The sequence below is a fragment of the Streptomyces sp. NPDC001493 genome, assembly GCF_053597235.1.
Genome location: NZ_JBSFHV010000008.1, coordinates 1 through 115,343 on the forward strand (window position 1 = coordinate 1; position 115,343 = coordinate 115,343).

At 71.3% G+C, this 115,343-nt stretch carries 96 protein-coding genes, 1 pseudogene and 1 riboswitch (1 of these 98 running past the window's edge); of the genes and pseudogenes, 62 read left to right on the forward strand and 35 right to left on the reverse strand.

Going from position 1 to position 115,343, the window contains the following annotated elements; translation table 11 throughout:
* Positions 1 to 199: 199 nt before the first annotated feature.
* Positions 200 to 3,478 (forward strand): type ISP restriction/modification enzyme, encoded by a 3,279-nt coding sequence (locus ACWCWD_RS13755; RefSeq protein ID WP_450772730.1) that lies wholly within the window; start codon positions 200 to 202, stop codon positions 3,476 to 3,478.
* Between the two features lie 644 nt (positions 3,479 to 4,122).
* On the opposite strand, the gene ACWCWD_RS13760 is transcribed toward ACWCWD_RS13755, so the two are convergent.
* From ACWCWD_RS13760 to gcvT, 4 genes are all read right to left on the reverse strand, one after another.
* Complete coding sequence (locus ACWCWD_RS13760; protein WP_390962540.1) at positions 4,123 to 5,505, reverse strand: L-serine ammonia-lyase; 1,383 nt, start codon at positions 5,503 to 5,505, stop codon at positions 4,123 to 4,125.
* 222 nt (positions 5,506 to 5,727) lie between these two features.
* Positions 5,728 to 6,990 (reverse strand): serine hydroxymethyltransferase, encoded by a 1,263-nt coding sequence (glyA, locus tag ACWCWD_RS13765; protein WP_450772731.1) that lies wholly within the window; start codon positions 6,988 to 6,990, stop codon positions 5,728 to 5,730.
* 18 nt (positions 6,991 to 7,008) lie between these two features.
* A complete protein-coding gene (gene gcvH, locus ACWCWD_RS13770; RefSeq protein WP_450772733.1) occupies positions 7,009 to 7,386 on the reverse strand; it encodes a glycine cleavage system protein GcvH in 378 nt (125 codons plus the stop codon).
* A gap of 122 nt (positions 7,387 to 7,508) precedes the next feature.
* On the reverse strand, positions 7,509 to 8,624 hold the full coding sequence (gene gcvT / locus ACWCWD_RS13775; protein WP_450772735.1) for a glycine cleavage system aminomethyltransferase GcvT: 1,116 nt from the start codon (positions 8,622 to 8,624) through the stop codon (positions 7,509 to 7,511).
* Positions 8,625 to 8,772: 148 nt separating this feature from the next.
* A riboswitch (glycine riboswitch) is annotated at positions 8,773 to 8,870 on the reverse strand.
* Positions 8,871 to 9,043: 173 nt separating this feature from the next.
* On the opposite strand from gcvT, the pseudogene ACWCWD_RS13780 reads away from it, so the two are divergent.
* From ACWCWD_RS13780 to ACWCWD_RS13830, 11 genes and pseudogenes are all read left to right on the forward strand, one after another.
* Positions 9,044 to 9,532, forward strand: a pseudogene (locus ACWCWD_RS13780) (AAA family ATPase); the annotation flags it as partial.
* A gap of 285 nt (positions 9,533 to 9,817) precedes the next feature.
* Complete coding sequence (locus ACWCWD_RS13785; RefSeq protein WP_450773040.1) at positions 9,818 to 10,585, forward strand: enhanced serine sensitivity protein SseB; 768 nt, start codon at positions 9,818 to 9,820, stop codon at positions 10,583 to 10,585.
* Between the two features lie 276 nt (positions 10,586 to 10,861).
* Positions 10,862 to 11,647: an enhanced serine sensitivity protein SseB C-terminal domain-containing protein gene (locus ACWCWD_RS13790; protein WP_450772736.1), complete on the forward strand. Its 786-nt coding sequence runs from the start codon at positions 10,862 to 10,864 to the stop codon at positions 11,645 to 11,647.
* Between the two features lie 528 nt (positions 11,648 to 12,175).
* The gene (locus ACWCWD_RS13795; RefSeq protein WP_450772738.1) at positions 12,176 to 13,177 is read left to right on the forward strand and encodes an ABC transporter permease; all 1,002 of its coding nucleotides are present in this window, start codon (positions 12,176 to 12,178) and stop codon (positions 13,175 to 13,177) included.
* Between the two features lie 57 nt (positions 13,178 to 13,234).
* Positions 13,235 to 14,989: an ABC transporter substrate-binding protein gene (locus ACWCWD_RS13800; RefSeq protein WP_450772740.1), complete on the forward strand. Its 1,755-nt coding sequence runs from the start codon at positions 13,235 to 13,237 to the stop codon at positions 14,987 to 14,989.
* A 72-nt stretch (positions 14,990 to 15,061) separates the two neighbouring features.
* Positions 15,062 to 16,069 carry an ABC transporter permease gene (locus ACWCWD_RS13805; protein WP_450772741.1) on the forward strand — a complete coding sequence of 336 codons (1,008 nt, stop codon included), beginning with the start codon at positions 15,062 to 15,064 and terminating at the stop codon, positions 16,067 to 16,069.
* Positions 16,066 to 17,166, forward strand: a complete 1,101-nt coding sequence (locus ACWCWD_RS13810) for an ABC transporter ATP-binding protein (RefSeq protein WP_450772742.1) — start codon at positions 16,066 to 16,068, stop codon at positions 17,164 to 17,166. The genes ACWCWD_RS13805 and ACWCWD_RS13810 overlap by 4 nt, the downstream gene beginning before the upstream one ends.
* A complete protein-coding gene (locus ACWCWD_RS13815; RefSeq protein WP_450772743.1) occupies positions 17,163 to 18,404 on the forward strand; it encodes an ABC transporter ATP-binding protein in 1,242 nt (413 codons plus the stop codon). The genes ACWCWD_RS13810 and ACWCWD_RS13815 overlap by 4 nt, the downstream gene beginning before the upstream one ends.
* An 18-nt stretch (positions 18,405 to 18,422) precedes the next feature.
* Positions 18,423 to 19,094 (forward strand): trimeric intracellular cation channel family protein, encoded by a 672-nt coding sequence (locus tag ACWCWD_RS13820; RefSeq protein ID WP_450772744.1) that lies wholly within the window; start codon positions 18,423 to 18,425, stop codon positions 19,092 to 19,094.
* Between the two features lie 81 nt (positions 19,095 to 19,175).
* Entirely contained in the window at positions 19,176 to 20,102 is a 927-nt protein-coding gene (locus ACWCWD_RS13825; RefSeq protein ID WP_450772745.1) for a thioesterase family protein, read from the forward strand.
* 308 nt (positions 20,103 to 20,410) lie between these two features.
* The gene (locus tag ACWCWD_RS13830) at positions 20,411 to 21,871 is read left to right on the forward strand and encodes an MFS transporter (protein WP_450772747.1); all 1,461 of its coding nucleotides are present in this window, start codon (positions 20,411 to 20,413) and stop codon (positions 21,869 to 21,871) included.
* A 30-nt stretch (positions 21,872 to 21,901) separates the two neighbouring features.
* Here ACWCWD_RS13830 and ACWCWD_RS13835 read toward each other — a convergent pair whose 3' ends face one another.
* On the reverse strand, positions 21,902 to 22,531 hold the full coding sequence (locus ACWCWD_RS13835; protein ID WP_450772749.1) for a TetR/AcrR family transcriptional regulator: 630 nt from the start codon (positions 22,529 to 22,531) through the stop codon (positions 21,902 to 21,904).
* An 83-nt stretch (positions 22,532 to 22,614) separates the two neighbouring features.
* On the opposite strand from ACWCWD_RS13835, the gene ACWCWD_RS13840 reads away from it, so the two are divergent.
* Positions 22,615 to 23,577 carry a zinc-binding dehydrogenase gene (locus ACWCWD_RS13840; RefSeq protein ID WP_450772750.1) on the forward strand — a complete coding sequence of 321 codons (963 nt, stop codon included), beginning with the start codon at positions 22,615 to 22,617 and terminating at the stop codon, positions 23,575 to 23,577.
* A 34-nt stretch (positions 23,578 to 23,611) separates the two neighbouring features.
* Here ACWCWD_RS13840 and ACWCWD_RS13845 read toward each other — a convergent pair whose 3' ends face one another.
* The 4 genes from ACWCWD_RS13845 to ACWCWD_RS13860 form a co-directional block, all read right to left on the reverse strand.
* Positions 23,612 to 24,052: a hypothetical protein gene (locus tag ACWCWD_RS13845; RefSeq protein ID WP_450772752.1), complete on the reverse strand. Its 441-nt coding sequence runs from the start codon at positions 24,050 to 24,052 to the stop codon at positions 23,612 to 23,614.
* 76 nt (positions 24,053 to 24,128) lie between these two features.
* Positions 24,129 to 25,637: a hypothetical protein gene (locus tag ACWCWD_RS13850; RefSeq protein WP_450772754.1), complete on the reverse strand. Its 1,509-nt coding sequence runs from the start codon at positions 25,635 to 25,637 to the stop codon at positions 24,129 to 24,131.
* 5 nt (positions 25,638 to 25,642) lie between these two features.
* Positions 25,643 to 26,311, reverse strand: a complete 669-nt coding sequence (locus tag ACWCWD_RS13855) for a hypothetical protein (RefSeq protein WP_450772756.1) — start codon at positions 26,309 to 26,311, stop codon at positions 25,643 to 25,645.
* Between the two features lie 236 nt (positions 26,312 to 26,547).
* Positions 26,548 to 27,198 carry a TetR family transcriptional regulator gene (locus ACWCWD_RS13860; protein WP_450772757.1) on the reverse strand — a complete coding sequence of 217 codons (651 nt, stop codon included), beginning with the start codon at positions 27,196 to 27,198 and terminating at the stop codon, positions 26,548 to 26,550.
* Positions 27,199 to 27,312: 114 nt separating this feature from the next.
* On the opposite strand from ACWCWD_RS13860, the gene ACWCWD_RS13865 reads away from it, so the two are divergent.
* The 3 genes from ACWCWD_RS13865 to ACWCWD_RS13875 all read left to right on the forward strand — a co-directional run bounded on the left by ACWCWD_RS13865 (position 27,313) and on the right by ACWCWD_RS13875 (position 29,150).
* Positions 27,313 to 27,459, forward strand: coding sequence for a hypothetical protein (locus ACWCWD_RS13865; protein WP_390962520.1), 147 nt, complete (start codon positions 27,313 to 27,315; stop codon positions 27,457 to 27,459).
* A gap of 118 nt (positions 27,460 to 27,577) precedes the next feature.
* A complete protein-coding gene (locus ACWCWD_RS13870) occupies positions 27,578 to 27,967 on the forward strand; it encodes a DUF4190 domain-containing protein (protein ID WP_450772759.1) in 390 nt (129 codons plus the stop codon).
* Positions 27,968 to 27,980: 13 nt separating this feature from the next.
* Positions 27,981 to 29,150, forward strand: coding sequence for a cysteine desulfurase family protein (locus tag ACWCWD_RS13875; protein WP_450772761.1), 1,170 nt, complete (start codon positions 27,981 to 27,983; stop codon positions 29,148 to 29,150).
* Positions 29,151 to 29,174: 24 nt separating this feature from the next.
* Here the strand turns inward: ACWCWD_RS13875 and ACWCWD_RS13880 are convergent, their stop codons facing one another.
* Positions 29,175 to 29,861 (reverse strand): N-acetylmuramoyl-L-alanine amidase, encoded by a 687-nt coding sequence (locus ACWCWD_RS13880; protein WP_450772763.1) that lies wholly within the window; start codon positions 29,859 to 29,861, stop codon positions 29,175 to 29,177.
* Between the two features lie 61 nt (positions 29,862 to 29,922).
* Here ACWCWD_RS13880 and mnmA point away from each other — a divergent pair, with 61 nt between their 5' ends.
* Positions 29,923 to 31,056, forward strand: a complete 1,134-nt coding sequence (gene mnmA, locus ACWCWD_RS13885; RefSeq protein WP_450772764.1) for a tRNA 2-thiouridine(34) synthase MnmA — start codon at positions 29,923 to 29,925, stop codon at positions 31,054 to 31,056.
* A 49-nt stretch (positions 31,057 to 31,105) separates the two neighbouring features.
* Here mnmA and ACWCWD_RS13890 read toward each other — a convergent pair whose 3' ends face one another.
* Together ACWCWD_RS13890 and ACWCWD_RS13895 are read right to left on the reverse strand one after the other, a co-directional pair.
* Positions 31,106 to 31,906: an alpha/beta fold hydrolase gene (locus tag ACWCWD_RS13890; protein WP_450772766.1), complete on the reverse strand. Its 801-nt coding sequence runs from the start codon at positions 31,904 to 31,906 to the stop codon at positions 31,106 to 31,108.
* 106 nt (positions 31,907 to 32,012) lie between these two features.
* A complete protein-coding gene (locus tag ACWCWD_RS13895) occupies positions 32,013 to 32,348 on the reverse strand; it encodes a DUF427 domain-containing protein (RefSeq protein WP_450772768.1) in 336 nt (111 codons plus the stop codon).
* Between the two features lie 158 nt (positions 32,349 to 32,506).
* Between ACWCWD_RS13895 and ACWCWD_RS13900 the strand changes: the two genes are divergently transcribed.
* From ACWCWD_RS13900 to ACWCWD_RS13960, 13 genes are all read left to right on the forward strand, one after another.
* Positions 32,507 to 33,046, forward strand: coding sequence for an LOG family protein (locus tag ACWCWD_RS13900; RefSeq protein ID WP_450772770.1), 540 nt, complete (start codon positions 32,507 to 32,509; stop codon positions 33,044 to 33,046).
* Positions 33,047 to 33,113: 67 nt separating this feature from the next.
* Positions 33,114 to 33,803: an SDR family oxidoreductase gene (locus tag ACWCWD_RS13905; RefSeq protein WP_450772772.1), complete on the forward strand. Its 690-nt coding sequence runs from the start codon at positions 33,114 to 33,116 to the stop codon at positions 33,801 to 33,803.
* A gap of 74 nt (positions 33,804 to 33,877) precedes the next feature.
* Complete coding sequence (locus ACWCWD_RS13910) at positions 33,878 to 34,903, forward strand: methionine synthase (RefSeq protein WP_450772774.1); 1,026 nt, start codon at positions 33,878 to 33,880, stop codon at positions 34,901 to 34,903.
* A 101-nt stretch (positions 34,904 to 35,004) separates the two neighbouring features.
* Entirely contained in the window at positions 35,005 to 37,206 is a 2,202-nt protein-coding gene (gene ligA / locus ACWCWD_RS13915; protein ID WP_450772775.1) for an NAD-dependent DNA ligase LigA, read from the forward strand.
* Positions 37,207 to 37,653: 447 nt separating this feature from the next.
* On the forward strand, positions 37,654 to 39,825 hold the full coding sequence (locus tag ACWCWD_RS13920) for a putative bifunctional diguanylate cyclase/phosphodiesterase (protein ID WP_450772777.1): 2,172 nt from the start codon (positions 37,654 to 37,656) through the stop codon (positions 39,823 to 39,825).
* A 193-nt stretch (positions 39,826 to 40,018) separates the two neighbouring features.
* Positions 40,019 to 40,315: an Asp-tRNA(Asn)/Glu-tRNA(Gln) amidotransferase subunit GatC gene (gene gatC / locus ACWCWD_RS13925; RefSeq protein ID WP_266709411.1), complete on the forward strand. Its 297-nt coding sequence runs from the start codon at positions 40,019 to 40,021 to the stop codon at positions 40,313 to 40,315.
* Between the two features lie 5 nt (positions 40,316 to 40,320).
* Complete coding sequence (gene gatA, locus ACWCWD_RS13930) at positions 40,321 to 41,823, forward strand: Asp-tRNA(Asn)/Glu-tRNA(Gln) amidotransferase subunit GatA (protein ID WP_450772779.1); 1,503 nt, start codon at positions 40,321 to 40,323, stop codon at positions 41,821 to 41,823.
* Positions 41,824 to 41,828: 5 nt separating this feature from the next.
* Positions 41,829 to 42,062, forward strand: a complete 234-nt coding sequence (locus ACWCWD_RS13935) for a hypothetical protein (protein ID WP_073727053.1) — start codon at positions 41,829 to 41,831, stop codon at positions 42,060 to 42,062.
* A 16-nt stretch (positions 42,063 to 42,078) separates the two neighbouring features.
* Positions 42,079 to 43,587 carry an Asp-tRNA(Asn)/Glu-tRNA(Gln) amidotransferase subunit GatB gene (gene gatB, locus ACWCWD_RS13940; RefSeq protein WP_450772781.1) on the forward strand — a complete coding sequence of 503 codons (1,509 nt, stop codon included), beginning with the start codon at positions 42,079 to 42,081 and terminating at the stop codon, positions 43,585 to 43,587.
* Between the two features lie 136 nt (positions 43,588 to 43,723).
* Positions 43,724 to 44,983, forward strand: a complete 1,260-nt coding sequence (locus ACWCWD_RS13945; protein WP_450773042.1) for an SLC13 family permease — start codon at positions 43,724 to 43,726, stop codon at positions 44,981 to 44,983.
* A 40-nt stretch (positions 44,984 to 45,023) separates the two neighbouring features.
* Entirely contained in the window at positions 45,024 to 45,407 is a 384-nt protein-coding gene (locus ACWCWD_RS13950; RefSeq protein ID WP_450772783.1) for a signal peptidase I, read from the forward strand.
* 74 nt (positions 45,408 to 45,481) lie between these two features.
* Positions 45,482 to 46,036, forward strand: coding sequence for a GNAT family N-acetyltransferase (locus ACWCWD_RS13955; protein WP_450772784.1), 555 nt, complete (start codon positions 45,482 to 45,484; stop codon positions 46,034 to 46,036).
* A gap of 72 nt (positions 46,037 to 46,108) precedes the next feature.
* The gene (locus ACWCWD_RS13960; RefSeq protein ID WP_450772786.1) at positions 46,109 to 46,729 is read left to right on the forward strand and encodes a hypothetical protein; all 621 of its coding nucleotides are present in this window, start codon (positions 46,109 to 46,111) and stop codon (positions 46,727 to 46,729) included.
* 48 nt (positions 46,730 to 46,777) lie between these two features.
* Here the strand turns inward: ACWCWD_RS13960 and ACWCWD_RS13965 are convergent, their stop codons facing one another.
* Positions 46,778 to 47,992, reverse strand: a complete 1,215-nt coding sequence (locus ACWCWD_RS13965; RefSeq protein WP_450772788.1) for a PQQ-dependent sugar dehydrogenase — start codon at positions 47,990 to 47,992, stop codon at positions 46,778 to 46,780.
* Between the two features lie 286 nt (positions 47,993 to 48,278).
* Positions 48,279 to 49,271: an aldo/keto reductase gene (locus ACWCWD_RS13970; RefSeq protein ID WP_390962608.1), complete on the reverse strand. Its 993-nt coding sequence runs from the start codon at positions 49,269 to 49,271 to the stop codon at positions 48,279 to 48,281.
* A 310-nt stretch (positions 49,272 to 49,581) separates the two neighbouring features.
* Here ACWCWD_RS13970 and ACWCWD_RS13975 point away from each other — a divergent pair, with 310 nt between their 5' ends.
* From ACWCWD_RS13975 to ACWCWD_RS14005, 7 genes are all read left to right on the forward strand, one after another.
* Positions 49,582 to 50,532, forward strand: coding sequence for a 2-hydroxyacid dehydrogenase (locus ACWCWD_RS13975; protein ID WP_450772789.1), 951 nt, complete (start codon positions 49,582 to 49,584; stop codon positions 50,530 to 50,532).
* 353 nt (positions 50,533 to 50,885) lie between these two features.
* Positions 50,886 to 53,726 (forward strand): putative bifunctional diguanylate cyclase/phosphodiesterase, encoded by a 2,841-nt coding sequence (locus ACWCWD_RS13980; RefSeq protein ID WP_450772791.1) that lies wholly within the window; start codon positions 50,886 to 50,888, stop codon positions 53,724 to 53,726.
* A 202-nt stretch (positions 53,727 to 53,928) separates the two neighbouring features.
* A complete protein-coding gene (locus tag ACWCWD_RS13985) occupies positions 53,929 to 55,785 on the forward strand; it encodes an acetolactate synthase large subunit (RefSeq protein ID WP_450772792.1) in 1,857 nt (618 codons plus the stop codon).
* A 22-nt stretch (positions 55,786 to 55,807) separates the two neighbouring features.
* Positions 55,808 to 56,335: an acetolactate synthase small subunit gene (ilvN, locus tag ACWCWD_RS13990; RefSeq protein WP_386886297.1), complete on the forward strand. Its 528-nt coding sequence runs from the start codon at positions 55,808 to 55,810 to the stop codon at positions 56,333 to 56,335.
* Between the two features lie 136 nt (positions 56,336 to 56,471).
* Positions 56,472 to 57,473: a ketol-acid reductoisomerase gene (gene ilvC, locus ACWCWD_RS13995; protein WP_450772794.1), complete on the forward strand. Its 1,002-nt coding sequence runs from the start codon at positions 56,472 to 56,474 to the stop codon at positions 57,471 to 57,473.
* 332 nt (positions 57,474 to 57,805) lie between these two features.
* Positions 57,806 to 59,398: a phosphoglycerate dehydrogenase gene (serA, locus tag ACWCWD_RS14000; protein ID WP_450772795.1), complete on the forward strand. Its 1,593-nt coding sequence runs from the start codon at positions 57,806 to 57,808 to the stop codon at positions 59,396 to 59,398.
* A 388-nt stretch (positions 59,399 to 59,786) separates the two neighbouring features.
* Positions 59,787 to 62,153 carry a Tox-REase-5 domain-containing protein gene (locus ACWCWD_RS14005; protein ID WP_450772796.1) on the forward strand — a complete coding sequence of 789 codons (2,367 nt, stop codon included), beginning with the start codon at positions 59,787 to 59,789 and terminating at the stop codon, positions 62,151 to 62,153.
* 56 nt (positions 62,154 to 62,209) lie between these two features.
* Here the strand turns inward: ACWCWD_RS14005 and ACWCWD_RS14010 are convergent, their stop codons facing one another.
* Entirely contained in the window at positions 62,210 to 63,052 is an 843-nt protein-coding gene (locus ACWCWD_RS14010; protein ID WP_450772797.1) for an SDR family oxidoreductase, read from the reverse strand.
* A gap of 15 nt (positions 63,053 to 63,067) precedes the next feature.
* Between ACWCWD_RS14010 and ACWCWD_RS14015 the strand changes: the two genes are divergently transcribed.
* The 3 genes from ACWCWD_RS14015 to ACWCWD_RS14025 all read left to right on the forward strand — a co-directional run bounded on the left by ACWCWD_RS14015 (position 63,068) and on the right by ACWCWD_RS14025 (position 65,155).
* Positions 63,068 to 63,751 carry a TetR/AcrR family transcriptional regulator gene (locus ACWCWD_RS14015; RefSeq protein WP_450772798.1) on the forward strand — a complete coding sequence of 228 codons (684 nt, stop codon included), beginning with the start codon at positions 63,068 to 63,070 and terminating at the stop codon, positions 63,749 to 63,751.
* Between the two features lie 163 nt (positions 63,752 to 63,914).
* Positions 63,915 to 64,619, forward strand: a complete 705-nt coding sequence (locus ACWCWD_RS14020) for a hypothetical protein (RefSeq protein ID WP_450772800.1) — start codon at positions 63,915 to 63,917, stop codon at positions 64,617 to 64,619.
* Positions 64,616 to 65,155, forward strand: coding sequence for a hypothetical protein (locus tag ACWCWD_RS14025; protein WP_450772801.1), 540 nt, complete (start codon positions 64,616 to 64,618; stop codon positions 65,153 to 65,155). The genes ACWCWD_RS14020 and ACWCWD_RS14025 overlap by 4 nt, the downstream gene beginning before the upstream one ends.
* 38 nt (positions 65,156 to 65,193) lie before the next feature.
* Here the strand turns inward: ACWCWD_RS14025 and ACWCWD_RS14030 are convergent, their stop codons facing one another.
* Positions 65,194 to 66,453, reverse strand: coding sequence for an amidohydrolase (locus ACWCWD_RS14030; protein WP_450772802.1), 1,260 nt, complete (start codon positions 66,451 to 66,453; stop codon positions 65,194 to 65,196).
* 151 nt (positions 66,454 to 66,604) lie between these two features.
* Between ACWCWD_RS14030 and ACWCWD_RS14035 the strand changes: the two genes are divergently transcribed.
* On the forward strand, positions 66,605 to 67,516 hold the full coding sequence (locus ACWCWD_RS14035) for an FUSC family protein (RefSeq protein ID WP_450772803.1): 912 nt from the start codon (positions 66,605 to 66,607) through the stop codon (positions 67,514 to 67,516).
* A 25-nt stretch (positions 67,517 to 67,541) separates the two neighbouring features.
* Here the strand turns inward: ACWCWD_RS14035 and ACWCWD_RS14040 are convergent, their stop codons facing one another.
* Entirely contained in the window at positions 67,542 to 68,687 is a 1,146-nt protein-coding gene (locus ACWCWD_RS14040; RefSeq protein ID WP_450772805.1) for a PucR family transcriptional regulator, read from the reverse strand.
* A 240-nt stretch (positions 68,688 to 68,927) separates the two neighbouring features.
* Between ACWCWD_RS14040 and ACWCWD_RS14045 the strand changes: the two genes are divergently transcribed.
* Both ACWCWD_RS14045 and pruA read left to right on the forward strand, forming a co-directional pair.
* Positions 68,928 to 69,854 carry a proline dehydrogenase family protein gene (locus ACWCWD_RS14045; RefSeq protein ID WP_450772807.1) on the forward strand — a complete coding sequence of 309 codons (927 nt, stop codon included), beginning with the start codon at positions 68,928 to 68,930 and terminating at the stop codon, positions 69,852 to 69,854.
* A gap of 48 nt (positions 69,855 to 69,902) precedes the next feature.
* Positions 69,903 to 71,534 (forward strand): L-glutamate gamma-semialdehyde dehydrogenase, encoded by a 1,632-nt coding sequence (gene pruA, locus ACWCWD_RS14050; protein WP_450772809.1) that lies wholly within the window; start codon positions 69,903 to 69,905, stop codon positions 71,532 to 71,534.
* Positions 71,535 to 71,780: 246 nt separating this feature from the next.
* Here the strand turns inward: pruA and ACWCWD_RS14055 are convergent, their stop codons facing one another.
* Positions 71,781 to 72,395, reverse strand: a complete 615-nt coding sequence (locus tag ACWCWD_RS14055; RefSeq protein WP_450772810.1) for an MSMEG_1061 family FMN-dependent PPOX-type flavoprotein — start codon at positions 72,393 to 72,395, stop codon at positions 71,781 to 71,783.
* A 279-nt stretch (positions 72,396 to 72,674) separates the two neighbouring features.
* Here ACWCWD_RS14055 and ACWCWD_RS14060 point away from each other — a divergent pair, with 279 nt between their 5' ends.
* From ACWCWD_RS14060 to ACWCWD_RS14080, 5 genes are all read left to right on the forward strand, one after another.
* Positions 72,675 to 73,745, forward strand: coding sequence for a FecCD family ABC transporter permease (locus ACWCWD_RS14060; protein WP_450772812.1), 1,071 nt, complete (start codon positions 72,675 to 72,677; stop codon positions 73,743 to 73,745).
* Positions 73,742 to 74,848, forward strand: a complete 1,107-nt coding sequence (locus ACWCWD_RS14065) for a FecCD family ABC transporter permease (protein WP_450772814.1) — start codon at positions 73,742 to 73,744, stop codon at positions 74,846 to 74,848. Before ACWCWD_RS14060 ends, ACWCWD_RS14065 begins: the two co-directional genes overlap by 4 nt.
* Positions 74,849 to 74,918: 70 nt before the next feature.
* Positions 74,919 to 75,749 (forward strand): ABC transporter ATP-binding protein, encoded by an 831-nt coding sequence (locus ACWCWD_RS14070; RefSeq protein WP_450772816.1) that lies wholly within the window; start codon positions 74,919 to 74,921, stop codon positions 75,747 to 75,749.
* A gap of 116 nt (positions 75,750 to 75,865) precedes the next feature.
* The gene (locus tag ACWCWD_RS14075) at positions 75,866 to 76,930 is read left to right on the forward strand and encodes an iron-siderophore ABC transporter substrate-binding protein (protein ID WP_450772818.1); all 1,065 of its coding nucleotides are present in this window, start codon (positions 75,866 to 75,868) and stop codon (positions 76,928 to 76,930) included.
* Between the two features lie 690 nt (positions 76,931 to 77,620).
* Complete coding sequence (locus ACWCWD_RS14080; protein ID WP_390962475.1) at positions 77,621 to 77,752, forward strand: hypothetical protein; 132 nt, start codon at positions 77,621 to 77,623, stop codon at positions 77,750 to 77,752.
* A gap of 86 nt (positions 77,753 to 77,838) precedes the next feature.
* Here ACWCWD_RS14080 and ACWCWD_RS14085 read toward each other — a convergent pair whose 3' ends face one another.
* Positions 77,839 to 79,428: a purple acid phosphatase family protein gene (locus ACWCWD_RS14085; protein ID WP_450772820.1), complete on the reverse strand. Its 1,590-nt coding sequence runs from the start codon at positions 79,426 to 79,428 to the stop codon at positions 77,839 to 77,841.
* A 129-nt stretch (positions 79,429 to 79,557) separates the two neighbouring features.
* Here ACWCWD_RS14085 and ACWCWD_RS14090 point away from each other — a divergent pair, with 129 nt between their 5' ends.
* Together ACWCWD_RS14090 and ACWCWD_RS14095 are read left to right on the forward strand one after the other, a co-directional pair.
* Positions 79,558 to 80,598 carry a 3-isopropylmalate dehydrogenase gene (locus tag ACWCWD_RS14090; RefSeq protein WP_450772822.1) on the forward strand — a complete coding sequence of 347 codons (1,041 nt, stop codon included), beginning with the start codon at positions 79,558 to 79,560 and terminating at the stop codon, positions 80,596 to 80,598.
* Between the two features lie 260 nt (positions 80,599 to 80,858).
* Positions 80,859 to 81,950, forward strand: a complete 1,092-nt coding sequence (locus tag ACWCWD_RS14095) for a branched-chain amino acid aminotransferase (RefSeq protein WP_450772823.1) — start codon at positions 80,859 to 80,861, stop codon at positions 81,948 to 81,950.
* Between the two features lie 107 nt (positions 81,951 to 82,057).
* On the opposite strand, the gene ACWCWD_RS14100 is transcribed toward ACWCWD_RS14095, so the two are convergent.
* Genes ACWCWD_RS14100 through ACWCWD_RS14110 form a run of 3 tightly spaced genes read right to left on the reverse strand, consistent with a single transcriptional unit; the run spans position 82,058 to position 83,066 of the window.
* Complete coding sequence (locus ACWCWD_RS14100) at positions 82,058 to 82,291, reverse strand: hypothetical protein (RefSeq protein ID WP_450772824.1); 234 nt, start codon at positions 82,289 to 82,291, stop codon at positions 82,058 to 82,060.
* Positions 82,288 to 82,713 carry an ATP-binding protein gene (locus tag ACWCWD_RS14105; protein ID WP_450772825.1) on the reverse strand — a complete coding sequence of 142 codons (426 nt, stop codon included), beginning with the start codon at positions 82,711 to 82,713 and terminating at the stop codon, positions 82,288 to 82,290. Before ACWCWD_RS14105 ends, ACWCWD_RS14100 begins: the two co-directional genes overlap by 4 nt.
* Positions 82,710 to 83,066, reverse strand: a complete 357-nt coding sequence (locus ACWCWD_RS14110) for a hypothetical protein (RefSeq protein ID WP_450772827.1) — start codon at positions 83,064 to 83,066, stop codon at positions 82,710 to 82,712. The genes ACWCWD_RS14105 and ACWCWD_RS14110 overlap by 4 nt, the downstream gene beginning before the upstream one ends.
* 143 nt (positions 83,067 to 83,209) lie before the next feature.
* Here ACWCWD_RS14110 and ACWCWD_RS14115 point away from each other — a divergent pair, with 143 nt between their 5' ends.
* A complete protein-coding gene (locus ACWCWD_RS14115; protein WP_450772828.1) occupies positions 83,210 to 83,965 on the forward strand; it encodes a GntR family transcriptional regulator in 756 nt (251 codons plus the stop codon).
* Positions 83,966 to 84,017: 52 nt separating this feature from the next.
* Here ACWCWD_RS14115 and ACWCWD_RS14120 read toward each other — a convergent pair whose 3' ends face one another.
* Positions 84,018 to 84,551: an NUDIX hydrolase gene (locus ACWCWD_RS14120; RefSeq protein WP_450772830.1), complete on the reverse strand. Its 534-nt coding sequence runs from the start codon at positions 84,549 to 84,551 to the stop codon at positions 84,018 to 84,020.
* 85 nt (positions 84,552 to 84,636) lie between these two features.
* Positions 84,637 to 85,287 (reverse strand): HAD family hydrolase, encoded by a 651-nt coding sequence (locus tag ACWCWD_RS14125; protein ID WP_450772832.1) that lies wholly within the window; start codon positions 85,285 to 85,287, stop codon positions 84,637 to 84,639.
* Between the two features lie 159 nt (positions 85,288 to 85,446).
* On the opposite strand from ACWCWD_RS14125, the gene ACWCWD_RS14130 reads away from it, so the two are divergent.
* Positions 85,447 to 85,644, forward strand: coding sequence for a CsbD family protein (locus ACWCWD_RS14130; protein WP_386886250.1), 198 nt, complete (start codon positions 85,447 to 85,449; stop codon positions 85,642 to 85,644).
* 93 nt (positions 85,645 to 85,737) lie between these two features.
* Here the strand turns inward: ACWCWD_RS14130 and ACWCWD_RS14135 are convergent, their stop codons facing one another.
* Entirely contained in the window at positions 85,738 to 86,265 is a 528-nt protein-coding gene (locus ACWCWD_RS14135) for an NUDIX domain-containing protein (protein ID WP_450772833.1), read from the reverse strand.
* A gap of 244 nt (positions 86,266 to 86,509) precedes the next feature.
* Here ACWCWD_RS14135 and ACWCWD_RS14140 point away from each other — a divergent pair, with 244 nt between their 5' ends.
* Together ACWCWD_RS14140 and cimA are read left to right on the forward strand one after the other, a co-directional pair.
* Positions 86,510 to 87,847, forward strand: a complete 1,338-nt coding sequence (locus tag ACWCWD_RS14140; RefSeq protein WP_450772835.1) for an MFS transporter — start codon at positions 86,510 to 86,512, stop codon at positions 87,845 to 87,847.
* Positions 87,848 to 88,123: 276 nt separating this feature from the next.
* Positions 88,124 to 89,731 (forward strand): citramalate synthase, encoded by a 1,608-nt coding sequence (gene cimA / locus ACWCWD_RS14145; RefSeq protein ID WP_450772837.1) that lies wholly within the window; start codon positions 88,124 to 88,126, stop codon positions 89,729 to 89,731.
* Between the two features lie 38 nt (positions 89,732 to 89,769).
* On the opposite strand, the gene ACWCWD_RS14150 is transcribed toward cimA, so the two are convergent.
* Positions 89,770 to 90,441: a hypothetical protein gene (locus ACWCWD_RS14150; RefSeq protein ID WP_450772839.1), complete on the reverse strand. Its 672-nt coding sequence runs from the start codon at positions 90,439 to 90,441 to the stop codon at positions 89,770 to 89,772.
* 248 nt (positions 90,442 to 90,689) lie between these two features.
* Positions 90,690 to 92,564 carry a lectin gene (locus ACWCWD_RS14155; protein ID WP_450772841.1) on the reverse strand — a complete coding sequence of 625 codons (1,875 nt, stop codon included), beginning with the start codon at positions 92,562 to 92,564 and terminating at the stop codon, positions 90,690 to 90,692.
* 381 nt (positions 92,565 to 92,945) lie between these two features.
* Between ACWCWD_RS14155 and ACWCWD_RS14160 the strand changes: the two genes are divergently transcribed.
* The 3 genes from ACWCWD_RS14160 (at position 92,946) to ACWCWD_RS14170 (ending at position 98,728) form a co-directional block, all read left to right on the forward strand.
* Complete coding sequence (locus tag ACWCWD_RS14160; RefSeq protein WP_450772843.1) at positions 92,946 to 93,920, forward strand: LacI family DNA-binding transcriptional regulator; 975 nt, start codon at positions 92,946 to 92,948, stop codon at positions 93,918 to 93,920.
* Between the two features lie 159 nt (positions 93,921 to 94,079).
* Positions 94,080 to 97,142: a glycoside hydrolase family 3 protein gene (locus ACWCWD_RS14165; protein ID WP_450772844.1), complete on the forward strand. Its 3,063-nt coding sequence runs from the start codon at positions 94,080 to 94,082 to the stop codon at positions 97,140 to 97,142.
* Positions 97,143 to 97,336: 194 nt separating this feature from the next.
* Entirely contained in the window at positions 97,337 to 98,728 is a 1,392-nt protein-coding gene (locus ACWCWD_RS14170) for a hypothetical protein (protein ID WP_450772846.1), read from the forward strand.
* A 13-nt stretch (positions 98,729 to 98,741) separates the two neighbouring features.
* Here the strand turns inward: ACWCWD_RS14170 and ACWCWD_RS14175 are convergent, their stop codons facing one another.
* Complete coding sequence (locus ACWCWD_RS14175; RefSeq protein WP_450772847.1) at positions 98,742 to 99,356, reverse strand: CGNR zinc finger domain-containing protein; 615 nt, start codon at positions 99,354 to 99,356, stop codon at positions 98,742 to 98,744.
* A 308-nt stretch (positions 99,357 to 99,664) separates the two neighbouring features.
* On the opposite strand from ACWCWD_RS14175, the gene ACWCWD_RS14180 reads away from it, so the two are divergent.
* Entirely contained in the window at positions 99,665 to 100,429 is a 765-nt protein-coding gene (locus ACWCWD_RS14180; protein ID WP_450772848.1) for a metallophosphoesterase, read from the forward strand.
* A 102-nt stretch (positions 100,430 to 100,531) separates the two neighbouring features.
* On the opposite strand, the gene ACWCWD_RS14185 is transcribed toward ACWCWD_RS14180, so the two are convergent.
* Positions 100,532 to 104,713, reverse strand: a complete 4,182-nt coding sequence (locus tag ACWCWD_RS14185; protein WP_450772849.1) for a carboxypeptidase regulatory-like domain-containing protein — start codon at positions 104,711 to 104,713, stop codon at positions 100,532 to 100,534.
* Positions 104,714 to 105,354: 641 nt separating this feature from the next.
* Here ACWCWD_RS14185 and ACWCWD_RS14190 point away from each other — a divergent pair.
* Positions 105,355 to 106,011, forward strand: coding sequence for a class I SAM-dependent methyltransferase (locus ACWCWD_RS14190; RefSeq protein WP_450772850.1), 657 nt, complete (start codon positions 105,355 to 105,357; stop codon positions 106,009 to 106,011).
* Between the two features lie 157 nt (positions 106,012 to 106,168).
* Here ACWCWD_RS14190 and ACWCWD_RS14195 read toward each other — a convergent pair whose 3' ends face one another.
* On the reverse strand, positions 106,169 to 106,780 hold the full coding sequence (locus ACWCWD_RS14195) for a YceI family protein (protein ID WP_450772851.1): 612 nt from the start codon (positions 106,778 to 106,780) through the stop codon (positions 106,169 to 106,171).
* A gap of 336 nt (positions 106,781 to 107,116) precedes the next feature.
* Here ACWCWD_RS14195 and ACWCWD_RS14200 point away from each other — a divergent pair, with 336 nt between their 5' ends.
* Entirely contained in the window at positions 107,117 to 107,638 is a 522-nt protein-coding gene (locus tag ACWCWD_RS14200; RefSeq protein WP_450772852.1) for a hypothetical protein, read from the forward strand.
* Between the two features lie 156 nt (positions 107,639 to 107,794).
* Here ACWCWD_RS14200 and ACWCWD_RS14205 read toward each other — a convergent pair whose 3' ends face one another.
* On the reverse strand, positions 107,795 to 109,021 hold the full coding sequence (locus ACWCWD_RS14205) for a glycoside hydrolase family 64 protein (RefSeq protein WP_450772853.1): 1,227 nt from the start codon (positions 109,019 to 109,021) through the stop codon (positions 107,795 to 107,797).
* A 607-nt stretch (positions 109,022 to 109,628) separates the two neighbouring features.
* Here ACWCWD_RS14205 and ACWCWD_RS14210 point away from each other — a divergent pair.
* Together ACWCWD_RS14210 and ACWCWD_RS14215 are read left to right on the forward strand one after the other, a co-directional pair.
* Complete coding sequence (locus ACWCWD_RS14210; protein ID WP_266709507.1) at positions 109,629 to 111,212, forward strand: acyl-CoA carboxylase subunit beta; 1,584 nt, start codon at positions 109,629 to 109,631, stop codon at positions 111,210 to 111,212.
* A gap of 77 nt (positions 111,213 to 111,289) precedes the next feature.
* Complete coding sequence (locus tag ACWCWD_RS14215) at positions 111,290 to 111,490, forward strand: acyl-CoA carboxylase subunit epsilon (RefSeq protein WP_450772855.1); 201 nt, start codon at positions 111,290 to 111,292, stop codon at positions 111,488 to 111,490.
* A 330-nt stretch (positions 111,491 to 111,820) separates the two neighbouring features.
* On the opposite strand, the gene ACWCWD_RS14220 is transcribed toward ACWCWD_RS14215, so the two are convergent.
* From ACWCWD_RS14220 to ACWCWD_RS14235, 4 genes are all read right to left on the reverse strand, one after another.
* Positions 111,821 to 112,402, reverse strand: a complete 582-nt coding sequence (locus tag ACWCWD_RS14220; protein WP_450772856.1) for a GTP-binding protein — start codon at positions 112,400 to 112,402, stop codon at positions 111,821 to 111,823.
* Positions 112,383 to 113,054, reverse strand: a complete 672-nt coding sequence (locus ACWCWD_RS14225; RefSeq protein ID WP_450772858.1) for a DUF742 domain-containing protein — start codon at positions 113,052 to 113,054, stop codon at positions 112,383 to 112,385. The genes ACWCWD_RS14220 and ACWCWD_RS14225 overlap by 20 nt, the downstream gene beginning before the upstream one ends.
* 91 nt (positions 113,055 to 113,145) lie before the next feature.
* Positions 113,146 to 113,559: a roadblock/LC7 domain-containing protein gene (locus tag ACWCWD_RS14230; protein WP_266709517.1), complete on the reverse strand. Its 414-nt coding sequence runs from the start codon at positions 113,557 to 113,559 to the stop codon at positions 113,146 to 113,148.
* Between the two features lie 10 nt (positions 113,560 to 113,569).
* Positions 113,570 to 115,343, reverse strand: partial view of a nitrate- and nitrite sensing domain-containing protein gene (locus ACWCWD_RS14235; protein WP_450772860.1) — the 3' portion only. It continues 1,538 nt past the right edge of the window; the window shows 1,774 of its 3,312 coding nt (coding positions 1,539-3,312); the start codon falls outside the window, past its right edge; its stop codon occupies positions 113,570 to 113,572.

Genomic DNA, 115,343 nt, shown 5'->3' on the forward strand with positions numbered 1-115,343 from the left:
CGCATACATCCAGTATGCGGACGCTCCTCCGCCTTGCGATGCACCGCATCTGCCGCCGCGCACTGATCCACCACGGATTACGGGACAGCCCTTAGCCACCACGCGCATATGATCTTTGCTCAACTGAGTCGACTTGATAGGGGGAAATATGTCAGGCGAGGGCGCTGCCCACGGGGAACAGCACGAATCAGTCAACGGCTTGATCTCGGCATTCGGAAAGGAAGTCGCCGCAAAGCTCAACGGCCCCGGCGGCGAGGAGGAAGCCCTGACCTCCCCAGTGGAGGGCCTGTTGCGCGGAATGGCCAAGCGCCAGAACATCAGTGCAGTTGCCTACGGTCAGACCAGCATCAAGCGGCTCAGCGCGCGCCCCGACTTCGCTATAGGCGTGGGCAGCAAGATCATCGGTCACGTTGAACTCAAGCGTCCGGGCAAGGGTGTTGACCCCACCGCGTGGCAGGCAAAGAGTCATGATCGTCGGCAATGGGAAAAGATCCGCGTCTTGCCGAACCTCCTGTACACCGACGGGGAGCAATGGGCGCTGTTTCGCGAGGGACAGCAGATTGGCAAGACTGCATTGCTCGCAGGTGACCTGCGTGAGGGCAACGTGGTTCCTGCCGATGAGCAGTTCGCACAGCTCATTGCCATGTTTCTCAGCTGGGCACCCCAGCAGCCGGCCAGTCTCAGCGACTTGGTCAAACGCATCGCCGGCCTGAGCCGCTTGCTGCGCGACGAAGTGGCGGAGCAACTAACTCGCGAAGCTGAAGAGGAAGCGCAGCGCGCCTTCACCATCGTTGCCGATGATTGGAAGAACCTACTCTTTCCTGACGCTACGCCGGAGTCATTCGCCGACCAGTACGCCCAGACGGTCACCTTCGCACTGCTCCTTGCACAGATCGAGGGCATCGATCTGAAAACCCAGCCGCTTCCTGATGTCGCGCGAAAACTGGGCAAGCGCCACGGCCTCATGGGTAAAGCCTTGGCAGTCCTCACCGACGACGCTCTTGACGACCTGCGCGGTGTTGTCGGAGTGCTTGTGCAAGTGATTTCCGCTGTCGACCCCGCTCTGTTCGAGGACGAGACCGGTGACGCCTACCTCCACTTCTATGAGGGGTTCCTCGGCGCCTACGACTCGAAACTGCGGCAGAAGACCGGTATCTACTACACTCCCAGCGAAGTGGTGCGCTTCATGCTGGGATTTACCGACGCTGTACTACGCAGCCGACTAGGGCAAAGCGAGGGGTTCGCAAGTGATGAAGTGACAGTCGTCGACCCCGCCACTGGTACCGGCACATTCCTGATCAACATCATCGACCGCGTCGCCAAGGACGTGGAAAGTGAATATGGGTCGGGTATCAAACCGTCCAAGCTGCGCAAACTTGCCGATCGCCTCATCGGTTTCGAGAAACAGACCGGTCCATACGCCGTGGCCGAACTGCGCATCAGTCATGCCTTCAAAGCTCATGAAGTCGGAATCGCTGACAACGCAGTACGCCTGCATGTCACCGACACGCTGGATGACCCTTCTCTCGAAGTGCGTCTTGGCTTCCACTACGAGGCCATTGCCAAGCACCGTCGGCTTGCCAACAAGGTCAAGACAGCAGAGAACGTAATGGTCGTAATTGGCAACCCTCCCTACCGCGCAGGAGCCAAACGGGCCGGTCTAGGGCGCTGGGTGGTCGAGGGAAATGAGGTCGGCTCCGGGCCCATTCTCGACCAGTTCCGCGCCGTTGGGTCGCGCCATCACGACTATGTCCTGCACAACCTCTACATCTACTTCTGGGCATGGGCGGCTTGGAAAGCCTTTGCCGAGAGCCCGCATGATGGGGCTCACAAAGCGCCGGCTGGAATAGTCGCGTTCATCACCAACGCTGGATACCTGGATAGTCAAGGTACAGCGGGTATGCGCAGTTACCTACGCAAGGCCGCCGATGAAGGCTGGATCATTGGACTGTCTCCCGAAGGCCGACAGTCCAACGCCAGCACGCGGATCTTCCAGGCGATGCAAGAGGAGGTGTGTATTGGTGTTTTCGTCCGCCACGGAGACCCTGACCCAGACACGCCGGCGCACATCCGTCGGCTCGACGTCCCTCCGGGGCGACGCGAGGAAAAGTTCACCTGGCTGGAGAGCCTCGGCATCGACGGTCACCAGGATGGAGCCGGGTGGCAGGATTGCATTTCTGAGTGGCAGGCACCGTTCCAACCTGGTGCCGGAGTGGCTTGGGAGGCCATGCCCACTCTGAACTTGCTCTTGCCCTGGACCACTTCGGGTAATAAGAACAACCGGACTTGGCCGGTCGCTCCTATCCAGGACGTACTCATCGATCGTTGGAAGCGACTCATCAAAGCCCCGAAGAACCACAAGGCCGCCTTGATGAAGGCAACGGACGACCGCACCCCTGAAAAGGCCGAGCCACCGCTACCAGGACACGAGCCCGGTTCGCTGCTCCCGTTGTCAGAAGAGACCGACCAGTCTCCGAAGCTCATCCGATACGGAAGAATGACCTTCGACCGGCAGTGGCTCATCGCCGACCGCAGAGTCATCGACCGCCCCCGACCGCCCCTCTGGTTCGTCCAGGGGCCCGCCCAGGTCTATCTTTCAGAGCTGCACACAGAACCTGGCCGTCCGGGGCCTGCAGTGGGGTTCACCGCACTGATCCCCGATAACCACCACTTCAAGGGTACTCAGGCTGGACGCATAATCCCTCTCCACCGGGATCCCCATGGGCTTCAGGCCAACGTGACTCCGGGTCTCTTGCCAGCATTGGAGCAGGCCATCGGAGTTTCTGTCAGCGCCGAAGACCTCTTCGCCTACATCGCAGGTATCGCAGGCCACGCTGGGTATAGTGAGCGTTACAAGGAAGAACGCACCGCAGGTGGAGTTCGCGTCCCCCTCACCCGAAGCCCAGAGCTCTGGCAACAGGTGACGGAGATCGGTCGTCGAGTCCTATGGCTGCACACTTACGGTGAGCGCTACAGCAATCCGGAAGCCGGACGCCCCCAGAAAACTCCAAGACTCCCTGACGGCATCCGCCCCCTGTGCACCGCCCCTATCGGCGAAACCTTGCACGGCATGCCCGACACCATCGAGTATGACGAAAGTACCCACACACTCACCGTGGGCTCTGGCGCCATTGCGCCGGTTTCACCGGAAGTTTGGGACTACCGGATCGGTGGTGTGCGGGTCGTCGAGAAGTGGTTCGATTTCCGCAAGCGTGAACCTGATGTGGAGCGCCAAACTCCACTGAATGACCGCAACCCAGAGACTTGGCCTCCGGAGTACACCACGGAGCTGTTGAGCCTTCTGAACGTCCTTGGTTCCCTGGTTGCAATCGAACCCGAGCAGGAACGGCTACTCGCTGCTGTAGATGAGGGGAGTCTGATCAGTGTCGATGACCTCACCACGCTGGGCGTACTGCCCGTTCCGCCCTCGGCAGAGAAGAAGCCGGTGCTCCCCCGCTCTACTGGCCAGGATCACTAGCGGGGACCGGCTGCGTAGGACGAGGCGGTCGGGCGTATGCGCCCGATCGCCTGCCGGTCTGTATCTCTGCCATGCTTCCTCTTGGCGTTCGGCCGCATGGATACTGGGCTCACCTTCGGCCCTGGGGGAGCGCCTGGAGCGCGAAGTGGAACCTCGGAGGCCCCAGTGCCCCGCAGAAGGTCGACGTGCCGATGGCTCGCCCAGAGACGGCTCTGTGGTCGCCGCGAACCCTCGTGCGCGGGGCGGGGAGGCGGAGAGCCTTTTGAACGGACGTCAGGGGTAAGAAGGTCGTCGGGTCGGCCGCCCGGTCTTGTGACATCTTGACCTGTCTCGTGTCCTGGGGCCCAGTTGCGGTAGCTAGATGTCGGCCCTCTCGGAAGGCTGATAGTCATGCCTCCTCCCTACCCTCCCGAGTTCCGTCTTCCCGCGCCATCGCACTGGTCAGCGCCGGCAAGTAGTCCGCGGTTCGAGCCGGCATCCATCCAGATATCCCTCCGAGAACGAGGTGGAGCAGGGACATCCCAGGGACTTTTCAGGGACTTTCACGTCTGCCCCATGGAGGTTTCAGGGACTTTTCGCCGCGTAAGCAGGGAAGGCCCTGACAGCACTGAAAGGTACGAACGCGCTGGTCAGGGCCCATCTGCCTAGCACTCGATGATGTTCACCGCGAGCCCGCCCCGGGCCGTCTCCTTGTACTTGACGGACATGTCCGCGCCGGTCTCCTTCATGGTCTTGATGACCTTGTCCAGGGAGACCTTGTGGGTGCCGTCGCCGCGCAGGGCCATCTTCGCGGCGGTGACGGCCTTGACGGCCGCCATGCCGTTCCGCTCGATGCAGGGGATCTGGACGAGGCCGCCGACCGGGTCGCAGGTGAGGCCGAGGTTGTGTTCCATGCCGATCTCGGCGGCGTTCTCGACCTGCTCGGGGGAGCCGCCGAGGACCTCGGCGAGCGCGCCGGCGGCCATGGAGCAGGCGGAGCCGACCTCGCCCTGGCAGCCGACCTCGGCGCCGGAGATCGAGGCGTTCTCCTTGAAGAGCATGCCGATCGCGCCCGCCGCGAGGAGGAAGCGGACGACGCTGTCGTCCTTCTCCTCCGGGGTGGCGCCGCCGGCCGCGAAGTTCATGTAGTAGTGCAGGACCGCCGGGATGATGCCGGCCGCGCCGTTGGTGGGGGCGGTCACGACCCGGCCGCCGGCGGCGTTCTCCTCGTTGACCGCCATGGCGTAGAGGGTGATCCACTCCATCGCGTGGGTCTGCGGGTCGCCCTCGGCCCGCAGCTGGCGGGCGGAGTTCGCGGCGCGGCGGCGGACCTTGAGGCCGCCGGGGAGGATGCCCTCGCGGGACATGCCCCGGCCGACGCACGCCTGCATGACCCGCCAGATCTCCAGCAGGCCGGTACGGATCTCCTCCTCGGTACGCCATTCCTTCTCGTTCTCCAGCATCAGCGAAGAGATCGAGAGGCCGGTCTCCCGGGCCAGCCGGAGCAGCTCGTCGCCGGTGCGGAAGGGGTGGGCGAGGACGGTGTCGTCGGGGATGATCCGGTCGGCGCCGACCGCGTCCTCGTCGACGACGAACCCGCCGCCCACCGAGTAGTACGTCTTCTCCAGCAGCAGCGCGCCGGTCTCGTCGTACGCGTGGATGGACATGCCGTTGGCGTGGTACGGGAGCGCCTTGCGGCGGTGCAGGACCAGGTGCTCGTCCGCGTCGAACGGGATCTCGTGGGCGCCCAGCAGGCTGATGCGGCCGGTGGTGCGGATCTGCTCGACCCGGGCGTCGGCGGACTCGACGTCCACGGTCCGGGGGGACTCGCCCTCCAGACCGAGGAGGACCGCCTTCGGCGTGCCGTGGCCGTGGCCGGTCGCGCCCAGGGAGCCGTACAGCTCGGCGCGTATCGAGGCGGTCGGCGCGAGCAGGCCCTCGTTCTTCAGCCGGCGCGCGAACATCCGCGCCGCCCGCATCGGGCCCACCGTGTGGGAGCTGGACGGCCCGATGCCGATCGAGAACAGGTCGAAGACCGAAATGGCCACGGGGAGACTCCTAGCTGGGCGGACGCCGTTGTCCACCGGCGAAACGAAAAGTGGGGTGGGGGAGCGGAAGGGAGCGGGGGAGGCCCCCGGTGCGGGGGCGGGACCCGGGACCCCTGATACGGAGCGGAGCCCCGTACGGAACGCGGCGGGGCACCGCGCTCACCTTCCAGTGTGCGCGATGCCCCGCCCGACCTGCGAAAAATGCCCGTGAACGGGCGGTTGCTACTTGCCCAGGCCGGGGTACAGCGGGAACTTCCCGGCCAGCGCGGCGACGCGGGCCTTCAGGTCCTCGGAGTCGAACGCGGGCTTCAGGGCCGAGGCGATGATCTCCGCCACCTCGGTGAAGTCCTCGGTCTGGAAGCCGCGGGTCGCCAGGGCCGGCGTACCGATGCGCAGACCGGAGGTGACCATCGGCGGGCGCGGGTCGTTCGGGATGGCGTTCCGGTTGACCGTGATGCCGATCTCGTGGAGCCGGTCCTCGGCCTGCTGGCCGTCCAGCTCGGAGTTGCGCAGGTCCACCAGGACCAGGTGCACGTCGGTGCCGCCGGAGAGGACGGAGACGCCCACCTCGGTGACGTCCGGCTGGACCAGGCGCTCGGCGATGATGCGGGCACCGTCCAGCGTGCGCTGCTGGCGCTCCTTGAACTCCTCCGAGGCCGCGACCTTGAACGACACGGCCTTGGCCGCGATCACGTGCTCCAGCGGGCCGCCCTGCTGGCCCGGGAAGACCGCCGAGTTGATCTTCTTGGCGAGCTCCTGGGTGGAGAGGATCACACCACCGCGCGGACCGCCGAGGGTCTTGTGCGTGGTGGTCGTGACGACGTGGGCGTGCGGCACCGGGTTGGGGTGCAGGCCCGCGGCGACCAGGCCCGCGAAGTGCGCCATGTCGACCATCAGGTACGCGCCGACCTCGTCCGCGATGCGGCGGAAGGCGGCGAAGTCCAGCTGGCGGGGGTAGGCGGACCAGCCGGCCACGATCAGCTTCGGCTGGGACTCCTTGGCGAGGCGCTCGACCTCGTCCATGTCCACGGTGCCGTTCTCACCGACGTGGTACGGGACCACGTTGTAGAGCTTGCCGGAGAAGTTGATCTTCATGCCGTGGGTCAGGTGACCGCCGTGGGCCAGGTTCAGACCCATGATCGTGTCGCCCGGCTTGAGCAGCGCGAACATCGCGGCGGCGTTCGCCTGCGCACCGGAGTGCGGCTGGACGTTCGCGGCCTCGGCGCCGAAGAGCGCCTTGATGCGGTCGATCGCGATCTGCTCGACCACGTCGACGTGCTCGCAGCCACCGTAGTAGCGGCGGCCCGGGTAGCCCTCGGCGTACTTGTTGGTGAGGACGGAGCCCTGCGCCTCCATGACGGCGACCGGAGCGAAGTTCTCCGAGGCGATCATTTCGAGGGTGGACTGCTGGCGGTGGAGCTCGGCGTCGACAGCGGCGGCGACGTCCGGGTCCAGCTCGTGGAGGGAGGAGTTGAGAAGCGACATCAGGCGGTCCCTTGGGTCTCAGTTGCCGGAGAACTCGGTGTATTCGTCGGCGGTGAGCAGGTCCCCCGGCTCCTCCGCGATGCGAACCTTGAACAGCCAGCCACCCTCGAAGGGGGCGGAGTTCACCAGGGACGGGTCGTCCACCACGTCCTGGTTCGCCGCGGTGACCTCGCCGGTGACCGGCGAGTACAGGTCGCTGACGGACTTGGTCGACTCCAGCTCGCCGCAGGTCTCGCCCGCGGTCACCGTGTCGCCGACCTCCGGAAGCTGGGCGTACACGACGTCACCGAGCGCGTTGGCCGCGTACTCGGTGATGCCGACGGTCGCCACGCCGTCCTCGACGGCCGACAGCCACTCGTGCTCCTTGCTGTACCGCAGCTGCTGGGGGTTGCTCATGACCTGAATTCTCCTGTACGCGGGTGAGTGCTGATGAACGATGGTCTTACGGGATGAGACGCGACTGCGTCACGTTCGGCCCGGTGGGCGGGGCGTGGGCGGGGCGCGACGGGCCCCGACGCCTACTTCTGACGCTTGTAGAAGGGCAGGGCCACGACCTCGTACGGCTCGTGGGTGCCCCGGATGTCGACGCCGACGCCCTCGGTGCCGGGCGCGGCGAACGCCGCGTCCACGTACGCCATGGCGATCGGCTTGCCCAGCGTCGGGGAGGGGGCGCCGGAGGTGACCTCGCCGATCACCTTGCCGTCCGCGACCACCTGAAAACCGGCGCGCGGCACCCGGCGGCCCTCGGCGACCAGGCCGACGAGCTTGCGGGGCGGGGCGGTCTCGGCGCGCTCGGCGGCGGCGGTGAGCGCCTCGCGGCCCACGAAGTCGCCCTCCTTCTCGAACTTCACGACCCGGCCGAGGCCCGCGTCGAACGGGGTCAGCGCGGTGGTCAGCTCGTGCCCGTACAGCGGCATGCCCGCCTCCAGGCGCAGCGTGTCGCGGCAGGAGAGCCCGCAGGGGATCAGGCCGTGCGGGGCGCCGGCCTCGGTGAGCGCCTGCCAGAGGGCCTCGGCGTGCTCGGGGGCGACGAAGAGCTCAAAGCCGTCCTCGCCGGTGTAGCCGGTACGGGCGATGAGCGCGGGCACCCCGGCGACCGTGCCGGGCAGGCCCGCGTAGTACTTCAGCCCGTCCAGGTCGGCGTCGGTGACGGCCTTCAGGATCGCGGGGGACTCGGGGCCCTGGACGGCGATCAGCGCGTACGCGTCGCGGTCGTCGCGGACCTCGGCGTCGAAGCCGGCGACCCGCTCGGTCAGGGTGTCGAGGACGAGCTGGGCGTTGCCCGCGTTGGCGACCACGAGGTACTCGGTCTCGGCCAGGCGGTAGACGATCAGGTCGTCCAGGATGCCGCCGTCCTCGCGGACGATCATCGTGTAGCGGGCCCGGCCGACGCCGACCGTGCCGATGTTGCCGACGAGCGCGTGGTTCAGGAAGCGGACGGCCTCGGGGCCGGTGACGGCGATCTCGCCCATGTGGGAGAGGTCGAAGAGCCCGGCGCGGGTGCGTACCGCGTTGTGCTCGTCACGCTCGCTGGCGTACCGCAGCGGCATGTCCCAGCCCGCGAAGTCGGTCATGGTCGCGCCCAGCGAGCGATGCAGCGCATCGAGGGCGGTCGTACGGGGGGCGGTGCTCATGAGGTGTGGCTCCCAGGGCGCAGGGCATGACGACGAGGACGGTCCCTCCCCATCTGTCATCGGAACCTGAGAGGTTCGCCGAGAGGCCCCTGACGGGTCGGCTTGCACCTTGGGTGGAGCCGGTGAACGGCTCGCTTTTCAGATCTGCCTCATCCACGCGGTACGGGGCCTGAGAGATTCAAGGGAGGAACTTGCTCCTTCGGCGCCCGGCACACACGGTGGCCGGGACTCTCCCGCGTGGATTCAAACGGCCGGTATGCAGTTGCGCGCACATCATCGCACGCAGGGCGGACCGCCTCGGCGCCCGGTACCCCCGCCCCCTGCCGCAGCCCGGCCTCCCGTCCGGGGCCCTTGCCGCGCATTACCTTTTCTTTACACTTTGTGGGCAGGTGTGGGGTGACTCGACAGGGGGAGTGCCGATGTCGTTGCGACCGTACGCGGGGGTGGTGCGGTGGGGGGTCGCGGTGCCGCAGGCACCACCCGCCGCGAAGAAGGGGCCGCCGGCCGTGCGCGACCTGCGCGGCGGGGCGGGGGACGGACCACGGCGGCTGGAATTCGCCCCCGGGGACGTCGTCGTCGTCTCCGGGCTGCCCGGCAGCGGCAAGTCCACCCTGATCCGGCGCGCGGTCACCACCCGCGCCATCGACTCCCAGGACACCCGGGACCGCTTCGCGGCGGCCCTGCCCCGCTTACTCCCGTACGCCCTCTACCGCCCGCTGGTCCGCGCCGCCCACTACTACGGGCTGCTCCGAGCGCTCCGCTCCGGCGAGGCGGTCGTCGTCCACGACTGCGGGACCCAGACCTGGGTCCGCCGCTGGCTGGCCCGACACGCAGTGCGCCGGGGCCGCGCCCTCCACCTGGTTCTGCTCGACGTGACCCCCGAGGCGGCCCGGGCGGGCCAGCGCGAACGCGGACGCGGCGTCTCCGGGTACGCCTTCGCCCGGCACCGGCGCGCGGTCGGCCGGCTGCTGCGCGACACGGAGCTCGGCCTGCTGCCCCCGGGCTGCGCCTCCGCCGTACTGCTGGACCGCCCGGCGGCGGGAGCACTGCGGGCCATCGCCTTCCCATGGCCTCCCGGCGGCGGGGCCCCGTCGGTGCCGGTTTTGACGTCGGTGCCGGCGCCGGGACGGCGACGCCCGTCGGCGGTTACTGTTTCTGCCGCAGGACACGGTCGAGTAGAGGACACAGAGGCAGTGGACATCCCGGCACAGATGCCGCCCCAGCAGCTCCAGGGGTGGCCGGCGAACGAGCTCGAAGAAGTACTCAGCGCCTCGCTGGGCGTCCCCGAGGCGGCCGGCCGGCTCGTCGAGGTGCTCGGCCGCAGCCAGGTCTGGATCCCGCTGCCCAACGGCGGCAGCCCCGCCAGCGCCGACCTCGACCTGCCGACGATCGAGCTCGACGGCGCCGCCTTCGTGCCCGTCTTCAGCTCCGAGGCGCAGTTCCTCAGCTGTGTCGGCACCCATCTCTCCTTCGCCGTCGCGCCGGCCCGCGAGTTCGCGCGCGGACTGCCCCCGCAGCTCGGCATCGCCGTGAACCCGGGCGGCGCGGTCGGGCTCCCGCTGCTCCCCGCCGCCGTCGCCGAGCTCTGCCGCACCGGGAACACCCCGCTGGACGGACCGGCCGGCGGCGGCCGGGTGCGGCTGTGGGAGCCGGACTGGAAGGAGGAGCCGGTCGACTTCCTCGCCGCCGTCTCCGCGGAGTTCCGGCAGACCGGCCTGGTCGCCACCGCCCGGCGCGCCCTGGCCAGCATCGAGGGCGGCGACCCCGTCCTCTTCATCGGCGTCTGCGGATTCCAGGCGACGATGTGGGACGAGACCACGCGGAGCGTCCCCCTGGACGCGCTGGGCCGGGCGCTCGGCCGCGTGCAAGTGCCGTGGCCCGTCAACCTCGTCCTCCTCGACGTGGCCCAGGACCCGGTCGGCGACTGGATGGTGGAGAAGGTGCGGCCGTTCTTCCAGTGAACCGCTCTTCCGGTGAACCGCTCCGCCGGTGAACCCCTTACCCCGTGAGTCTCCCGGCACGGCCGTTCATCCGGGAGGGCGGAGAGCGGCCGTGCCGTACGGGCCGGCCGCCCTTCTCCGGAGGCGGGTTGCGGGCCCGCCGTTGTCCGGCATGTCGGGTGGTGGCGTCAAGTCGGTGTCAGTAAGGGCGCATAAGCTGGTTTGATGGCGAGGTCGCTCCCGCACGCCCGGGGGCGTCCGCGCGACACGGTGAATCGACGAGGGGCGGGACCCAGGGTGAGTGCGTCAGGCACGGCGGCGGCCGGGCAGGTCGAACACATGCTGCGCCAGGTGACCCCCGGGCGCTTCGACACGTACGAGGAGCTGCTGAAGGCTCTTTCGGACGGCCAGGTCTGGATGCTGCTCTGGCACGGCACGGCCGGTTCCCCCGACGCCCAGTACGGCAACATCGGGGTGGACGGCCTCGGTTACGCCCCCTGCGTGACCTCTCCCCAGGAACTCGCGGCCAGCGGCTGGAACCGCGCCCACGAGGTGATCACCGGCCGGGAGATCGCCCGCTCGCTCTTCCCCGACCACTGGGGAATCTGGCTCAACCCGCACACCCCCGGTGGCGGCGTCGGCATCCCCTGGCTGGACCTGCGCCGGATCGCCACCGGACTCGACCGGCTCCCCGCGGGACCGCTTACCCTCTCCGAACCCGCCGTCGAGATCCCGCAGTTCTACGCGCTGCTGTCGCAGAACGCGCACCGCACCCCGGCGATCCGCTCGCTGCGCCGCGCCTGGGTGCAGCCCGCGCTCGGCGCCCCCTACCTCGCCATCGGCCTCGACCTCTACGACACCGGACGGGCCGCCGTGGAGTCGGCCCGCGCGATGATGGGGCAGACGATCGGCGCCGTCCCGGACGGGCTCCCCGTCTCCACGGTCGCCATGTCCGACGACTACGACCCGGTCGCGATGTGGCTGCGGGCCAACGCCCGTCCGTTCTACGACCGGGAGGCGCACGCGCAGCCCGTCGCACCGCCGTCCGCCGCTCGCGGTTACGGCTACCCGCCCGCGTACTGACGCGCCCGCACCCCTCCGGCTCCCTCCCTGGCGCGCACGCGCCCAGGCGCTGTCCGGCCGTGATCCGCCGGACACCGCCCGACTGCCGCGAGCTGCCCGGAAGCCGGTCGCGCCGACCGCCACGGGGCCGTTGTGGCCCGTTTTACCTCCGGTCGTGCCGACTGGCCGTCATGTCCGCTTAGCGGTTTCCGGGTGGTGAACATCGAACTCGTCGGTCTGTGTGTCCATTTGTGCGTCGAGCGCCTACCGTTCGCGGGGTGTAATCCGGTGTTCGGATAACGGTAGACCCAGGACAGCATCACGGTTGCGCATACTTTCCCCGTCAGCTCTGGCGACTGATCGCGTACACGCTGAAGACTCCCGTGTCAGGCATGGGGTCGCCGATTCCGTGAGCGAGTGCAGAACGAAGATCAGCTGCTCAGCGGGGGCGCATCATCTGTGGCCACTGGGCAATCTCATAGGCAAGGCGAGCCGTCTACAGCGGCGTTGCAATGGCCGGTGACCACCGGCTGGAAGGGTCAGGGCGCTGTGACCGCACCGATCGAGACCACCGGGGCGGCTGCCGGGACGCAGCCGGAGGCTGTGCTCGACGAGGGCATCAAGTCCCAGGAGATCGTCGGGCGTTCGCTCGGGCGTATCGCCTGGATCCGCTTCAAACGGGACAAGATCGCCGTTGTCGGTGGTGTCGTCGTCGTGCTGCTGATCGTGATCGCCGCCCTGTCCCGGCCGCTCCAGTCCCTGCTGGACCTCGATCCGAACGCCTTCCACCAGGACCTGATCGACAGCAACACCTCGCTGCCCAAGGGCGGCTTCGGCGGCATGAGCCTCGATCACCCGCTCGGTGTGGAGCCGAAGTTCGGGCGTGACATCCTCGCCCGCATCCTGGAAGGCTCCTGGGTGTCGCTGGTGGTCGCGTTCGGCGCCACCGTGCTCTCGAACGTCATCGGCACCATCCTCGGTGTGGTGGCCGGGTACTACGGCGGGCGGGTCGACTCCGTCATCAGCCGCCTGATGGACACCTTCCTCGCCTTCCCGCTCCTGCTGTTCGCGATCGCCATCTCCGCGACGCTGCAGGGCGGTGCCTTCGGGCTCGACGGGCTGCCGCTCCACATCAGCGTGCTGATCTTCGTCATCGGCTTCTTCAACTGGCCCTACCTGGGGCGGATCGTCCGGGGGCAGACGCTGGCCCTGCGTGAGCGCGAGTTCGTGGACGCGTCCCGCGGCATGGGGGCCGGCGGCCCCTACATCCTCTTCCGGGAGCTGCTGCCCAACCTGGTCGGCCCGATCATCGTCTACTCGACGCTGCTCATCCCGACCAACATCATTTTCGAGGCGTCGCTCAGCTTCCTGGGCGTCGGCATCCAGCCGCCCCAGGCGTCGTGGGGCGGCATGCTCAACCAGGCGGTCGACTACTTCCAGATCGATCCCCAGTACATGGTCGTGCCGGGCCTCGCCATCTTCGTCACCGTGCTCGCGTTCAACCTGCTCGGTGACGGTCTCCGCGACGCTCTCGATCCGCGCAGCCGCTGACTCCGTCCGCGGAGAGAGCTCCACAAGTTTCCGACAATGGAGGGGATTCCGACCATCATGCGAAGGTCATCACTTGCCGCTGTTGCGGCCCTGGGCAGCGTGACCCTGCTGCTCGCCGGCTGCAGCAAGGCAGACGACGGAAAGAGCGACGGCGAGATCAAGTCCGCCGGCGCGGACGCCGCGACGAAGGATGTCGTCAACGCCTCCACCGAGAAGGGTGGCACGGTCACCTACGCGATGTCGGACGTCCCGGACTCGTTCGACCCGGGCAACACCTACTACGCGTACATGTACAACTTCAGCCGGCTGTACGCCCGCCCGCTGATGACCTTCAAGCCGGACGCCGGCGAGAAGGGCAACACGCTCGTCCCCGACCTCGCCTCCGAGCCGGGCACCCAGAGCGACGGCGGCAAGACCTGGACGTACAAGCTGCGCGCGGGCCTCAAGTACGAGGACGGCTCGCCGATCACGTCCAAGGACGTCAAGTACGCCGTCGAGCGCTCGAACTTCGCGCGTGACGTCCTCTCGCTCGGCCCCAACTACTTCCAGCAGTTCCTGGAGGGCGGCGACAAGTACACGGGTCCGTACAAGGACAAGAGCGCCGAGGGCCTCAAGTCCATCGAGACGCCGGACGACACCACGATCGTCTTCCACCTGAACCAGGCCTTCCAGGAGTTCGACTACCTGGTCGCCACGCCGCAGACGGCCCCGGTCCCGCAGGCCAAGGACACCGGCGTCGACTACGTCAAGAAGATCGTGTCCTCGGGCTCGTACAAGTTCCAGAGCTACACCGAGGGCAAGCAGGCCGTCCTGGTGCGCAACGAGAACTGGGACGAGAAGTCCGACCCGCTGCGCAAGCAGTACCCGGACAAGATCGTCGTCAACCTGAAGGTCAACCAGTCGACGATCGACCAGGACCTCCAGTCCGGTGACACGCTGGTCGACCTCCAGGGCAAGGGCGTCGAGACCCAGACCCAGGCCCAGCTGGTCAGCGACCCGAAGAAGAAGGCGAACACCGACAACACCTACGGTGGCCGGCTGGTCTACGCGGCGATCAACACCAAGGTGAAGCCGTTCGACAACGTGGAGTGCCGCAAGGCGGTGCAGTACGCCATCGACAAGGTCTCCGTGCAGACCGCCGAGGGCGGCAGCATCCGCGGCGACGTCGCCAGCACCGTCCTCCCGCCGGACATCACCGGTTACGAGAAGGCGGACGCCTACGCGACCGACGGCAGCGAGGGCGACGAGGCCAAGGCCAAGGAGCACCTGAAGGCCTGCGGCCAGGACAAGATCACGACCAGCATCACCGCGCGCAGCGACCGTCAGGAAGAGGTCGACGCGGCCACGGCGATCATCGCGTCGCTGAAGAAGGTCGGCATCGACGCCTCCCTGAAGCAGTACCCGTCGGGCAAGTACTTCACCGACTACGCGGGCGTCCCCGCGTTCAACCTGAAGAACAACGTCGGCATCATGATGATGCAGTGGGGCGCCGACTGGCCGTCCGGCTACGGCTTCCTGCAGCAGATCCTGAACAGCAAGGCGATCGGCGAGTCCGGCAACACCAACCTCTCGCAGTTCGAGAACAAGACCGTCGACGCGAAGCTGGCCGAGGCCATCGCCGCGCCCGACGTCGCCCAGCGCAACAAGCTGTACGCGGAGATCGACCAGACCACCATGGACGAGGCGGTCCTCGTTCCGCTGACCTACTTCAAGGTCCTGCTGTACCGCTCGCCGTACGCCACCAACCTGGTGTCCACGTCGGCCTTCAGCGGTGAGTACGACTACCTCAACATCGGCACGACCAAGAAGTAGCAGCCCCGGAAGGCAGGTGAAGGCATTGGTTGCCGCAGGCCGAAAGGTCTGCGGCAACCGGCGCCGATCCCCGTGATCTCGTACATCCTCCGCCGGACGGTCGCGGCAGTGATCCTGCTGCTGGTCGTCACGGCGGTCACCTTTGGCATCTTCTTCCTGCTGCCCCGGCTCGCCGGCCAGACCCCCGACCAGCTGGCGCAGCAGTACATCGGCAAGAGCCCCACGGCCGCGGACATCGCGGCGGTCAAGCACAACCTCGGCCTGGACCAGCCCGTCTACCTCCAGTACTGGCACTTCATCAAGGGGATCGTCGGCGGAGCCACCTACGACCTCGGCCCCACCACGGCGCACTGCGGCGCGCCGTGCTTCGGCTACTCCTTCAAGAACCACATCGAGGTCTGGCCGGAACTCACCTCGCGCCTCCCGGTGACGCTCTCGCTCGCCGCGGGCGCCGCGGTGATCTGGCTGCTCTCCGGCGTCACGGTCGGAGTGATCTCCGCGCTCAAGCCGGGCTCGTTCTTCGACCGCACCTTCATGGGCGTCGCCCTCGCGGGTGTCTCGCTGCCCATGTTCTTCACCGGCCAGCTGGCGCTGCTGCTCTTCACCTACCAGTGGCCGATCTTCGGCCGGACGTACGTCCCGATCACCGAGAACCCGGCACAGTGGGCCAACACGCTGGTTCCCGCCTGGTGTTCACTGGCGCTCCTGTACTCCGCCGTCTACGCGCGGCTCACCCGCTCGGGGATGCTGGAGACGATGAACGAGGACTTCATCCGCACGGCCCGCTCCAAGGGCCTGTCCGAGCGCACGGTGGTCACCCGGCACGGCCTGCGCGCCGCGCTCACGCCGATCATCACCGTCTTCGGCATGGACCTCGGCCTGCTCCTCGGCGGCGCGCTCATCACCGAGCGGGTGTTCTCCCTGCACGGCATCGGCGAGTACGCGGTGCAGGCCATCACCGACAACGACCTGCCGCCGGTCCTCGGCGTGACCCTGCTCGCCGCGTTCTTCGTCGTGCTCTGCAATCTCCTGGTGGACCTTCTCTACGCCGCCGCCGACCCGCGGGTGAGGCTCTCGTGACCGAACTGTCCAAGACCGGCGCAGCAGTGGGCGACCCGGTTCCCGCGGCCGGATCGGCGGCACCGACCGCCTTCCTCGAAGTACGCGACCTGAAGGTGCACTTCCCGACCGACGACGGGCTGGTCAAGTCCGTCGACGGGCTCAGCTTCCGCCTGGAGAGGGGTCAGACCCTCTCCATCGTGGGCGAGTCCGGCTCCGGCAAGTCCGTGACCTCCCTGGCGATCATGGGCCTGCACCGGCTCGGCGCCCGGGGCAAGAACGTGCGGATGTCCGGCGAGATCTGGCTGGACGGCAAGGAGCTGATCGGTGCCGCGCCCGACGAGGTCCGCCGGCTGCGCGGCCGCGACATGGCGATGATCTTCCAGGACCCGCTGTCCGCGATGCACCCGTACTACACGGTCGGCAACCAGATCGTGGAGGCGTACCGCGTCCACAACGACGTGACCAGGAAGGCCGCGCGCAAGCGGGCCGTCGAGCTGCTGGACCGGGTGGGCATCCCCGAGCCGGCCCAGCGCGTCGACAGCTACCCGCACGAGTTCTCCGGCGGCATGCGCCAGCGCGCGATGATCGCGATGGCGCTCGCCAACAACCCGCAGCTGCTCATCGCCGACGAGCCCACCACCGCGCTCGACGTCACCGTGCAGGCGCAGATCCTCGACCTCATCCGGGACCTGCAGAAGGAGTTCGACTCCGCGGTCGTCCTCATCACGCACGACCTCGGCGTGGTCGCCGAGATCGCCGACCAGGTCCTCGTCATGTACGGCGGCCGGTGCGTGGAGCGCGGACCGGTGGACGCGATCTTCTCCCAGCCCCAGCACCCGTACACCTGGGGTCTGCTCGGTTCGATGCCCCGCATCGACCGGGAGCAGACCGAGCGCCTCGTCCCCGTCAAGGGCCAGCCGCCGAGCCTCATCAACGTCCCGTCGGGCTGCGCCTTCCACCCGCGCTGTCCGTACGCGGACATCCCCAAGGGCGGCATCACCCGTACCGAGCGCCCCGACCTCCAGGTGGTCGGCAGCGGGCACTTCTCCGCCTGCCACCTCCCGACGGAGGACCGCACGCGGATCTGGACCGAAGAGATTGCGCCGAAGCTGTGAGTGAGACGACGAAGACGGACACGGCCGGGGCCGGGCTCCCGCGGCAGGCGAAGGCGGCCGAGGACCGGGAGGTGCTGCTGAAGGTCGAAGGGCTGGTCAAGCACTTCCCGATCAAGAAGGGCATCCTGCAGCGGCAGGTGGCGGCGGTGAAGGCCGTCGACGGTCTCGACTTCGAGGTCCGCAAGGGGGAGACCCTGGGCGTCGTCGGTGAGTCCGGCTGCGGCAAGTCGACCATGGGCCGGGTGATCACCAAGCTGGTCGAGCCGACCGCCGGCAGGATCGAGTTCGACGGCCGTGACATCACGGACCTGAAGACCGGCGCGATGCGGCCGCTGCGCCGCGACATCCAGATGATCTTCCAGGACCCGTACGGCTCCCTCAACCCCCGCCACACCATCGGCTCCATCGTCTCGGCGCCGTTCAGGCTCCAGGGCGTGACGCCCGAGGGCGGGGTGAAGAAGAAGGTCCAGGACCTCCTGCAACTGGTGGGCCTGAGCCCCGAGCACTTCAACCGCTACCCGCACGAGTTCTCCGGCGGCCAGCGCCAGCGCATCGGGATCGCCCGCGCGCTCGCGCTCAACCCGAAGCTCGTGGTGGCGGACGAGCCGGTCTCGGCGCTCGACGTGTCGATCCAGGCGCAGGTCGTCAACCTCCTCGACGACCTGCAGAACGAGCTGGGTCTCACCTACGTGATCATCGCCCACGACCTCTCGGTGGTCCGGCACGTCTCCGACCGGATCGCGGTCATGTACCTCGGCAAGATCGTGGAGCTGGCCGACCGCGACTCGCTCTACAAGACGCCGATGCACCCCTACACCAAGGCGCTGCTCTCGGCGGTGCCGGTACCGGATCCGAAGCGCCGGGCGGCCAGGAGCGAGCGCATCCTGCTCAAGGGCGACGTGCCCTCGCCGATCTCGCCGCCGAGCGGCTGCCGCTTCCACACCCGCTGCTGGAAGGCGACGGAGGCGTGCACCACGCTGGAACCGCCGCTGGTCACGCTGAAGACCGGACACCAGGTCGCCTGCCACCACCCGGAGAACGCGCCCGACCGGATTCCGGGCGAGACCGTGCTGGAGACGGCGCGGGACGCGGTGGAGATCGTGGTCCCGAAGCGGGCACAGGACCCGGAACCGGCCGCGACCGCGGAGGCATCCGAGGCGCCCGGGGACTCCGGGACCGCCGCCGAGCCGCAGGTCCCGGGCGCCGACGCGGACACGGGGGACGGCCCGAAGGAGTAGCACCGGCACAATTGGCCGGTGCTCACCGAACTGTTCACGCCCTCCGTCCAGCACGCGCTCGATGTCGTCGGGATCTTCTTCTTCGCGATCTCCGGCGCTCTGCTCGCCGTACGCAAGAACTTCGATGTCTTCGGCATCGCCGTTCTCGCCGAGGTGACCGCGCTGGGCGGAGGGCTCTTCCGTGACGTGATCATCGGAGCGGTGCCGCCGGCCGCCTTCACCGACCTCGGCTACTTCCTCACCCCGCTGATCGCGGCCGTCCTGGTCTTCTTCCTCCACCCGCACGTCGAACGCATCCAGGTCGGCGTCAACGTCTTCGACGCCGCGGGACTCGGCCTCTTCGCCGTGAGCGGCACGATCAAGGCGTACGACTACGGGCTCGGCCTGACCGCCTCCGTCGCGCTCGGCCTCGCCACCGCGGTCGGCGGCGGTGTACTGCGGGACGTACTGGCCAACGAGGTGCCCTCGTTGCTGCGCTGGGACCGGGACCTGTACGCGGTGCCCGCGCTCGTGGGGGCCTCCATGGTCGCGCTCTGCATCCAGTTCGACGTCCTGAACGGCTGGTCCACCGGCTGCGCCGTCGTCACCGGGTTCGTCCTGCGGCTGCTGGCGATGCGGTTCCACTGGCGGGCGCCGCGCGCGTACAACCGCCGTTCGGCGAGCGGCGAGGAGGGGGCGGCGGCCACCTGAGAACGGCTGGCCGCCCGCGCGGGGAGCGCTCGCGGGACGAAAAAGCTACCGCTCAGTAATCAACCGGTGTAGCGTGCTGGCATGGCACAGGCAGCAGCGCACCCGGCACCGACCGGGCAGACGACCTCGGGACCGGCGACCTCTGTACAGGCGGCCTCGGTACCGGCGACCCTCGTACGGGCGGCCGTCGGGGAGAGCGAGTTCGACCGGGACACCGCGATCGTCCGGCGCGAGGAAGGCGTCTACGACGCGGAGCTCTCCGCGGGCTGGACCATCATCCACGCGGTCAACGGCGGCTATCTGCTGGCCCTCCTCGGCCGCGCCCTCGGCGACGCGCTGCCGCACCCCGATCCGTTCTCGGTCACCGCGCACTACCTCACCGCCTCCGTACCCGGCCCCGCCGTCATCCGTACCGAGGTCGTCCGCACCGGACGCACCCTCTCCACCGGCCAGGCGACCCTCTACCAGTACGCCGAGGACGGCAGCGAGGTCGCCCGCATCCGTGTGCTCGCGACCTACGGAGACCTCGACGCCGTCACCGACGAGGTCCGCACCACCGCCCTCCCGCCGGCGATCCCGCCGCTCGACCAGTGCCTCGGCACCGAGGCGGGCGGCGACGTGATCCCCGGCAGCTCCGCCATCACCGAGCGGCTCGACATCCGTCTCGACCCCGCGACGGTCGGCTGGGCCCTCGGCAAGCCGTCCGGCAAGGGCGAGATGCGCGGCTGGTTCGGCCTGGCCGACGGCCGCGACCCGGACCCGCTCTCGGTGCTGCTCGCCGTCGACGCGCTGCCCCCGACCTCGTTCGAGCTGGGCCTCAAGGGGTGGACCCCCACCGTCGAACTCACCGTCCACGTCCGGTGCCGCCCGGCCCCCGGCCCGCTGCGCGTGGCCATCACCACCCGCAACCTCGCGGGCGGCTTCCTGGAGGAGGACGCCGAGGTCTGGGACAGCGCCGACCGGCTCGTCGCCCAGTCCCGCCAGCTCGCCATGGCACCGCGGGGCTGAGCCCTCAGGCCCGGTCCGCGTCCCGGTCCGCAGCGCCGTCCCGACCCGCAGCGCCTTCCTGAACCGCGTCCTGAACTGCGTCCCGACCCGCGTCCCGACCCGCGTCCCGACCCGCTTTCCGACCCGTCCGGTGGACCGCCGGACGGGTCCTGTGCTGTCCGGGCCCCCTCCCGCCGGACCGGCGGGAAGCGCAGCGGCGTTGACCGGCACCGGCCCTGACGTGCCGTTTGCCCCCGACGGCTCCCGGGTACCCGGACTCAGCGCCGAGCGGCGGTGCAGCGACGCCGGACCCAGGAAGGCAACGCCCCATGAGTCACACCGACGGAACGGGTCTCGGGACCATCACCACCAAGGTCCCGGCCCGCCTGGACCGACTGCCCTGGTCGCGATGGCACTGGATGATCGTGATCGGCCTCGGGACGGTCTGGATCCTGGACGGTCTGGAAGTGACCGTCGTCGGGAACATCGCCAGCCGCCTCTCCGAGGACGGCAGCGGACTGCCGATCACCGACGCCCAGGTCACCGGGCTCGCGGCGGCCCTCTACGTCGCCGGAGCGTGCTCGGGCGCCCTCTTCTTCGGCTGGCTCACCGACCGCTTCGGCCGCAAGAAGCTGTTCCTGATCACCCTCGCGGTCTACCTCGCCGCCACCGCGCTGACCGCCGTCTCCTTCTCCGTCTGGTGGTTCTTCCTCTTCCGCTTCTTCACCGGCTTCGGCATCGGCGGCGAGTACGCGGCCATCAACTCCGCCATCGACGAGCTGATCCCGAGCAAGTACCGGGGCCGCGTCGACCTGATCATCAACGGCAGCTACTGGCTGGGCGCGATGGGCGGCGCACTGCTCTCCGTGCTCGCCCTGAACACCGACATCTTCCCGAAGAACATCGGCTGGCGGCTCACCTTCGCCCTCGGCGTGATCCTCGGCCTGGTCATCCTGCTGGTCCGCCGGCACGTACCCGAGAGCCCCCGGTGGATGTTCATCCACGGGCACTCCGAAGGCGCGACACGCATCGTCGACGAGGCGGAGAAGTCGATCGAGGAGGAGAAGGGCCGCCCGCTCCCCGAGGCGGAGACCGCGATCACCATCGAACAGCGGCGCAGCATCGGCTTCGTGGAGATCGCCCGCACCCTCTTCCGCGACTACCCGAAGCGGGCGACGCTCGGCTTCTCGCTCTTCATCGGCCAGGCGTTCCTGTACAACGCCATCACCTTCGGGTTCGGCTCGATCCTGGTGAAGTTCTTCGACGTCTCCAGCGGGACGACCGGGTACTTCTTCGCCGTCATCGCCTTCGGCAACTTCCTCGGCCCGCTGCTGCTCGGCCGGCTCTTCGACACGTGGGGCCGCCGCCCGATGATCGCGGGGACCTACATCCTCTCCGGCGCGCTGCTCTTCGGCACCGCCGGGCTGTTCGGCGCCGGGGTGCTCACCGCCACCACGATGACCATCTGCTGGTGCGTGGTGCTGTTCTTCGCCTCGGCCGGGGCGAGTTCGGCCTATCTGACGGTCAGCGAGATCTTCCCGATGGAGACCCGGGCGATGGCGATCGCCTTCTTCTACGCCATCGGTACGGCCGCGGGCGGCATCTCCGGGCCCCTGATCTTCTCCGGGCTCACCGCGAGCGGGGTCGTGGGGGACGCGGTCATCGCGTTCTGCATCGGGGCGGGGCTGATGGTGGCCGCCGGGCTGGTCGCGGTGTTCTTCGCGGTGCCCGCCGCGCAGAAGTCGCTTGAGGACATCGCCACCCCGCTCTCGGCGAAGGAAGCCCCCTGACGGGCGGGCGCGGACACCGCCCGCCCACGGTCAGGCGCTGCCCGGTGCGTCGGACACCAGCGCGGCCGCCGGTGGCAGCGGTGCGTGCCGGGGGCAGGCCGCGAGCGCCTGGATCGCCAGAGCCGCGAAGCGCCGGGAGGCCGCGACCCGGGTGTCGGGCGACCGGGTACGGATCCCCTTGTTGGCCATGAGGAAGAGGACGAGGTCGTCCAGGACGAAGTCGGACCGCAGGCGCCCCGCCTCCTGGGCCCGTCGGGCCAGTCCTGCGACCGCCTTCACCGTGTACGCGCGGCCCGCGACGTCCGGCGCCCCCGGGAAAGCGGACAGGAAGGCCTCACCGAAACCCCGGTCCCGCGCGTGCAGTTCACAGATCCTCTCGATCACCAGGCAGAGGCCACGCCACGGATCGGGGTCGGCGCACCCCTCGTCGACGATGGTGCGGCACGCGCGCAACTGGTCCGCGAAGGCCTCGGTGGCCAGCACCTGCTTGGTCGGGAAATGGCGGTACAGGGTGGCAGGCCCGACCCCCGCGCGCCGTGCGATCTCCCGCAACGGCACGTCCAGGCCGTCGGTGGAGAACAGCGCCCGGGCCGCGTCGAGGATGCGCTCGCGGTTGTCCCGCGCGTCGGAACGCCGGGTGTGAGGCAAACGGTCGGCCATGCTCTCACTTTAGCCAGACGGACGGGGGCGTCCGTTAGCGTCGGCCCGAGCGCAGAGGTCGTACGGGAGCAAGGGAGACGGCGTTGAAGGCCATCGTGATCCAGAGGTTCGGAGGCCCGGAAGGGCTGGCCGTCGTCGATCTGCCGGACCCGGTGCCCGCCGCCGGGCAGGTGGTGATCGCCACCGAGGCCGTGGGCGTGGGCGGAGTCGACACCGTGATCCGGAGCGGGGCGCTGGCCGCCTACGGCTTCAAGGCGGGCCACGTCCCGGGCGGCGAGGTGGCGGGCACCGTGACCGCGGTCGGCGACGGCGTCGACGCCTCGTGGATCGGCGAACGGGTGTGGGCCGCCACCGGCACCGGCGGCGGCTACGTCGAGCGGGCACTCGCGCCGGTCGAGGAGATCGTCCCCCTGCCCGCGGACCTGTCCCCGGTCGACGCCGTGACACTCGGCAGCGCCGGCGTGGTGGCCCACTTCGGGCTCCGCCACGCCCACTTCGCTCCCGGGGAGACCGTCCTGGTGCGTGGTGCGGCCGGCAGCATCGGAATCATGACGGTGCAGCTCGCCGCTCGCCGCGGCGCCGCCGCCGTGGCGGTCACCACCTCCTCGTACGAGCGGGGCGAGCGGCTGCGCCGTCTCGGCGCGACCCATGTGCTGGACCGCTCCGGCGTCGGAGGGGAAGAAGCTCCCGCAGGGTACGACGTCATCATCGACGTGGTGGCCGGCCAGGACCTGCCGTCGTTCTTCGACCGGCTGAACCCGAACGGCCGCATGGTGGCCGTGGGCGCCGTCGCGGGCAAGCCACCGGCGGACTTCGGCACGAGGATCATGGCGGCGTTCCAGAAGTCGATGTCCTTCGGCGCCTTCAGCGCGGCGACGGTCACCGGAGCCGACCGGCGTGCCGTGCGGAGCGAGCAGTTCGCCGCGGCGGGCCGGGGCGAGATCGCCACGGTGGTGCACGAGGTGCTGCCCCTGGACGAGGCCGTGTCGGCCCACCGGAAGATGGACGCGGGCGAGGTCTTCGGCCGGATCGTGCTGACGCCGTAGTCCCGGCCGTGGCCGTGGCCGAAGGCGTTCCGCGTCAGGCGTACATGTACTCGTACGTCCAGTAGCTCCTGGCCGTGAACTCCCGTCCGCACCGGTGACAGGGGGCCGTACGCCCGCCGTCGGCGAACTCGAACACGTTGTGCACGCCGATCACGGTGTCGCGCAGGAGCTGCTCCGCGTGCACCTGGTGGCTGACGGCGTGGGCGACGATGTCCAGCGGGGTGGGCGTCCGGCCGCAGGGGTACTCCGGCCGGTCGGAGGCGGGGATCATCGAGAAGGCGACGACGGAGCCGAGGGGAAGCCTCAGCAGGCCCTCGATGTAGCGGAGTTCCTCGGGGGGAGTCTCGACCACCGGTCCCTCGTGGGGGAGGAGGGAGAGGGCCTCGCGCATCTCGACGTCGTCGAGCTTGATGCCGGACCGGGCACCGCTGTCGCGGTACCGGGCCTTCAACTCCTCCAGGTCTGCGGAGTGCATCGCTCATCCTTTCGGTTTCGTTCGCGGGTGTTCCGTGCGCGTGTGTGTTCCGGGTGCCGCTCGGCGGGTACGGCGGCTACCGTCCGGCCCTCGCCCGTGCGAAGGCCGCCGATCTCCACGCAGACCTGCCGGCCGCGGCCTCGGCGCCGGAGAGCCGCGGATGGTGGAACTCCTTCTCGCGGTCGCCGTAGAGCATCGTGACGTTGATGCGCAGGTTCTCGTAGCCCGGCTCGAACCGGACGGCGTCCGAGGCGTGGAAGAGGTCGGAGTTGAAGATCACCGCCCGGTTCTGCCGGTACGGGATGGTCATGCTGCGGGCCCGGGTGCGGCGCAGGAACGGGCCGATCAGGTCCTGGCGGCCGTTGTAGGTGTCGAATCCCCAGGACAAGGGGGCGTCGACGTCGTGGACCACCAGGCCGCCCGAGTCCTCGTCGGCGTTCGCGGCGTCCGGGGTGACCCAGAAGTTGACGTTGACGGCGGCGAAGTCCGCGTGCGTGGTGACGTCGGCGGGCACGTGGGGGCCGCACTTGAAGCCCCACATCTGGCGCAGCGGGTAGCGGTCGCCGATGAGCCGGGGCAGGGCGTCCCGCAACTCCTCGGCGATCTGCATGAGCAAGGGGGAGACGAACCCGTCCTGCATGAGCGCGCCCAGCCGGCCGTGCGCGTAGCGGTTGCCGGACCAGACCGTCGACTCGAGGCAGAACCGGTACAGCTCGTCCAGCGCCTCCCCGGTGAGGAAGTCGTCCACGTGCACCACGCCGGGTGCGTTCGCCAGGTACCGCTCCTCCACGGCTCCGGGGTCCCAGCGGTCGGACAGGGCACGCGCCACGCGTGGTGTGTGGCGTACGTGCAGCAGGCGGTTGTAGGTGTCGGCCACGGACCGGTCGGCGTCGGCGTCCAGGGGCTCGCGGGCGTCGGGGCCCTTGGCCGCCAGGCGGTCGCGTACGGCTTCGTAGGCGTCGATGACCGGGTCGTACTCCGCGCCCAGCGTGCCCAGGCTCCGGAGGTGGCGCATCTGGTCGATGTCGTGCCGCAGCTTGGGAACGCTCAGCGGGACGGCCGCGCGGTCGGCCGGATCGGAGGAGGCCCCCCAGCGGAGCCGGGCGAAGAGCGAGGCGCACCCCTCGGCGAGCGGGAAGTCGCCGTGCTCCAGGGCGGCGTCGACCGCGTCCGGCAGCCACTCCAGGGCGTCGGCCCGCACGGGCGGTTCGTCGCACGACAACTCCAGCGCCTCGTCCCGGCGCTCCGAGGCGAGGAGCAGGAGGGTCAACTCGCGCCGCGTCGCGCGGTCCTGGGAGCCGGTGTCCTGGGGGCCGGTGTCCCGGGGGCCGGTGTCCTGGGAGTCGCGGTCCCGGTGGTCGGTGTCCCGGGGGCCGGTGTCCTGGGAGTCGCGGTCCCGGTGGTCGGTGTCCCGGGGGTCACGGCTCTGGTGGTCGGTGTCCCGGGATTCGGTGTCCCGGGTGCGGGTGCGGGTACGGGTGCGGAGGGCCTCGCGGAGCGCGCCCGCCGCCTCGTCCGCGCGGCCGGTGCGGACGGCGGCCCTCGCGCGGGCGACCGCCGGTCCGGCGTTCCACGGCGTGCCCACCCCGGTCACCCGAGCCGGAAGGCGTCGTGTGCCCGGAGCTCCACGGCGTAACGGGCCAGGCCGTTGAGGGTCACCGCGGCGTACGGCGGCACGAAGTGCGAGCTGAACGCCTGCTCGCCGTCGGCCGTACGGGCCTTGATGTAGGTGGTCCAGGTGATGTTCGTGACGAACGGGGTGGTGCCCCGGGCCTGGATGCCGACCTCCTCCTGCCCGGCCCCCGTGTCTCCGTCCCTCTCCTCGCAGATCGTCTGGGCGACATGGAGGTTGACGAAGTAGTACAGCAGGTCGTCGGTGAGCCCGGCGAGTCCGGTCTCCGCCGCGCACCCCTCCAACAGGGCGGCCACGACGTCCTGGCCGTCATGGGCGACGGTCGCCTCGCAGAAGGCGGTGAGGAACTGCCCCTGGGTGGGCACCTCGTCCGCGTGGCGGTGCACGTACTCCTGGAACCAGCCCAGCAGTTTCGGACTGGCGAACACCGCGTAGACGAGCCGGTCGGTGAGGGCCGTCTGCTCCGGCGTGACGGACGGATTCCCGAGGTACTCCGTCAGGATCTGGGTCGGGCCGGTGATGAACTGCTCCCGCAGCAGGAAATCGGTCTCCATCGTCTGGAACAGCGCGTCGATACGACGCACCGCCGCGGCACGGGACATCACGGTGGAACGGTGTGCGCTCAAGGGTTTCTCCTTCGGACGCGTCGATGCCGGCCGGGCGGACCGGCGCGGGGCCGTGCCACGGCCGGGCGGGCCGGCGGGGGCACGGCCCCGGTGGATTTCGCGGTGCGGCGACACCAGTGAGGTGCCGTTCCGGGCGTCGCGCCCTGTCCGACCTCGATCCGCCGGACACCACCTAAGCGCGAACCCGCCGCCGATGGCCGAGCGGCGCGCCCCCGCCCGGAGCGCGCGGTCCGGGTTCACGCCTTTGGCTCGCGGAGGCCGGGGGCCGGGTCGTCCAGCCAGTGGCGGCGTCCCAGGGTGATCAGCCGCAGGCGCCGCCGGGCCACCCGGACGACCTCCTCCTCGGTGCCGGGCGCCGCGTCCAGGAGTGCGGAGGCGGTGATCACCATGTGGTCGACGTGGAGCCCGCCCAGCATCAGCAGATCCTCCCGGCTCCACCCCGCCGACTCCGCCTGTCCGGCCAGCGCGTCGGCCACCTCCCGCGCGAACAGCGCGAGTTGCTCCGCGATGGCCGCACGGACCCGGGCCACCCCGCCGTGCTGTTCGCGGGCGATGAAGCGGAAGTGCGCGGGCCGCGCCGCCACATGGCCCGCGATCACCGCGACGCTCCGCTCCAGCCGCTCCTCGCTGTCCCCGGCGTCGGCGAGGACCGCGGCGATCATGCCGTGCAGGCTGCCGAGCGTCTGGTCGACCAGAGCCACCCCGAGCGCGGCCGTGTCCTCGAAGTGGCGGTAGAAGGCGGTGGGGGCGACGCCGGCCGCCCTGGTCACCTCGCGCAGGCCCAGGCTGCTCAGACTCTGGTGCTCCAGGAGCTGGAGGGCCGCGTCCAGCAGGGTCTGACGCGTTCTCAACTTCTGTGCCTGGCGGGCTCCGGCGATGTGACTCATGCCATTGAGTAAACAACTGTTCCCCGACTCGGGGAAGCGGGGGCGGGTTTAGACTGGGTGGTCAGTGAACAGTCGTACTCTCACTGTTCCGGCCATCGCCCAGAAAGGCCGCCCATGTTCGTCCTCGTCGCCGCTCTGCTCCTGTTCGGGCTCGTGCTCGGGACGGTCGCGCACCTCCCGCTCGCACTGACGCTGGCGTCCGCCGCCGTGATCGGCTGCTGGCTGATCGGCTTCGCGGTCCGCGAACGCCGCTCGCACTGACGCGACGGGCCGCCGGGTCCTGTCGGCGGGCCCCTGTCACCTTCTCGCTCCCACCGAGTTCCCCGCTTCGCATTGCTCGCATCCGCATTGCTCGCATCCGACCGAAGGAGCCCGCACCATGGCCCTCTCCTCGCTCGTCGCCCCGGTCCTGCGCCCGGGCCACCGGATCGACCCCGCCGCCCGGCCCGCCGAGGCCGCCACCGCCGAAGCCCGGCCCGCCCGCCCCGCCCGCCCCGCCCGGCCCGCCGGCTCCGGGAAGGCGGCCGTCGGGGAGCGTGTCCGGGACGCCGACAGCCTCGCCGTCGCCTCGTTCGTCCTCGGGCTGCTGGGCCTGCTGGTGTTCAACCTGCTGCTCGGCCCGGCCGCCGTCGTCATGGCGCTGATCGCCCTCGCCCGGTCCACCGAACGCCGCGGAAGGGCCTTCCTGGGGCTCGCGCTGGGCGTCGCCGACCTCGCCGTTCTCGCGGTGTTGGTCACCGCTCACGGGACGGTCGCCTGGGGCTCGTAGAATCGGACGCACCATGGCTTACCTCGACCACGCCGCGACCACGCCGATGCTTCCGGAGGCGATCGCGGCGATGACCGCGCAGCTCGCCGCTACCGGCAACGCGTCCTCCCTGCACGCAGCCGGGCGCCGGGCCCGCCGTACCGTCGAGGAGTCGAGAGAGACCCTCGCCGACGCCCTCGGTGCCCGCCCCAGCGAGGTGGTCTTCACCTCGGGCGGCACCGAGGCCGACAACCTCGCCGTCAAGGGCCTGTACTGGGCCCGCCGCGACGCCGACCCCCGGCGCACCCGGGTGCTGGCCGGCCCGGTCGAGCACCACGCCGTGCTGGACGCGGTCGACTGGCTCGCCGAGCACGAGGGCGCGACCGTCGAGTACCTCCCCGTCGACCGGTACGGCCGGGTGCACCCCGAGGCGCTGCGCGAGGCGATCCTCCGCGACCCCGACGACGTCGCGATGATCACCGTGATGTGGGCCAACAACGAGATCGGCACCATCATGCCGGTCCATGAACTCGCTGCCGTCGCAACCGAGTTCGGTATCCCGATGCACGCCGACGCGGTGCAGGCCTTCGGTCAGCTGGAGGTCGGCTTCGCCGACTCCGGGCTCGCCGCCATGACGGTCAGCGCGCACAAGATCGGCGGCCCGTTCGGCATCGGCGCCCTGCTGCTGGGCCGCGCCCACACCCCCGTACCCGTCCTGCACGGCGGGGGCCAGGAGCGGCACGTGCGGTCCGGCACCCTCGACGTGCCCGCCGTCGCCGCCTTCGCCGTCGCCGGGGAGCACGCCGCCCGCCACCGCGAGGAGTTCGCCCGCCGCGTCGGAGGGCTCCGCGACGACCTGGTCGCGGCCGTGCTGAAGGCCGTACCGGACGCCGTGCTCGGCGGCGACCCCGCCCCGGGCGGCCGGCTCCCGGCCAACGCCCACTTCAGCTTCCCCGGCTGCGAGGGCGACTCCCTCCTGCTGCTGCTGGACGCCCAGGGCATCGAGTGCTCCACCGGCTCCGCCTGCACCGCCGGGATCGCCCAGCCCAGCCACGTCCTGCTGGCCACCGGTACCGACCCCGACCTGGCGCGCGGCACCCTGCGCTTCTCGCTCGGCCACACCTCGACCGCCGAGGACGTCGCCGCCGTGGCCCGCGCGATCGGCCCCGCCGTCGAACGCGCCCGCACCGCCGGACTCAGCTGAACGACCGGGGACGCGGAGCCCCGGTCAGCCGGCGCGTGCCGAGGACGCCCGCCGGACCAGCTCCATGTACCGGTCCCAGTCCCAGTACGGACCCGGGTCGGTGTGGTCCGTCCCCGGCACCTCCACGTGCCCGATGACGTGCTCCCGGTCGACGGGGATGCCGTACCGCCCGCAGACCGACGCCGTCAGCCGCGCGGAGGAGGCGTACATCGCGGCGGTGAAGTCCTTCGGGCGGTCCACGAACCCCTCGTGCTCGATGCCCACGCTCCGCTCGTTGTACGCGCGGTTGCCGGCGTGGTACGCCACGTCGAGCTCCCGGATCATCTGCGTCACCGACCCGTCCTTGCCCACGACGTAGTGCGCGGCGGCCAGGTGCGCGGGGTCCTGGAAGACCCGCACCGCACTCGCCAGACTGCCCTGGGTGACGTGCACGACCACCCGGTCTATCCGGTAGTCGTCGGGGCGGTCCGCACGGCGCCAGTTCGCCTCCGAGGCAGCCGTCCAGCGGGCCCCCGCGTAGTCCAGCTCACCGGGGGTGCGCGGCTTCTCCACGCCCGGCAGCCGCCACCACGCGTGCTTCAGCTCGTCCCGCACCAGGGCCGCGGCCGTGACCGCCGCCGCCATGGCCGAGCCGCCGATCAGCAGGGTGCGACGGCTCACACCGTCCCCCGCCCCGTCCCGGCCCGGGCTGCCGCCTCCCGTGGTTCCCATGACAGCTGCAACGCATATCCGCGGGCGATCGGTTCCAGGAGACCCGTACTCTGGACGGGCTATGACTCAGACTTCCCAGCGCCCCCTCCGCGTGCTCGCCGCCATGTCCGGCGGAGTCGACTCCGCCGTCGCCGCCGCGCGCGCCGCCGAGGCGGGGCACGACGTGACCGGTGTGCACCTCGCCCTCTCCGCGAACCCGCAGTCGTTCCGTACCGGAGCGCGCGGCTGTTGCACCATCGAGGACTCCCGGGACGCCCGCCGCGCGGCGGACGTCATCGGCATCCCGTTCTACGTCTGGGACCTCGCGGAACGCTTCCGCGAGGACGTCGTGGAGGACTTCGTCGCGGAGTACGAGGCCGGGCGTACCCCCAACCCCTGCCTGCGCTGCAACGAGAAGATCAAGTTCGCGGCGCTGCTCGACAAGGCCCTCGCCCTCGGCTTCGACGCGGTGTGCACCGGCCACTACGCCACCGTCGTCCTGAACGAGGACGGCAGCCGCGAGCTGCACCGCGCCTCCGACATGGCCAAGGACCAGAGCTACGTCCTCGGGGTGCTCGACGAGAAGCAGCTCGCGCACGCGATGTTCCCGCTCGGTGACACCCTCACCACCAAGGAAGAGATCCGCGCCGAGGCCGAGGCGCGCGGACTCGCCGTCGCCAAGAAGCCCGACAGCCACGACATCTGCTTCATCGCGGACGGCGACACCCAGGGCTTCCTGGCGAGCCGGCTCGGCGGCAGGGCCGAGGGCGACATCCTGGACGAGTCGGGCGCCAAGCTCGGTACCCACGACGGGGCCTTCGGCTTCACCATCGGCCAGCGCAAGGGCCTGCGGATCGGCCACCCGGCCGCCGACGGGAAGCCGCGCTACGTCCTGGACATCTCCCCGGTGAACAACACCGTCACGGTCGGCCCGGTGGAGGCCCTCGACGTCACGGCCCTCACCGCCATCAAGCCGCGCTGGTGCGGCACCGCCCCGGCGGGCCCCGGCACCTACACCGCGCAGCTGCGCGCCCACGGCGGCGAGACCGAGGTCACCGCCGAGCTGGTCGACGGCACCCTGCACGTCTCCTTCGCCGAGCCGGTGCGCGGGATCGCCCCCGGCCAGGCGGTCGTGCTCTACGACGGCACCCGGGTCGTCGGCTCGGCCACCATCGCGACCACCGTCCGGCGCGAAACGGCCCCCGCCGCCTCCTGAACACGGGAGCCCCGTGGCCGGCGCACCCGCCCGGCCACGGGACCTCGCCTCACGCCTGGGGAACCAGCCCCCGGCGGGCGAAGAAGGCCGCCAGGACCGGGGCGAGCACCTGCGGGGCGAGCTCCCTGGTCTGGCCGCTCAGCGTCCGGTGCCGGGCGCCCGGGATCGCCTCGGCCAGTGCCAGCGCCGTCTCCCGCACCGGGTCCGCGCTGAACCCGCCGCTGACGACAAGGGTGCGCGCGGTCACCGCCCCGAACCGCTCCAGCGGGGGAGCCCCGTCGCCGAGCAGGGTGTCGTCGAACTCCAGGGTGTGCGCCAGCTCCTCCAAGCCCTCCCACAGCGGTGCGCGGCGCATCCGCGCCACCGTCTGCGGCTCCACACCCGTCCGCGCCAGGAACAGCTCCACCGCCCCGCCCCGGTCGCCGGCCGCCAGCCGCTCCCGCAGCTCCGCCGTGCACCGCGCCTTGTAGCGCAGGCCCTCCTCGCCCGGGGTGTAGGGCGGCTCGAAGACCGCCAGCACCTCCATGGGCACGCCCGCCGCCTGCGCCTCCAGTGCCAGCGCCCCGCCCGACGACATGCCGAACACCGCGACCGGCCCGTCCACGACCCCGACCACCGCCGCGAGATCCTCGATCTCCCGGGCCGCCGCGTACGGACCGGGACCGGCCCCGCTGCCGCCGCGGCCCCGGCGGTCGTACGTCACGACGGTGAAGCGGCGCGCGAGCAGCGCGGCCAGCGGGCTGTCGGTCGCGGCGGTGCTCAGCGCGCCCCCGACCAGCACCACCGGCGCACCTTCGCCCTGCCTGCGGTAGGCGATCGGGGTGCCGTCCAGCGAGAGAATCCTGTCCATGGGAGGGCAGACCCCGGGTTGCTGGGGAACTCATCGCTGCCGCTGAGACTTTTTCTTCGCCGGTCGAAGGAGGCTCAAAAGACTTGGTCGCGAGGGGCGTTGGCGGTCAGGCGGCGACGATTTCGGTCTCATAGAAGCAGAAGTGGTCCCTGATCGGCGCCACTTCGGGCTTCGGCTCGGGGTAGGCCCAGACGAGATCGGCAGCCCCGGGCACCGACCAGTAGGAGGCATCTCCCTTGAACGGACAGTGTGTTCGGGTGTCGGATGCCGTCAGCAGCTCGGTACGGACATCCTCGGGCGGCAGGTAGTAGCGGACCGGGCAGCCGGTCTCACGCAGCACGAGCGGACGTCGGCTTTCGGCCAGAACCTGGCCGTCGCGGACGACGCGTACATGGTCGGTGCCGGGTTCGACGGTGATGCGGTGTCCCTCGACGGAAGTCATGTCAGGTGCAGCGGACGGCACCCCCGATTTCTTCCCGCGCCGGACCGCGCCGCACCGGACCGCCGGACCCCGCCGCGCCCGCACCCCGCCCCGCCCGCTTTCCGTCCGCCCTCCGGGGCGAGGGCGGCGGGTCCGGTGTGCGGTCGTACGGTGTCCGTATGAACATCTGTGTCTTTCTCTCCGCCGCCGACCTCGACGACCGCTACACCCGCCCCGCCCGGGAATTCGCCGAGCTGCTCGGACGCGGCGGACACACCCTCGTCTGGGGCGGCTCGGAGAGCGGGCTGATGAAGGTCGTCGCCGACGGCGTCCAGGAGGCGGGCGGCCGGCTGGTCGGCGTCTCCGTGGACTTCCTCGCGGAGCACGCCCGCGAGAACGCCGACGAGATGGTCGTCGCCCGCGACCTCGCCGAGCGCAAGGCGCTGCTGCTGGAGAAGGCCGACGCCGTCGTGATCATGGTCGGTGGCATGGGAACGCTCGACGAGGCCACCGAGATCCTCGAACTCAAGAAGCACGGCAAGCACACCAAGCCGGTGGTCCTGCTCAACGCCGACGGCTTCTACGACGGCCTGCGGCAGCAGCTCCTGCGGATGGACGAGGAGGGCTTCCTGCCGCTGCCCCTCACCGACCTCGTCTTCTTCGCCGAGGACGGCGTCGGCGCGCTGGCCTACCTGGAGGAGTCCGCGGGTCAGCTCTGATCCGGACCCACCCGGTCCCGTGCGCCCGCCGGGCGGCCGTGCGGGACCGGGTGGGATCATGGAGCCCATGCCTACCCACCTCATCACCGGCGCCGGTTCCGGCATCGGCGCAGCCGTCGCCCGCCGCCTGCGCGACCGCGGCGACGACCTCGTCCTGCTGGCCCGCGACGCCGGCCGCGCCAAGGAACTGGCCGCCCTCCACCCGGGCGCCCGTACGCTCGTCGGCGACCTCGGCAACCCCGACCGGCTCTCCTGGGCGTTCGGCCAGCAGCCGATGCCCGAGAGCCTCGACTCGCTGCTGCACATCGCCGGTGTGGTCGAGCTGGGGAACATCGGCGACCTCACCCCGAAGGCCTGGCACTTCCAGCTCAACGCCAACCTCGTCGCCCCCGCCGAGCTGACCCGGCTGATGCTGCCGCAGCTGCGCGTCGCCCGGGGCCACGTCGTCTTCGTCAACTCCGGTGCCGGACTCTCCGCGTCCGCCCAGTGGGGCGCCTACGCCGCCAGCAAGCACGGCCTCAAGGCGCTCGCCGACTCGCTCCGCCACGAGGAGCACGGCAACGGCGTCCGCGTCACCTCCGTGTACCCCGGCCGCACCGCCAGCCCGATGCAGGCCAAGGTCCACCAGCAGGAGGGCAAGGAGTACGACGCCGGGCAGTGGATCGACCCCGAGTCGGTGGCCACCACGATCCTCATGGCGATCGACCTCCCGCGCGACGCCGAGGTCAACGACCTGACGGTCCGCCCCGGGCGCTGACCCGGCCCCCCGTGCCCGGGCGGGGCCGTGCCCTGGGGACCGGCCCCGCCGCCCGGGGACCGTACGCTTCCCGGGTGAGCGAGAAGAGCAGGTTCAGCGAGTGCGCGGCGACCGGGGTCGGGTCCATGCCCGGAGGCGACGCGCGGGAGACGGCGAAGACCGTCACCGGGTCCTTCGCGGACGGCCAGGGCATCCCCCACCTGGCGGAACTCCCCGGCCGGGGCCCCGGCGCGGACATGATCGGGCGGACCGTCGGACTCCTCGTGGAGATGTACGGGCACGTCGAGCCCAGCGGCTGGCGGATCAGCGACCGCCCCGGCCGCGACACCCGCCGCGCCCGCTCCTGGCTCGGCGAGGACCTCGACGCCCTGGAGGAGTTCACCCAGGGGTACGAAGGGGTGCTCAAGGTCCAGGCGGTGGGGCCGTGGACGCTCGCCGCGGCCCTGGAGCGGCGCAACGGCGAGGCCGTCCTCGGCGACCCCGGCGCCTGCCGCGACCTCGCCGGATCGCTCGCCGAGGGCCTGAAGGCGCACCTCGCCGAGGTGCGCCGCCGGATCCCCGGCGCCGACGTCGTGCTCCAGCTCGACGAACCGTCCCTGACCGCCGTCCTCGGCGGCCGGGTCAGGACCGCGAGCGGCTACCGCACCTACCGCTCGGTGGACCGCCAGATCGTCGAGAGCGCCCTGCGCGACCTGCTCGCCGTCGCCGGGGACGGCGCGGGCCTCGTGCACTCCTGCGCCCCCGAGGTCCCCTTCGCCCTGCTGCGACGGGCCGGGGTCGCCGCGGTCTCCTTCGACTTCTCGCTGCTCACCGAGCGTGAGGAGGAGGCGATCGGCGAAGCGGTCGAGGGCGGCACCCAACTCCTCCTCGGCATCGTGCCGGGCACCGACGCCGCCTCGGCCGGATTGTCCGACCCTGGCGGTAGCGTCATGGGGGTCAGGAAGCTGTGGAGCAGGCTGGGGCTGAATCCGGGGACTCTCGCCGAGTCCGTCGTACTCACCCCGGCGTGCGGCCTCGCGGGCGCCTCGCCCGCGTACGCCCGCGCCGCGCTCGCCCACTGCGCCCGGGCGGCGCGCTCCCTCGCGGACAACCCCGAGTGACGGGACGCGCGGCACGGACCCCTGACCCGGGGCACCGCGCCGCGCACCCCGCACCATGCGAGAGACCACGCGAGAGACAACCCCAACGGGAGGACGGGACGATGGCCGGCACCGGCGACGAGCGGATCCAGCAGGACACCGAGGTGCCCAGCGAGGCACGGGAGCGGCACGCCCTGGTCGCCGACCAGATCGAGGACCACCGCTTCCGGTACTACGTACGGGACCAGCCGGTCGTCAGCGACGCCGAGTTCGACCGGCTGATGCGCGAACTGGAGGCGCTGGAGGAGGCCCACCCCTCGCTGCGCACCCCGGACTCGCCGACGCAGAAGGTCGCGGGGCCGTACATCACGGAGTTCACCTCGGTCGAGCACCGCGAGCGGATGCTCTCCCTGGACAACGCCTTCGACGACCTGGAGCTGGCCGCCTGGTTCGAGCGGGTCGCCAAGGACGTCGGCTCCACCGGCCACTCCTTCCTCTGCGAGCTCAAGGTGGACGGCCTCGCCGTCAACCTCACGTACGAGCACGGCCGGCTGACCCGCGCCGCCACCAGGGGCGACGGCGTCACCGGCGAGGACGTCACCCCCAACGTCCGCACCATCGCGGAGATCCCGCACCGGCTGGAGGGCGACCGCGTCCCCGCGCTGGTCGAGATCCGCGGCGAGGTCTTCTTCCCCATGGAGGACTTCGAGGAGCTCAACGCCCGCCTGGTGGCGGCCGAGGAGAAGCCCTTCGCCAACCCGCGCAACGCGGCGGCCGGTTCGCTCCGCCAGAAGGACCCCAAGGTCACCGCCGGCCGCCCGCTGCACATGGTGGTCCACGGCATCGGCGCCCGCGAGGGCTTCGACATCGACCGCCTCTCCCACGCCTACGAACTGCTCCGCGAGTGGGGCCTGCCCACCGCCAAGCACAACAAGGTCGTGGACACCCTCGACGGCGTACGCGAGTTCATCCGGTACTTCGGCGAGAACCGGCACTCCGTGGAGCACGAGATCGACGGGGTCGTCGTCAAGCTCGACGAGATCCCGCTCCAGGGCCGGCTCGGCTCCACCGCCCGCGCCCCGCGCTGGGCCATCGCCTGGAAGTACGCCCCGGAGGAGGTCAACACCAAGCTCGTCAACATCCGCGTCGGCGTCGGCCGCACCGGCCGCGTCACCCCGTACGCCCAGGTGGAACCGGTGAAGGTGGCCGGTTCCGAGGTGGAGTTCGCCACCCTGCACAACCAGGACGTCGTCAAGGCCAAGGGCGTCCTCATCGGCGACACCGTCGTCCTGCGCAAGGCCGGCGACGTCATCCCGGAGATCCTCGGCCCGGTCGTGGACCTGCGCGACGGCACCGAGCGGGAGTTCGTCATGCCCGCCGAGTGCCCCGAGTGCGGCAGCCCGCTGAAGCCCGCCAAGGAGGGCGACATCGACCTCCGCTGCCCCAACGCCCGTTCCTGCCCCGCCCAGTTGCGCGAGCGCGTCTCCTACCTCGCCGGCCGCAAATGCCTCGACATCGACCACTTCGGTTACGTCGCAGCGGCCGCCCTGACCCAGCCGCTGGAGCCCGCCGAGCCGCCGCTGCTCGACGAGGGCGACCTCTTCGGGCTGACCATCGAACGGCTGCTGCCGATCCGCGCCTACGTCCTCGACCAGGACAGCGGACTGCCCAAGCGCGACCCGAAGACGGGCGAGGAGAAGATCGCCACCGTCTTCGCCAACCAGAAGGGCGAGCCGAAGAAGAACGCGCTCGCCATGCTGGAGGGCATCGAAGCCGCCAAGCAGGCCCCGCTGGCCCGGGTGCTGACCGGACTCTCCATCCGGCACGTCGGCCCGGTCGCCGCACAGGAGCTGGCCCGCCAGTTCCGCTCCATCGACGCCATCGACGCCGCGACCGAGAAGGAACTGGCGGACGCCGACGGCGTCGGCGACATCATCGCCGCCTCCGTCAAGCAGTGGTTCGCCGTCGACTGGCACCGCGAGATCCTGCGCAAGTGGCGGGAGGCCGGGGTCCGCATGGAGGACGAGGGCGCCGGAGAGGACGAGGGCCCCCGCCCGCTGGAAGGGCTCACCGTCGTCGTCACCGGCACCCTCGCCGGCCACACCCGGGACGGCGCCAAGGACGCACTCCAGAGCAGGGGCGCCAAGGTCACCGGCTCGGTGTCGAAGAAGACCTCCTTCGTGGTCGTCGGCGACAACCCCGGCTCCAAGTACGACAAGGCGATGCAGCTCAAGGTGGCCGTGCTCGACGAGGCCGGATTCGCGGTCCTGCTCGACGAGGGCCCCGAGGCGGCACGCGCGGCGGCGCTGCCCACCGAGGAGTAGGCGGCGGCGCGTGCGAGGAGTAGGCGGCAGCGGTACGCGCGAGGAGGGGCCGACGGCGGTACGCGCGAGGGGGCCGGGCATCGAGACGTTTTCGAGACGCCTCCGGGGAATGGCCCGGTCCCGGAGCGGGGATGAAACCCTCCCTGGCGGATCGGCGCACGGCGTCGGACGCGGGCCTCGCGCGGCGGAGGACGTACCCATACGGGGCGTACGGGACGTATCGGTACGTTCCCACGGCGCGACGAGGCGCCGCGACCGTCGTCGCACACCCGCCGGGAAACACGGGACCACCCCAAGAGGTGCGGAGCGCTGACCCGGACGCTCCCGGCGTCCTACTGTTGGCTCCTGCGCCCTCCGTGCACCGCTGCGTGGTGGGGGCGGGCCGTGGTGGCATGGGAGTGGGGGCCACCGCGCGACATCGCCACCGCAGGCTGTGAGAGGGACGGAATGAAGCCGACCGAGAGCACCGCACCGGTGTCGCGGACGCAGGGTTTCGCGGGCCTCACGCCGAAAGTGGGCGTCCTGCTCGTGGCACTCGCGGGCCTCCAGCTCGTCACCGGCCTCGGCCGCGGCCTGCACCACGGCGAGGCACTCTTCCCGGACGGCACCGTCGGCTGGTCCCTCGCCGTCCTGACCGGCGTCATCGTCGGCCACCTGGTCGCCCTCGGCCGGGACCGCTGGTGGGGCGGCACCGGTTCCGGCGCCGCGCTGACCCTCTCCGTCCTGCTGCTCTACGGCTGGGTGCCCGCCGGACTCGTCAGCGTCATCGTCGTCGTCCTCGTCGGTGTCGCCCGCAGACACCGATGGTCGCAGGGGCTCCTCCACGGCGCCGTGGACATACTCGGCGTCGGCGCCGCCGCCCTCGTCCTCGCCGCCTTCGGCGTCGAACCCAGCGTCGAGACCCCCTGGCGGCCACTCGACTGGGGCATCGACACCCTGCCGGCCGTAGTGCTCGCCGCCGCCACCCACCTCCTCGTCACCCGGGCCCTCCTCTGGTACGCCCGCGCCCCCCAGGGCGGCGGACTGCCGACCATCGCCCGCACCACGCTGCTGCGCCAGGGACTCGTCGCCGTCGCCCTGCTCGGCATCGCCCCGCTGATCTGCGTCGTCGCGACGACCATGCCCGTCCTGCTGCCGCTCTTCGCGGTGCCGCTCGTCGCCCTGGACTCCACGCTCTGGATCGCCCGCGCCCGCGCCGAGGAGCAGCTCCGCGACCCGCTGACCGGACTGCCCAACCGGCAGTGGCTCCTCCAGCGGACCTGGTCCGCACTGGAGGAGGCCGAACCCCTCGGCAACCGCTGCGCCCTGGTCCTCATCGACCTGGACCGCTTCCGCGCCGTCAACGACACCCTCGGCCACCTGGCCGGCGACCGGCTGCTGCTCCAGATCGCGGACCGGCTGCGGCTCGCCCTGCCGCGCGGCGCCGAGGCGGCCCGGCTCGGCGGGGACGAGTTCGCGGTACTGCTCCCGTACACCGAGTCCACCACCAGCGCCCAGCGCGTCGCCCGGCACCTGGTCGCCGAACTCTCCTCACCGCTCGACCTCGACGGGCTCACCCTGGTGCTGGAGGCCAGCGCCGGGGTCGCCGTCCACCCCGAACACGCGCAGGACGCCGAGGGACTGCTGCGCCGCGCCGACGTCGCCATGTACCAGGCGAAGCGCGACCGCACGGGCGTGGAGGTGTACGAGTCGAAGCGGGACAGCAACACCCCGGACCGGCTCGGCCTCCTCGGCGACCTCCGCCGCGCCCTGGACGCGGGGGACGTGGAGCTGCACTACCAGCCGAAGGTCCGCTTCGACGGCCAGGTGGCCGGGCTCGAAGCCCTGGTGCGGTGGGTGCACCCCGAGCGCGGCCGGGTCCCCCCGGACGAGTTCATCGCCATCGCCGAGTCGTCCGGGCTGATGCCCCATCTCACCGACTACGTCCTGGAGACGGCGCTGGCCCAGGTCGCCCGCTGGCGGGCCGAGGGCCTCTTCGTGCCCGTCGCGGTCAACGTCTCGCCCCGGGACGTGCACACCCCCGGGTTCGCCGGCGGCGTGGCCGCCCGGCTGGCCCGCCACGGGGTCCCCGCCGGCTCCCTCCAGCTGGAGATAACGGAACACGTGCTGCTGGAGGACCCGCAGCGCGCCGCCGACACCCTCGCCGGACTCACCGGGCACGGCGTGAAGATGTCGCTCGACGACTTCGGCACCGGCTACTCCTCCCTCGTCCACCTGCGCCGGCTGCCGGTGAGCGAACTCAAGATCGACCGGTCGTTCGTGGCCCGGCTCGCCGTCGACCAGGAGGACGCGGAGATCGTCCGCTGCACCATCGACCTCGCCCACTCGCTCGGGCTGCTGGTCGTCGCGGAGGGCGTGGAGGACGACGAGACCTGGGAGCGGCTGCGGGACCTGCGCTGCGACGCCGTACAGGGCTGGCTGGTGGCGGCGGCGATGCCGCCGGCCGAGGCGACGGCCTGGCTGCGGGCGCGCGGCGAACACGGCTGGCGGCGCCCGGCCGAGCTGAAGGCCGCCGAGGCGGCGGCGCAGGCGGCAGCGGCGGCCGGGGCACCCGAACCCGAGCAGCTGCCGTCGGGCCGCACCGGCCGCACCGTGAACTCCGGCCCGACCCCGGCCTGACGGCGGCGCGCGGCGGGGTACGGGCGAGGGCCGCACCCCGCCGGCCCCAGGGCCCCGCCACCCGGTGGCGGGGGTGCGTGCGGGCGACCCCATAAGATTGGGCCAAACCGACTTGGACAAGTCGACGTGTCCAAGCCGACTTGTCCCAGTCCGTTGGTCCACGCCACACACCCCAACCCCTGAGGATCGCTGCATGCCTGGCATCACGCGCGAGGAGGTCGCCCACCTCGCCCGGCTGGCGCGTCTGGAGCTGAAGGGCGAAGAGCTCGATCACTTCGCCGGTCAGCTCGACGACATCATCGGCGCGGTCGCCCGCGTCTCCGAGGTCGCCGACCAAGACGTACCGCCGACCTCCCACCCGCTGCCGCTGACCAACGTCATGCGGGCCGACGTGGTCCGCCCGTCGCTCACCGCCGAGCAGGCGCTCTCCGGCGCTCCCGCCCAGGAGCAGCAGCGTTTCAAGGTGCCGCAGATCCTGGGGGAGGACTAACAGCCATGACGGACCACAGCATCATCATCAAGCTCACCGCGGCCGAGATCGCGGCGGCCATCGCCTCCGGCGAACTCACCGCCGTCGAGGTCACCGAGGCCCACCTGGCCCGGATCGAAGCCGTCGACGAGAAGGTCCACGCCTACCTGCACGTCGACCGCGAGGGCGCGCTCGCGCAGGCCCGCGCCGTCGACGCGAAGAAGGCCGCCGGCGAGAAGCTCGGCCCGCTGGCCGGCGTCCCGCTCGCGCTGAAGGACATCTTCACCACGAAGGACATGCCGACCACCGTCGGTTCCAAGATCCTCGAAGGCTGGGTCCCGCCGTACGACGCGACCCTCACGCGCAAGCTGCGCGAGGCCGACGTCGTCATCCTCGGCAAGACCAACATGGACGAGTTCGCCATGGGGTCCTCCACCGAGAACAGCGCCTACGGCCCGACCGGCAACCCGTGGGACCTCACCCGCATCCCCGGCGGCTCCGGCGGCGGTTCCTCCGCCGCGCTCGCCTCGTACCAGGCACCGCTGGCCATCGGCACGGACACCGGCGGCTCGATCCGCCAGCCCGCCGCCGTCACCGGCACCGTCGGCGTCAAGCCCACCTACGGCTCGGTCTCCCGCTACGGCATGGTCGCCTTCTCGTCCTCCCTCGACCAGGGCGGGCCCTGCGCCCGTACGGTCCTGGACGCGGCCCTGCTGCACGAGGCCATCGCCGGGCACGACCCGATGGACTCCACCTCCATCGACGCCCCGGTCCCGCCGGTCGTCGAGGCCGCCCGCAACGGCTCCGTCGCGGGCCTGCGCGTCGGTGTCGTCAAGCAGTTCTCGGGTGAGGGCTACCAGGCCGGTGTCGTCCAGCGCTTCAACGAGTCGGTCGAGCTGCTCCGCTCGCTCGGCGCCACCGTCGTCGAGCTGGACTGCCCCTCCTTCGACCTGGCGCTCTCCGCGTACTACCTGATCGCGCCGTCCGAGTGCTCCTCGAACCTGGCCCGCTTCGACGCCATGCGCTACGGCCTGCGGGTCGGCGACGACGGCACGAAGTCCGCCGAGGAGGTCACCGCCCTCACCCGTGAGGCCGGCTTCGGCGACGAGGTCAAGCGCCGCATCATCCTCGGTACGTACGCCCTGAGCTCCGGCTACTACGACGCGTACTACGGCTCGGCGCAGAAGGTCCGTACCCTCATCACCCGCGAGTTCGAGAAGGCGTTCGAGGAGGTCGACGTCATCGTGTCGCCGACCACCCCGACCACCGCCTTCCCGATCGGCGAGCGCGCCGACGACCCGATGGCGATGTACCTCGCGGACCTCTGCACCATCCCGACGAACCTCGCCGGCAACTCCGCCATGTCGCTCCCCTGCGGCCTGGCCCCCGAGGACGGCCTGCCGGTCGGTCTCCAGATCATCGCCCCCGCGATGAAGGACGACCGGCTCTACAAGGTCGGAGCCGCCGTCGAGGCCGCCTTCGTGGAACAGTGGGGTCACCCGCTGCTTGAGGAGGCTCCGTCGCTGTGAGTGCCATGGCAAAGAAGGCCAAGAACTTCAAGAAGTCCAAGACCGGCCTGTACGTCTCGCTGGGCTCCACCGCCTTCGGTGCGATCAGCGTCGCCAAGCAGGCGAAGCTGGCGCGCAACGACAACGACGTGCTGCGGCTCATCGACGCGGCCGTCTCCGCCGCGGCGATCGTCACCGGTCTCGCGATCCTGTACCGCGAACTGAAGCGTCTCGGCGACGACGACGTCCTGCTGGGCTGAGAGGGAAAGTTTCACCGTGACTGTCATTGACCTGGTGTCGTACGAGGACGCTCTCGCGACGTACGACCCCGTCATGGGCCTCGAAGTCCATGTCGAGCTGGGCACCAAGACCAAGATGTTCTGCGGCTGCTCCACCGAGCTCAAGCAGGACGCCAACACGCAGACCTGCCCGGTCTGCCTCGGTCTGCCCGGCGCACTCCCCGTCGTCAACGAGATCGGCGTCGAGTCCGCCATCAAGATCGGCCTCGCGCTGAACTGCGAGATCGCCGAGTGGTGCCGCTTCGCCCGGAAGAACTACTTCTATCCGGACATGCCGAAGAACTTCCAGACCTCCCAGTACGACGAGCCGATCGCCTTCAACGGCTATCTGGACGTCCAGCTGGAGGACGGCGAGATCTTCCGTGTGCAGATCGAGCGCGCCCACATGGAGGAGGACACCGGCAAGTCGACGCACGTCGGCGGTGCCACCGGCCGCATCCACGGCGCCTCGCACTCGCTGCTCGACTACAACCGCGCGGGCATCCCCCTCATCGAGATCGTCACCAAGCCGATCGAGGGAGCGGGCGAGCGCGCCCCCGAGGTCGCCAAGGCGTACGTCGCCGAACTCCGCGAGCTCATCAAGGCGCTCGGCGTCTCGGAAGCCCGCATGGAGATGGGCCAGATGCGCTGCGACGTGAACCTGTCGCTGCGCCCGAACGGCACCGAGACCTTCGGCACCCGCTCCGAGACGAAGAACGTGAACTCCCTGCGTTCCGTCGAGCGGGCCGCCCGGTTCGAGATCCAGCGGCACGCCGCGGTGCTCTCCTCCGGCGGCACGATCGTGCAGGAGACCCGGCACTTCCACGAGGAGGACGGCTCCACCACGGCCGGCCGCATCAAGGACAACGCCGAGGACTACCGCTACTTCCCCGAGCCGGACCTGGTGCCGGTCGCCCCGGCCCGCGAGTGGGTCGAGGAGCTCCGCAAGGGCCTCCCCGAGCTGCCGCGCGTGCGCCGCAACCGGCTCCGCGAGGAGTGGGGCGTCTCCGAGTTCGACATGCAGTCGATCCTCAACGCCGGTGCCGTCGACCTGATCGTCGCCACCACCGAGGCGGGCGCCCCGTCCGACCAGGCCCGCAAGTGGTGGATGGGCGAGCTGGCCCGCAACGCCAACGAGACCGGCCGCGGCCTCGACGAGCTGCCCATCACCCCGGCGCAGGTCGCCCGGGTGACCGAGCTCGTCGCCTCGGGCGACCTCAACGACAAGCTGGCCCGCCAGGTCATCGAGGGTGTCCTCGCGGGCGAGGGCGACCCGGACGCCGTCGTCGAGAAGCGCGGTCTCAAGGTCGTCTCGGACGAGGGCGCGCTGTCCACGGCCGTGGACGAGGCGATCGCCGCCAACGCGGGCATCGCGGACAAGATCCGGGCCGGCAAGGTCGCGGCGGCGGGCGCGCTCGTCGGCGCGGTCATGAAGGCCACCCGCGGTCAGGCCGACGCCGCCCGGGTCCGCGAGCTGATCCTGGAGAAGCTCGGCGTCGAGGGCTGACCCCCTCCCCGCACGCGGCTTCGTTCGTACGAAGGGGCGACGCATCCGGCGTTTTCGGGTGCGCCGCCCCTTCGCTGCTGTCCCCACCTTTCCGTGCCCGCCCCCGTCGGCGGGCCCGTCGGCCCCGGAGGGTCCGCTGAACACCGTGCTCGCCGCGACCGTCTCCGTCGCCGTCCTCCTCGCGGTCCTGGCGTTCGCCGTCGTGCGCCCCCGGGGGCTGCCCGAGGCCGTCCTCGCCGTCCCCGCCGCCCTGCTGGTGGTGGCGATCGGGGCCGTACCGCTCTCCGAGGCGCGCCAGCAGACCGAGGACCTGCTGCCGGTCGTCGGCTTCCTCGCCGCGATCCTCGTCCTCGCCCAGCTCTGCGCCGACGAAGGGCTCTTCACGGCTGCCGGTGATCTGGTCGCCCGGCTCTGCGGGGGCCGCACCGGGCCGCTGCTCGGCGGGGTGTTCGTGGTGGCCTCCGTCATCACCGCCGTGCTCTCGCTGGACGCCACGGTCGTGCTGCTGACCCCCGTCGTCTTCGCCACCGCCGCCCGGGTGGGCGCCCGCCCACGCCCGTACGTCTACGCCTGCGCGCACCTGGCGAACTCGGCGTCCCTGCTGCTGCCCGTCTCCAACCTCACCAACCTCCTCGCCTTCACCGCGAGCGGACTCTCCTTCACCCGGTTCGCCGCGCTGATGACGCTGCCCTGGCTGGCCGCCATCGCCGTCGAGTACGTGGTCTTCCGCCGGGTCTTCGCCGAGGACCTCGCGGCCGGCGCCCACGCGCCGGACCCGGAGGCCGAACGCACCGAGGTGCCCGTCTTCACCCTGGTGGTGCTGGTGCTGACCCTGGTGGGGTTCGTCGTCACCTCCTTCGCGGGCGCCGAACCCCTCTGGGCGGCCCTGGCCGGCGCCCTGGTGCTCGGGGTACGCGCGCTGGGGCAGCGCCGGACCACACCGCTGCGGCTGCTGCACTCGGCGAACCTGCCGTTCTGCCTCTTCGTGCTCGCCCTCGGCGTCGTGGTCAAGGCCGTCGTGGACCACGGGCTCGGCACCGGCATCGGCAAGGTGCTCCCCGACGGCTCCTCGCTGACCGCGCTCCTCGCCGTCGCGGCCGTCGCCGCCGTGCTGGCCAACCTGATCAACAACCTCCCGGCGATCCTCGCCCTGCTGCCGGTCGTCGCGGCGGCCGGACCGGGCCCGCTGCTCGCCGCGCTGATCGGGGTCAACCTCGGCCCGAACCTGACGTACGTCGGCTCGCTGGCCACCCTGCTGTGGCGCCGCATCCTGCACGCCCACGACTCCCCGCCCGACCTCGGCCACTTCACCCGGCTCGGCCTGTTGACCGTCCCCGCCACGCTCGCCGTCTCGACGGTCGCGCTCTGGGGGGCGCTGGAGCTGATCGGGGTGTGAAGGTGAGGGGCGTCGTGCGCTCGGATTAGCCTTCTTTCACATGAACGAGAACGTGTACGTGGGCAACGCCGGCGCGGACGCGGCGCTGGACCGGGGATGGATCCTCGGGCACTTCAAGGACGCCGCGGACCCCCGCCACAGCGAGGACGTCGAGATCAAGTGGGGCGTCCACCCGCGCGGCGACGAACGGGCCCAGTGGGTGCGCGGCGAGGAGCGCACCGCGCTGCTGGTCCTCATCAGCGGCCGGTTCCGGGTGGAGCTGCCCGGCCGGGACGTGGTGCTCTCGCGCCAGGGCGACTACGTCGTCTGGGGCCACGGCGTCGACCACTCCTGGTTCGCGGAGGAGGAGTCGGTCGTGCTGACGGTCCGGTGGCCCTCGGTGCCCGGGTACGCGGTGCCCGAGACTCCCGCGGACGAAGGCTGAGCGGACGTTTGTGCGAGTATGTCCGGCGTGCGCGCCGATGGTCGCGGCGTGCGTACCGATGACGAAGGAGCCGCATGTTCAAGGTGAGCCTGGGTGAGGACGGGGCCGAGCTCTTCCCGCTGGAGGCCTGGCAGGCCGAGGAGTTCCTCGCCCACATGGACCGGGCCCGTCCGGCCCTCGACCCCTGGATCCCCTTCGCGAGCTTCGCCACCGACCTGCCCTCCGCCCGCGCCCTGATCCAGCGGTACGCGGACAAGCAGGCCGCCGACACCGGACGGCTCTACGGCATCCGGCTGGACGGCACCCTCGTCGGCGGGGTGCTCTTCCGGATCTTCGACGCGGAAGAGGGCAACTGTGAGGTGGGCTGCTGGCTGGAACCGGGCGCCACTGGACGCGGCCTGGTCACCCGGGCCGTGCGCGTACTCATCGACTGGGCCGTCGACGTCCGGTCGATGCACCGGATCGAGTGGCACGCCTCCGCCGGGAACACCCCGTCCATCGACGTGGCCCGCCGGCTCGGCATGACCCGCGACGGGGTGATGCGGGAGAGTTACGCGTATCACGGTGTGCGCCACGACACCGAGATCTGGTCGGTCCTCGCCCCGGAATGGCGGGCCGGACGGGCCTGAGCCGCCGGTCACGGTCGTCGGCGGACCGTGACGTTAAGAGGGTTCTCATACAGGACCCCTAGCGTGCGGCGCATGAACACCTCCACCGCCAAGACCTCCACCGCCCCTGCCGCCGAAGACGACCGCGAGGAGCAGCCGCCCACGTCCGAAGCCGCCGCCGGTGTGGCCGAGGGCGGCTCCCCGGCCACCGGGGAGAAGAACGGGCCGTCGGACGCCCTCACCAAGTCCGACGCGTTCGGGGAGTTCGAGGACCTGGACGAGAGCCTCGAAGACGAGGACCTCGACGACGACGCGGCCTCCCGGGGCATCGGCGCCGGAGCCGGGGCCGTCGTCTCGACCGCCCTCGGCGTGGTCGGCCTGGTCGGCGGCTGGACCGGCAAGGTCGCCTCCGAGCGCGAGACCCTGATCGGCCAGATCAAGACCTCCAACGGCGGCACCGCTGCCCAGCAGATCTCCGAGATCTACGGCGACTCCTGGCACACCACCGCCCTCGTCAACGGCATCTTCGCGATCCTCGCCGTGCTCGTCGGCGTCTTCGTGCTGGTGCGGCCCGCCTTCGGCACGCCCTCCGCGCACCCGCAGCCGTCCTGGATCCGCTCCGTCGCCCTCGGCGGCGTGGTGCTGGGCGCGATCGGGCTGGTCCTCTCGATCGCCATGTTCTTCGACCTGATCGTCGGACTGCCGAGCACCTGACCGAGCCCGCGGACGGGTGGCGGCCGGCCCTCCCCGGAGGGCCGGTCACTACTCGACCTCCACCAGCAGGATCCGGTCGTCGCCCGGCTTCGGGTCGCCGCGCCCGTCGGTGTTGCCGGTCACCACCCACAGCTTGTCGCCGCCCGCCGCGGCCACCGTCCGCAGCCTGCCGTACGCCCCCTCCAGGAACGCCTGCGGCTTCGCCAGGGGCTCCTTCGCCGAGCCGCTCAGCGGAATCCGCCAGAGCCGCTCCCCGCGCAGCCCCGCCATCCAGATCGAGCCCTTCGCGTACGCGATGCCGCTCGGCGACGCCTCCGCCGTCTTCCACCGCGCGACCGGGTCGATGAAGTCGCCGCCCGTCCCCTTCGGCGTGATCCCCTCCACCTCGGGCCAGCCGTAGTTGCCGCCCGGCTCGATGAGGTTCAGCTCGTCCCAGGTGTCCTGGCCGAACTCCGAGGCCCAGAGCCGCTTCTCGCCGTCCCACGCGAGCCCCTGCACATTGCGGTGACCGGGGGAGTAGACGACCGAGTCCGCCTCCGGATTGCCGTGCACCGGCTCCCCGTCCGGGGTCATCCGCAGGATCTTGCCCGCCAGCGAGTCCTCGTCCTGGGCCAGCCCGTCGTCGCCGGTCTCGCCGGTGCCCGCGTACAGCATCCGGTCCGGGCCGAAGGCGATCCGGCCGCCGTTGTGGACCGCGCCCTTCGGGATGCCGCGCAGGATGGTGTCGGGCGCCCCCAACTGCTCCCCGGCGGGCCGCCGTTCGTCGTACACCATGCGGGCGATGCGATTGTCGGACTCGGTGGTGAAGTACGCGTACACCTGGTGGTCGGCGCCGTACGTCGCGGAGACGGCGAGCCCCAGCAGCCCGCCCTCACCGGCGGGCGACACCCCGGGGACGGAGCCCAGCAGGGTCTTGCCGCCGGTCTTCGCGTCGACGCGGGTCACCGTGCCCTCGTCCCGCGAGGAGACGAGCAGGTCGCCGCCGGGCAGCACCGCGAGCCCCCAGGGCGAGGCCAGGCCGGTGGTGAGGGTGGAGACGACCTTCGCCGAGCCCTCGGCGGGCGGCAGCGAGACCGTGGGGGAGGGGGAGGCCGACGGTGAGGCGGCCGTGGTGGCGCCCGTCGTGCCGGAGGCCCCGGAACCTCCCGGGTCACCCGAGGACGAGGAGCAGCCGGCGGTCAACGCCAGTGCCGCCGCCGAGAGGAGGGCCACCGCCGCCGGGCCGCGTGCGCCCCGGGCCCGTACCGATCCGAACCCCGCCACGACCGGACCGAACACCGAACCGACCGATCCGAATACCTCACCGACCGGTCGGAATACCGCACCGAGTGATCCGAACACCGCACCGCGCACAGAACCGATCCTTCTCCGGGCCCGCCGGGCCCCGTCGTCCGCTCCCGGGCCGCCCGTCCGCGGACCGCCCACCGCCCATGGTGCCCGTACCGGTGCGGGGTAGTCCGGCGTCACGCCGAACCGGTCGTGCTCCGCCCGCGCCGCCGGGGTGCGAACCGCGCCGCGCCGTCGGTCCCGAGAGCCGACCCCGTCGCCGTCAGTCCCACGAGCCGAGGGCCGGCGGGAGCGCGGCGATCTCGGCCAGATCTCGGTCGGTGAGCGCCAGCGCGGCGGCCCCGGCGTTCTCCACCGCCCACTCCTCCCGCTTGGCGCCCGGCACCGGCACCACGTGCGGGCCCTGCCGCAGCACCCACGCCAGCGCCACCTGCGCGGGCGTCGCCCCGTGCCGCTGCGCGACCCGGCGCAGCCCCGCCACCACCGGCTGGTTGGCGGCCATCATCTCCGCGGTGAACCGGGGGTGCCGGGCCCGGGGATCGTCCGGTTCGAAGCCCTGCCCCGGCTTCAGGGTGCCCGTGAGATAGCCGCTGCCCAGCGGCATCGCGGCCAGCAGCCCCACCCCCCGCGCGGTGCACCAGGGGAGCAGGGAGACCAACGCCTCCGGCGACCAGACCGACAGCTCGGCCTCGACCGCGCTGACCGGGAAGACCTGCTGCACCCGCTCCAGCTGCCGGATCGTCGCGTCGTACAGCCCCGCCCGGGACCGGCGCGGCACCCGCGCCCCCACGGCGCACAGCCCGAGCGCGCGTACCTTGCCGGCGGTCACCAGCTCCGCCATCGCGCCCCAGGTCTCCTCCACCGGCACCTCCGGGTCGGCGCGGTGCAGCTGGTACAGGTCGATCACATCGGTCTGCAACCGCCTCAACGAGGCGTCGCAGGCCCTGCGCACGTACCCGGCACGGCCGTTGGCCACGATGTGCTGATCCCCCACCAGCAGCCCGCACTTGGTGGAGATGAACGCGTCCTCGCGGCGGCCCTTCAACGCCCGCCCGACCAACAGCTCATTGGTGAACGGGCCGTACATGTCCGCCGTGTCGAGCAGCCGGACCCCCGCGTCGAGAGCCGCGTGCACCGTACGCACCGAGCGTTCGCCGAGCCGCTGTGACGCGCTGTAGCCCCAACTCATCGGCATACAGCCCAGCCCCACCGCGCCCACGGCGAGCGCCGCCCCACCGATCGTCCTGCGCTCCAACTCCCCGAACCCTCCCTCGGCCGTGTCCGGCACCGCCCAGGGCCCGCCCCGTGCTCGTCCCACGATAGGGAGTGGATCAGCACGTTGCGTCACGCGGCCAGGAAGACAGCTTCGCGCGAAGACGCCCCGACGCCTCACCGGCGCGCCCCGACGGGCCGCCTCCAACCCCGGGAACATGGCGTCCACCGGCCCCGCACAACCTCAGGAGCTTGGCGTCCACCGGCCCCGCGCAACCTCAGGAACATGGCGTCCACCGGCCCCGCACAACCTCCGCGGCACGACGTCCACCGCCTCGCATAGCCTCGGGTGCATGACTTCCACGACCCGCACCGACGTGTGGCTGCCGCTTCCCGCGGACGAGATACGGGGGCTCCCCGAGGGCCTCACCTACCACTTCTGGGACGGCGGAGCCGAGTTCCCGGCCGACCCGGCGCAGTGCGCCTTCTACGTGGTGCCGTACGCGAAGAGCCAGCAGACGTCCGTCCGCCCGATCCCCGAGATGCGCGCCGTGCAGGTCGTCCAGACTCTCTCGGCCGGCACCGACCACGTGGAACCCGCCCTCGCGGGGCTTCCCGCCGGCGTGCGCCTCTGCAACGCCAAGGGCGTGCACGAGGCGTCCACCGCCGAGCTCACCCTCGCGCTGGTCCTCGCCTCGCTGCGCGGCATACCCGGGTTCGTGCGCGGCCAGGACGCCGAGGAGTGGCGGTCGGGCTTCTACCCGTCGCTCGCCGACAAGTCGGTGCTCATCGTGGGGTACGGCTCCATCGGCTCGGCCATCGAGGACCGGCTCGCGCCCTTCGAGTGCGCGCGGATCGCGCGTGTCGCGCGCACCGCCCGGACCACCGCGCGCGGGCCCGTGCACGCGCTCGACCAACTGCCCGCGCTGCTGCCGCAGGCGGACGTCGTGATCCTCTCGACCCCGCTGAACCCGTCCACGCGAGGGCTGGTCGACGCCGCCTTCCTGGCGGCGATGCCGGACGGCGCCCTGCTGGTGAACGTGGCCCGGGGCCCCGTCGTGGACACCAAGGCACTGCTGGCCGAACTGGAGTCGGGCCGGCTGCGGGCCGCACTCGACGTCACCGACCCGGAACCGCTGCCCGCGGGCCACCCGCTCTGGCATGCTCCCCACGTCCTCATCAGTCCGCACGTGGGAGGCAGCACCTCCGCGTTCCTGCCGCGCGCCAAGCGGCTGATCGCCGGTCAACTGACCCGGTTCGCCGCGGGGGAGCCTGTGCACAACGTCGTGCACACCACCGGCTGACGGCGCTCCGGAGCGGCGATACCACGCCCCGTACGCACAACACCCCAGGTCGTCATGGAGAGTAGAGGAAGTATGGCCCTGCGTGACGAGTCTGGTGTATCGTCCAGAGGCGGGGGCTGCGCCGTGGCAGGACGGCGGCGGGGCGGGCAGCTGGACGCGAGGGGGCAGTGGGCGATGTGCGGCCAAAAACGGGACGGACGGACGCGGAACCGGCGACAGTGGTCCTCGACGCGAGCGCTGCGCCGCAGTCGTCCGCCGTCGCGACCGGTGCTCCGCCGTGTGTCTGCGGGCCGGAGTGCGACGGCGGTTCGCGCGGCGGAGCGGCGGACCGCCACCGACCGGGGGTCGGTCCGGTGAGTGCCCTGGACGCCCCGCTCTCCCGCCGGCCGGCCGTGTCCGCCCGCGCGAGGGTGCTGCCCCAGGTCCTGCTCGCGGTCGTCTGCGCGGGCTACGCGGTCGGTGCCGCTGTCGGCTGGGGCTCGACCCGACTGGCGCTCTTCATGGGCGACTTCGGCCTCAGCCTGGCGGCCCTCATCGCCTCCGTCTCCTGCTTCCTGTACGCGGGCGCGGCCGGCCGGCCCTCCCGGGCCGCCTGGCTGCTCTTCTCGTTCTCCTCCGCGATGGCCGCCTGCGGCAACGCCGTCTGGGGCTGGTACGAAGTCGTCCTCGACGGGCACGTACCGCCGCTCTCCGCCGCCGACTTCTTCTTCCTCTGCTTCGCCCCGCCGGCGATCGTCGGACTCCTGGTGCTCGCCAAGCGCCCCGTCACCCGGGCCGGCTGGGTCTGCCTGGTGCTGGACGCCTGGCTCATCGGCGGATCGCTGCTCACCCTCTCCTGGAGCCTCGCCCTCGCGCACACCACCGACGTCGTCGGCGAGGGGGAGAGCGTCGCCCGCGCCGCACTGTCGCTGGCCTATCCGCTGCTCGACATCGTGCTCGTCTCCATGGTCCTGGCCCTGCACTTCCGGCGGAACAACGCCAACCGCTCGGCGGTCAACACCGCCATCGCCGGACTCGCCCTGACCGTCGTCAGCGACGCCCTGTTCACCTCCCCGCTGCTCCGCTCGACCTACCACTCGGGCCAGCTCCTGGACGCGGGCTGGTTCGCCGGCTCACTGCTGCTCGCCTACGCGCCCTGGGGCGTACGCCACACGACCGCACCGCCCGGGCACCCCGCGTACGCCGAACGCCCCGGCCGGACCGGGCGCACCACCAGCCGCCCGATCGCCGGATCACTGGCCGCCCTCACGCCCTACCTCGCCGCCGCCGTCTGCACCCTCGGCATCCTGTACAACGTCGTCGAGGGCCGCCGGGTCGACGGGGTGGTGGTCGTCACCGGCTGCGCCGTCGTCCTGGCCCTCGTGCTGCGCCAGGCGATCATGCTCCTGGACAACCTCACCCTCACCCAGGAACTCGCCCAGCAGGAGAACCACTTCCGCTCCCTGGTCCAGGGCTCCAGCGACGTCATCATGATCGCCGACCCCAACGGCAAACTCCGCTACGTCAGTCCGGCGGCGGCCGGAGTGTACGGCTGCCCGGCGGAAGACCTGCTCGAAACCGAACTCATCTCGATCATCCACCCCGACGACCGCGGCAGAGTCGTCCACCAGGTGCGGCGCTTCCTCGCCGCCCCGCCCGCCGAGGAACCCACTACCCGGATCGAGTGCCGCTTCCGGTCGGGCTCCGGGGACTGGCTCAACGTCGAGTCCACCGTCAACCGCCACCACGGCGGCCTCCTGCTCAACAGCCGCGACGTCACCGAACGCGTCCGCCTCCAGGCACAGTTGCAGCACAACGCCGAACACGACCCGCTCACCGACCTGCCCAACCGGGCGCTCTTCACCTCGCGGGTGCGCCAGGCGCTCGGCGGACGCCGGGCCGGAGACGTCGGCACCGCCGTGCTCTTCATCGACCTCGACGGCTTCAAGGCCGTCAACGACACCATCGGGCACCAGGCCGGCGACGAACTCCTCGTCCAGGCCGCCCAGCGGCTCGCCGACTCCGTCCGCGCCGCCGACACCGCGGCCAGGCTCGGCGGCGACGAGTTCGCCGCGCTGATCGTCGGCGACGGCACCCGCGACCAGGCCGCCCGGGAGTACCAGGTCCACGAGATCGCGGACCGGCTGCGCCTCACCCTCTCCCAGCCGTACCTCATCGGCACCGGCGAGGTGCGGGTGGCGGCCTCCATCGGCGTCGCCTTCGCCGAGCCCGGGATCACCCCCACCGACCTCATGCGCAACGCCGACCTCGCGATGTACCGCGCCAAGGCCGCCGGCAAGGACCGGGTCGAGCTGTACGCCCCGCAGATGCAGGCCGACGTCGTGCGCCGCTCCGAACTCGCGGCCCGGCTGCGCACCGCCCTGCGCGACGGCGAGTTCGCCCTGCTCCACCAGCCCGTGGTGCACCTCGCCTCCGGCACCGTCGCCGCGGTCGCCGCGCAGGCCCGCTGGCGGTCCGCCCAGGGCATCCTCTTCACCCCCGCCGAGTTCCTGCGCGTCGCCGACGACGGCGACCGCACCGCCGAGCTCGGCCGCTGGCTGCTGGAGGAAGCCGTCCAGCAGGCCGCCGAGCGCACCCGGGCCGGGTACCCGGTCTCCGTCTCCGTCCGGCTCTCCGCCGGGCGCCTGCTGGACAACGCCCTGCCCTTCGGCTCCGTCGAGGCACTGCTGACCCGCCACGGCCTGCCCTCCGGCGCCCTGATGATCGAAGTGGGCGACAGCGACCCGAGGATCTCCTTCGACGAACTCGAACGCCGCCTGGTGGCCCTGCGCCGCCTCGGTGTCCGCATCGCGCTCGACGGCTTCGGCAGCGGATACGCCGCCATCAACGCGCTGCGCCGCCTCCCCATCGACGTACTCAAACTCGACCGGGGCCTCGTCGAGGGCGTGGTCGAGTCGGCCCGGCTGCACAAGATCACCAGCGGGCTGCTGCGGATCGCCTGCGACCTGGGGATGCAGTCCGTGGCGGACGGCGTCGACGTCCCGGAGCAGGTGCTCGCACTGCGGGCCATGGGGTGCACCCACGGCCAGGGGATGGCCTTCTCGGGGCCGCTGGACGAGTACCGGCTGCGCCACGCGCTGCGCCGCGGACAATTCCCCGTACCCGGAGTACCGGCAGCTCAGCCCGTACTCGCCGGGGGTTCGCCGCCCCGGTTGGGCGGCTCACATGATGAGACGTCCGTCCCACCCGCTTGACACGGTCGGCGTGCCGGAGAGAGGGTCAATGCCATGCGCACCCGAATTCTCGTACTTGGAAAGCGCGTCGGCTGAAGCGGGGTCACACGACACTCCGCTTACCGCACCGGCGCGCTCCCCTCGCTTGCCTCACGGCACGAGGGGTTTTTTGTTGCACTGGCACTCCCCAAAACCCCGCAAAACCCTCAGCCTCGAGAAGAGAATGCCGATGACCGAGCAGGCCACCGGGGCCCACCACCCCCAGTCGCGGTCCCGTACCGGCGGACAGCCGTCCGCCATCGTTGAGCACGTCACGGGCGCGCAGTCCCTCATCCGTTCTCTCGAAGAAGTCGGCGCCGACACGGTATTCGGCCTTCCCGGCGGCTGCATTCTCCCCGCCTACGACCCGCTGATGGACTCCACCCGGGTGCGCCACGTCCTGGTCCGGCACGAGCAGGGCGCGGGTCACGCGGCCTCCGGCTACGCGCTGGCCACCGGCAAGGTGGGCGTCTGCATGGCCACTTCCGGCCCCGGCGCCACCAACCTGGTGACCCCGATCGCCGACGCGCACATGGACTCCGTGCCGATCGTCGCGATCACCGGTCAGGTCGTCACGGCCTCCATCGGCACGGACGCCTTCCAGGAAGCCGACATCTGCGGCATCACCATGCCGATCACCAAGCACAACTTCCTGGTGACCAACGCGGACGACATCCCGCACACCATCGCCGAGGCCTTCCACATCGCCTCCACCGGCCGTCCGGGCCCCGTCCTCGTCGACATCGCCAAGGACGCCCTCCAGGCGCAGACCACCTTCAGCTGGCCGCCCACCCAGGACCTCCCGGGCTACCGCCCGGTCACCAAGCCCCACGCCAAGCAGATCCGCGAGGCCGCCAAGCTCATCACCCAGGCCAAGCGCCCGGTGCTGTACGTCGGCGGCGGCGTGATGAAGGCCGGTGCCACGGCCGAGCTGAAGGTCCTCGCCGAGCTCACCGGAGCCCCGGTCACCACCACCCTGATGGCGCTGGGCTCCTTCCCCGACAGCCACCCGCTGCACGTGGGCATGCCCGGCATGCACGGTTCCGTCACCGCCGTCACGGCGCTGCAGAAGGCCGACCTGATCGTCGCCCTCGGCGCCCGCTTCGACGACCGCGTCACCGGCAAGCTGGACAGCTTCGCCCCGTACGCCAAGATCGTCCACGCCGACATCGACCCGGCCGAGATCGGCAAGAACCGCCTCGCCGACGTGCCGATCGTGGGCGACGCCCGCGAGGTCATCGCCGACCTGGTCCAGGCGGTCCAGGCCGAGCACACCGAGGGCAACACCGGCGACTACAGCGCCTGGTGGAAGGACCTCAACCGCTGGCGCGAGACCTACCCCCTCGGCTACGACCTGCCCGAGGACGGCAGCCTCTCCCCGCAGCAGGTCATCCAGCGCATCGGTGAACTGGCCCCCGAGGGAACGATCTTCGCCGCGGGCGTCGGCCAGCACCAGATGTGGGCCTCGCACTTCATCCAGTACGAGAAGCCCGCCACCTGGCTCAACAGCGGCGGCGCCGGGACGATGGGGTACGCGGTCCCGGCCGCCATGGGCGCCAAGGTCGGCCGCCCGGACGCTCCCGTCTGGGCCATCGACGGCGACGGCTGCTTCCAGATGACCAACCAGGAACTCACCACCTGCGCCCTGAACAACATCCCGATCAAGGTCGCCATCATCAACAACGGCGTCCTCGGGATGGTCCGCCAGTGGCAGACCCTCTTCTACAACCAGCGGTACTCCAACACCGTGCTGAGCGGCGGAGCCGACACCGACGGCGTCCCGCAGCGGGGCACCCGCGTGCCGGACTTCGTCAAGCTGTCCGAGGCGATGGGCTGCTACGCCATCCGCTGCGAGGACCCCGCCGACCTGGACAAGGTCATCGAAGAGGCCAACGCCATCAACGACCGCCCGGTCGTGGTCGACTTCATCGTCCACGAGGACGCCATGGTGTGGCCGATGGTCGCCGCCGGCACCTCCAACGACGAGGTCATGGCCGCCCGCGGCGTCCGCCCCGACTTCGGCGACAACGAAGACGACTGAGAGACAGAGAGAGACCGACTCCATGTCCACCAAGCACACGCTCTCCGTCCTGGTCGAGAACAAGCCCGGTGTCCTCGCCCGGATCACCGCCCTGTTTTCCCGACGCGGGTTCAACATCGACTCGCTCGCCGTCGGGACCACCGAACACCCCGACATCTCCCGCATCACCATCGTGGTGAATGTCGAGGACCTGCCCCTGGAGCAGGTGACCAAGCAGCTCAACAAGCTGGTCAACGTCCTGAAGATCGTCGAACTGGAGCCCGGCGCTGCGATCCAGCGCGAGCTCGTCCTGGTGAAGGTCCGTGCGGACAACGAAACCCGCTCGCAGATCGTCGAGATCGTCCAGCTGTTCCGCGCCAAGACCGTGGACGTCTCCCCGGAGGCGGTCACGATCGAGGCGACCGGAGGCGCCGAGAAGCTGAGCGCGATGCTCAAGATGCTGGAGCAGTACGGCATCAAGGAGCTCGTCCAGTCCGGCACCATCGCCATAGGGCGCGGCGCGCGCTCGATCACCGACCGATCCCTGCGCGCTCTCGACCGCACCGCATGACCCCTCGGGGGGCCCGCGGCGCACAGCCCGGGCCCTCCGCCCCCGTCTCGCCGCTCGGATGGCGAGACCGGAGAACGTACACGGCGCCCCCCGCCGTACGGTGGGACGCAACACCTGCACACAAGGAGAAACACCAGTGGCCGAGCTGTTCTACGACGCCGACGCAGACCTGTCCATCATCCAGGGCCGCAAGGTCGCGGTCATCGGCTACGGCAGCCAGGGCCACGCCCACGCGCTGTCGCTGCGCGACTCCGGCGTCGACGTCCGCGTCGGTCTGCACGAGGGCTCCAAGTCCAAGGCCAAGGCCGAGGAGCAGGGTCTGCGCGTGGTCACCCCGGCCGAGGCCGCGGCCGAGGCCGACGTCATCATGATCCTCGTGCCGGACCCGATCCAGGCCCAGGTCTACGAGGAGTCCATCAAGGACAACCTCAAGGACGGCGACGCGCTGTTCTTCGGGCACGGCCTGAACATCCGCTTCGACTTCATCAAGCCGCCGGCCAACGTCGATGTCTGCATGGTCGCCCCCAAGGGCCCGGGTCACCTGGTCCGCCGCCAGTACGAAGAGGGCCGCGGCGTTCCGTGCATCGTGGCCGTCGAGCAGGACCCGTCGGGCAAGGGCCTGGAGCTGGCGCTGTCCTACGCCAAGGGCATCGGCGGCACCCGCGCCGGCGTCATCAAGACGACCTTCACCGAGGAGACCGAGACCGACCTCTTCGGCGAGCAGGCCGTCCTCTGTGGTGGCACCGCCGCCCTGGTCAAGGCCGGTTTCGAGACCCTGACCGAGGCTGGTTACCAGCCGGAGATCGCGTACTTCGAGTGCCTCCACGAGCTGAAGCTCATCGTCGACCTCATGTACGAGGGCGGCCTGGAGAAGATGCGCTGGTCCATCTCGGAGACCGCCGAGTGGGGCGACTACATCACCGGCCCGCGCATCATCACGGACGCCACCAAGGCCGAGATGAAGAAGGTCCTCGCCGAGATCCAGGACGGCACCTTCGCCAAGAACTGGATGGCCGAGTACCACAACGGTCTGCCCAAGTACAACGAGTACAAGAAGGCCGACAGCGACCACCTGCTGGAGACCACGGGCAAGGAACTCCGCAAGCTCATGAGCTGGGTGAACGACGAGGAGGCGTAAGCCTCCGACCGCTGGGCGGGCTCTTCGGGGCCCGCCCGGCGGTGCTTCGCCCGGCCGCGTGTCACTGCGGGGCGCCACGGGCGCGACGGATGAACGATCGAACGCAGACCGGAAGGGTCCCGCCGAGAGGTCGCGGTCGTACGTATGTACAGGCCGTCCATTCTCGTCAGGGTGATCCTTCCACCGGGGAGCACTCATTGCCCCGGCGCATGACTACACTGCTCAACACATATACGCGTCAGGCCCACAGTGTCGTGCGTCTTCCACGCGGCTAGCCTCCACCGCCTGCGGCCGTCGGGACGGCCGTCCGCACTGGATTTGTGAGGACACACGTGAGCTCGAAACCTGTCGTACTCATCGCCGAAGAGCTGTCGCCCGCCACGGTCGACGCCCTGGGACCGGATTTCGAGATCCGGCACTGCAACGGCGCCGACCGCGCCGAACTGCTCCCGGCCATCGCCGATGTCGACGCGATCCTGGTGCGTTCCGCCACGAAGGTCGACGCCGAGGCCATCGCCGCGGCGAAGAAGCTCCGGGTCGTGGCCCGTGCGGGTGTCGGTCTGGACAACGTCGACGTCTCCGCCGCCACCAAGGCCGGCGTGATGGTCGTCAACGCGCCGACCTCCAACATCGTCACCGCCGCCGAGCTCGCCTGCGGTCTGCTGGTCGCGACCGCCCGCCACATCCCGCAGGCCAACACCGCCCTGAAGAACGGCGAGTGGAAGCGCTCCAAGTACACGGGTGTCGAGCTCAGCGAGAAGACCCTCGGCGTCGTCGGCCTCGGCCGCATCGGCGTGCTGGTCGCCCAGCGCATGTCCGCCTTCGGCATGAAGATCGTCGCGTACGACCCCTACGTGCAGCCGGCCCGCGCCGCGCAGATGGGCGTCAAGCTCCTCAGCCTGGACGAGCTGCTGGAGGTCTCCGACTTCATCACCGTGCACCTGCCCAAGACGCCCGAGACCGTCGGTCTCATCGGCGACGAGGCCCTGCACAAGGTGAAGCCCTCGGTGCGCATCGTCAACGCGGCCCGCGGCGGCATCGTGGACGAGGAGGCGCTCGCCTCCGCCCTCAAGGAGGGCCGCGTCGCCGGAGCCGGCCTCGACGTGTACGCCAAGGAGCCCTGCACGGACTCCCCGCTCTTCCAGTTCGACCAGGTCGTCTGCACCCCGCACCTCGGCGCCTCCACGGACGAGGCCCAGGAGAAGGCGGGCATCGCCGTCGCCAAGTCGGTGCGCCTCGCGCTCGCCGGCGAGCTGGTGCCGGACGCGGTCAACGTCCAGGGCGGCGTCATCGCGCAGGACGTGCGCCCGGGCCTGCCGCTCGCCGAGAAGCTCGGCCGCATCTTCACCGCCCTCGCGGGCGAGGTCGCGGCCCGGCTCGACGTCGAGGTCTACGGCGAGATCACCCAGCACGACGTGAAGGTGCTCGAACTCTCCGCGCTCAAGGGCGTGTTCGAGGACGTCGTCGACGAGACCGTCAGCTACGTCAACGCCCCGCTCTTCGCGCAGGAGCGCGGTGTCGAGGTCCGCCTCACCACCAGCTCCGAGTCGGCCGAGCACCGCAACGTCGTCACCGTGCGCGGCACCCTCTCGGGCGGCGAGGAGGTCTCGGTCTCCGGCACGCTGGCCGGCCCCAAGCACCTCCAGAAGATCGTCGCCATCGGTGAGTACGACGTCGACCTGGCGCTCGCCGACCACATGGTCGTCCTGCGCTACCAGGACCGTCCCGGTGTCGTCGGCACCGTCGGCCGCATCCTCGGCGAGGCCGGCCTGAACATCGCGGGCATGCAGGTCTCGCGCGCGGACGTGGGCGGCGAGGCGCTCGTCGTCCTCACCGTCGACGACACCGTCCCGCAGCCGGTGCTGAACGAGATCTCCGAGGAGATCGGGGCCGCCACGGCCCGCTCGGTGAACCTCGTCGCCTGAGCAGCTTCCCGCACCGTGTGACCTTCGCACCCGGGGCCCGTACGTCCACCACGGACGTCCGGGCCCCGGGTGCTTTGTCGTCGCCGCAGCCGCTCCCGTACCGCCCCGGCTGCTCCCTGCTCCCGTACTGCCAAGTCGGCCGCTGCCGTACCGCCCGTCGCCTGCTCCGGTACTGCCTGCCGCCCGCTCCCGTACTGGCCCGTCGGTTGAATAGTCCGATATGGGCCCGGAGTTGGGTCCTGGGGCCCACGACTCCGTCGCCGCCCCGCCCTAGCGTGTGCGGCAGTCGTGTCGCGTACGGGCACCGGGGGTTGGGGTCAGCATGTCGGCAGTCGGTGGGATATCCGTTGGCGGAGGGGCCGCTCCGGCGCCCGGTGGCAGACAGCCGATGCCGCGCGCCCTCGTGCTGGCGCAGATCCTCCTCCTGGTGCTGGCCGCCGCGACCGCGGTGGGTGCGCTCGGCCTGTTCGGCTCGGCGTTCGCGGTGGACGCGGTGGGCGGCGAACTCCTCGGCGTCGCGGTCTGGGCGGCCCTGCCCGGGGTGCTGGCCTGGTGGCTCTCGCGCCGGCTCCACGAGGGCGGCAACGGCCTCCGGTGGGCGCTGACCGCTCTCCAGCTCTGGCTGGCGGCCGGGGGCCTCGCGAACCTCGCCGACGGTTCGCCGCACGGTGTCACCCAACTCCTCGTCCCCGTCACCGTCCTGATCCTGCTCTTCCGGCGGCGGAGCCGGGAGTGGTTCCTGCTGCCGCCCGGTCGGCGCGCGGAGAAGCCGGAGTTCTCCTTCCCGCACCTGATCACCTGGCGCCGCGACCGGGGCCAGACCGCGCTGGAGTACCTGGGCCTGGTCCTCATCGTCGTCGCGCTCATCGGGGCGCTCACGGCCACCGGCCTGGGCGGCCGGATCACCGGGGGCCTCCAGTCCGCGATCTGCTCCCTCACCGGCTCCTCCTGCCCCGTCTCCGGCAGCGGCTCGGTGGAGGCGGGCAGCAGTACGGGCGGAAGCGCCGGTACGGACGGGAGCGCCGGTACGGACGGGAGCGGCGGTACGGGCTCCACCGGCGAAGGCTCCTCGACCACCACCGGCGGCACCGGCTCGGACGGCGGCACCACGACGACGGGCGGCACCACGACCACCGGGGGTTCGTCGACCGGGGGCTCCACGTCGGGAGGTTCCACCGGCGGGACGGCCGGCGGCACTTCCGGCGGGACGTCCGGCAGCACCGACACGTACCCCGAGACGAGCGAGGAGCCGGAGGCCGCCTACGACACCCCGGTCACGGCCACCGACTCCGATCCCGCCCCGGGATCCGACTCCGACGGCAAGGACGACAAGGACTGCGGCGGCTGGGGATTCTTCGGCTGCGCCTGGGACCAGACCACCCAGGTGGTCAAGGGCGTCGCGGTCGACGGCGTGTGGGGTGACGTCACCGGCATCGTCAGCCTCGTCAAGCCGGAGACCTGGTCCGGCATCGCCGACTACGGCAAGCAGCTGGGCCACCAGTGGACGCAGGACTCCAAGGACGCCTCGGGCAAGTGGGGCGACGGGGACTACCTGGGCGCGGTCTTCGACTGGGGCAAGGCCTCGGTCAACACCGTCGTCAGCGTCGGCGACACCGTGTTCGTCGGCGACGAGGTGCGCGACCGGTGGAACAACGGGGAGAAGACGCGGGCCGTCACCGACGTGCTGTGGAACGTCGGCTCGCTCTTCATCCCGGGGTACGACGTCGGCAAGGTCGCCGGAAAGGTCGGCGAACTCGGCAAGATCGGCAAGGCCGCCGAAGAGGTGGCCGAGGCGGCCGGGGACGCCGGCGCGGCGGCCCGGCGGGCGGCCAAAGCGGCCGAGGCGGGCGACCTCGACGCGCTGAGCAAGGCGGCCAGGGAGGCCGACGAGGCCGCGGACAAGGCGGAGGACGCGGCGCGCAAGACCGGCTGCGTCATCGCCTCCGGACCGCCGCTCGTACGCGTCGGGGGAGACGGGGACTCCGGGGGAGGCGGGAACCCGGGGGCAGGCGGGGTCGCCGGCTCGGGCACCGGCATCCTCGCGGCGGGCTCCGGCGGCCGGATCGTCCTCGCGGACGGCGGCTGCGACACGGCCGCCAAGGAGGCGGCGGAGAAGGCCCGTGCCGACGCCCGCGCCGCCGCACTGGAGAAGAAGCGGCTGGAGGAGCCCGAGCGCGCCCGCAAGGCGGCCGAGGACCTGAAGCAGTACCCGGAGCCCCGCCACGGCGACACCTCGGACCCGCGCAACTACGAACCGGCGCCCTGGGCGAAGGACCTGAACGACCCCGAGCTGGGCTCCGCCGACCTCGGCGACGGCTACTGGGCGAGCCGCGACCGCAACCCCCAGCCCAACTGGACCAACGAGTCCTGGCTCCGCTACCAGGAGCAGGTCACCGGCACGGTCCGGGGCCGGGAGTACGTCGTGCCCAGCCCCAAGGAGGGCAGGCCGGCGGTCGAGTACGACGGCTGGGACTCCAGCCGCCAGACCTTCCTGGAGGCCAAGAACGGCTACACCAGCTACCTCGCCAAGCCGGGGAAGACGGCTCTCACCTCGTCCGGCAAGGAGAAGTTCATCGCGGAGGCCCGCGCCCAGGTGGAGGCGTCCGGAGGGCGCGCGGTCGAATGGCACTTCTCCGACCCGGACGTGGCCAAGGCCGCCCGCGCCGCCTTCCGCGAGGAGGGACTGCCGATCAAGGTGGTGCACACCGCCCAGAAGCCGATCGACAGCGCACGGAAGCCGGGGGCGTTCGACTGAAGCGCGTCGCGAAAGGAGCGCCGTCCGCCCGGAAAGCGGGACTTCCGCGACACGCTTCAGGAATCACCGGACACGGTCTGACGGAAGTCTGCCGCGTGGTCCGTCGCCCACTCCTCGAACGACCGACCGCGGCGGCCGAGGATGCGCTCCAGGTCAGGGGACACGGGTGTCGGGGTCGTCACGCACGACGCGAAGTAGCCGAGCAAGGAGTCGGCGATCTCCTCGGTCATCCAGCGAGTGGAGAGCATCGCGTCCCGGGCGGCCCCGTGCGGAATCTCCTCGTAGCGCAGGGGGCGGTCGAGGACTGAGCCGAGGACGCGTACCTGCTCCGCGAAGGTCAGCGCCTGGGGCCCGGTCAGGACCGGAGCCTCACCGGACGGGACTAGCCCCGTCAGAGCACGTGCGGCGATCGAGGCGATGTCGTCCTCGTGGACGGGGGCGGTGACGGCCCGGGCGTAGGGGCCCACGATCGTGTCACCGGCCTCGATCTGTCCGATCCACTGCCGGGCGTTGGCGGCGAAAGCGTCGGGACGCAGATGGACGAACTCGGGGGCGATCGACTCGGCGGCGGTTTCCAGCTCCCGGTGGCGTTCCGCCACGGCGTGATGGCTGTCTCCTGTGAGCACGGACGAGGAGGACAGCGTGACCACCCGCCTCACCCCCGCCGCTTCCACGGCGTCGAGCAGGGACCGTTCGTTCGTCCACAGGGCCGCCGGGTTCACGAACACCGCCGTGACACCGTCCAGATCGGGGCGTGCGCTGTCGCAGGGTTCGACGCCTTCCGGGAAGCGGGCGGAGCCTGGGGAGCGGGTGAGGGCGCGGACGGCATGGCCGCCGGCGGCGAGCTCCGCCACGAGGGGGCGGCCGACGGTGCCGGTCGCCCCGGTGATCAGGATCAAGGTTCTCTCCTCTTCGTGAAGCTGAACCCAAAATCAACCATCTGGATGAATTTGTCAATCATCCGGATGGTTGACGTGCTGGCCTGCGGAGATATCCTTGCGCCCATGAATCCTCCTGCACGGCGCCGGGCCGCCGACGGAACAGCCGCAGCGGCCGAAGCCTCCCGGGCCCGACTCCTGGAGGCCGCGAAGGACGTCTTCGCGGAAAAGGGGTATGCCGGGGCCCGGGTGCAGGAGATCGCCGACCGTGCGGGCGTCAACAAGCAGCTGATCAACTACTACTTCGGCGGCAAGAGTGGAATCCACGAGGAGCTGGGCCGCCAGTGGCGGCAGAGCGAGGCCGAGTTGCAGGACCCCGCACTGCCCTACGGCGAGCTTGTCCTCGGCTACCTTCGCAGCAACTTCTCGGATCCGCGCGGTGTGCGCCTGGAGGCGTGGTCGGAGTTGACGGGGCGCCCCGAGGCGACCGAGCCGATGGCGGAGGACCTCGCTGACATCGAACGCCGTCAGGCCGAGGGCGAACTGAACGATGCTGTCAGTCCGGCCATGATCATGCTGCTGTCCCATGCGCTCGTCATGGCGCCGCACCTGATGCCGGGAACGGTGCACCGCATTTTCGGCAGTGGCGCGGAGGATCCAGACTTCCAGCGCGATTTCACCGAGCAACTGGGCCGTGTCCTGGACCTGTTGCGTGCCTGATCGCCCGAGGTCGCGCGGCGCGCAGGGCCTCCTCGACGCCCCGGCGGTCCGGAGGCTCGGTGAGCGGCCGGACCGCGCCCACCCGTCCCAGGCGCTAGCCTGCTGACGCGAGCGGCGTCGGGGCACGGGGCGACGCCTCGGGAACCGGCTGTGGAGGAAGCGGATGCGGCGTGTGGTGCGGGGCTTCTGGGGCCCACGGGTGGAAACCGTCGAAGAGCTCGCCGAGCGCTGGGAGTTGACGCTCCAGCAGGTGGCCGCGGTGCTCGGGGGAGCGGCGGCCGGGCCCGGCTGGGCGTGGCGGCGCGTCCGGGCGTCCGGCGCCGACGACGCCCCGCTCGCCCCGGGGCGGGAACCGCTGGCCGAGGTGCTGCGGGAGGCGCGCACCGCCGACGACTGGTCCGACCGGGTCGGCACCGGCCTGCGGCTGATCGCGGCCCCGGCCAACGGAGTTCGGGTAGAGATCAGCGGACTCGCGGGCGGTGCGCCGGAGTTCCTGCTCCAGTCCGTGGTGGCGGCCGTCGACGCACCGGACGGCGCCGAGGTGCCCGAGGGCGAACTGCTCGCCGCCCTCGCGGGCGCCTGGCAGCCGGACTTCGGGGACGTCAGCGACGACGACCTCCTCGACACCCTGGAGGACGAGGCCGGTTACACGGTCGGCGACCCGGTCGTGGGCCGGTACGCCTACCTCTCTCCCGTGCGGGCCGCCCTGGTCCCGGACGGGATCGAGAAGGACCGGGAGGAGCTGCCCGGCGGGGGTCTCCTGCTCGCCCTCGGCGGTACGGACGAGGTGGTCGCCGCGTACGAGGCGCTGAGCGCGGCCGGGGCGCTCCGGCCGCTGCCCCGCCCGCTGGACCGGGCGGTGCTGTGAGCGTCCGCGCCGGGGAGCCCTTCGACACCGGGCGGGCCGTGGCCGAGGTGACGGCGCTGGCGGCGGGGCCCGTACCGGCCGCGGGGCCCACCCTCGGCGAGGGCGACCCGGTGACGGGGGAGTGGCGGGCGACCGCCGGGGCGGGCTTCCGGATTGTCCCGCTCTGGGAGAGCGACGACCTCACCGGCGTGTACGGGAGCGACTGGACCGACGCGGAGGATGCTGCCCGGCGGCAACTCGAAGCGCTCGTAGCGGAGTTGGACGTCCGGTGGGGGCCGCACAGCCGGGTGGCGATGCACCCCGCGCTGTTCCGCCGGCAGGCCGGGCTGCCCCTGCCCGCCCTCCACGCGGCCCTGGTCGGCCAGGACTGCTACGGCGACCTCAGCGTCTGGGGGCCGCTGCCCGGCCGCGAGCGGTGGGTGGGCGTGAGCGTCGGCCACAGCGACGGGGACGCTCCCCTGGTGATGGTCGCGCTGGTCAGCGGGGAGCCCGTCGTCGAGGTGGAGCGGGGCGAGGCGGACCGGGGCAACGGCTGATCGGCGGTCCGGGGACGGAAGGCGCGGGCGGCCGGCGGTCAGGAAGGCGCGGGCATCCAGGCACGGGCCGCGGCGGTGAGCGCTTTGACGCCCGCGGTCAGGGTGGGTTCGACGACCGGTGCGTAGTGCGGTGAGTGGTTGTTGGGCAGGCCGAGGACGACCGCCTCGATCGCGGCCAGGTCCTTCGCGTCGGTGAAGGCGGCGGGGTCGGCACCGCCGAGGAGCCAGTACACGCAGGGGGCACCGGCGGCCTGGGCCAGGACGCCGACGTCCTCGCTGCCGGTGACGGGGCCGGGGTCGACCACGAGGCCGAGGGCGGCGGTGAGGGCCTGCTCCGTGAAGGCGCACGCGTCGGGATCGTTGACGACGGCGGGGAAGGACTCGGTCACGGTGATGTCCGGGTCGGTGGGAGCACCCGAAGCGGCGGCCTCCGCCCGCACGACGCGGTCGACAGCGGCCAGAACGCGGTCGCGGACGGGCTGGTCGAAGGTCCGCACGCTCAAGGAGAGCTCGGCCCGGTCGGCGATGATGTTGCCGCGGCTGCCCGCGTGGAGGGCTCCGACGGTCACCACCGCGGTGGAGGAGGCGGCCACCTCGCGGGAGACGATGCCCTGGAGCCGCAGGACGGTCGCGGCGGCCATGACGACCGGGTCGACGGTCGTCTCGGGCCGTGACCCGTGGCCGCCCCGGCCGTGCAGGACGACGGAGAGCGAGTCGGAGGCGGCGAACGCCGGTCCCGGACGCAGGCCGATGACCCCGGCCGGCAGCGGCGACACGTGCTGGCCCAGGACGACGACCGGACGGCCGAACCGCTCGAAGAGGCCGTCGTCGATCATCGCCTGCGCCCCGCGGCCGGTCTCCTCGGCGGGCTGGAAGACCAGCAGGGCGGTGCCCTGCCAGCCCGAGCGGTCGCCGGCCAGGGACGCCGCGGCCCCCAGCAGACAGGCGACGTGCATGTCGTGACCACAGGCGTGCATGAGCGGCACGCTGTCGCCGTCGGGGCCGGCGCCGTGAGCGGTGCTCGCGTACGGCAGGCCCGTCTGCTCCCGCACCGGCAGCGCGTCCATGTCCGCGCGCAGCAGCGCGGTGGGCCCCTCCCCGTTGCGCAGGACGCCGACGACCCCCGTACCGCCGATGCCCGTGAAGGTCTCACAGCCCAGGGCACGCAGCCGTCCGGCGACGATCCTGGCGGTGCGGGTCTCCTGGAAGGCCAGTTCCGGGTGTGCGTGCAGATCCCGGTAGAGATCCGCCAGGTCCGACGGATCCGCCGGACCGGTCACGGAGATGGATGCCTGCATGGTGTCTCCCGGTCGGTGCTTGGCCGTGTCCGCCCCTTCCCGTCGGGCGGGCGCGTGGTCGGACACGGCCCGAGGGCTGCTGCCGTGATGCGGCGCGGTACGAAAAGCGCTACTTCGTATCTATATGAATGGTGTCCACAGGGGGCTCCGGATGCCGCCACCGGGGCTACTGGCGAAGGCCGCCGCCCTCGTGCTGCTCGCGGCCGTTTTCGTCGGCGCCGCGTGGTGGCTGTTCGACGGTGGCACCGCCCTGGCCGTCTACCTCGGCATGACGTTCATGACCGTCGCCGCCGGCCGCCTGCCCCTGACGGACCAGTGTCTGATCGGCCTGTCCGCCGGTCTCGCCGCCGCCGTGGGCACCCTCGTCGGCGGGAACACGCCCCTGCTGGTCGCCGCGGTCGTGGTCGCCTGCGCGGCGCAGGGCCTGGTCAACCGGCGCAGTGTGGGAGCGGCCGCCCTGCTGCCCTCCAACCTCGTGCTCTACGCGGCCCTGGCCCCCGGGAACCCGGCGGCGATCGCGGCGGCGACCTGGCTGGGTGCCGCGATCGTGATCCTCGCGGCCCGGCTGACGCGGATGCGCGTCCCCGCCGACCCGGCCCCCGTCCGGGACGCCGCATGGAACGCCTTCGAGCTGGCCGCGGGCTGCGCCGTCCTCATCGTCGCCGGCCGCGCCCTGGATCTGCCGCGAGGGAACTGGGCCGTGCTGACGCTCTGCCTGGTACTGGTTCCGGGCACCGCCGCGACGCGTCAGCGGGTCGTCCACCGCGCGCTGGGCACCGGCGCGGGCGCGCTGGTCGCCGTCGCCGCCGTGGCCGCCGCCCCCTCGGCCGTCTGCCTGGCCCTGGCGGCCGTGTGCGCGGTGTTCACCGTCGCCTACGCGATGCTCCCCGACGACTTCCTCTACGCGGTGTTCCTGACCCCCACCGTCCTCCTGCTCTTCTCCAGCGGCAGGGCCGGGGCCACGTTCCCCGTCGCGCTCCAGCGGGTCGAGATGACCGCGCTCGGGGCGGCCCTCGCGCTCGCCCTCACCTGGGCGACGGCCGCCTGGATGCGCCGGGCGTGACCGCCCCGCCCCTCCGGGGAACGCCTCAGAGCCGGGCCGCCTTCAGCGCCATGTGCAGCAGCAGCCGGTCCTCGCCGTCGCCCAGGTCGAGGCCGGTGAGCTGCTGGACCCGGGAGAGCCGGTAGTACAGCGTCTGACGGTGGATGCCCAGCTCGGCCGCCGTCCGGCCCGCCTGGCCCGCGAGGTCGAGGAAGGTCTCCGCCGTGCGGGCCAGCTCCGCGTGGGCCGGGGCCAGCAGCGCGGCCACCGAGGGGTCGGGTCCCGCGGGGGTGCGGGGCAGCGCGGTCAGCAGGCGGTACGGGCCGATGCCGGACCACGGGGCGACCGGGCCGAACCGGGGCTCGGCCGCCGCAGCGCGGGCCGCCGACACCGCCTCGTGCCAGGCGTCGGCCAGCTCGGCCAGACCCCGGCGCGGTACGGCGACCCCGGCGGTCGCGGCCCCGCCCGCCTCGGCGCGGAGCCGCTCGGCGGCGGTGTTCGCCGGACCCGGCGCGTCCGGGGAGCGCAGCCGTACGAGCGCGGCCAGGCAGAGCGCGTCCGCTCCGGGTGCGGCGACCACGGTGAGCGCGGCCGCCGAGGGGACCGTACGGGCCGACGGGGTGTCCTCCGCCGTCCACGGGGAGACGCAGACCACCGCGTGCAGCCCGTCGGCGTCCGCGCCCAGCGCCTCCCGGAGCGCGGTCAGCGCCATGTCCCGCTGCCAGCCGCGCCCCGCCGTGAGGGCGGCGCCCAGCTCGCGCGAGAGGTCCGCGCCCGCCCGGACCTCGTCGGCGAGGAGCGCCCCGATCCGGTCCGCCACCTCCATGGCCGCCCCCAGCCGTTCGTCGGTCGGGCCCGGTTCGGCGTCCAGCAGCCACACGTACCCCAGCACCACGCCCCGGTGGCGGACCGGGAGGCAGATCCGGCTGAGGTGGACCCCCGCCTCCGGGCCCGCCGGAATGCGGACCGGGCCGGTCGCCCGGGTGATGCCGAACCCCTCGAACCAGGCGCGGACCGCCGGGGTGGAGCGGCGGGTCAGGATCGACCGCGTGCGGACCGGGTCCATGGCGGCGTCGTCGTCACTGTCGTGCACACCGAAGGCGATCAGGCCGAAGTCGCGGTTCTCCAGGGTGGCGGGGGCGCTCAGCAGCCCGGAGATCTCGTCGACGAGTTCCTGGTAGTCGCCTTTCATCCCGCCATTCTCGCATTCGTTCAGACAGATGTCTGAGGTGGCGAGCACAGATGCGTGACAGCTGTCGATGGCACACGTTCGGTGCAATCCATAGATTTCACCGTGGTTCTCCGTGCTGTCATGGTCCGGACCGGTTCGACGGCTTTCGCCCCGCCCCCGGTCCGTACGCGCACAGCCGTGCGCAGCCACTCGTACAGCCGTCCATGCAGCCGATCATCAGTACTTTCGTGGAGGTGCCCCGTGCTGGGTCCCGTGATTCTCGCCGCGTCGCGCAGCGACCGGATGCGCCGGTTCATCTCGGCCGCACCGGGCACCAAGCAGGTCGTCGACCGCTTCATCGCCGGTGAGAACGTCGACCACGTCCTGCCCGTCGTCCGCGAATCCGTCGGGAAGGGCCTGGAGCTCACCCTCGACGTGGTCGGCGAGGACATCACCACGCCCGCCGAGGCCGCCGCCGCGCGCGACGCCTACCTGGAGCTGGTCGGCCGCCTGAAGGACCTCGGCCTCGGCACCAAGGCCGAGATGTCCGTCAAGCTCTCGATGTTCGGCCAGGCGCTGGAGAACGGCCACGAGCTGGCCCTCGCGAACGTCCGCCCGGTCGTCGAGGCCGCCGCCGCCATCGGCACCACGGTCACCCTGGACGCCGAGGACCACACCACCCTCGACTCGATGTTCACCATCCACGAGGAGCTGCGGAAGGACTTCCCGCAGACCGGCTGCGTGATCCAGGCGTACCTGTTCCGCACCGAGGACGACGCCCGCCGGCTCGCCGCCGCGGGCAGCCGCGTGCGTATCGTGAAGGGTGCGTACAAGGAGCCCGCCTCCGTCGCGTACCAGGACAAGGCCGAGATCGACAAGGCGTACGTCCGCATCATGAAGATCCTCATGGAGGGCGACGGCTACCCGATGATCGGGTCGCACGACCCGCGTCTCGTCGCCATCGCCCAGGAACTCGGCCGCCAGGCCGGCCGCAAGCTGGACGAGTACGAGTTCCAGATGCTCTACGGCATCCGCAGCGACGAGCACGTCCGCCTCGCCGCGGAGGGTCACCGCATGCGTGTCTACACCGCGTACGGCACCGACTGGTACGGCTACTTCATGCGCCGCCTCGCGGAGAAGCCGGCCAACCTCCTCTTCTTCGCGCGCTCCATCCTCACCAAGGGCTGAGTCCGGCTCCCACCCCCCACCCCGACGAACCAAGGAGACAAGGCACTCATGGATGCTGTCACCCAGGTCCCCGCGCCGGTCAACGAGCCGGTCCACTCCTACGCCCCGGGTACCCCCGAGCGCGCCCGCCTGGAGGCGAAGCTCAAGGAGCTCAGCGAGAACCCGATCGACCTCCCGATGACCATCGGCGGCGAGAAGCGGATGGGCGGTGGCGCGCGCTTCGACGTCGTGCAGCCGCACAACCACCGCGCCGTCATCGGTACCTTCGCCGGCGCCACCGAGCAGGACGCCCAGGACGCGATCGACGCCGCGCTCGCCGCCGCCCCGGCCTGGCGCGCGATGGCCTTCGACGACCGCGCCGCGATCATCCTGCGCGCCGCCGAGCTGCTCTCCGGCCCGTGGCGCGAGACGATGGCCGCCTCCACGATGCTCGGCCAGGGCAAGACCGCCCAGCAGGCCGAGATCGACACCCCCTGCGAGCTCGTCGACTTCTGGCGCTTCAACGTGCACTACGCGCGCCAGATCCTCGCCGAGCAGCCGCCGGCCAACTCCACCGGCGTGTGGAACCGCATGGACCACCGCCCGCTGGAGGGCTTCGTCTACGCGATCACGCCCTTCAACTTCACCGCCATCGCGGGCAACCTGCCGACCGCCCCGGCGCTCATGGGCAACGTCGTCGTGTGGAAGCCGTCCCCGACGCAGACCCACGCCGCCGTGCTGCTGATGCAGCTCCTGGAAGAGGCCGGCCTGCCCAAGGGCGTCATCAACCTGGTGACCGGCGACGGCATCGCCGTCTCCGAGGTCGCGCTGAACCACCGCGACCTGGCCGGCATCCACTTCACCGGCTCGACCCCCACCTTCCAGCACCTGTGGAAGACGGTCGGCACCAACATCGCCAACTACCGCACCTACCCGCGGCTCGTCGGCGAGACCGGTGGCAAGGACTTCGTCGTCGCCCACCCGTCGGCCGACCAGGCCGTGCTGAAGACCGCGCTGACCCGCGGCTCCTTCGAGTACCAGGGCCAGAAGTGCTCCGCGTCCTCGCGTGCGTACGTCCCGGCCTCCATCTGGAACTCCGGCTTCAAGGAGAAGTTCGCGGCCGAGGTCGACGCCATCACCATGGGCGACGTCACCGACCTGTCGAACTTCATCGGCGCCGTCATCGACGAGCGGTCCTTCGCGAAGAACAAGGCCGCCATCGACCGCGCCGCCGCCGACCCGACCTGCACGATCGTCGCGGGCGGCACCTACGACGACTCGGTCGGCTACTTCGTCCGCCCGACCGTCATCGAGTGCACCGACCCGGAGAACGAGGTCTTCACGACCGAGTACTTCGGCCCGATCCTCGCCGTGCACGTGTACGAGGACGACAACTACGACGCGATGCTGGAGCAGATGGAGTCGGTCTCCGACTACGCCCTGACCGGTTCCGTCATCGCCAACGACCGCGCCGCCGCGGCCCACACGATGGAGAAGCTCCGCTACGCGGCGGGCAACTTCTACATCAACGACAAGTCGACCGGTGCCGTCGTCGGCCAGCAGCCCTTCGGTGGCGGCCGCGCCTCGGGCACCAACGACAAGGCCGGCGCCCCGCAGAACCTCCAGCGCTGGACGCTGACCCGCGCCATCAAGGAGACGCTGGTCCCGCCGACCGAGTACACCTACCCCCACCAGGGCTGACGCCCCCCGGGGCGCCGCCCCCGTGCCTCGATCACCAGGCCGGCGCCCCGCCCAGAACCCCGCCCCTGTCCGGCACCCCCCCTGCCGGACGGGGGCGGTCTGCGTCCACCGGTCTGCGTCCACCGGCCGACTTGCTACCGCCGCACGGGGCCGGACGCGCACGGGCCCGGACGCACCGCGCCCCCCGACCCGAGCGGGCGGGGGGGCAGAGGTACGGGTACGGGTACGGGTGCGGCTCCCGTGGCCTCAGCCGCGCCGCTCGGGCGCCGCGCTCCAGGTGTCGGGCTGCCAGACGCCGGAGCGGCGCAGGGACGCGGGGCAGTGCCGGAATATCTCGTCGATCTCGACCAGCAGCGCCAGCTTCGGCCGGGCGCCCTTCGCGTCCGCCAGCTCGTCGAAGAACGGTGCGTCCCGCAGGACCCGGGCCCGGCCGTTGACGCGGAGCACGTCCATCACGCCGGGGATGAAGTAGAGAAGGCCGACGTGCGGGTTCTGCAGGATGTTGCGGAAACCGTCGGAGCGGCGGTTGCCCGGCAGGTCCGGCAGCGCGAGGGTGCGCTCGTCCAGGACGAGCGTGAAGCCCGGCTCCCCGCCCTTCGGCGAGGCGTCGCAGTTCCCCGCCGCGTCCGAGGTGGCGACCGTGCACAGCGGGGACTGGCCGATGAGCCTCAGGTCCTCCTCCGTCAGCCGGTCGTGGACCTTCTCGATGACGATCGGGTGCGGGGCACCGAGGAGCTCGGTCAGTTCCCCGGGGGCGGTGAGCTCGACCCAGCCGTCGCGGCCGAGCGCCGCCGGCGGGGCGGCTTCGGCGGGCGGGGCGGCGACGGGCGGGACGGCTTCGGGCGCTGCGGTGAGGCTCAAGACGACTTCCTGGCAGGTGACCTGGCGGTACGCACGGGCGGAGGTCGCCCTCCCCGGCACGCTTGGGTGGCCGGATCCGGACGGTCGGCCCGTGGGTCATTACGACCCGGACCGGTTTTTTCCGTACACCCTTACGATGTTAGGGTCACCTTACTGTAGGCCCTCGGGTTATCTCCTGGCGGGCATTCCCCCTGCGTGGAACCGGCTGCCGGCTTTACGCGGAGCCGTTGAGGAGCGAACGATGCCGGACGCGATACCGGCCACCGCGACAGGTGCCCGGTGAACCCGGCCTCCGCCACCCTGCCGACGGCGCGCACCGCACCGCCGGCCGGTGGTGTCCGCCGCAAGGGCTCACGCCCCGCACTCGCCGCCGGCCTCGTGGCCGGGCTGGTGGTCCTCGTGCTGATCGCCGCGGTCAGCCTCGCCGTCGGATCGGGGCACGTACCCCTCGCCGACGTGTGGCACGGCCTGGTCAGCCCCGACGACGCCCGGCGCACCGACGTCATCGTCCAGACGGTCCGCATCCCCCGCACCTGTGCGGGAATCCTCGCCGGAGTCGCCCTCGGCCTCGCCGGAGCGCTCATGCAGGGCGTCACCCGCAACCCTCTGGCCGACCCGGGCCTGCTCGGCGTCAACGCCGGAGCGTCCGTCTCCGTGGTCCTCGCCATGGGCGTCCTCGGCCTCACCGCCCCCGGGCAGTACCTCTGGTTCGGCTTCGGCGGCGCGCTGCTCGCCGCCCTCTTCGTCTACGGCGTCGGCTCGATCGGCAGGGAGGGCGCCACCCCGGTCAAACTGGCGCTCGCCGGAGCCGCGACCACCGCCTTCCTCGGCTCGCTCACCACCGCGGTGCTGCTGACCGACAGCAAGACCTTCGACCAGTTCCGCTTCTGGCAGGTCGGCTCGCTCTCGGGCCGGGAGACCGACGCGCTCTGGCAGGTACTGCCGTTCATCGTGGCCGGCTCCCTCCTCGCCCTCGCCCTCGGCCCCCAGCTCAACGCCCTCGCCCTCGGCGACGACGTGGCCCGCGGCCTCGGCCAGCGGGTGGGCCTGGCCCGCGCCGCCGCCGCCCTCGCCGTGGTCCTGCTCTGCGGCGCGGCCACCGCGATCGCCGGGCCCATCGGGTTCGTCGGGCTGGTCGTCCCGCACGCCGCCCGGCTCATCACCGGCCCCGACAACCGCTGGGTCCTCGCCTACAGCGCGGTCCTCGCTCCCATCCTGCTGCTCGTCGCCGACATCGTCGGCCGCCTGGCCGCCCGCCCCGCCGAGGTGCAGGTCGGCATCGTCACCGCCGTCATCGGCTGCATCCCCTTCGTGATCCTGGTGCGCCGCAGGAAGCTGGTGGAACTGTGACCGCCCCCGCCACCCCCTTCCGTCCCTTCCGTGACACCGCACCCGGCTCCTCCGCCGTGCGCGAGGTCGTCCGGGTGCGCCGCAACGGCCGTGCCCGCTACCTCCTGGTCTGCGTGGTCCTCGCCGTCGCCACCGTCGCCGCCCTGTGCGGTTCGCTGGCGTACGGGGACATGGCGGTGCCGCTCTCCGACGTGTTCGCCGCCCTCACCGGGCGCGCCGACGCCGCCACCTGGTTCATCGTCGGCGAGCTGCGGATGCCCCGCGCCCTGATGGCGATCCTCGTCGGGGTCGCCTTCGGGCTCTCCGGAGCGGTCTTCCAGAGCCTGCTGCGCAACCCGCTGGCCAGCCCCGACGTCATCGGCATCAGCGCGGGCGCCTCCGTCGCCGCGGTGCTCGCCTCCTCGCTCTTCGCGGTCAGCGGGGTCCTGCTCTCCGTGTCCGCCCTGGCCGGCGCCCTCCTCACCGCCGCGCTGATCTACGCGCTCGCCTGGCGGCGCGGAGTGACCGGAGCCCGGCTCGTCCTCGTCGGCATCGGGATCGGCGCCGGGCTGTCCAGCGTGATCTCGTACCTGATGACCCGCTCCGAGGTCACCGAGGCGCAGTCGGCGCTGCTCTGGCTCACCGGCAGCCTCAACGGCCGCTCCTGGGACCTGTTCCAGCCGCTGGCCTGGGCGCTCGTGGTGCTGCTGCCGCTGCTCTTCCTGGCCGCCCGGCAGCTGCCCGTACTCCAGCTCGGCAACGACACCGCCGCCGGACTGGGCGCCCGCACCGAGCGGGGCCGGCTCCAGCTGCTCTGCTGCGCCGTCGCGCTGGCCGGGGTGGCGACCGCCGCCGCCGGGCCGGTCGGGTTCGTCGCCTTCGTCTCCGCGCCCGTCGCCCGCCGGCTGGCCCCCGGACGCGGCGCCTCGCTGGTCGCCTCCGGGCTGACCGGCGCGCTGCTGGTGCTGGTCGCCGACTTCGCCGCACAGCACGTGCTGGACCTCGTCGACCTGCCGGTGGGCGCCTCCGGGCAGCTCCCCGTGGGCGTCGTCACCAGCGTGATCGGCGCCCCGTACCTGATGTGGCTGCTGATCCGCGCCAACCGTTCGGGACAGGGCGGATGACCCGCCCGCGGCCGACCGCGCGAACAGGGCGGGCAAGGACCCGCAAGGACCAGATGGAGGGGAGTGCCGCGTGAGCGCGGAACACAGCCTGGGAGCGCGCGGACTGCGCCTCGGATACGGCAGCCGGGACATCGTCAAGGACCTCGACATCGACATCCCGCCGGGCGGCGTGACGATGATCGTGGGCCCCAACGCCTGCGGCAAGTCCACCCTGCTGCGCTCCCTCGCCCGGCTGCTCGCCCCCTCGGCGGGCACGGTCCTGCTGGACGGCAAGGACATCCGGTCGATGCCCACCAAGGCGGTCGCCGGCATCCTCGGCATCCTCCCGCAGACCCCGGTGGCCCCCGAGGGCATCACCGTCGCCGACCTGGTCGGCCGGGGCCGCTACCCGCGCCAGGGCTGGCTGCGCTCCTGGACCGCCGAGGACGACGCGGCGGTCGCCGAGGCGCTCGTCGCCACCGACGTACTGGAACTCGCCGAGCGCCCGGTCGACGAACTCTCCGGCGGCCAGCGCCAGCGCGTCTGGATCGCCATGGCGATCGCCCAGCACACCGACGTCCTGCTGCTCGACGAGCCGACCACCTATCTCGACATCAGCCACCAGCTGGACGTCCTCGATCTGCTCACCGACATCAACCGGGAGCGCGGGGTGACCATGGTCGCCGTGCTGCACGACCTGAACCTCGCCTGCCGGTACGCCGACCACCTGGTCGCGATGAAGGACGGCCGGATCGTCGCCGAGGGCCGCCCCACCGAGATCGTGACCGGGGAACTGATCACCGAGGTCTTCGGAATGCGCTGCTCGGTCGTCCCCGACCCCGCGTCAGGCACTCCGATGATCGTGCCGATCGGCCGCCACCACGTGCCGGACGCGGCGCGCGAGGACGTCTCCGCCGTCTGAGGCGGGCTTCCGTCGCAGGGGGTGGGGCGACTCGGCGGGTCAACTCCCCCCGAGGTGAAGCGAATCGCGCTTCATGGAACCCCCGTGCGAGAAGTGAATAAGGTTAGGCTAACCTCATGGGCATGAAGAACGTGCGTCTCCGGAACCCTCTTGCCCGTCGTTCCGGTACCCCCACCCGCTCCCGCGCCTCCCTCGGCCTGCTGGCGCTTCCGCTCGCCGCCGTGCTGATCGGCGCGACCGGCTGCTCCTCCGACGACTCCGGCGACTCCGCCAAGGACGCGTCGTCCACCGCCTCCGCCGCTGCCGGCGCCTTCCCGGTGTCCGTCGACACCAAGTTCGGCTCCATCACGGTGAAGGAGCAGCCCAAGCGGGTCGTCGCACTCGGCTGGGGCGACGCGGAGACCGCGCTCGCCCTCGGCGTCCAGCCCGTCGGCGAGAGCGACTGGCTGGCCTTCGGCGGCGACGGCGTCGGCCCGTGGGCCAAGGGTCTCTACACCAAGAGCCCCGAGAAGATCGGCACCATGGAGCCGGAGTACGAGAAGATCGCGGCCCTCAAGCCCGACTTGATCCTCGACACCAAGTCCAGCGGTGACCAGACCCGCTACGACACCCTCAGCAAGATCGCCCCGGTCATCGGCGTCCCGAAGGGCGGCGACCAGTACAAGCTGTCCTGGGAGAAGCAGACCCAGATGGTCTCCACCGCTCTCGGCAAGAAGGCCGAGGGCGACAAGCTGATCAAGGGCGTCGAGGACAAGTTCGCCGCCGCGGCGAAGGCCCACCCCGAGTTCAAGGACAAGACGGTCACCCTCGCGTCGAAGACCTCGGTCGGCTGGGGCGCGTACGTCTCGGGCACCGGCCGTGTCGACTTCATCGAGCGGCTCGGCTTCAAGAACAACCCGGTCATCGAGAAGCAGGCCGGTGACGCGTTCTCGGTCAGCGTCTCCGAGGAGAACCTCGACCAGTTCGACGCCGACCTGATCGTCACCGCGCCGATCGGTCTCAAGCCGGCCCAGGTCACCTCCGACGCCCTGTACAAGAAGATCCCCGCGGTCGCCGACGGCCACGCGATGGTCTTCGACGAGGGCGGTCTGAGCCAGGCCTTCGCCACCGACTCGATCCTCTCGACCTCCTACGCCATCGACCACGTCGTGCCGGAGTTCGCGAAGTACGTCAAGAAGTAGCAGCACCCCGCCAGGTCTCCGGGCCGGTGGGACGGGCGCACGGTCGCGCCCGTCCCACCGGCCCGGTCCGTTTTCCCCGGCCGCCCGGAGGCCGGGCGTGGCGATCATGCCGGACATGTCACGCGAAGACCTGCCCGATCGCATGGCCGTCACCTCGCCCGGCCCGGGCCGCCCAACCCGCTCGGCCGGCTGTCTCACCGCCCCTGAGCAGGCACGACCCCGTTCGCGGTGGGCGCCCGTGCCGGAGTTGCGGGCTGTCGACGCGGACCGGGCCGTCTCAGATAGTAGGAAGTCCGAGTAATTGTGGGGACAGAGCGGCCCAGGTGTCCTAGCGTTGTAGGAGCCGAACGATTCGCTTCTACCAGCGACTGGTGGTGAGCGGGTTCGCCCGATGCAGGCCATCCCTGCGGCGCCCGCTCCCGTACCTTCCGGCTTTCCCACCCGGTTCCGCCGTACCCGGCGGCAGTGCGTCGCCCGCCGCCGTACCCCTGGAGCACGGCCCCGGCCCGCGCGATTCCGCGCGACCGGCATGGTCCGTGAGCCCTGGAGCCCGTGAGCCGTACCACCCGTGAGCCGTACCACCCGTGAGCCGTACGACCTGTGAGCCGTACGACCCGTGATCCGTACGACCCGTGACGTGTACGACCCGTGATGTCCGTGTCACCCGTGATTTTCAGGAGGCGTTCCCCCATGGCCGAGACCACCGTCCGCCGTCGCGTCCGTCACACCCCCCGCCCCACCGAAGCCGAGCGCAAGAACGCCGCCGCGGCCCTCCAGCGCGCCCTGGACCGCCGCGACAACGGCGGGGCCACCGGCCACTGAACCCAGCCGGGCCCGGGGGCGCCCGCCGTCTTCCGGCGTACGGAAGACGGGCGAGAGCCCCCGGGCCCATGGCGGTCCGCGGCGGATCAGCCGCGGCTGACCTCGAAGTGGTCGATCCGCGCACCCGACTCGGCGAGGGCGGTGACCTTCATCTTCGGGTGCTGACCGACCGAGACCTCGACCGCGAGGAACGAGTAGCCGGTGTACCGGACGCGGGACCACTCCACGGTCTCGGCCGCGTGGACGCCGCCCTTGGCCACGTAGTACGTGTCCACGCTCTCCTGGTCGTGGACGTGGCCCTCGTACGTGTCGGGGGCGGGGAAGTTGTAGAGCGACTTGCCCGCGCCGCCGGCCGTGACGTACACGATGCCGTCGCGGGTCGGGTCCGTGCGCTCGCCGATCGGCACCTTGCGGGAGACCGCGTTCTTCTTCAGGGCGTCGGTGCGCTCGTACACGTGGTTGTGGCCGTTGATGACCAGGTCCACCTGGTGCTTCTCGAACAGCGGCACCCACGCCTCGCGGACCCCGCCCTCGGAGGCGTGCGCGTTGGTGGTCGAGAAGGCGCAGTGGTGGAAGAAGACCACGATGAAGTCGACGTCCTTGCGGGCGCGCAGCTCGCCGAGACGGCGGTCCAGCCACTTCGTCTGCTTGCCGCCGCTGATGCCGAGGTTCGCCGGGATCTCGTTCGAGACGTCGTTGGCGTCCAGGGCGACGACGGCCACGTTGCCGTGGACGAAGGAGTACGCGCCCGGCTGGCCGACCGGGTCGGGGCCGTTGTCCGGCAGCGTCCAGCGGGCGTTCTGGCCGCCGTAACCGTCGGGGGTGTACCAGGCCTCCATGTCGTGGTTGCCGGTCGTCACCATCCACGGCACCGTCTTCGCGACTGTCTCCGTCTGGGCGAGGAACTGGTCCCAGGTGCGCGCGTCGTAGACGTCGCTGTCCTGGCCGGAACCCGACGGGTCGGCGTAGCAGATGTCGCCCGCGTGCAGGTGGAAGGCCGGGTTCTGACCGAGCAGCAGCTGGTCGTTGCCGAGGGCGTGGTAGCTGACGCCCTGGTCGCCGAAGGCCGTGAAGGTGAAGTTCTCGGCGCGCGAGGGCGCGGTGGTGAACGTACCGAGCGTGCCCAGGTTGCGGGTGTCGGCCGGGTCGAAGCCGTCGTGGCCGACGCCGTAGTAGTACGTCGTGCCGGGCTGCAGGCGCTCCAGGCTCGCGTGCACGTAAAACTGCTCGGCGGCGGCGATCGCGCCGTTGTTCAGCGTCGGCGTGGTGAGGTGGCGCACCTCGGCGTCGATGCGGCGGCTCAGCGACCACGGCTTGAGACCGATGCGGATGTACGGGCGCTTCACGGCGAACGGGACCTGCCACGAGACGCTCATCTGCGTCTTCGGGTCGGCGCCGTACGCGAGGTGGCGGCCGAACGGTGCCACCAGCGAGCCGTCCACCTGCGTGGTGGAGCGCGAGGTGAGCACCGTCGGGGAGCTCTTGGAGGAGTTGGCCGCGGCGGGGGAGGCCGTGAGGAGGCCGGTGCCCATGCCCGCACCGGCGACGGCGGCGGTCGCCACGCTCGTACGCAGCACGCCGCGGCGCGTCAGCTTGGTGCGGAGGTACTCGTGCTGCTCCGCCATGCTCATGCGGGCGGCGAGCTTCTCGGGGATTCCGAAGCGAGGGATGTCCATGGCCAGAACATCTACTTCCGGAGTGACCCGATCCCGTCCACGAGGTGAACGGCACGCGTACAGCTCACCATGTGTCCGTATAGTGGACGGCCGGTGTCATGGGGTGGGACGCAAGGCTAAGGTGCCGTCATGTCTCGCAGCATCAATCTCGCAGTGATCCCCGGTGACGGAATCGGCCAGGAAGTCGTTGCCCAGGGCCTGAAGGTCCTCAACGCCGTCCTCCCGCAGGATGTGAAGCTGGAGACCAAGGAGTACGACCTTGGCGCCCAGCGCTGGCACCGCACGGGTGAAACCCTCCCCGACGCGGAGCTCGACTCCCTCAAGGGCCACGACGCCATCCTGCTCGGCGCGATCGGTGACCCCTCGGTCCCGTCCGGCGTGCTGGAGCGCGGGCTCCTGCTGAAGCTGCGCTTCGCCTTCGACCACTTCATCAACCTGCGGCCGTCGAAGCTCTTCCCGAACACCGCGACCCCGCTGGCCGGCCGCCCCGACATCGACTTCGTCGTCGTCCGCGAGGGCACCGAGGGTCCGTACACCGGCAACGGCGGCTCGCTGCGCACCGGCACCCCCGCCGAGGTCGCCACCGAGGTCAGCGTCAACACCGCGTACGGTGTCGAGCGCGTGATCCGCGACGCCTTCGACCGCGCCGCCGCCCGCCCCCGCAAGAAGCTGACGCTGGTCCACAAGAACAACGTCCTCGTCTACGCCGGGCACCTGTGGAAGAACACCTTCGACAAGGTCGCGGCCGAGTACCCCCAGGTCACCACCGACTACCTGCACGTCGACGCCGCGACGATCTTCTTCGTCACGCAGCCGGAGCGCTTCGACGTCATCGTCACCGACAACCTCTTCGGCGACATCCTCACCGACCTCGCCGCCGCCGTCACCGGTGGCATCGGCCTGGCCGCCTCCGGCAACATCAACCCGACCGGCGCCTTCCCGTCGATGTTCGAGCCCGTCCACGGCTCGGCCCCCGACATCGCCGGCCAGGGCAAGGCCGACCCCACGGCCACGATCCTCTCCGTCGCCCTCCTGCTGCGCCACCTCGGCTACGACGCCGAGGCCGAGCGCATCGAGACGGCCGTCTCCGCCGACCTCGCGGAGCGTGACGGGATCACCCGCACCACCGACGAGATCGGCGACGCGCTCGCGGTACGGGTAGCGGGCTGACCCGACGACTCACCAAGAAGCCGCCGGGTCGCACACGCACCCGGCGGCTTCCGCATGCGCGGCCCCGGGTGCCCCCATCGACCCAGGGACCGTGAAATACGTCATTTCGTACCCAGCCTTCCACGAGCGATAATCGGACGTGGGGCCGCAGCTCGCGGCAATGTTCGGACATCCTCGCGCTCCGCGCTTGTTCGCACGTGCGGGTGGGAGCGGGCGGAAGCACGGTCCCTCACACACAGATACGTGAAGGACACGCACTCATGACGACGCCCACGATCGAGCTCAAGCCCACCTCGTCCCCGCTGTCCGACGCGGAGCGCGAGGCGATCCTCGCCGCCCCCGGATTCGGCCGCCACTTCACCGACCACATGGTCACCATCCGGTGGACCGAAGGCCGGGGCTGGCACGACGGGCAGCTCGTCCCGTACGCCCCGCTCTCCCTCGACCCCGCGACGATGGTCCTGCACTACGCGCAGGAGATCTTCGAGGGACTGAAGGCGTACCGGCAGCCCGACGGCACCGTCGCCACCTTCCGCCCCGAGGCCAACGCCAAGCGCTTCCAGCGCTCCGCCCACCGCCTCGGCATGCCCGAGCTGCCGGTGGAGACCTTCATCGAGGCCTGTGACGTGCTGGTCCAGCAGGACAAGGCATGGGTTCCGGCGCACGGCGGCGAGGAGTCCTTCTACCTCCGCCCGTTCATGATCGCCACCGAGGTCGGCCTGGGCGTGAAGCCCGCCAACGAGTACCTCTTCCTCGTCATCGCCTCCCCGGCCGGCGCCTACTTCGCCGGCGGTGTGAAGCCCGTCTCCATCTGGCTCTCCGAGGACCGCGTCCGCGCCGTCCCCGGCGGCATGGGCGACGCCAAGACCGGCGGCAACTACGCCGCCTCCCTGCTCGCCCAGGCCGAGGCCACCGCCAAGGGCTGCGACCAGGTCGCGTACCTCGACGCCGTGGAGCACAAGTGGGTCGAGGAGCTCGGCGGGATGAACCTCTACTTCGTGTACGAGAACCACATCGTCACCCCCGCCCTCACCGGCTCCCTGCTCGCCGGCGTCACCCGTGACTCCCTCCTCACCGTCGCCCGCGACCTCGGCTACACCTCCGAGGAGGGCCGCGTCTCCATCGACCAGTGGCGCGAGGACAGCGCGAACGGCACCCTCAAGGAGGTCTTCGCCTGCGGCACCGCCGCCGTGATCACCCCCGTCGGCACGGTCAAGTCGGCCGGCGGCGAGTGGATCCAGGGCGACGGCACCCCCGGCGAGATCACCCTGAAGCTCCGCGAGCGCCTCCTGGACATCCAGCGCGGCATCGCCGAGGACACCCACGGCTGGATGCACCCGCTGGGCGACTGACAGCAGGTCGTTCCACCGCACCCACCCAGTACGTACGAAGGCCGCGCCCGACGGAAGAACGGGGCGCGGCCTTCGGGCGTCGTACGGGGCGCGAACGGGGGTGTTCGTCAGGCGGTTCGGCCTGCCGAGGCGTCCGGCTCCGGCTCCTGTGGTGCCCCGTCCTGTTCCTCACGGGGCACCACGACTGTCAGCCCGCGCCCATTCCTCCGTTTCCACAGGTCAGGTCCGTGTACGGAGCGAAGAACGTAGACGGTGTTGCCCTGGACGTCGGTGACGATCGCGTCCCGCCCGGTTTCCTCATCGTGCACCTGGTCGCCCACCCAGGGCTTGCCGTCCTTCACCGGCGCACCTCACTGCTCAACTCCGCCCAGACCTGCTTGCCCCAGCGGTACAGCTCGGTCCCCCAGCGCTCGCTGAGCGCGTCGACCAGCACCAGACCTCGCCCCCGCACAGCGTTCTCGTCGGGGTTGGAGCGCATCAAGGGGATGGCCTTCGACCGGTCCATGACCCCGATACGGACGCAGCCGGGTCTCGGCCGGGAGACGATGACCCGCACCTGTTCCAGGTGGCCGTGGTCGATGGAGTTGCTCGTCAGTTCGGTGACGATCAGGGTGGCGTCATCGGTCAGGTCGTCAATTCCCCACGCGGCGAGAGCGGTTCGTACGAGCTGACGTGCGACGGCCGCGCTCGCCGGTGTGCGAGGGAGCGTCTTGGAGTAGGGGGAGAGCCTCGCGGGGCTGTCTTCCGTGCAGTTCTTGGTCACGTTGTCACCTCCGGGCGGAGCTGAGCCCATAAGCACTGGCCGTCTTGGGAGACGCCCGACGAGTGGCCCAGCCGGCTGATGATGAGGGCGCCCGGCCCGCACATGGCGGGCACGGGCAGCGGCAGGAAGCCGGTGGCGCTGATGCGAGCCCTGCTCCCGGCGGTCGAGATGGTCATCTCGACGGCGTCGGGGCTTCGACCGGTGAGGCCGACCAGGATCGCTACGAACAGCTCGTTGGCGATCAGTTCGGCGTCGTTGTGGCTCAGCCGCCCACGGACCCAATGGCGCACGTGGCCTGCCTCGCCGGGATGCCCCTTGAAGAGCACGCGCCAGGTATGGCCCGATTCGGGCATGACTGTCCTTCCGGCTTCCGTTTTATCTGTGTACGGATACTCGCTTTCTGTACACAGATTGTCGGCGGAGTTGGCGCCGGTCAAGCGGAACGGGAGAGTATGTGTGCACAGAATTGACGCGATCTTCGAAACGGTGGTGTGGCGTGGCCCAGCCCGAGTACCTGCGGATCGCCGCTGACCTGCGACGCCGCATTTCTTCCGGCGAGTTCCGGCAGGGCGACAAGCTTCCGACGCTGCCCGAGCTCAGTGAGTCCTATCGGGTCTCCGACACGACGATCCGCAACGCCCTACGGCTGCTCCGCAACGAGGGGCTGATCGAGACCAGGGCCAGGGCGGGGACCATCGTGAGGCCCCGCCCTCCCGTCCACCGCATGGCGGCGGACCGGTACCGGACCGTGCCGGGCGCACCGTCCACGCCGTACACCCGTGACCAGGGCATCGGGTGGTCGGAGTACCGGCTCGACAAGCGGTTCGAGCGCGTGGAGGCGAGCGCCGAGCTGGCCAACCTCTTTGAGTGCGAGCCCGGAGAGCGCCTCCTCGCACGGCACTTCGTGTTCTTCGACGGCGATCAGCCGACCCAGATGTCCACCTCGTACGTGCGCTGGGCGGATGTCTCGGGCACTCCCGTGGCAGACCCGATCAATGAGCCCTGGCCGGGTGGGACGAGGGCCCAGATGGCATCCCTCGGTATCACGGTCAGCCGGATCACGGAGTCCTTCACGGCGGCGATGCCGACCGAGGGAGAGGCCGGAACCCTTCGGATCGGCGCGGGAGTTCCGGTTCTCCGCTACACCCGCAGGCACGTCGCGGACACCGGCCGGATCGTCGAGGTGGCTCACCCGATCGTGCGGCGGGCCGATACGACCGTGGTGGATTTCGTCATCGAGCTGGACGAGTGATCGTAGGGACGCGGTGCCTGTGTCGGCGGTTGGGCGGGGCACCCGGCCTGAGTCAGCGACGGGCAAGCACCTGGAGCAGCCCGGTCACCGCCACACCGGCCACGATCTGCCGGGCGTCGATCATTCCCTGCACGGCTGAGAGCGGATGCCACTCGATGCGATCCGCCTCGTGGGTGTCGACGGGCTCGGCCACCCGCACGGCGTCGCGCGCGAGGAAGACATGGTGCTCTGCGTCCGACATGCCGCCGACAGGCTGAATGTAGGCGAGAGGGGCGAGGGTGTCCGGGGCCACCCGATAGCCGGTCTCTTCGAGGACCTCACGGGCGCCGGCGACTGCCAAGTCCTCACCCGGCTCGACGATGCCGCTCGGGATCTCCCAGTTCCACGTCGATGTGGCGAAACGGTGCCGCCACATCAGCAGTACCTCGTCGGCGGGGGAGAGGAGCACCACGGCCGCGACGGGCGCCAGCTTGATCAGGTGGTGTTCGTAGCGGGGGCGGCCGGGTGGTTCCACTTCCACGAGATCGAGGCCGACCCAGGGGCTGGAGTAGATCGGTCGCGATCCATGCACGGTCCACTCGCTCATACCGGTTCCTGCCGCAGGGCCGTCAAGATCGCGCCAGCATATGGGCTGTCCAGTAAGGCACGCCGCCGATCGCCGTGGCCCCCGCCTACTCCCGCTCCCCCCGCACCAGCTCCGCCACCTCGCCCAGCGAGTCGACCGACCAGTCCGCCGTCGCGCGGACGGCCGGGTCGTCGGCCCACCAGTGGCCCCACGGGCCGCGCCGCAGGTGGGCGGTGAGCAGGCCGGCCGCGTGGGCGGGGAAGACGTCGTTGGCCGGGTGGTCGCCGACGTACAGGGTGTTCTCGGCGCGGGTGCCGCAGACGCCGAGGACGCGGGCGAAGAAGGCGGGGTCCGGCTTTGCGGCGCCCCACTCCTCGGACATCACGACGAGGTCGGCGGGCAGGCCCAGGGCCCGCAGCAGCTCCCCGGCGCGGGCCGTCTGGTTCCCCGCGACGATCACGCGGACGCCCAGCTCGCGGAGGCCGCCCAGGGTCAGCCGTACGTCCGGGTAGAGGTCCGACTCGTCCAGGTACTCGCCCCGGCCCGCCGCCTCGCGGGCCCGCCACTCGGCCTCGACGTCGATGCCGGGCCGGACGAGGCGCAGCGCGTCGGAGTTGTCGCGGCCCTGGGTCACCACCGCCCCCACCAGGGCGCTCATGGTGTGCCGGGGGACGTCCAGCCAGTCGGCCCAGGAGCCCCAGTACCGGTTGTCGTTGGTCAGCGTCTCGCCGACGTCGAAGACGATGGTCTCGATCACCGGGCCGACCCTACTGGGCGGGAGAGGCGGGGCGTCCGGCCGCGGCTGCTTCCGCCGTCTCCTGTTTCGCCCGGACACCGCCGGGCAGGCGCTGTCCTGCAGGTACTGCCGAGGTGACCTACGTTGGCAGTGGAAGGTTCGTCCATCCGAGGAGGCCCCGTGACTGACGGCAGCAAGGACAAGGTCAAGGGCAAGGCCAAGGAAGCCATGGGCAAGATGACCGGCAACCGGAGCAAGGTCGCCGAAGGCAAGGCCGACCAGGCGAAGGGTGCCGCGAAGGACGCCGTGGGCGACGCGCGCAAGAACCTGCGCGACAAGTCCGGCCCGAAGGACCCGCTGATCACCGACGACGAGTGAGACCGGTACTCACTCTCCGGGCCCCCGCCTTTCCTGGGCGGGGGCCCGTCGGCTGTCCCGCCGCCACTGCCCGCCACCGCCAACCCCACCGCGTCAGCGCCAGCGGTACGTCCGGTCGGTGATCGGCGGAAGCAGTACGGGTCCGGGGCCGGGCGGGCCGCCGGCCGGGAGCAGCCGGTCGAGCACGTCGGCCACGGCGGGGTAGAGGTGGAGGGCCGCCGCCTCCGCGAGAGGGACCCACACCACCCTGGTGGGGTACTCGGCATCCTGTTCGCTCTCCGGCAGGGCCTCCCGAGCGGCGCGGGGGAGAGCCAGGACGTGGATCAGGTGGAGGCGGCGGAAGGTGCCGGGGCGGCCGGGCCGTGTGGAGATCTGGTCCTGGACCCAGAGCAGCCGGGGCGGTTCGGGCAGCGCGCCGACGTCGAGGGTGAGCTCCTCCCGGAGCTCGCGGGCGAGCGCCTCCGGCACCTCCTCGTCCTGGTCGAGAAGCCCGCCGGGCAGGGAGTGCTGCGTCCCGCCGGGGCGGGAGCGGCGGATGAGGCAGATCTCCCCGTTCTCGACGATCGCGGCGCAGACCCGGACCGTGACGGTCGGAGTGGGATCGGTTGTGCTCGTGGTCATGAGGGGCCCTACCCCTCGCCGGTTCGGCGGAATCGCGCCCGGTGGACAACCAGGCTTCCCCGCGCGGCCGTTGGTCGCACGACGCCCAGCCGTTGGCCGTACGACGCCCGGCCGTTGACCGCGCGACGCCCTTCGCGCCGGGGGTGCCTTTGTCGGCCGGGGTACGCAACGCACGCAAGTAAACCGGATCGTTGCCCTCCGCTCCCTTGTCCGCCCTCCCCGGCGTGCGGCACGGTGGCCGACCATGGGACGAGAGCAGTGGAAGAGGATCTGGGTCGGTTCGGCCGGAAACATGGTCGAGTGGTTCGACTGGTTCGTGTACGCGACCTTCGCGGTCTACTTCGCGGACGCGTTCTTCCCCGAGGGCAACGGGACCGCCAACCTGATGAACACCATGGGCATCTTCGCCGTGGGGTTCTTCATGCGGCCGGTCGGCGGCTGGCTGCTCGGCCGGATCGGCGACCGCCGGGGCCGCAAGGCCGCGCTGACCCTCACCGTCACGCTGATGTCGGCCTCCGCGATCCTCATCGCGATCGCCCCGACCTACTCGGTCGCCGGATACGGCGGGGTCGCCGTGCTCATGGTGGCCCGGCTGCTCCAGGGCCTGTCGGTGGGCGGTGAGTACGCGGCCAGCGCCACGTACCTCACCGAGGCGTCACGGCCCGACCGGCGCGGGTTCGCCTCCAGCTTCCAGTACGTGTCGATGACGGCGGGTCAGCTGATCGGCCTCGGGCTCCTCATCCTGCTCCAGCACACCCTCTCCGAGGACGCCCTGCACGACTGGGGCTGGCGGGTGCCGTTCGTCGTCGGGGCGCTCGGCGCGGCCGTCGTCTTCTACCTGCGCCGCACCATGCTGGAGACCGAGGTCTACGCGGAGTCCGGCGCCGCCGAGGACGCCGACCGGGGCACCCTCAAGGCCCTCTGGGCGCACCGGCGCGAGGCGTTCCTCGTCGTCGCGCTGACCATGGGCGGGACCGTCGCGTACTACACGTACACCACGTATCTGACGAAGTTCCTCTCCAAGAGCGCCGGGATGGAGAAGTCCACCGCCACCCTCGTCAGCTTCTGCGCCCTCTTCGTCTTCATGTGCCTCCAGCCACTCGCCGGACTGCTCTCCGACCGGATCGGGCGGCGCCCGCTGCTCATCGGGTTCGCCGTCGGGTCCACCTTCCTGACGGTGCCGGTCATGATGATGCTCAAGCACGCCGGGACGTTCTGGCCCGCCCTCGGCCTCTCGCTGCTGGCCCTGGTCGTCGTCACCGGCTACACCTCGATCAACGCCTGCGTGAAGGCCGAGCTGTTCCCGACCGGCATCCGCGCGCTGGGGGTGGCGCTCCCGTACGCCGTCGCCAACGCGCTCTTCGGCGGGACGGCCGAGTACATCGCGCTCTGGTTCAAGAACGCGGGCGCCGAGTCCGGGTACTTCTGGTACGTCGCCGGCTGCGCGGCCGTCTCGCTCGTCGTCTACCTGAGCATGCGGGAGACGCGGGACCTGGACCTGCACCGGATCGGCGCGGGAGAGGCGGCCGGAGACGCCCCGGGCCGGGCCCCGGGCGAGACGAGTGTCACGACCGCATTCTGAGACGGGCCCGTCACGGGAGCGGTGCTGTGCGAAACTGCTCCCGTGTCCTCGTTGTCCACGATTATTGGCAGCAGGCGCGCCGGTCCGCAGTGACGTCCCGTACCACCACGTACGGCACGCTCATCGTGCCCCAGACCCGCGCGCAGACCTCTCGCACCCGCGAGGGGTTTTTTCGTTTTACGGCCCCCACCCTGGCCGGGACGGCGTGCGCGGGATGATGGGGGCAAGTGGAGCCCGATAGTCCGGATCCACTCATCCGACAGGAGTCGCATCAGCATGACCACCAAGGCCAACGCCACCGACGACAGTTTCCATGTCTTCGACACCACCCTGCGCGACGGTGCACAGCGTGAAGGCATCAACCTGACGGTCGCCGACAAGCTGACCATCGCCCGGCATCTGGACGACTTCGGCGTCGGATTCATCGAGGGCGGCTGGCCCGGCGCCAACCCCCGGGACACCGAGTTCTTCGCCCGCGCCCAGCAGGAGATCACCTTCGCCAACGCCCAGCTCGTGGCGTTCGGCGCGACCCGCAGGGCCGGTGGCAAGGCCGCCGAGGACCCGCAGGTCAAGGCGCTGCTCGACTCCGGCGCCCCGGTCATCACGCTGGTCGCCAAGTCCCACGACCGCCACGTCGAACTCGCCCTGCGCACCACCCTGGACGAGAACCTGGAGATGGTCCGCGACACCGTCTCGTACCTGCGCGAGCAGGGCCGCCGGGTCTTCGTCGACTGCGAGCACTTCTTCGACGGGTACCGCGCCAACGCCGAGTACGCGAAGTCCGTCGTCCGCGCCGCCTCCGAGGCCGGCGCCGACGTCGTCATCCTCTGCGACACCAACGGCGGGATGCTCCCCGCCCAGGTCCAGGCCGTCGTCTCCACCGTGCTCGCCGACACCGGCGCCCGGCTCGGCATCCACGCCCAGGACGACACCGGCTGCGCCGTCGCCAACACCCTGGCGGCCGTCGACGCGGGCGCCACCCACGTCCAGTGCACCGCCAACGGCTACGGCGAACGCGTCGGCAACGCCAACCTCTTCCCGGTCGTCGCCGCCCTGGAACTGAAGTACGGCAAGACGGTGCTCCCCGAGGGCGCGCTCGGCGAGATGACCCGCATCTCCCACGCCATCGCCGAGGTCGTCAACCTGACCCCCTCCACGCACCAGCCGTACGTGGGAGTTTCGGCCTTCGCCCACAAGGCCGGGCTGCACGCCTCCGCGATCAAGGTCGACCCCGACCTCTACCAGCACATCGACCCCGCGCTGGTCGGCAACAGCATGCGGATGCTCGTCTCCGACATGGCCGGGCGCGCCTCCATCGAGCTGAAGGGCAAGGAGCTCGGCATCGACCTCGGCGGCGACCGCGAACTGGTCGGCCGCGTCGTCGAGCGCGTCAAGGAGCGCGAACTGAGGGGCTACACCTACGAGGCGGCCGACGCCTCCTTCGAACTGCTGCTCCGCGGCGAGGTCGCCGGCGCCGCGCCCCGCTACTTCCGCACCGAGTCGTGGCGGGCCATCGTCGAGGACCGCCCCGACGGTGTGCACGCCAACGAGGCGACCGTGAAGCTCTGGGCCAAGGGCGAGCGGATCGTCGCCACCGCCGAGGGCAACGGCCCCGTCAACGCCCTGGACCGGGCGCTGCGGGTGGCGCTGGAGCGGATCCACCCGCAGCTCGCCAAGATGGAGCTGGTCGACTACAAGGTCCGCATCCTGGAGGGGCGTACCGGCACCGAGTCCACCACCCGGGTACTGATCACCACGGGCGACGGCGCCGGCGAGTGGTCGACCGTCGGGGTCGGGGAGAACGTCATCGCCGCGTCCTGGCAGGCGCTGGAGGACGCGTACACCTTCGGTCTGCTGCGGGCCGGCATCGAGCCGACGGAGTAGGGCGTGCGGAGTGTGCCGCCGGACGTCCGGCGGCACACTCACCGCCCCTGCCGCGCTCGGTACCGCATCACCCCCGCCGCGGTCGCTCCCAGGGGTACGGCGACGGCGGCCACGGTCCACGACGGGGTGCCGATCCACACCGCGAGCAGACCCACCCCGAAGCAGATCCCGAAGTTGACGGTGAGCAGCGTATTGCCGTCCGGGTACCACAGGTAGGACCGGTAGGCGCGGGGCCGGGCGATGCGCACCGCCCCGAACACGAAGGTCTGAGCCGCGAGGAGCGCGGCGAACACGCCCGCGGCGGCGTTCGTCTGAAGCTCGTCACGGGGCGCCTGCGGGGTGTTCTGGCGTTCGCCGTCCCTGCTGACCACCACGATGTCGCCCCGCCAGACGGTGGCGGTGACCCGGTCGCCGGGTGCGAGCTCCCTCAGAAGCGGCCCCTCCTTGCCGCCGGCCCGCACGGTTCCCCGCCAGCCGTCCTCATCCGTCAGGGTCGCCTCGTAGTAATAGCTCTTCCCCCCGTCCTTCCTCTCCGTCTTCTCCACGGTGGGGCGGAAGGTACTCAGACAGTCCGTCGACCCCTGCCGCACCGTGCGGGAGGAGCACGACTCGGCCGCGCGGTAGTCCTGGAGGCGTTCGCCTTCGGTGGGCAGCCACCAGGAGAACACCGCGTAGCAGCCCACCGCCGACATCAGGGACAGCAGGATCATCAGCGTGCCCGCGAACCGCGTCCGCCCCGTCGATCGCCGGTCGGCATCCTTCTCGTGCTGCTGTCCGTTTGTGCTGTGAGCCCTCGCCCGCGTCGTTGTCATGACGTAACCCCCTCCGCCTGATCATCCTTCAGGCAGAGACGGGAATACACCCACGTCCGCGGCAGTCTGCGGGCGGCCGGGGTTGCCGTGGTCCGGCAACCCCGGCCGCCGGGCCGAGGACGCTCGGCCCGGCGGTCACCGCGGAACTACTGGAGCCGCCACTTCTGGTTGGCGGCCCCGGTGCAGCTCCAGATCTGGGCGCGGGCCCCGTTGGCCGTCGAGGCGTCCGTGACGTCCAGGCACTTGTTCGCCGCCGTGTTCACCACGTCCCCGGTGGTCGCGTTGTACGTCCACCGCTGCGCGCCCGTGCCGTTGCAGGTGTAGAGCTGGACCTTCGCGCCGTCCGCCGTCGACGCCGAGGTCACGTCCAGGCAGGCGCCCAGCGCGCGGATCGTGCCGTCGGACTGGACCGTCCAGCGCTGCGCGGCCGAGCCGTTGCAGTCGTACAGCTGGACCGCCGTGCCGTCCGCCGCGCTGCCGTTCGCCGCGTCCAGGCACTTGCCGCCGGTGCCGGTGAACGCACCCGAGGTGCCGGTCGAGGTGCCGGTGCCGGACTGGGTGCCGGACCAGGTGAAGGTGGCCGAGGTGCGGGCGGGCAGCGAGTAACCGAAGGTCGAGCCGCCCCAGTTGACGGTGAGCTGCTGCGCCGAGGAGCCGCCGTTGTAGGCGATCAGCGCCTTGGAGCCGTCCGTGTTGCGCCAGGCGACGTTGGGAACGGTGGAGCTGGCGGTGGAGGCGATCCGGGAGGCACCGGGGCGGACGAACTTCGTCAGGTGGCCCATCGTGTAGTACTCGATGTTGTAGTCCACCTGCCCGCTGCTGCCGTCACCGTTGTGGACCGTGATCAGCCCGTCGCAGGTGCCGCAGCCGCCGTTGTGCGGGCCCCGGTTCTGGTCCACCGCGAGGGACCACTTGGTGACCGACTTCGCCCAGTTGCGGGTGTAGTCGATGATGTTGAGCATGTCCTCCTTCTGCTGATCGGCGATCCAGGTGCCGCCCGAGTGCTCGGTCTGGAAGGCGTCCATCGTGGGGTACTGGTTGTGCACCGCCGTCTGCTTGGCGATGTCGCCGCCGTAGCCGTGCCAGGCGACCCCGCCGAAGTTGGGGTGGTTGCGCACGGCCGCGTCGTCGACGGTCGGCGCGGCGTAGGCGTCGTAGGTGTCCCAGTTCCAGTCGTGCGCCAGCACCTTGGTGGTGAGCCCCGCCGCCTGGAGCTTCGGCAGCAGCTCGCTCTTGGTGAAGTAGGCGAGCCCCGAGCCGTTCCAGCTCATCGAGGGGTAGCCCGAGCAGCAGGTCGGCTCGTTCTGCGCGGTGACGTACTGGACCGGGACGCCCTGGGCCTGGTACGCCTGGAGGTACTTCACGAAGTAGTCGGCGTACGCGCCGTAGTCCTCGGCCTTCAGCCAGCCGCCGTTGAGCTGGCCGCTGTCCTTCATCCACGCCGGGGCGGTCCAGGGCGAGGCCATCGTGGTGAGGGCCGGATTGAGCTGCTTCGCCTGCTTCGTCAGCGGCAGGACGTCCGCGAGGTCGTGCGCCACCGAGAACTTCGCCAGCGTGGGGTCGGTCTGCCCGGCGGGCACGTCGTCGTAGGTGTACCCGGTCCGCGCCAGGTCGGAGCCGCCCATCGGATTGCGTACGAACGAGAGCCCGATGCCCTCCGTGGGAGAGAAGAGCTTCTTCATCGTGGCGTCCCGGGTCGCGTCGCTCAGCGCCCCGCTGCTCTTCATCAGCCAGGCCGCCGTGTCGGTGAAGGACGCGCCGCCACCGGTGAACGTCTGGTACCGGGTGTTCTCGTCGACCGTCACCACGGTGCCCGCGCTCCCGCTGCCGGACCCGAAGGCGACCGGTGTCTGGGCCTGGAGGCCCCGGGTGACATGACGGCCGCCGGAGTCGTCGGTGGTGGTCAGGACGATGGAGACGCTCTCGCCGGCCGCCTGGGCGGCGGGCGCGGCGAGCCCGGTGAGGCCGGTCGCGGCGAGCGCGGTCGCCGCGAGCACCGCGGCGGTCCGGTTCGATCGCATCAATCGAATCATGGGGGAATGCCCTTCTTCGGCACAGGGGTGGGGTGCTGCCGTCGATCGAGGCGTGAGTGAACTGCCCCCACGGGCCCGCGTCAAGAGGGGGCGTGCGTACAAGAAGTGAAGGCACAACTGCCCTCTCCCGCTTGCCGGATGGGCGTGGACCAATCTCGGTGTGAAGTATTGACGGCTCTGTTCCGCCGGGGTTAACTCCAGCCGCGAGCCCGGTACCGGTTCCGGGACCGGTACCGCACGGTGGCCGTTCCGGTGGGCCGCCCTGCGCCGCGCTGCGTGTCAGGCACATGCCGAAAACAGCCCTTCCGGCGCCGAAAACCGCCGGTCGGGCCCTTAAGTTCCGTGTTCCGCCGTGTCAGGGAGGCCCCGTTGCGCGTCACCATCGCCGATGTGGCCCGTGCCGCCGGAGTCAGCAAGACCACCGTCTCGCGGGTGCTCAACACCAAGTCGGACGTGGACCGTTCCACCGCCTCCCGCGTTCGTGAAGTGATCGCACACCTCGGCTACGTCCCCAGCTCCGGAGCGGTCGGCCTGGCCCGGGGCAGCAGCCGCACCGTCGGGATGCTGGTGCCCTCGCTGACCTGGTCCTGGATGGGCGAGGTCCTCCAGGGCGTCGTCGACACCGTCGAAGCCGCGGAGTACGGCCTGCTGCTCTTCACCTGCAACCGGGGCGCCGAATCCGTCCGCCGCTTCACCACGCAGGTCTCCGCCCGCGCCTTCGACGGACTCGTCGTCGTGGAGCCGGAGAACACCCTCGGCCACCTCACCGCACTCCACCGCGGCGGCCTGCCGATCGTGCTGATCGACGACCGGGGCCACCACCCCGAGTTCCCCTCGGTCGTGACCACCAACCACGAGGGCGGCGCGAGCGCCGCCCGCCACCTGCGGGCCGACGGGCGCACCCGCCCGGTGGTCCTCAGCGGCCCCGCGCACTTCGGCTGCGTACGCGAACGGCTCGACGGATTCCGCTCCGTACTGCCGGACACCCTCGTCGCCCAGGGCGACTTCACCGAACGCGGCGGCGAACGCGTCATGGCCGAACTCCTCGCCTCGGGCACCCGGTTCGACTCGCTCTTCGCGCACAACGACGTCAGCGCCACCGGTGCCCTGAGAGCGCTCCACGCCGCCGGCCGCCGGGTCCCGGACGACGTCGCCGTCATCGGCTTCGACGACATCCCGATGGCCGCGCACACCGCGCCCCCGCTGACCACCGTCCGCCAGCCCACCCGGGCGATGGGGGAGACCGCGGCCCGGATGCTCCTCGCCCACCTGGGCGGTACACCCGCCCCGGACGAGCCGGCCGTGCTCCCCACCGAACTCGTGGTGCGCCGCTCGGCGCCCTGACCCCCTCCCGGCGCACCCGCGGCCACGGACGGCCGCCCGCACCGGGACCCACCCACCCCCACGGGCCCCGGCCCCAAGAACCTCCCGCCCCACCCCCCCCTCGCCCCGCCCGCACCGCTGCCGGACCCCCGCGCAGCCGAGCCGAGAGAAGAGCCGCACATGCCAGCTACCCGCCACCGAAGAGGATCGGCCAGGGCCCTCCTCGCCGCCGTCACGGTCCTCGCCGGACTGATCACGGCCGCCGTCCCCGCGTCGGCCGACGACCCCGCACCCGTGCTCGTCGACCGGTTCGAGGGCGAGGTCCCCCTCAGCGCCCCGCCCGCCGACTCGATCTTCACCTGGGGCTCGGACACCGACGACCAGCCGAAGCTCGCCTTCACCGAGCGCGCCGACGCCCCCGAGGGCTCCAAGGTCCTCGAAGGCACCTACGACATCAGCGGCTGGGGCGGGCTGAGCCACGAGTTCGCCGTCGACCAGGCCCCCCAGGACTGGAGCGCCCACAAGGGCATCCGCTTCTGGTGGTACGGGCAGAACAAGGCGCCCCTGCCGCCCGGTTCCGGCAAGAAGATCAGCTTCGAGATCAAGGACGGCGGCGCCAACGGCGGCGCCTCCGAGCTGTGGACCATGTCCTTCACCGACGACTGGGAAGGCTGGCACCAGGTCGAGGTCCCGTTCGCGGACTTCGTCTACCGCGGCGACTACCAGCCCGTCGGCGGCATCGACCACATCCTCGGCCTGGACCGCATGTGGGGCTACGCCCTCACCCTGCCGACCGGCGCCCCCGGCTCCTTCGCCATCGACGGCATGGAGCTCTACGGCAAGGCCGACCCGGCGCTGACCGCCGCCGTCGCCACGGACACCACCGTGCACCCGGTCGACAACGGCGCCGTCGCGAGCGTCGGCCTCACCCTCACCACCACCGGCGGGAAGCCCGTCGAGGAGCCCGTCACCGTCGCGTACACCACGCAGGGCGGCACCGCGGTGGCCGGCACCGACTACACCCCGGTCACCGGTACGTACACCTTCCCGGCGGGCACCGCGTCCGGCGCCACCCACACCGTCACGGTGACCACCAAGAAGGCGAAGAAGGCGTCCGAGGCCCGGACCGTCCCGCTCGTCCTCACCGTCACCGGCGCCAAGGCCCCGACGGAGACCCCGCAGGTCGTCATCAACGCCCACGGCCTCCCGTACCAGAACGCCAAGCTCCCGGTGAAGAAGCGCGTCGCCGACCTGCTCTCCAGGCTCTCGCCCGCCGAGAAGGCCGGCCAGATGACGCAGGCCGAGCGCAACGCGCTGCGCAGCCCCGGCGACATCGCCTCGTACGACCTCGGCTCGCTGCTCTCCGGCGGCGGCTCGGTCCCCACGCCCAACACCCCCGAGTCGTGGGCGTCGATGATCGACTCGTACCAGCTGCGCGCCCAGGCCACCCGCTTCCAGATCCCGCTGATCTACGGCGTGGACGCGGTGCACGGCCACAACAACGTCGTCGGGTCGACGATCATGCCGCACAACATCGGCATCGGCGCCTCCCGCGACCCGGGGACCGCCGAGAAGACCGGCGCGGTCACCGCGAGCGAGGTCCGCGCGACCGGCGTCCCGTGGGACTTCGCCCCCTGCCTCTGCGTCACCCGTGACGAGCGCTGGGGCCGGTCCTACGAGTCCTACGGCGAGGACCCGGCGCTCGTCGAGTCCATGGAGACCGTGATCCAGGGCATGCAGGGCGCCGCGAACGGCAGCGACCTGGACCGCAACGACAAGGTGCTCGCCACCGCGAAGCACTACGTCGGCGACGGCGGCACCGAGTTCGGTTCCTCCACCACCGGCTCGTACACGATCGACCAGGGCGTCACCAAGGTCACCCGCGAGGAGCTGGAGGCGGTGCACCTCGCACCGTTCCAGGAGGCCGTGGACCGCGGCGTCGGCACCGTCATGCCGTCCTACTCCTCCCTGGACATCCTCGGCGACGACCAGGGCCCGGTGAAGATGCACGGCAACGCCGAGATGATCAACGGCGTCCTCAAGGACCGGATGGGCTTCGAGGGCTTCGTCATCAGCGACTGGCAGGCCATCGACCAGCTCCCCGGCGACTACGCCAGCGACGTGCGCACCTCGGTCAACGCGGGCCTCGACATGATCATGGTGCCGACCGCGTACCAGGACTTCACCACCACGCTCCAGAGCGAGGTCACCGCCGGCCGCATCAGCCAGGCCCGCATCGACGACGCGGTCTCCCGCATCCTGACCCAGAAGTTCAAGCTGGGCCTCTTCGAGAAGCCGTACGCGGACACCTCGAACATCGACGACATCGGCTCCGCCGCCCACCGCGCGGTGGCCCGTGAGGCCGCCGCCAAGTCCCAGGTGCTGCTGAAGAACGACGGCGCCGTCCTCCCGCTGAAGGCGAACCAGAAGGTCTACGTCGCCGGCTCCAACGCCGACAACATCGGCAACCAGGCCGGTGGCTGGACCGTCAGCTGGCAGGGCTCCTCCGGTGCCATCACCCAGGGCACCACCATCCTGCAGGGCATGCAGAAGGACTCCGCGAACGTCACGTACTCCAAGGACGCCTCCGCCGCCACCGACGGCTACGACGTCGGTGTGGTCGTCGTCGGCGAGACCCCGTACGCCGAGGGCATCGGTGACGTCGGCAACGGCAACGACCTGGAGCTGACGGCCGCCGACAAGGCGGCGATCGACAAGGTCTGCGCCGCGATGAAGTGCGCCGTCCTGGTCGTCTCCGGCCGCCCCCAGCTCATCGGCGACCGCCTCGGCGACATCGACGCCCTGGTCGCCTCCTGGCTCCCGGGCACCGAGGGCGACGGCGTGGCCGACGTGCTCTACGGCAAGCGCGCCTTCACCGGCCAGCTGCCCGTCACCTGGCCGAAGTCCGAGGCCCAGCTGCCCATCAACGTGGGCGACGCCACCTACGACCCGCAGTTCCCCTTCGGCTGGGGCCTCACCACCCTGAAGAAGGCCCCCGTCGGCGGCGAGGTCACCCTGACCGCCCTCGCGGTGGCGGCCGGGATCGCGGAGAAGGCCCACCTCGGCAAGACCGCGGCGGGCAAGGCGATCGTGGACCAGGCCCGGCTGCTGGTCCAGCAGAAGACCGGCGGGAAGCTGACGGCGGCGGTCTCCAAGCCGTTCGCCGAGGCCGACCACCTGCTGCTCACCGGTGACCTCACCGGCGCGGTGGCCAAGCTGCGCGCGGCCTACCGGGCCGCGTGACCCAGCGGTAGCGAGCGTACGAGGGTGTGCCCGGGCGGAGCGTCCGCGCCCGGGCACACCCGTGCGTCCGGGGTGTACTCCACGGCTCCAGCCCGTGCGTCCGGGGCGTCCTCCACACCTGCTGCCCGTGCGTCCGGGCCTGTGCGCGCACCCGGGAGAACGCGCGGGCCGGGTCGTCCGGAGTAGCGTGAAGTATGCGGAAAAGGCAGATGTTCGCATTTCTGGCCGGTCTGCTGCTGGTCCTCTCGACGGCGCTCCTGGCCCTGGTCCCCGCTGCGTCGGCGTCACCGGGACGCGCCCCGACCGCGACGATCGAGGACGCGGCCCAGGCGCTGCGCGAGGACCCCGTCTACGTGGACCCGGGCGCCCGCGACCAGCTCTCCACCGGCCAGGAGAAGGCCCTGGAGGACCGGATCACCAAGGCCGACAAGCCGGTGTTCGTCGCCGTCCTCCCCGACACCTCCGCCTTCCCCGAGGACGGCCTGCTCGCCACCCTGCGCAACGACACCGGCATCACCGGGGTGTACGCCGTCCGCCTCGGCGACGGATTCGACGCGGGCGCCGACCCGCAGGTCATGCCGGTCCGCGCCGTCGACAACCTCACCGCCTCGGTGAAGGCCCCGGCCGCCGACACCGCCACCGACGCCCAGCTCGACGCCTTCGTCGACGGCGCACTCGAACAGGCCAACGGCACCGCCCCGGCCTCCTGGTCCGACGGGAACGGCTCCTCCGGCCCCGGCTCCGCCGGCACCGGGCTGCTCGTCCTCGCCGGAGTCGCCGCCGCGGGCGGCGCGGGCGCCTACGCGATCATGCGCCGCAACCGCCGCCGGCTGCGCGTCGAGGAGCGCGCCGCGCTCGACAAGCTCAGGGTCGTCGTCGACGAGGACATCACCGCCTACGGCGAAACCCTCGAACGGCTCGACTTCCACCCCGGCGAGCCCGGCGCGAACGAGGCGATGCGCGCCGACTACGAACACGCGCTCGACTCGTACGAGAGCGCCAAATCGCGCATGGAGAAGGCCGAGCGCCCCGCCGACGTCCGGCCCGTCACCCAGGCGCTGGAGGACGGCCGCTACTCCCTCGCCCTGCTGGAAGCCCGCCGCACCGGGACCCCCCTGCCCGACCGCAGGCCCCCGTGCTTCTTCGACCCCCGCCACGGCCCCTCCGTCGCCGACGTGCGCTGGCGCCCGGCCGGAGCCGCCTCCCGCGAGGTCCCGGTCTGCGCCGCCGACCGGGCCCGGCTGGAGGACGGCGAGGACCCCATGAGCCGCACCGTGGACGTGGGCGACGGCAACCGGCGCCCGTACTGGGAGGCCGGACCCGCCTACGGCCCCTGGGCCGGCGGCTACTTCGGCGGCGGTCTGCTCCCGGGCCTGCTGGTCGGCACGATGCTCGGCTCCATGCTCTCCACCCCGGCGTACGCGGCCGAGTACGGCGGCGGGGACTTCGGCTCCGGCGGCGACTGGTCCGGCGGTGACGTCTCCGGCTCCGACTTCGACTCCTCCGGCTTCGGCGACGGGGGCGGCTTCGGGGACGGCGGCGGCTTCGGCAGCGGTGGCGGCTTCGACGGGGGCGGCGGGTTCTGAACCGGCCGGGACCTCACGCGGGCGTGGAACCCTCCTGGGCCGTACGCCGCCGCTCGTAGTGGCGGGCCGCTCGGGCCCGGTTCCCGCAGGAGGGCTTGCACCACTCCTGCCGCCCGTGGCTCTTGACGAAGTACCGCACACAGCGGGGCGCGGAGCAGGCGCGCAGCTGCTCGCGGTGCGGGCCGCCGAGGAAGTCGACGGCGGCGCGGGCCAGCGCCGCGACCAGACGCAGGTGCGGGTCGCGCCGGTCCGAAAGGAGCCGGGTCGCGGGCTCCCCGTCGGCCGGCCAGTCCAGCTGCGGGGCGACGGGCTCCCGCGCGGCCACCGCGTTGAGATGCGCCAGCGCCTCATCGGCGGGCATCAGCCGACGGGCGTCCGCCGGGCTGGGCGGAGCGGGGCTGACCACCCGGGCGAAGAGCGCGCGGACCGCGCGCCGCAGGCCGGTCACCGCGAGCCTGAGCTCCTCGTCCGCCTCGATCTCTCCCGCCGGGACCAGGCCGGCGAGCAGTTCGCCCTGTCCGTGGATCCAGCGGGTCGTTCCCCCGACCGTGGCCAGGTCGTCCGCGACACCGCCGTCGCCGTCGTGGCGGATGGTGCTCGCCAGTTCCAGTGCGAGCCAGCGCTCCACAGCTGATCCCCTCTTCTCCGCCTGCTCCGTGCGGGTGTGCCCCGGGCCGATCGTGCGGGCGTGCCCCCGGCTGTTCTCCGTGCGGGCGACGCGGGCTGTTTCGCCCGGGCGCCGGCCTGCGTCCGACCACTTGATCACACCATGTGCCCACGCTAACGTCTCTAACGGTAAAACTGGAATTTCCGTTAGAACCTGATCCGCGGGGAACGGGAGCAGCGGGGCCGCACAGTGCCGCCCCGCCCCGGTACAGGCCGCTATGACCCGGTACGGACCGGCGGGCCGTACCCGCCGATGGAGGAGGCCTACGTATGACGACCCTGCTCGCGCACATCAGCGACCTGCACCTGGACGGCAGCGGGCGGGCGACCGAGCGCGCCACCCGCGTCATGGAGTACCTGCGCGCCCTGCCCCGGCCGGTCGACGCCCTCCTGGTCACCGGCGACATCGCCGACCACGGCACGGAGAGCGAGTACGAGGAGGCGGCCCGGATCCTGGCCGCCCCCTTCCCCGTACTCACCTGCCCCGGGAACCACGACGTGCGGACCGCCTACCGCAAGGCCCTGCTCAAGACCCCGCCCGGCCATGAAGCCGTCAACGAGGTGCACCACATCGCCGGCACCGCCGTCCTGATGTGCGACTCCACCATCCCGGGGCACGACGACGGGCGCCTCGACACCGAGACCCTCGCCTGGATCGACGCCACGCTCACCGCGCTGCCCGAGGACACCCCGGCGCTGATCGCCTTCCACCAGCCGCCGGTCGCGCTCCACCACCCGCTGCCCGACTCCTACATGCTCCAGGAGCCCGGACGGCTGGCCGCGCTGCTCGCCCGGCATCCGCGGGTGGCCGCCGTCCTCACCGGCCATGCCCACACCGCGGCCGCCTCGACCTTCGCCGGGCTCCCGCTGATCGTCGGGCCCGCCGTCACCTGGACGCTGCGGCTGCCCTGGGAGGGCGACGAGGCGGCCGACCGCGAGCAGCCGCCCGGCCTCGCCTTCCACGTCCTGGACGACGACCGGCGCCTGACCACCCACTACCGCGTCGTGCTCCCGGCCCCGCGCGGCGCGGAGTGAGATCCCGCGCGTACGCCCCGGCCCCCGTTCCCGCCCGGGACAGGGCGGGAACGGGGGCCGGGGCCGGGGCGCGGCGGACGATCCTGCCGTCCGCCGCGCGGACTACGCCTTCTTCAGGGTGAAGTCCGTGGTCACCGTTCCCTTCTTGACGACCTTGACGGTGGTCGCGGTCGGGGCGTAGCCGTCCTTGGCCACGATCACGGTGAGCGGGTTGTTCCGGGCGTCCAGCCAGAGCGCGTAGTGGCCGTCCGCGTCCGTGATCAGGGTGTACGAGGACGCCCACGAGTCGACCTGGACGGTCGCCCCCTTGAGGGGAGCCGTGACACCGGTGGACGACTTGCCGAGCACCGTTCCGGTGATCTTGCCCCAGGTGCTGGGCGGGGCCACCGTCATGGTGACCGGGACGGACGCCACCGCGTACGGGGTGTCGGTGGTGATACCGATCTTGGCCGTGAACTCCCCGGGCTGGGTGATCTCCTCGACCGAGGCCGTCACCGACACCGCGACCGAGACGCTCGCTCCCGGAGCGAGGGTGGACCCCGAGGAGCCCAGCGACAGCCAGCTGACGTCCGAACCGCCGGTCTGGTCGTAGCCGGGGAGCAGCTCGACCGCGGTGGACGGGCTGGAGGGGCCGTCGGCGCCGCCGACCTTGAAGAAGCCCGGGGCGCCGCCACCCCGGTAGGTCGCGACATCGGCGTTGGGCAGGGCGGACCAGCTCCCGGCGACCGGGTCGTAGGCGTAGCCCGCGTTGGTGAGGGCGCCGTCGCTGACGCCGGACGAGGCCAGCAGCAGGCCGTTGGCCGCGGTGGAGGAGGAGGCCCACAGGGGCTGCGGCAGGTCCGGCAGCGCCGACCAGGCGTCGGCCACCGGGTCGTAGGCGTACGCGGACGTCAGCTCACCGGCGTCGTTGGTGCCGCCCGCGCAGTACAGCAGTCCGCCGATGGCGCCGCAGGCCTCCCAGGCGACGTCCTCGGGGTAGTCCGCCGCGGTGCTCCAGGAGTCGTCCGACGGGTCGTAGACCGTCACCGAGCCGGAGCCGCAGACGTCGGTGCAGCCGCCGACCGAGTACAGCTTGCCGTCCAGTACCGCGGAGCCCGAGCCCGCCAGCGGATCGGGGGAGGGGGCGCCGGTCGTCCAGGTGTTGGAGGCGGGGTCGTAGATCTCCAGCTTGGCGTCCGTGCTCCCGTCGGCCGCCCAGCCGCCGACGGCGTACAGCTTGCCGTCGATGAAGCCGTGGGCCGGAGCCTCCCGGGTGTCGGCCGCGTCGGCCAGCTTCGTCCAGCCGGTCTCCGCCTCGTACGAGTACAGCGACCGGGTGTCGTCGACGCCGTCGTAGCCGAACGCCGAGTAGAGCTTGCCGCCGTCGGCGGCGACGGCGTTGTCCTCGATGGCGCCGGGCAGGTCGGCGACGGTCTGCCAGGCGTCGCCGGCCTCGGCCGGAGCGGCCGTGGCGTCACGTGCCCGGCCGGCCCGGCTCTTCGCGGACAGCGGCGAGTAGTCCCCCTCCCTGGTGACCAGCGGCGCGCCCGCGGCGGCCGGTGTGAACTCCCCGCTCTTCTCGGAGAGTCCGAAGGTGGCGGGGGCGCCGCCGGTGTTCTTGACCGTGACGGTCTTCGTCGCCGAACCGCCCCAGGCGACCGGGGCGGTCACCGCGGCGGGGGTGACCTTGAGGCGCCCGGCCTTGAGGGAGAAGTCCTTCGACACCACCGAGTCCGCGGCGAAGGTCACCGCCTTGGCGGCGGAGGTGTACGGGGACTTCGCGGCGGTCAGGGTCTGCTTGCCGACCGGTGCGAAGGCCCAGTAGAAGCCGTCGCCGAGCGCCGCGTCGTCCGGGGTGGCGGCCGAGACCGTGCTCACGGCACCGGCCCCCGTGCCGGCGAGCGTGCCGCCGACGATTCCGTCACCGGTGTTGGCGTCGGTGACCTGCCCGACGACCAGGCCGCCGGGGACGGCCGACACGCTGCGGGAGCCGACGAACACGTCGTCGACCTGCCACCACCAGCCGTACTTGCCGGTGAAGTGGAACCGCACCCGCACGTCGGACTCGCCGGCGTAGCCGGTCAGCGCGACGGTGACCTTGGAACCGGTGACCGCGGTGGTGTGCGAGGAGACCGTGGACCAGGTGGTGCCGCCGTCCGCGCTCACCTCGACCTTGGCGGTCTGGCCGGAGTACGTCTTGTAGCTGGTCCGGTAGGAGAGTTCGGGCAGGTCCGTGCCGGTGAAGTCGTACGACGGGCTGGTCAGCACGGAGTCCTGGACCTTCCCGCTGCCCGCCTTGTCGCTGTCGACGACGGCGAAGGCGCCCTTGCCGCCGGTGCTGTTGGTCCGCTTGCCCGGGTCGTCGAACTGCCAGCCGCCGGTGGTACCCGCGGCGTTGGTGACGGTCCAGCCCTCGGGGGCCGAGGTGGTGGAGTCGAACGGCTCGGTGGTGCCCTCGTCAGCCGCCGTGTACCCGGCCGCGGTACCGGCCCAGACGTCCACCGGCAGGCTCACGTTGGCGGAGACCGCCGAGTCGCCCACGGTGACGACCTTGGTGACGCTCTCGTAGCCCGGGTAGTTGCTGGTGACCTTCAGGGCGTACTTCCGGCCGGCCGGGAGGTCGACCGACCAGGCGCCGGTGGCGGGGTCGGTCTCGACGGGCGCGCCCGGCACTCCGTCGACGGCGATCGCCGCGTAGAGCGGCCAGCCGTGTCCTGAACCGTCGGTGACCTTGCCGGAGACCGTCCGGCTCTGCACCGGGTCGAGCGCGAAGCTCTTGGTCACCGAGGAGCCGTCGGTGATCTCGATCCCGGCGGAGGCGGCCGTGGTGAAGCCGTAGGCGGCGACCTCCAGGTCGTAGGTGCCGGGCGTCAGGGTCAGCGCGTAGGTGCCGTCCGCACCGGACTCGGCCCGGGAGTCGCCCGCGGTGATCTCCGCACCCGCGACCGGTTCACCGGTGGCGCTGTTGGTGACGGCGCCGGTCAGCGTGCCGTGCGGACCGCTGCGGAAAGCATCCACGCCCGCGGGCGTACCGAGACCGGTCGGACCGTCCCAGCCCGCGCCCGCGGTGCAGAGCCTGGCCGGGGAGCAGGAGCCGTTGTCGCCGTCGACGACGTCGTTCAGCCCGCTGCCGCCGGCCGCGTAGGGGTAGGCCGCCGGGTAGGAACCGGTGGGCGGGGTGCCGGCCGCGGCGTACACGCCGGCGATGATCGGCGAGGAGGCGCTGGTGCCGCCGTAGACGGCCCAGCCGTCCCCGCCGTAGGTCTGGTAGACCGAGACGCCGGTCAACGGGTCGGCGACCGCGGCGACATCGGCGACCGCGCGCTGGTCGCAGTCGGTGGCGACGCCCTCCTGCCAGGCGGGCTTGTCCTCGTAGACCGAGCAGCCCGAACCCGGGCCGCCGTGGCTGTTGAACCAGACCGATTCCGACCAGCCGCGCGTGGTGGAGGAGTCCTGCGCCAGCGCGGTGCCGCCCACGGAGGTCACGAACCGCGAGGCCGCGGGGTAGGCGACACCGTAGGCGTCGTCGCCCGAGGAGGCGACCACGGCGACACCCGGGTGGTTGTAGTGGGCGTCGAATTCGGTGGTCTCCGCCGGGTCCTCACCGCTGCCCGGAGCGGTGGTGTAGCTCGTGCCGTACGAGTTCGAGACGAACTTGGCGCCCTGCGCGACCGCCTGGTCGACCGAGGCGCCCATGTCCTCGAAGGAGGCGGAGTCGGCCTCCACCAGGAGGATCTTCGCGTTCGGCGCGGCCGCCGAGACCATGTCCAGGTCGAGGGAGATCTCCCCGGCCCAGCCGCTGTTCGCCGCCGGGTAGTCGGTACCGCCCCGCTGGTCGATCTTCTGGAAGCAGCCGTTCGCCGTGGTGCAGGCGGGCAGCCCGTACTGCGCCCGGTAGACCGCGAGGTCCTCCTCGGCGGTCGGGTCGTCGTAGGCGTCGACGATGGCGATCGTCTGGCCCGCCCCGCCGCCGGCCGGCAGGTCGTAGGCGTCCTGGAGCGCGGTGGCACCCCAGCCGGACGGGGTGGTGGCGTTGGGCTGGACGCCCTTCACGGACTCCACGTCGGTGCGGCGCAGCGCGAAGCAGCGGACCTCGCCGGCCCCGGGTTCGGCGCAGGAGGCCTCGACGGACGGTTTGGTGTTCGTGCCGGTGGCCGCGGGTTCCGCCGCCGAAGCCACCGGTGCGGCGAGCCCCATGACGACGAGTGCCGAGGCGCCGACCAGGGCGGTCAGCCCGGTCCAGCCGCGTCTCCTCCGTCCGACGGTCCGTCCGGCAGCCGGTCTGGATGTTCCGGTGAAAGTCACGTGTCTCCCATGTGATGCACGGGTCGACCGCACGCTTTTCGGGTCGACGGCGAATTGTTTTCGCCGGTCAACCATTAGCCGCGACTTGCAAGGTTCATGTCAACGACGCCTTTGTTAAATCTGAACATTCCTCCACTGTTGAAGCGGCTCATTCTCGATCGAACCGAGAGGAATGTGACGCCCGATCGGTCTTCGCGGTCGAGGAGCGGGCCCCGGTCGGCCTCCTTGCGGAGGGGCTGACCTGCCTGTATGGCGGAGCCGCGCCCATCGCGACCGGACGGGGCAAGGCCGGCAGGGGGCGGAAGTCGCCACGGTGGTGGGCCTGATCCGGCCACCCGCTGACCGGCCGAAGGCTCGGGAATCCCGCAGGACGGTCCCCGACCAGTGCTCCTTCCGGCGGCGGATCCTTTCGGGCGATTACTTTCGGGCAATGATTCGTGTACGGGGCATGCGGGCGGTGAAAATCTGCGTACGGGAATTCCGGGTAAAAGCGAATCCGCGGCGACCGTGGCGCCGACCGGCTTTTCTTTTCCGCCGGAACGGGTTTGCCGTTCCGGCAAGCGGGCTTGTCCGTGCGCCGGAGCGGGCGCACTCTCTCCTCCGTAACGGGGGAAGGGCCGCCACCGACGACAGGAGACCGCATGACCAGCGAGAGCACCACGGACCCCGCGTCCGCCCCGCGCACCGACGCCGAACTGTGGGACGAGCGCTACCGCCGGAGCGACCGGATCTGGAGCGGGAACCCCAACACCGTGCTGGTCCGCGAGGTGTCGGAGCTGGAGCCGGGGCGCGCCCTGGACCTCGGCTGCGGTGAGGGCGCCGACGCCGTCTGGCTGGCCGGCCGGGGCTGGCAGGTCACCGCGACCGACCTCTCCCGGGTGGCGCTCGGGCGGGCGGCCGTCCACGCGGCGGACGCCGGAGTGGCCGACCGGATCGACTGGCAGTGGCACGACCTGGGGGTGTCGTTCCCGGAAGGACGGTACGACCTGGTCTCCGCGCAGTTCCTGCACTCCATGGGGGACCTGCCGAGGGAGCGCATCCTGCGGCGGGCGGCCGTCGCCGTCGCACCCGGCGGAATCCTGCTCGTCGTCGGCCACGCGGGCTTCCCGCACTGGGAGCCGAACCCCGACCCCCGGGTGCGGTTCCCGACCCCCGACGAGGTGCTGGCCCAGCTGGAGCCGGCGCCGGGGGAGTGGGAGGTGCTGCTCAGCGGCGAGCACGAGCGGGTGCAGAACGACCCGGACGGCAACCCCACCACCCGTACGGACAACGCGCTCAAGATCCGCCGCACGGGCTGACCCGGGCGTCCCGGTCCGCCGCACGGGCTGACCCGGGCGTCCCGGGGAGGGGCGGGCCGGGCCGCCCCGTCCCGTACGCCCCGTACACGCACGAGCGCCCGCCCCGGTCCTCCCCGGCGGGGGAGGGAGGGGCGGGCGCGCTCGGGTGGGGCGGGGATCAGGCGGCGGCCTTGATCGCGGAGATGTCGAAGGTCAGCTTGACCTTGTCGGAGACCATCACGCCACCGGTCTCCAGCGCGGCGTTCCAGGTCAGGCCCCAGTCGGAGCGGAGGATGTCGGCGCTGCCCTCGAAGCCCACGCGCTGGTTGCCGTACGGGTCGGTGGCCGAGCCGTTGAACTCCAGGTCGATGGAGAGCGGGCGGGTGACGTCCTTGATGGTGAGGTCGCCGGTGATCCGGTAGGTGTCGCCACCGAGCTGCTCGGCGGAGGTGGAGCGGAACGTCATCAGCGGGAACGTCTCGGCGTCGAAGAAGTCGCCGCTGCGCAGGTGGCCGTCGCGGTCGGCGATGCCGGTGTCGATGCTGGCGATCTTGACGTCGATCGAGGCGGTGGAGTGGTGCGGGTCGGTGCCGTTCAGCACCAGGGTGCCCTCGTGCTCACCGAAGGAGCCGCGCACGTTCGTCACCATGGCGTGGCGCACCGTGAAGCCGATGCGGCTGTGGGCCGGGTCGATCGTGTAGCTGCCGGTCAGGGCGGCGAGCGCGGGGTCCACGGCCGGCTTCTCGGCGACAGCGGTCGTGGCGGCGGACTTGCGGTTGAACAGAGCCATGGCTCCTCCTCGGGAGACGTGTTCCTCGACGTCGAAGGCCTCGGTTTGTTCAACCTTCAACGACATTGACTGTAGCCCTGTTTAGTTCAAAGTTCAACATCAGGCGCGGAAGTCGTCGCGGGGGCGCCCTCCAGGGGTGCCGGGACCCGGCCGCGACCGGGTCCCGGCACCCCTGGAGGGGCTCCGGATTCACCGCATCGTCACGGACGCGGTCTGGCGGACGCGCGTAGAACTCGGGCAGTATCGCCATGCCGCACGCCGCGACGCTCTCCGCACCCCCACGACCGTCGCGCGGCGGTCCGTCAGAAGTTGTCATGAGCAGGAGGAGATCCCCCCATGTCGACCCACCCCAGGCTCCGCTCCGCCCTCACCGCCCTCGCCCTCGTGCTGGGCGTCCTCTTCGCGCCGGGAGTCGGCGTACTCGGCGGTGCCACCGACGCCCACGCCGCCACCAAGCTCACCCACTCCCAGGCCACCGCCCGGTTCAGCTCGTCCGGGATCACCTGGTCCTCCTCGGGCGGCTGTTCCGACCGCAACGTCTCGACGTGTACCTCCTTCGACCAGCTGAACCTGGCCACCGCCCAGGGCGCCCAGACCCTCAAGAGCGCCACCGGCTGCGCCATCAACATCACGGGCGGCACGGAGACGGGCCACGCGAGCGGCACCTACTCGCACTGGAACGGCTACAAGCTCGACTTCGCGAAGAACACCTGCCTGAACAACTACGTCACCGGCACCTTCACCTACATAGGGCTCCGCGGTGACGGATACGCCCAGTACCAGGCGGCCTCCGGCAACATCTACGTCAACGAGGGCAACCACTGGGACACGACGTACTACAACTGCGGCGGCTGCTGATCCAGCGCCCGGCACCCGCGCCCGGCATCCGACGGGGCGGCAGTGCCCGGCACCCCGGGCACCCGGAAAGCGCCCACACACGCGTGTGCCCCTCTCCCGCCGTCGGGAGAGGGGCACACGCGCCGTGGGGGTCCGTCGAACCGGTCGGGCGTCCGCTCAGGAGCCGACGCTCACCGTGAAGCGCCGGGGGTTGCCGTCGTTGGCGGCGCCCGAGACGTCGGGCTGGCCGTCGGGGCGCACGTCGTCGTAGGGGAAGGCGTACCCGATCGGGCTGTTGGCGTGCACGATGCGGGACCAGTGGTTGGTCACCGCCTCCTGGTAGTAGTCCGCGGTGGTCGTCCCGTTCGGCTGGTCCGGGTGGCTGAGCATGATCGAGCGGTTGAACCCGGCCGCGAGCCGCGCCAGCAGGGCCTTCTTGTCGTCCGAGTCGGCGGGGTTGTTGGTGAAGGGCCCGTGGTTGCAGGTGAAGACGTCCTTGGACACCGGCTTGGTGAAGGTGTGGCCGCCGTCGAAGACCAGGTTGTCCCCGCTGACCCGGCCGGCCAGCACGCCCCGGCCGCCCTGCAGGTCGATCCGGAGATCGGTGGAGCGGTACTTCTCCCAGACCTGGTCGATCTGCGCCGTGAACAGGTCCCGGAAGGGCATCTGGTCCGGGCGGTCGAAGTACGGCGCCATGAGGTTCTGCGGCGAGACTACCCGCAGCACCTGGCCGTCCGAACCCCGGGTGACCAGCTGGTCCCAGGGCTGCCCGTCCGCCGCCGCCTGCGCGATCAGCCCGTCCGCGATCCGCTGCACCGCACCGTCCGGCAGCGGGGCGACCGTGTGGGTGGTGTCGCCCTCCAGGGTGAGCCCGATGGGGAGCGCCGTGACGAGGTCGACGTAGCTGATGTTGGCGTAGAGCTGCTGCGGGTTGAAGGTGAACTCGCAGAAGGACCAGGTCCGCCCGTAGTTCGGGTCCGTCGAGGTCGCGAAGGCGGGCTCCACCAGGGCCGGGCCCGGGTTCAGGTAGAAGTCCAGCGTGTCGTCGCGTACGAAGTACACCCGGGCGCCGTACATCTGGGGGAGCGTCAGCACCACCGGGTCGCCGCCCGCAGCGTTCAGCGGGATCGAGCAGTCGACCGGCAGCGGGGTCTGCGCGGCGGAGGGGGAGTCCGGCCGGTAGAGGCTGCCGTCCGCCCGGAGCAGTACCCAGCGGTCGGTGCCCTGCTCGTGGCCGGTGACGTACGCACGCACCGTGCCCGGCAGCGAGCGGTTCACCAGGGCCAGCTCGCACGTCGCGGCGGCGGCCGAGGCGCGCGGGGAGAGGGCGCTCCCCCAGACCGGGTAGCTGAGCGCCGCGGCGGAGGCGGCCGCGCCGGTGAGGAAGTTACGACGAGAGATCACGAGGAGCTCCGGAAAGTGGATGACATGGGGGGGAGCACGGTCGGACCGTGCGGGGCGGCTGTGGGGGCCGCGCTGTGGTGCGGAACACTCTCGCCACGCCCGTCACAGGCGTCAATAGGTGTGACTGAGAGCGCTCTCAGAATCCGGATTTCTTCACAACTCGTCTTCACGGCCCGCGCGTTGATGCGCACAGGGGCGCGGGGCCGCCTCGTTCGCGCCGTACCGGCCAGGAGGTGAACGCCGTACCGGTCAAGAGGTGAAGGAGAGGACGGGCCGGCGGGCCGGCGGGACGGCCGGGAGGACGTGTCGAGGGCGTGTCCGGCCGGCGGCCGGTCCGGAAGGCGCCGCGTCCGTTGTCGTTGTCCCCCGGAGCTGTCGCCGTTGTCCCCCCGGAGGGGGTGTTCCACTAGGCTCGGCCCCCGGCCCCCGGCCCCCTTCCGGACCGCCCTTCCGCCTCTTTGTGGGAACCCCATAACGCGGAGTGGGTCTCAGATGGTGGATCGCACGCATGATGCGCAGGTTCTGTCGGTCCTCGCCAGGAAACCGGTCAGGAGACTGTACGGATTCGACGGCGGTATTTCCGCTGCCGGATTCGTAGGGTCGGTACATGACCGTTGTGGACGAAATCCCGGGTGAGCCGAGCGACACGCGTGGCCGGGTGGCCGAACTGCTGGCCCTGCGTGAGCAGGCGCGGCGCGGCCCGAGCGACCGGGCGACCGAGGCGCAGCACGCCAAGGGCAAGCTGACCGCCCGCGAGCGCATCGAGCTCCTGCTGGACGCCGGTTCGTTCAAGGAGGTCGAGCAGCTCAGGCGGCACCGGGCCACCGGCTTCGGCCTGGAGTCCAAGAAGCCCTACACCGACGGTGTCATCACCGGCTGGGGCACGGTCGACGGCCGGACGGTCTTCGTCTACGCACACGACTTCCGCATCTTTGGCGGCGCGCTGGGCGAGGCCCACGCCACCAAGATCCACAAGATCATGGACATGGCCATCTCGGCCGGTGCGCCGCTGGTCTCGCTGAACGACGGCGCCGGCGCCCGTATCCAGGAGGGCGTCAGCGCGCTCGCCGGTTACGGCGGCATCTTCCAGCGCAACACCCGCGCGTCCGGTGTCATCCCGCAGATCAGCGTGATGCTCGGCCCGTGCGCCGGCGGTGCGGCCTACAGCCCCGCCCTCACCGACTTCGTCTTCATGGTCCGCGAGACCTCGCAGATGTTCATCACCGGCCCGGACGTCGTCAAGGCGGTCACCGGTGAGGAGATCACCCAGAACGGCCTCGGCGGCGCGGACGTGCACGCCGAGACCTCGGGCGTCGCGCACTTCGCGTACGACGACGAGGAGACCTGCATCGCCGAGGTCCGCTACCTCATCGGGATGCTCCCCTCGAACAACCGGGAGAACCCGCCGACGGTGGCGAGCGACGACCCGGCGGACCGCCGCGGCGACGTCCTGCTGGACCTGGTGCCCGCCGACGGCAACCGCCCGTACGACATGCACAAGGTCATCGAGGAGCTCGTCGACGACGGCGACTACCTGGAGGTCCACGAGCGCTGGGCCCGCAACATCATCTGCGCCCTCGCCCGGATGGACGGGCAGGTCGTCGGCATCGTCGCCAACCAGCCGCAGTCCCTGGCCGGCGTCCTGGACATCGAGGCGTCCGAGAAGGCCGCGCGATTCGTCCAGATGTGTGATGCCTTCAACATCCCCATCATCACTCTTCTGGACGTACCCGGCTTCCTCCCGGGCGTGGACCAGGAGCACGGTGGGATCATCCGGCACGGCGCCAAGCTGCTCTACGCCTACTGCAACGCCACCGTGCCGAGGATCTCGCTGATCCTGCGCAAGGCCTACGGCGGCGCGTACATCGTCATGGACAGCCAGTCCATCGGCGCCGACCTGACCTACGCCTGGCCGACCAACGAGATCGCGGTCATGGGAGCCGAAGGTGCCGCCAACGTCATCTTCCGCCGCCAGATCGCCGAGGCCGAGGACCCCGAGGCCATGCGGACCCGCATGGTCAAGGAGTACAAGGCCGAGCTGATGCACCCGTACTACGCGGCGGAGCGCGGACTGGTCGACGACGTGATCGACCCGGCCGAGACCCGCGAGGTGCTGATCGCCTCGCTCGCGATGCTCCGCAACAAGCACGCCGACCTGCCGTCCCGCAAGCACGGCAACCCCCCGCAGTAGTCGACGGCGCCCGCGCGGTACCCGCGCACCGGCGCACGACCTTCTGCCGAATCCTGCCGAGAAGACGGAGACACCCCATGAGCGTCACTGCTGCCGAGTCCGTGCTGCGCGTCGAGAAGGGCCACGCCGCCCCCGAGGAGCTCGCGGCCATCACCGCCGTCCTGCTCGCCCGCGCGGCGGCCCGGCCCACTCCCGTCCGCGAGGGCCGTGACACGGCCGGATGGCGTCGTCTGGAGCGCACCCCCGGCTTCCGAGCCCCGCACAGCTGGCAGGGCTGACACCCCCTCCCGGGGTTCTCCCACCCCGGGGCGGACGGACATTCCCGCTCGCACCACCCCGGAAGGCCCTGGAGGGCCGTTCTGGGGGCCGCACGAGGCCCCGGCCCGGAATTCTCCGGCCGGGGCCATTGCATGGCTGGAAACAGCCGCCACGGCCTCCGCCGGTGAGCGGGCGCCGAGGGCCGGTCCGTGCACGCGGAGAGGCGTACGGAGCCGTACGGAGTCGTACGGAGAAGCGAGCCGCCCCGCGTCACGCGGAGGAACAGAGAAGCCCCGCCCCGGTGAACAACCGGGGCGGGGCTTCTCTCCGTGCGGGGTCGTACCCGGCCGTCAGCGCAGCCGGGCCATGAGGGCGTGCTCGACGAGGGTGATGAGGGCGCTCTTGGCGTCCGCGCGGTGGCGGGCGTCGGTGGTGAGGATCGGGGTGTCGGGTCCGATCTGGAGTGCTTCTCGTACTTCGTCGGGGGTGTAGGGCTGGTGTCCGTCGAAGCCGTTGAGGGCGATGACGAAGGGGAGGCCGCTGTTCTCGAAGTAGTCGACGGCGGGGAAGCAGTCGGCGAGGCGGCGGGTGTCGACCAGGACGACGGCGCCGGTGGCGCCGCGTACGAGGTCGTCCCACATGAACCAGAAACGGTCCTGCCCGGGGGTGCCGAACAGGTACAGGATCAGGTCCTGGTCCAGGGTGATGCGTCCGAAGTCCATGGCCACCGTGGTGGTGGTCTTGTCCCCGGTGTGGGTCAGGTCGTCGATGCCCGCGGATGCGGACGTCATCACGGCTTCGGTGCGCAGCGGGTTGATCTCCGAAACGGCACCGACAAACGTGGTCTTACCCACGCCGAAGCCCCCTGCCACCACGATCTTCGCCGAGGTGGTGGAGCGGGCCGCTCCGCCGCTAGAGCTTGCGAAGTCCACTGAGCACCCTTTCGAGCAGTGTCACATCTGGCTGACCGCCGGCGGTCTCGTCGCCGCCGGGCTGATGGATAGCGACGAGTCCGGCCTCGGCCAGGTCGGCGACGAGGATCCGGGCAACGCCGAGCGGGATCGAGAGAAGGGCCGAGATCTCGGCCACCGACTTGATCTCGAAGCAGAGCCGGCAGATCCGCTGGTGCTCGGGCAACTGCCCTTGCAGCCTCGACGGATCGGCCGTCGTACTGACCAGCGCCTCGATGGCGAGCTGGTAACGCGGCCGCGTCCGTCCACCGGTCATGGCGTACGGACGGACCAACGGGTTGTGGGCGGCGGGAGCCGGCCGCGCGGGCCGCGGAGCCGGCTGTGCCACCGGCTGGATCCGGGGCGCCGGGGCGTCGAACCGCTGCGGCGGCTCCTGCCGGGGCTGCCACTCGGACTGCTGTCGCTGGGACCAGTCAGGCCCCGGCTGCTGGGGCCAGTCGGCTCCGCGCGGGTGCTGCTGCTGCACGGGCTGCTGGGGCGCCTGATACGGGTCGTAGCCCTGTGCGCCGCCCGCGCCGCTCGGCGCGGAGGGGAAGTTGAAGCGGTTTTCCCCGTGCTCGTCCGGAACCCGCTGACTGCCGTCATACGGGTGTCCGCCTGTGGGTGCTGCCACGTCTCCTCCTCCTGCTGCCATTCGCCGATCCCAGTGGGGCCGCGCCACCGCACCTTATGGCGCGGTGACGAGAAACGCACTGTCTGTCTCCTTAGTTGAGAAGACTTCCCTGGAGTTCGGCGCGCAGATCCGGCGTCAGGACACCGCCCGCACGGTCCACCAAAAGTGCCATTTCGTACCCAACCAGACCGATATCGGCGTCCGGGTGGGCCAGAACGGCAAGCGAAGATCCGTCAGAAATCGACATGATGAAGAGAAATCCTCGCTCCATCTCCACAACGGTCTGGTTGACGGCGCCGCCCTCGAAGATCCGGGAGGCACCCGCGGTCAGCGACGTCAGACCGGAGGCGACGGCCGCCAACTGGTCGGCGCGGTCGCGCGGGAACCCCTCGGACATGGCCAGCAGGAGTCCGTCGGCGGAGACCACCACCGTGTGCGACACCCCGGGGGTGCTGTCCACGAAGCTGGTGATCAACCAGTTGAGATTCTGCGCCGCCTGGCTCATCGGGCTCACACTAACGCTCCTGGTTGTAGGTATTACTGGTGTCCGACCCCTGCTTGCGCCCCTGCTGGATGCCGCGCCGCAGGTTGCTCAACCTGCCGCGGATGTCCTCGGGCGCACGGGAGACCTGTGGGCCGCCCTGCTGGGTCTGCTCCGCGGTGCCCTCGACCAAGTTGGCCTTGGGCACGCGCCGGGGAAGCCCCGAGAGGGTTATTCCGCCGGCCTTCGGGTCCCGGAGCCTCTCGGCCCGCTCCCAGCGCTCGTCGTTGGTCGAACGCCAGTCGTCCGTGTCGTTGCCGTCCTGCGGTTCGGCGGCCGACGGGGATTCCTGCCGCTGGGGCCGGTCGGCCGCCGCGGGCCGGTCGCCGACCGGCCCGTTGGGCTGCCAGTGCTGCTGCCCGCCCCGGCGCGGGAGTCCCGCGTCGGTCATGTCGTGACCCGCGTTCGCGGTGGGACCCGAATGATCGAAGCCTACGCGCTCGGGCGTCTCCTCGGGAGCGCTGGGAGCGGATTCCGTTTGTTCCTGGCCGGAGGTCTCGTAACCTCCCTGGAAACCGCCCTGTTCCAGCCACCCGTCCTGCTGGGGCTGATCACCGAGCGGCGTGAACTGGTCACCGTACGAAGGCTGTTGCGTGTCCGGGGTGGCGTACGCCTGTTCCGCATAGCCGCTTTGGGGAAGCTGCTCGGCGTCCGGCCGGTAGCCCGCGTCCGGGGCGTACGGCTCGTACGCCCCCGGGTGGCCGGTCTGCTCGAAGCCCTGCTGCGGCTGCTCGAAGGAACCCTGCTCGAAGGAAGCCTGTTCCGCCGGGCCCTGCCCGAAGGAACCCTGCTCGAACGTGCCCTGCGGGTAGCCGTTCTGGTCGTACGAGGCCTGCTGCTCGTAACCGGACGGCGCGTAGCCGGTCTGCTCGAAGCCCTGCTGCTGGGCGGCCAGGCCGTCGGCCTCGCCGGCCGCGCCGCCCTGGAGGGACTGCTCGCCGCCGGTGTGGGCGGCCTCCAGCGCGGCCCGGCGCTCCTCGCGCATCAGCGAGCGGCCCACCGGGTCGAGCGCGGGCGACTCGCTCTCGTAGCGCGAGTCGTCGAAGCCGAGTTCGGCGGCCGTGCGCATGCCCGAGAGCTGCGGAGCGGGAGCGAAGGACTGCTGCTGCTCCGGGATGATCGACGAGACGGTGAAGCTGTCCGGCTCGGCGGCCGGTTCGCCGCCGCCACCGTGGGTGATCGCGTCCGGCAGCATGACCAGGGAGGTCGTACCGGCCTGCTCGCCCGAGGGACGCAGCTGGACCCTGACGCCGTGGCGGTCGGAGAGCCGGCCGACCACGAAGAGACCCATCCGCTGGGAGACCGCGGCGTCCACGGTCGGCGGGTTGGCCAGCTTGTGGTTGATGTCGGCGAAGTCCTCGGCGGTGAGGCCGATCCCCTTGTCGTGGATCTCGATCATCACCCGGCCGTCCGGCAGCCGGGTCGCGGTGACGCGGACCTTGGTCTGCGGCGAGGAGAACACCGTGGCGTTCTCCAGCAGCTCCGCCAGCAGGTGCACGAGGTCGGTCACGGCCTGGCCGTGGATCTCGGTGTCCGGGACCCCGGTGAGCTCGATGCGCTCGTACGACTCCACCTCGGAGGAGGCGGCGCGGAGCACGTCCACCAGCGGCACCGGCTGGTTCCAGCGGCGGCCCGGCTCCTCGCCGGCGAGGACCAGGAGGTTCTCGCCGTTGCGGCGCATACGGGTGGCCAGGTGGTCCAGCTTGAAGAGGCTCTCCAGCTGGTCCGGGTCGGCCTCGTTGTTCTCC

Coding starts and splice junctions, on each gene's coding strand:
- glyA (WP_450772731.1), bottom strand. CDS start 6,990: ATGTCGCTTCTCAACTCCTCCCTCCACGAGCTGGACCCGGACGTCGCC.
- gcvH (WP_450772733.1), bottom strand. CDS start 7,386: ATGAGCAACCCCCAGCAGCTGCGGTACAGCAAGGAGCACGAGTGGCTG.
- gcvT (WP_450772735.1), bottom strand. CDS start 8,624: ATGAGCACCGCCCCCCGTACGACCGCCCTCGATGCGCTGCATCGCTCG.
- ACWCWD_RS13800 (WP_450772740.1), top strand. CDS start 13,235: ATGCGAAGGTCATCACTTGCCGCTGTTGCGGCCCTGGGCAGCGTGACC.
- ACWCWD_RS13825 (WP_450772745.1), top strand. CDS start 19,176: ATGGCACAGGCAGCAGCGCACCCGGCACCGACCGGGCAGACGACCTCG.
- ACWCWD_RS13830 (WP_450772747.1), top strand. CDS start 20,411: ATGAGTCACACCGACGGAACGGGTCTCGGGACCATCACCACCAAGGTC.
- ACWCWD_RS13835 (WP_450772749.1), bottom strand. CDS start 22,531: ATGGCCGACCGTTTGCCTCACACCCGGCGTTCCGACGCGCGGGACAAC.
- ACWCWD_RS13845 (WP_450772752.1), bottom strand. CDS start 24,052: ATGCACTCCGCAGACCTGGAGGAGTTGAAGGCCCGGTACCGCGACAGC.
- ACWCWD_RS13860 (WP_450772757.1), bottom strand. CDS start 27,198: ATGAGTCACATCGCCGGAGCCCGCCAGGCACAGAAGTTGAGAACGCGT.
- ACWCWD_RS13865 (WP_390962520.1), top strand. CDS start 27,313: ATGTTCGTCCTCGTCGCCGCTCTGCTCCTGTTCGGGCTCGTGCTCGGG.
- ACWCWD_RS13870 (WP_450772759.1), top strand. CDS start 27,578: ATGGCCCTCTCCTCGCTCGTCGCCCCGGTCCTGCGCCCGGGCCACCGG.
- ACWCWD_RS13875 (WP_450772761.1), top strand. CDS start 27,981: ATGGCTTACCTCGACCACGCCGCGACCACGCCGATGCTTCCGGAGGCG.
- ACWCWD_RS13880 (WP_450772763.1), bottom strand. CDS start 29,861: ATGGGAACCACGGGAGGCGGCAGCCCGGGCCGGGACGGGGCGGGGGAC.
- mnmA (WP_450772764.1), top strand. CDS start 29,923: ATGACTCAGACTTCCCAGCGCCCCCTCCGCGTGCTCGCCGCCATGTCC.
- ACWCWD_RS13890 (WP_450772766.1), bottom strand. CDS start 31,906: ATGGACAGGATTCTCTCGCTGGACGGCACCCCGATCGCCTACCGCAGG.
- ACWCWD_RS13895 (WP_450772768.1), bottom strand. CDS start 32,348: ATGACTTCCGTCGAGGGACACCGCATCACCGTCGAACCCGGCACCGAC.
- ACWCWD_RS13900 (WP_450772770.1), top strand. CDS start 32,507: ATGAACATCTGTGTCTTTCTCTCCGCCGCCGACCTCGACGACCGCTAC.
- ACWCWD_RS13905 (WP_450772772.1), top strand. CDS start 33,114: ATGCCTACCCACCTCATCACCGGCGCCGGTTCCGGCATCGGCGCAGCC.
- ligA (WP_450772775.1), top strand. CDS start 35,005: ATGGCCGGCACCGGCGACGAGCGGATCCAGCAGGACACCGAGGTGCCC.
- ACWCWD_RS13920 (WP_450772777.1), top strand. CDS start 37,654: ATGAAGCCGACCGAGAGCACCGCACCGGTGTCGCGGACGCAGGGTTTC.
- gatC (WP_266709411.1), top strand. CDS start 40,019: ATGCCTGGCATCACGCGCGAGGAGGTCGCCCACCTCGCCCGGCTGGCG.
- gatA (WP_450772779.1), top strand. CDS start 40,321: ATGACGGACCACAGCATCATCATCAAGCTCACCGCGGCCGAGATCGCG.
- ACWCWD_RS13935 (WP_073727053.1), top strand. CDS start 41,829: ATGGCAAAGAAGGCCAAGAACTTCAAGAAGTCCAAGACCGGCCTGTAC.
- ACWCWD_RS13950 (WP_450772783.1), top strand. CDS start 45,024: ATGAACGAGAACGTGTACGTGGGCAACGCCGGCGCGGACGCGGCGCTG.
- ACWCWD_RS13955 (WP_450772784.1), top strand. CDS start 45,482: ATGTTCAAGGTGAGCCTGGGTGAGGACGGGGCCGAGCTCTTCCCGCTG.
- ACWCWD_RS13960 (WP_450772786.1), top strand. CDS start 46,109: ATGAACACCTCCACCGCCAAGACCTCCACCGCCCCTGCCGCCGAAGAC.
- ACWCWD_RS13975 (WP_450772789.1), top strand. CDS start 49,582: ATGACTTCCACGACCCGCACCGACGTGTGGCTGCCGCTTCCCGCGGAC.
- ACWCWD_RS13985 (WP_450772792.1), top strand. CDS start 53,929: ATGCCGATGACCGAGCAGGCCACCGGGGCCCACCACCCCCAGTCGCGG.
- ilvN (WP_386886297.1), top strand. CDS start 55,808: ATGTCCACCAAGCACACGCTCTCCGTCCTGGTCGAGAACAAGCCCGGT.
- ACWCWD_RS14005 (WP_450772796.1), top strand. CDS start 59,787: ATGCCGCGCGCCCTCGTGCTGGCGCAGATCCTCCTCCTGGTGCTGGCC.
- ACWCWD_RS14020 (WP_450772800.1), top strand. CDS start 63,915: ATGCGGCGTGTGGTGCGGGGCTTCTGGGGCCCACGGGTGGAAACCGTC.
- ACWCWD_RS14030 (WP_450772802.1), bottom strand. CDS start 66,453: ATGCAGGCATCCATCTCCGTGACCGGTCCGGCGGATCCGTCGGACCTG.
- ACWCWD_RS14035 (WP_450772803.1), top strand. CDS start 66,605: ATGCCGCCACCGGGGCTACTGGCGAAGGCCGCCGCCCTCGTGCTGCTC.
- ACWCWD_RS14040 (WP_450772805.1), bottom strand. CDS start 68,687: ATGAAAGGCGACTACCAGGAACTCGTCGACGAGATCTCCGGGCTGCTG.
- pruA (WP_450772809.1), top strand. CDS start 69,903: ATGGATGCTGTCACCCAGGTCCCCGCGCCGGTCAACGAGCCGGTCCAC.
- ACWCWD_RS14075 (WP_450772818.1), top strand. CDS start 75,866: ATGGGCATGAAGAACGTGCGTCTCCGGAACCCTCTTGCCCGTCGTTCC.
- ACWCWD_RS14080 (WP_390962475.1), top strand. CDS start 77,621: ATGGCCGAGACCACCGTCCGCCGTCGCGTCCGTCACACCCCCCGCCCC.
- ACWCWD_RS14085 (WP_450772820.1), bottom strand. CDS start 79,428: ATGGACATCCCTCGCTTCGGAATCCCCGAGAAGCTCGCCGCCCGCATG.
- ACWCWD_RS14090 (WP_450772822.1), top strand. CDS start 79,558: ATGTCTCGCAGCATCAATCTCGCAGTGATCCCCGGTGACGGAATCGGC.
- ACWCWD_RS14095 (WP_450772823.1), top strand. CDS start 80,859: ATGACGACGCCCACGATCGAGCTCAAGCCCACCTCGTCCCCGCTGTCC.
- ACWCWD_RS14110 (WP_450772827.1), bottom strand. CDS start 83,066: ATGCCCGAATCGGGCCATACCTGGCGCGTGCTCTTCAAGGGGCATCCC.
- ACWCWD_RS14120 (WP_450772830.1), bottom strand. CDS start 84,551: ATGAGCGAGTGGACCGTGCATGGATCGCGACCGATCTACTCCAGCCCC.
- ACWCWD_RS14135 (WP_450772833.1), bottom strand. CDS start 86,265: ATGACCACGAGCACAACCGATCCCACTCCGACCGTCACGGTCCGGGTC.
- ACWCWD_RS14140 (WP_450772835.1), top strand. CDS start 86,510: ATGGGACGAGAGCAGTGGAAGAGGATCTGGGTCGGTTCGGCCGGAAAC.
- cimA (WP_450772837.1), top strand. CDS start 88,124: ATGACCACCAAGGCCAACGCCACCGACGACAGTTTCCATGTCTTCGAC.
- ACWCWD_RS14150 (WP_450772839.1), bottom strand. CDS start 90,441: ATGATCCTGCTGTCCCTGATGTCGGCGGTGGGCTGCTACGCGGTGTTC.
- ACWCWD_RS14155 (WP_450772841.1), bottom strand. CDS start 92,564: ATGCGATCGAACCGGACCGCCGCGGTGCTCGCGGCGACCGCGCTCGCC.
- ACWCWD_RS14165 (WP_450772844.1), top strand. CDS start 94,080: ATGCCAGCTACCCGCCACCGAAGAGGATCGGCCAGGGCCCTCCTCGCC.
- ACWCWD_RS14170 (WP_450772846.1), top strand. CDS start 97,337: ATGCGGAAAAGGCAGATGTTCGCATTTCTGGCCGGTCTGCTGCTGGTC.
- ACWCWD_RS14180 (WP_450772848.1), top strand. CDS start 99,665: ATGACGACCCTGCTCGCGCACATCAGCGACCTGCACCTGGACGGCAGC.
- ACWCWD_RS14190 (WP_450772850.1), top strand. CDS start 105,355: ATGACCAGCGAGAGCACCACGGACCCCGCGTCCGCCCCGCGCACCGAC.
- ACWCWD_RS14195 (WP_450772851.1), bottom strand. CDS start 106,780: ATGGCTCTGTTCAACCGCAAGTCCGCCGCCACGACCGCTGTCGCCGAG.
- ACWCWD_RS14200 (WP_450772852.1), top strand. CDS start 107,117: ATGTCGACCCACCCCAGGCTCCGCTCCGCCCTCACCGCCCTCGCCCTC.
- ACWCWD_RS14210 (WP_266709507.1), top strand. CDS start 109,629: ATGACCGTTGTGGACGAAATCCCGGGTGAGCCGAGCGACACGCGTGGC.
- ACWCWD_RS14215 (WP_450772855.1), top strand. CDS start 111,290: ATGAGCGTCACTGCTGCCGAGTCCGTGCTGCGCGTCGAGAAGGGCCAC.
- ACWCWD_RS14230 (WP_266709517.1), bottom strand. CDS start 113,559: ATGAGCCAGGCGGCGCAGAATCTCAACTGGTTGATCACCAGCTTCGTG.